This window comes from Pseudomonas sp. GM55 (genome assembly GCF_000282395.1).
Lineage (GTDB): Bacteria > Pseudomonadota > Gammaproteobacteria > Pseudomonadales > Pseudomonadaceae > Aquipseudomonas > Aquipseudomonas fluorescens_CC.
In genome coordinates this window covers 112,076-225,780 of the sequence record NZ_AKJJ01000047.1, presented here as the reverse complement: position 1 = coordinate 225,780, position 113,705 = coordinate 112,076, and the positions used below count along the sequence as shown (strand labels likewise).

At 59.3% G+C, this 113,705-nt stretch carries 109 protein-coding genes and 1 pseudogene (2 of these 110 running past the window's edge); 57 read left to right on the top strand and 53 right to left on the bottom strand.

All coding sequences use genetic code 11. The features are described 5' to 3' along the window. Both algB and PMI31_RS12900 read left to right on the top strand, forming a co-directional pair. Positions 1-853, top strand: the 3' portion of a protein-coding gene (gene algB, locus PMI31_RS12905) for a sigma-54-dependent response regulator transcription factor AlgB (RefSeq protein WP_008018465.1). 494 nt of this gene lie to the left of the window's left edge; 853 of the gene's 1,347 nt are visible here — the last part of the coding sequence; its start codon lies off the left edge, out of view; its stop codon occupies positions 851-853. Positions 854-863: 10 nt separating this feature from the next. Further along, entirely contained in the window at positions 864-2,654 is a 1,791-nt protein-coding gene (locus tag PMI31_RS12900) for an ATP-binding protein (RefSeq protein WP_008018464.1), read from the top strand. A gap of 7 nt (positions 2,655-2,661) precedes the next feature. Here PMI31_RS12900 and PMI31_RS12895 read toward each other — a convergent pair whose 3' ends face one another. The 7 genes from PMI31_RS12895 to PMI31_RS12860 all read right to left on the bottom strand — a co-directional run bounded on the left by PMI31_RS12895 (position 2,662) and on the right by PMI31_RS12860 (position 9,913). Beyond that, positions 2,662-4,275: an EAL domain-containing protein gene (locus PMI31_RS12895; RefSeq protein ID WP_008018463.1), complete on the bottom strand. Its 1,614-nt coding sequence runs from the start codon at positions 4,273-4,275 to the stop codon at positions 2,662-2,664. Positions 4,276-4,351: 76 nt separating this feature from the next. Beyond that, positions 4,352-5,131, bottom strand: coding sequence for an N-acetylmuramoyl-L-alanine amidase (locus PMI31_RS12890; protein WP_008018462.1), 780 nt, complete (start codon positions 5,129-5,131; stop codon positions 4,352-4,354). Positions 5,132-5,224: 93 nt separating this feature from the next. Then, entirely contained in the window at positions 5,225-7,216 is a 1,992-nt protein-coding gene (locus tag PMI31_RS12885; RefSeq protein ID WP_008018461.1) for a GGDEF domain-containing protein, read from the bottom strand. After that, on the bottom strand, positions 7,213-8,091 hold the full coding sequence (locus PMI31_RS12880) for an endonuclease/exonuclease/phosphatase family protein (protein ID WP_008018460.1): 879 nt from the start codon (positions 8,089-8,091) through the stop codon (positions 7,213-7,215). The genes PMI31_RS12885 and PMI31_RS12880 overlap by 4 nt, the downstream gene beginning before the upstream one ends. A gap of 14 nt (positions 8,092-8,105) precedes the next feature. After that, positions 8,106-8,747, bottom strand: a complete 642-nt coding sequence (locus PMI31_RS12875; RefSeq protein ID WP_008018459.1) for a thiol:disulfide interchange protein DsbA/DsbL — start codon at positions 8,745-8,747, stop codon at positions 8,106-8,108. Between the two features lie 200 nt (positions 8,748-8,947). Further along, the gene (locus PMI31_RS12865; protein ID WP_008018457.1) at positions 8,948-9,577 is read right to left on the bottom strand and encodes a c-type cytochrome; all 630 of its coding nucleotides are present in this window, start codon (positions 9,575-9,577) and stop codon (positions 8,948-8,950) included. 45 nt (positions 9,578-9,622) lie between these two features. Next, positions 9,623-9,913 carry a c-type cytochrome gene (locus PMI31_RS12860; RefSeq protein WP_008018455.1) on the bottom strand — a complete coding sequence of 97 codons (291 nt, stop codon included), beginning with the start codon at positions 9,911-9,913 and terminating at the stop codon, positions 9,623-9,625. 191 nt (positions 9,914-10,104) lie between these two features. Here PMI31_RS12860 and yihA point away from each other — a divergent pair, with 191 nt between their 5' ends. Further along, on the top strand, positions 10,105-10,749 hold the full coding sequence (yihA, locus tag PMI31_RS12855; RefSeq protein ID WP_008018454.1) for a ribosome biogenesis GTP-binding protein YihA/YsxC: 645 nt from the start codon (positions 10,105-10,107) through the stop codon (positions 10,747-10,749). Positions 10,750-11,070: 321 nt separating this feature from the next. Here the strand turns inward: yihA and polA are convergent, their stop codons facing one another. After that, positions 11,071-13,881 (bottom strand): DNA polymerase I, encoded by a 2,811-nt coding sequence (gene polA / locus PMI31_RS12850; RefSeq protein ID WP_008018453.1) that lies wholly within the window; start codon positions 13,879-13,881, stop codon positions 11,071-11,073. Positions 13,882-13,955: 74 nt separating this feature from the next. On the opposite strand from polA, the gene PMI31_RS12845 reads away from it, so the two are divergent. Both PMI31_RS12845 and PMI31_RS12840 read left to right on the top strand, forming a co-directional pair. Next, positions 13,956-14,243: a DUF2782 domain-containing protein gene (locus PMI31_RS12845; RefSeq protein ID WP_008018452.1), complete on the top strand. Its 288-nt coding sequence runs from the start codon at positions 13,956-13,958 to the stop codon at positions 14,241-14,243. Between the two features lie 60 nt (positions 14,244-14,303). After that, positions 14,304-15,254: a homoserine kinase gene (locus PMI31_RS12840; protein WP_008018451.1), complete on the top strand. Its 951-nt coding sequence runs from the start codon at positions 14,304-14,306 to the stop codon at positions 15,252-15,254. Between the two features lie 97 nt (positions 15,255-15,351). Here PMI31_RS12840 and PMI31_RS12835 read toward each other — a convergent pair whose 3' ends face one another. Then, positions 15,352-16,272 carry a zinc ABC transporter substrate-binding protein ZnuA gene (locus tag PMI31_RS12835; RefSeq protein WP_008018450.1) on the bottom strand — a complete coding sequence of 307 codons (921 nt, stop codon included), beginning with the start codon at positions 16,270-16,272 and terminating at the stop codon, positions 15,352-15,354. A 66-nt stretch (positions 16,273-16,338) separates the two neighbouring features. Here PMI31_RS12835 and zur point away from each other — a divergent pair, with 66 nt between their 5' ends. From zur to PMI31_RS12800, 7 genes are all read left to right on the top strand, one after another. After that, the gene (zur, locus tag PMI31_RS12830; protein ID WP_008018449.1) at positions 16,339-16,821 is read left to right on the top strand and encodes a zinc uptake transcriptional repressor Zur; all 483 of its coding nucleotides are present in this window, start codon (positions 16,339-16,341) and stop codon (positions 16,819-16,821) included. Beyond that, entirely contained in the window at positions 16,821-17,606 is a 786-nt protein-coding gene (gene znuC, locus PMI31_RS12825) for a zinc ABC transporter ATP-binding protein ZnuC (protein ID WP_008018448.1), read from the top strand. Before zur ends, znuC begins: the two co-directional genes overlap by 1 nt. Further along, positions 17,599-18,387: a zinc ABC transporter permease subunit ZnuB gene (gene znuB / locus PMI31_RS12820; RefSeq protein ID WP_008018446.1), complete on the top strand. Its 789-nt coding sequence runs from the start codon at positions 17,599-17,601 to the stop codon at positions 18,385-18,387. The genes znuC and znuB overlap by 8 nt, the downstream gene beginning before the upstream one ends. 37 nt (positions 18,388-18,424) lie before the next feature. Then, a complete protein-coding gene (locus PMI31_RS12815) occupies positions 18,425-19,141 on the top strand; it encodes a PA5502 family lipoprotein (protein ID WP_008018445.1) in 717 nt (238 codons plus the stop codon). A gap of 259 nt (positions 19,142-19,400) precedes the next feature. Then, on the top strand, positions 19,401-20,408 hold the full coding sequence (locus tag PMI31_RS12810) for a methionine ABC transporter ATP-binding protein (protein ID WP_008018444.1): 1,008 nt from the start codon (positions 19,401-19,403) through the stop codon (positions 20,406-20,408). Beyond that, positions 20,408-21,082 (top strand): methionine ABC transporter permease, encoded by a 675-nt coding sequence (locus tag PMI31_RS12805; protein WP_008018443.1) that lies wholly within the window; start codon positions 20,408-20,410, stop codon positions 21,080-21,082. The genes PMI31_RS12810 and PMI31_RS12805 overlap by 1 nt, the downstream gene beginning before the upstream one ends. A 60-nt stretch (positions 21,083-21,142) precedes the next feature. Continuing rightward, positions 21,143-21,916: a MetQ/NlpA family ABC transporter substrate-binding protein gene (locus PMI31_RS12800; protein WP_008018442.1), complete on the top strand. Its 774-nt coding sequence runs from the start codon at positions 21,143-21,145 to the stop codon at positions 21,914-21,916. Positions 21,917-22,061: 145 nt separating this feature from the next. Here PMI31_RS12800 and PMI31_RS12795 read toward each other — a convergent pair whose 3' ends face one another. The 5 genes from PMI31_RS12795 to PMI31_RS12775 are packed head-to-tail and all read right to left on the bottom strand — an operon-like array spanning position 22,062 to position 25,964. Continuing rightward, positions 22,062-22,697, bottom strand: a complete 636-nt coding sequence (locus PMI31_RS12795) for an SCO family protein (RefSeq protein WP_008018441.1) — start codon at positions 22,695-22,697, stop codon at positions 22,062-22,064. After that, entirely contained in the window at positions 22,694-23,593 is a 900-nt protein-coding gene (gene cyoE / locus PMI31_RS12790; protein WP_008018440.1) for a heme o synthase, read from the bottom strand. The genes PMI31_RS12795 and cyoE overlap by 4 nt, the downstream gene beginning before the upstream one ends. Next, entirely contained in the window at positions 23,581-24,654 is a 1,074-nt protein-coding gene (locus PMI31_RS12785; protein ID WP_008018438.1) for a COX15/CtaA family protein, read from the bottom strand. The genes cyoE and PMI31_RS12785 overlap by 13 nt, the downstream gene beginning before the upstream one ends. Positions 24,655-24,664: 10 nt before the next feature. Next, positions 24,665-25,258 (bottom strand): hypothetical protein, encoded by a 594-nt coding sequence (locus PMI31_RS12780; protein ID WP_008018437.1) that lies wholly within the window; start codon positions 25,256-25,258, stop codon positions 24,665-24,667. After that, positions 25,224-25,964, bottom strand: a complete 741-nt coding sequence (locus PMI31_RS12775; RefSeq protein WP_008018436.1) for an SURF1 family protein — start codon at positions 25,962-25,964, stop codon at positions 25,224-25,226. Before PMI31_RS12775 ends, PMI31_RS12780 begins: the two co-directional genes overlap by 35 nt. Before the next feature lie 71 nt (positions 25,965-26,035). On the opposite strand from PMI31_RS12775, the gene PMI31_RS12770 reads away from it, so the two are divergent. Then, the gene (locus PMI31_RS12770) at positions 26,036-26,239 is read left to right on the top strand and encodes a twin transmembrane helix small protein (RefSeq protein WP_008018435.1); all 204 of its coding nucleotides are present in this window, start codon (positions 26,036-26,038) and stop codon (positions 26,237-26,239) included. A gap of 29 nt (positions 26,240-26,268) precedes the next feature. Here PMI31_RS12770 and PMI31_RS12765 read toward each other — a convergent pair whose 3' ends face one another. The 4 genes from PMI31_RS12765 to coxB all read right to left on the bottom strand — a co-directional run bounded on the left by PMI31_RS12765 (position 26,269) and on the right by coxB (position 30,650). Continuing rightward, the gene (locus tag PMI31_RS12765) at positions 26,269-27,156 is read right to left on the bottom strand and encodes a cytochrome c oxidase subunit 3 (protein ID WP_008018434.1); all 888 of its coding nucleotides are present in this window, start codon (positions 27,154-27,156) and stop codon (positions 26,269-26,271) included. Positions 27,157-27,181: 25 nt separating this feature from the next. Then, positions 27,182-27,733 (bottom strand): cytochrome c oxidase assembly protein, encoded by a 552-nt coding sequence (locus PMI31_RS12760; RefSeq protein ID WP_008018433.1) that lies wholly within the window; start codon positions 27,731-27,733, stop codon positions 27,182-27,184. A gap of 114 nt (positions 27,734-27,847) precedes the next feature. Next, positions 27,848-29,440: a cytochrome c oxidase subunit I gene (ctaD, locus tag PMI31_RS12755; protein WP_008018432.1), complete on the bottom strand. Its 1,593-nt coding sequence runs from the start codon at positions 29,438-29,440 to the stop codon at positions 27,848-27,850. A gap of 82 nt (positions 29,441-29,522) precedes the next feature. Continuing rightward, the gene (coxB, locus tag PMI31_RS12750) at positions 29,523-30,650 is read right to left on the bottom strand and encodes a cytochrome c oxidase subunit II (protein WP_008018431.1); all 1,128 of its coding nucleotides are present in this window, start codon (positions 30,648-30,650) and stop codon (positions 29,523-29,525) included. 370 nt (positions 30,651-31,020) lie between these two features. Between coxB and PMI31_RS12745 the strand changes: the two genes are divergently transcribed. Further along, on the top strand, positions 31,021-31,671 hold the full coding sequence (locus tag PMI31_RS12745) for a hypothetical protein (protein ID WP_008018430.1): 651 nt from the start codon (positions 31,021-31,023) through the stop codon (positions 31,669-31,671). Between the two features lie 48 nt (positions 31,672-31,719). Here the strand turns inward: PMI31_RS12745 and PMI31_RS12740 are convergent, their stop codons facing one another. The 3 genes from PMI31_RS12740 to PMI31_RS12730 all read right to left on the bottom strand — a co-directional run bounded on the left by PMI31_RS12740 (position 31,720) and on the right by PMI31_RS12730 (position 35,361). Continuing rightward, positions 31,720-33,246, bottom strand: coding sequence for a SulP family inorganic anion transporter (locus PMI31_RS12740; protein WP_008018429.1), 1,527 nt, complete (start codon positions 33,244-33,246; stop codon positions 31,720-31,722). A gap of 90 nt (positions 33,247-33,336) precedes the next feature. Beyond that, positions 33,337-34,059, bottom strand: coding sequence for a carbonic anhydrase (locus PMI31_RS12735; RefSeq protein ID WP_008018428.1), 723 nt, complete (start codon positions 34,057-34,059; stop codon positions 33,337-33,339). Positions 34,060-34,302: 243 nt separating this feature from the next. Next, complete coding sequence (locus PMI31_RS12730) at positions 34,303-35,361, bottom strand: PA0069 family radical SAM protein (protein ID WP_008018427.1); 1,059 nt, start codon at positions 35,359-35,361, stop codon at positions 34,303-34,305. A gap of 221 nt (positions 35,362-35,582) precedes the next feature. Here PMI31_RS12730 and PMI31_RS31325 point away from each other — a divergent pair. Then, positions 35,583-35,888 (top strand): annotated as a pseudogene (locus tag PMI31_RS31325) (hypothetical protein). 471 nt (positions 35,889-36,359) lie between these two features. Then, positions 36,360-37,004 carry a dual specificity protein phosphatase family protein gene (locus PMI31_RS12720; protein WP_043302357.1) on the top strand — a complete coding sequence of 215 codons (645 nt, stop codon included), beginning with the start codon at positions 36,360-36,362 and terminating at the stop codon, positions 37,002-37,004. 40 nt (positions 37,005-37,044) lie between these two features. On the opposite strand, the gene PMI31_RS12715 is transcribed toward PMI31_RS12720, so the two are convergent. Both PMI31_RS12715 and prlC read right to left on the bottom strand, forming a co-directional pair. After that, complete coding sequence (locus PMI31_RS12715; protein WP_008018424.1) at positions 37,045-37,332, bottom strand: YheV family putative zinc ribbon protein; 288 nt, start codon at positions 37,330-37,332, stop codon at positions 37,045-37,047. Beyond that, complete coding sequence (gene prlC, locus PMI31_RS12710; protein WP_008018423.1) at positions 37,329-39,380, bottom strand: oligopeptidase A; 2,052 nt, start codon at positions 39,378-39,380, stop codon at positions 37,329-37,331. Before prlC ends, PMI31_RS12715 begins: the two co-directional genes overlap by 4 nt. Before the next feature lie 88 nt (positions 39,381-39,468). Here prlC and PMI31_RS12705 point away from each other — a divergent pair, with 88 nt between their 5' ends. Together PMI31_RS12705 and PMI31_RS12700 are read left to right on the top strand one after the other, a co-directional pair. Further along, entirely contained in the window at positions 39,469-40,014 is a 546-nt protein-coding gene (locus PMI31_RS12705; protein WP_008018422.1) for a gamma carbonic anhydrase family protein, read from the top strand. Between the two features lie 26 nt (positions 40,015-40,040). Beyond that, the gene (locus PMI31_RS12700) at positions 40,041-40,691 is read left to right on the top strand and encodes an HAD family hydrolase (protein WP_008018421.1); all 651 of its coding nucleotides are present in this window, start codon (positions 40,041-40,043) and stop codon (positions 40,689-40,691) included. 142 nt (positions 40,692-40,833) lie between these two features. Here PMI31_RS12700 and PMI31_RS12695 read toward each other — a convergent pair whose 3' ends face one another. The 9 genes from PMI31_RS12695 to PMI31_RS12655 form a co-directional block, all read right to left on the bottom strand. After that, positions 40,834-41,457 (bottom strand): ABC-type transport auxiliary lipoprotein family protein, encoded by a 624-nt coding sequence (locus PMI31_RS12695; protein WP_008018420.1) that lies wholly within the window; start codon positions 41,455-41,457, stop codon positions 40,834-40,836. After that, the gene (locus tag PMI31_RS12690) at positions 41,454-42,392 is read right to left on the bottom strand and encodes an MlaD family protein (protein WP_008018418.1); all 939 of its coding nucleotides are present in this window, start codon (positions 42,390-42,392) and stop codon (positions 41,454-41,456) included. The genes PMI31_RS12695 and PMI31_RS12690 overlap by 4 nt, the downstream gene beginning before the upstream one ends. A 1-nt stretch (position 42,393) precedes the next feature. Continuing rightward, the gene (locus tag PMI31_RS12685) at positions 42,394-43,197 is read right to left on the bottom strand and encodes an ABC transporter ATP-binding protein (RefSeq protein ID WP_008018417.1); all 804 of its coding nucleotides are present in this window, start codon (positions 43,195-43,197) and stop codon (positions 42,394-42,396) included. Then, positions 43,194-44,342 carry an ABC transporter permease gene (locus tag PMI31_RS12680; protein WP_008018416.1) on the bottom strand — a complete coding sequence of 383 codons (1,149 nt, stop codon included), beginning with the start codon at positions 44,340-44,342 and terminating at the stop codon, positions 43,194-43,196. Before PMI31_RS12680 ends, PMI31_RS12685 begins: the two co-directional genes overlap by 4 nt. Before the next feature lie 54 nt (positions 44,343-44,396). After that, a complete protein-coding gene (locus PMI31_RS12675; protein ID WP_008018415.1) occupies positions 44,397-45,425 on the bottom strand; it encodes a DUF5924 family protein in 1,029 nt (342 codons plus the stop codon). Between the two features lie 172 nt (positions 45,426-45,597). After that, a complete protein-coding gene (locus tag PMI31_RS12670; RefSeq protein WP_008018414.1) occupies positions 45,598-46,974 on the bottom strand; it encodes a M16 family metallopeptidase in 1,377 nt (458 codons plus the stop codon). Positions 46,975-47,030: 56 nt separating this feature from the next. Further along, positions 47,031-48,689: a Na/Pi cotransporter family protein gene (locus tag PMI31_RS12665; protein WP_008018413.1), complete on the bottom strand. Its 1,659-nt coding sequence runs from the start codon at positions 48,687-48,689 to the stop codon at positions 47,031-47,033. 300 nt (positions 48,690-48,989) lie between these two features. Further along, positions 48,990-49,757, bottom strand: coding sequence for a TerC family protein (locus PMI31_RS12660; RefSeq protein ID WP_008018412.1), 768 nt, complete (start codon positions 49,755-49,757; stop codon positions 48,990-48,992). A gap of 85 nt (positions 49,758-49,842) precedes the next feature. After that, positions 49,843-51,150: a CitMHS family transporter gene (locus tag PMI31_RS12655; RefSeq protein ID WP_008018411.1), complete on the bottom strand. Its 1,308-nt coding sequence runs from the start codon at positions 51,148-51,150 to the stop codon at positions 49,843-49,845. Between the two features lie 320 nt (positions 51,151-51,470). Here PMI31_RS12655 and PMI31_RS12650 point away from each other — a divergent pair, with 320 nt between their 5' ends. Further along, positions 51,471-51,872 carry a GFA family protein gene (locus PMI31_RS12650; RefSeq protein ID WP_008018410.1) on the top strand — a complete coding sequence of 134 codons (402 nt, stop codon included), beginning with the start codon at positions 51,471-51,473 and terminating at the stop codon, positions 51,870-51,872. Here the strand turns inward: PMI31_RS12650 and PMI31_RS12645 are convergent, their stop codons facing one another. Then, the gene (locus tag PMI31_RS12645) at positions 51,873-52,199 is read right to left on the bottom strand and encodes a DOPA 4,5-dioxygenase family protein (protein WP_008018409.1); all 327 of its coding nucleotides are present in this window, start codon (positions 52,197-52,199) and stop codon (positions 51,873-51,875) included. A gap of 86 nt (positions 52,200-52,285) precedes the next feature. Here PMI31_RS12645 and PMI31_RS12640 point away from each other — a divergent pair, with 86 nt between their 5' ends. After that, positions 52,286-52,948 carry an NAD(P)-dependent oxidoreductase gene (locus PMI31_RS12640; protein ID WP_008018408.1) on the top strand — a complete coding sequence of 221 codons (663 nt, stop codon included), beginning with the start codon at positions 52,286-52,288 and terminating at the stop codon, positions 52,946-52,948. Here PMI31_RS12640 and PMI31_RS12635 read toward each other — a convergent pair. Next, complete coding sequence (locus PMI31_RS12635) at positions 52,945-53,895, bottom strand: choline sulfate utilization transcriptional regulator (protein ID WP_008018406.1); 951 nt, start codon at positions 53,893-53,895, stop codon at positions 52,945-52,947. The two genes, PMI31_RS12640 and PMI31_RS12635, sit on opposite strands and share 4 nt — an antisense overlap. A 114-nt stretch (positions 53,896-54,009) precedes the next feature. Here PMI31_RS12635 and betC point away from each other — a divergent pair, with 114 nt between their 5' ends. The 3 genes from betC to PMI31_RS12620 all read left to right on the top strand — a co-directional run bounded on the left by betC (position 54,010) and on the right by PMI31_RS12620 (position 58,213). Further along, complete coding sequence (betC, locus tag PMI31_RS12630; RefSeq protein ID WP_008018404.1) at positions 54,010-55,524, top strand: choline-sulfatase; 1,515 nt, start codon at positions 54,010-54,012, stop codon at positions 55,522-55,524. Between the two features lie 16 nt (positions 55,525-55,540). Next, entirely contained in the window at positions 55,541-56,461 is a 921-nt protein-coding gene (choX, locus tag PMI31_RS12625; protein ID WP_008018402.1) for a choline ABC transporter substrate-binding protein, read from the top strand. A 183-nt stretch (positions 56,462-56,644) separates the two neighbouring features. After that, on the top strand, positions 56,645-58,213 hold the full coding sequence (locus PMI31_RS12620; RefSeq protein ID WP_008018401.1) for a SulP family inorganic anion transporter: 1,569 nt from the start codon (positions 56,645-56,647) through the stop codon (positions 58,211-58,213). Positions 58,214-58,318: 105 nt separating this feature from the next. Here the strand turns inward: PMI31_RS12620 and aroE are convergent, their stop codons facing one another. Together aroE and hemF are read right to left on the bottom strand one after the other, a co-directional pair. Further along, positions 58,319-59,140, bottom strand: coding sequence for a shikimate dehydrogenase (gene aroE, locus PMI31_RS12615; RefSeq protein ID WP_008018400.1), 822 nt, complete (start codon positions 59,138-59,140; stop codon positions 58,319-58,321). Between the two features lie 13 nt (positions 59,141-59,153). Next, on the bottom strand, positions 59,154-60,068 hold the full coding sequence (gene hemF, locus PMI31_RS12610; RefSeq protein WP_008018399.1) for an oxygen-dependent coproporphyrinogen oxidase: 915 nt from the start codon (positions 60,066-60,068) through the stop codon (positions 59,154-59,156). A 163-nt stretch (positions 60,069-60,231) separates the two neighbouring features. On the opposite strand from hemF, the gene PMI31_RS12605 reads away from it, so the two are divergent. Further along, the gene (locus tag PMI31_RS12605; protein ID WP_008018398.1) at positions 60,232-61,209 is read left to right on the top strand and encodes an NADPH:quinone reductase; all 978 of its coding nucleotides are present in this window, start codon (positions 60,232-60,234) and stop codon (positions 61,207-61,209) included. A 144-nt stretch (positions 61,210-61,353) separates the two neighbouring features. Here PMI31_RS12605 and PMI31_RS12600 read toward each other — a convergent pair whose 3' ends face one another. The 3 genes from PMI31_RS12600 to PMI31_RS12590 all read right to left on the bottom strand — a co-directional run bounded on the left by PMI31_RS12600 (position 61,354) and on the right by PMI31_RS12590 (position 63,978). Then, on the bottom strand, positions 61,354-61,911 hold the full coding sequence (locus tag PMI31_RS12600) for an L-threonylcarbamoyladenylate synthase (protein ID WP_008018397.1): 558 nt from the start codon (positions 61,909-61,911) through the stop codon (positions 61,354-61,356). A gap of 54 nt (positions 61,912-61,965) precedes the next feature. Then, on the bottom strand, positions 61,966-63,072 hold the full coding sequence (gene dprA / locus PMI31_RS12595) for a DNA-processing protein DprA (protein WP_008018396.1): 1,107 nt from the start codon (positions 63,070-63,072) through the stop codon (positions 61,966-61,968). A gap of 81 nt (positions 63,073-63,153) precedes the next feature. Continuing rightward, the gene (locus PMI31_RS12590) at positions 63,154-63,978 is read right to left on the bottom strand and encodes a hypothetical protein (protein ID WP_008018395.1); all 825 of its coding nucleotides are present in this window, start codon (positions 63,976-63,978) and stop codon (positions 63,154-63,156) included. Positions 63,979-64,165: 187 nt separating this feature from the next. On the opposite strand from PMI31_RS12590, the gene def reads away from it, so the two are divergent. The 5 genes from def to PMI31_RS12565 all read left to right on the top strand — a co-directional run bounded on the left by def (position 64,166) and on the right by PMI31_RS12565 (position 68,827). Further along, on the top strand, positions 64,166-64,672 hold the full coding sequence (gene def, locus PMI31_RS12585) for a peptide deformylase (protein WP_008018394.1): 507 nt from the start codon (positions 64,166-64,168) through the stop codon (positions 64,670-64,672). A gap of 57 nt (positions 64,673-64,729) precedes the next feature. After that, positions 64,730-65,689: a methionyl-tRNA formyltransferase gene (gene fmt, locus PMI31_RS12580; RefSeq protein ID WP_008018393.1), complete on the top strand. Its 960-nt coding sequence runs from the start codon at positions 64,730-64,732 to the stop codon at positions 65,687-65,689. Then, a complete protein-coding gene (gene rsmB, locus PMI31_RS12575; RefSeq protein ID WP_008018392.1) occupies positions 65,686-66,996 on the top strand; it encodes a 16S rRNA (cytosine(967)-C(5))-methyltransferase RsmB in 1,311 nt (436 codons plus the stop codon). Before fmt ends, rsmB begins: the two co-directional genes overlap by 4 nt. 22 nt (positions 66,997-67,018) lie before the next feature. Beyond that, entirely contained in the window at positions 67,019-68,395 is a 1,377-nt protein-coding gene (gene trkA, locus PMI31_RS12570) for a Trk system potassium transporter TrkA (protein WP_008002298.1), read from the top strand. A gap of 117 nt (positions 68,396-68,512) precedes the next feature. Next, positions 68,513-68,827 (top strand): tetratricopeptide repeat protein, encoded by a 315-nt coding sequence (locus PMI31_RS12565; protein ID WP_008018391.1) that lies wholly within the window; start codon positions 68,513-68,515, stop codon positions 68,825-68,827. Here PMI31_RS12565 and PMI31_RS12560 read toward each other — a convergent pair whose 3' ends face one another. The 3 genes from PMI31_RS12560 to tag all read right to left on the bottom strand — a co-directional run bounded on the left by PMI31_RS12560 (position 68,828) and on the right by tag (position 70,713). Beyond that, positions 68,828-69,067, bottom strand: coding sequence for a hypothetical protein (locus tag PMI31_RS12560; protein ID WP_043302359.1), 240 nt, complete (start codon positions 69,065-69,067; stop codon positions 68,828-68,830). It lies immediately after the preceding gene. A gap of 160 nt (positions 69,068-69,227) precedes the next feature. Then, positions 69,228-70,115 (bottom strand): lysophospholipid acyltransferase, encoded by an 888-nt coding sequence (locus tag PMI31_RS12555; RefSeq protein WP_008018389.1) that lies wholly within the window; start codon positions 70,113-70,115, stop codon positions 69,228-69,230. 40 nt (positions 70,116-70,155) lie between these two features. Continuing rightward, on the bottom strand, positions 70,156-70,713 hold the full coding sequence (gene tag, locus PMI31_RS12550; RefSeq protein WP_008018388.1) for a DNA-3-methyladenine glycosylase I: 558 nt from the start codon (positions 70,711-70,713) through the stop codon (positions 70,156-70,158). An 81-nt stretch (positions 70,714-70,794) separates the two neighbouring features. On the opposite strand from tag, the gene glyQ reads away from it, so the two are divergent. The 4 genes from glyQ to PMI31_RS12530 all read left to right on the top strand — a co-directional run bounded on the left by glyQ (position 70,795) and on the right by PMI31_RS12530 (position 75,220). After that, a complete protein-coding gene (glyQ, locus tag PMI31_RS12545) occupies positions 70,795-71,748 on the top strand; it encodes a glycine--tRNA ligase subunit alpha (RefSeq protein ID WP_003187265.1) in 954 nt (317 codons plus the stop codon). Beyond that, a complete protein-coding gene (glyS, locus tag PMI31_RS12540) occupies positions 71,745-73,799 on the top strand; it encodes a glycine--tRNA ligase subunit beta (protein ID WP_008018386.1) in 2,055 nt (684 codons plus the stop codon). Before glyQ ends, glyS begins: the two co-directional genes overlap by 4 nt. 4 nt (positions 73,800-73,803) lie before the next feature. Further along, entirely contained in the window at positions 73,804-74,349 is a 546-nt protein-coding gene (gene gmhB / locus PMI31_RS12535) for a D-glycero-beta-D-manno-heptose 1,7-bisphosphate 7-phosphatase (RefSeq protein WP_177323565.1), read from the top strand. Between the two features lie 91 nt (positions 74,350-74,440). Continuing rightward, the gene (locus tag PMI31_RS12530) at positions 74,441-75,220 is read left to right on the top strand and encodes a lysophospholipid acyltransferase family protein (protein ID WP_008018383.1); all 780 of its coding nucleotides are present in this window, start codon (positions 74,441-74,443) and stop codon (positions 75,218-75,220) included. 193 nt (positions 75,221-75,413) lie between these two features. On the opposite strand, the gene PMI31_RS12525 is transcribed toward PMI31_RS12530, so the two are convergent. Further along, positions 75,414-76,943 carry a sensor histidine kinase gene (locus tag PMI31_RS12525; RefSeq protein WP_008018382.1) on the bottom strand — a complete coding sequence of 510 codons (1,530 nt, stop codon included), beginning with the start codon at positions 76,941-76,943 and terminating at the stop codon, positions 75,414-75,416. A 170-nt stretch (positions 76,944-77,113) separates the two neighbouring features. Here PMI31_RS12525 and PMI31_RS12520 point away from each other — a divergent pair, with 170 nt between their 5' ends. Next, positions 77,114-77,830 carry a response regulator transcription factor gene (locus PMI31_RS12520; RefSeq protein ID WP_008018381.1) on the top strand — a complete coding sequence of 239 codons (717 nt, stop codon included), beginning with the start codon at positions 77,114-77,116 and terminating at the stop codon, positions 77,828-77,830. A 63-nt stretch (positions 77,831-77,893) separates the two neighbouring features. Here the strand turns inward: PMI31_RS12520 and gyrB are convergent, their stop codons facing one another. From gyrB to dnaA, 4 genes are read right to left on the bottom strand one after another with little or no spacing between them, the layout of a single operon-like run. After that, positions 77,894-80,311: a DNA topoisomerase (ATP-hydrolyzing) subunit B gene (gene gyrB / locus PMI31_RS12515; RefSeq protein WP_008018380.1), complete on the bottom strand. Its 2,418-nt coding sequence runs from the start codon at positions 80,309-80,311 to the stop codon at positions 77,894-77,896. A gap of 5 nt (positions 80,312-80,316) precedes the next feature. Continuing rightward, positions 80,317-81,420 (bottom strand): DNA replication/repair protein RecF, encoded by a 1,104-nt coding sequence (recF, locus tag PMI31_RS12510; protein WP_007969883.1) that lies wholly within the window; start codon positions 81,418-81,420, stop codon positions 80,317-80,319. Positions 81,421-81,440: 20 nt separating this feature from the next. After that, complete coding sequence (dnaN, locus tag PMI31_RS12505; protein WP_007969885.1) at positions 81,441-82,544, bottom strand: DNA polymerase III subunit beta; 1,104 nt, start codon at positions 82,542-82,544, stop codon at positions 81,441-81,443. A gap of 39 nt (positions 82,545-82,583) precedes the next feature. After that, positions 82,584-84,107 carry a chromosomal replication initiator protein DnaA gene (gene dnaA / locus PMI31_RS12500; RefSeq protein ID WP_008018378.1) on the bottom strand — a complete coding sequence of 508 codons (1,524 nt, stop codon included), beginning with the start codon at positions 84,105-84,107 and terminating at the stop codon, positions 82,584-82,586. Positions 84,108-84,673: 566 nt separating this feature from the next. Here dnaA and rpmH point away from each other — a divergent pair. The 21 genes from rpmH (at position 84,674) to glmS (ending at position 104,956) form a co-directional block, all read left to right on the top strand. After that, positions 84,674-84,808 carry a 50S ribosomal protein L34 gene (rpmH, locus tag PMI31_RS29930; RefSeq protein WP_003213577.1) on the top strand — a complete coding sequence of 45 codons (135 nt, stop codon included), beginning with the start codon at positions 84,674-84,676 and terminating at the stop codon, positions 84,806-84,808. Between the two features lie 16 nt (positions 84,809-84,824). Then, entirely contained in the window at positions 84,825-85,226 is a 402-nt protein-coding gene (gene rnpA / locus PMI31_RS12495) for a ribonuclease P protein component (protein WP_015097448.1), read from the top strand. Beyond that, positions 85,219-85,464: a membrane protein insertion efficiency factor YidD gene (gene yidD / locus PMI31_RS29925; protein ID WP_010565858.1), complete on the top strand. Its 246-nt coding sequence runs from the start codon at positions 85,219-85,221 to the stop codon at positions 85,462-85,464. Before rnpA ends, yidD begins: the two co-directional genes overlap by 8 nt. Before the next feature lie 2 nt (positions 85,465-85,466). Then, complete coding sequence (yidC, locus tag PMI31_RS12490; RefSeq protein WP_008018375.1) at positions 85,467-87,146, top strand: membrane protein insertase YidC; 1,680 nt, start codon at positions 85,467-85,469, stop codon at positions 87,144-87,146. 79 nt (positions 87,147-87,225) lie between these two features. Further along, on the top strand, positions 87,226-88,596 hold the full coding sequence (gene mnmE / locus PMI31_RS12485; protein WP_008018374.1) for a tRNA uridine-5-carboxymethylaminomethyl(34) synthesis GTPase MnmE: 1,371 nt from the start codon (positions 87,226-87,228) through the stop codon (positions 88,594-88,596). 550 nt (positions 88,597-89,146) lie between these two features. After that, positions 89,147-91,045, top strand: a complete 1,899-nt coding sequence (mnmG, locus tag PMI31_RS12480) for a tRNA uridine-5-carboxymethylaminomethyl(34) synthesis enzyme MnmG (RefSeq protein WP_008018372.1) — start codon at positions 89,147-89,149, stop codon at positions 91,043-91,045. Next, entirely contained in the window at positions 91,042-91,686 is a 645-nt protein-coding gene (rsmG, locus tag PMI31_RS12475) for a 16S rRNA (guanine(527)-N(7))-methyltransferase RsmG (protein ID WP_008018371.1), read from the top strand. Before mnmG ends, rsmG begins: the two co-directional genes overlap by 4 nt. Positions 91,687-91,704: 18 nt before the next feature. Then, positions 91,705-92,502, top strand: coding sequence for a ParA family protein (locus PMI31_RS12470; RefSeq protein ID WP_007969897.1), 798 nt, complete (start codon positions 91,705-91,707; stop codon positions 92,500-92,502). Positions 92,503-92,511: 9 nt separating this feature from the next. Then, complete coding sequence (locus tag PMI31_RS12465) at positions 92,512-93,384, top strand: ParB/RepB/Spo0J family partition protein (RefSeq protein WP_008018370.1); 873 nt, start codon at positions 92,512-92,514, stop codon at positions 93,382-93,384. 148 nt (positions 93,385-93,532) lie between these two features. Beyond that, entirely contained in the window at positions 93,533-93,940 is a 408-nt protein-coding gene (locus tag PMI31_RS12460) for a F0F1 ATP synthase subunit I (protein ID WP_007985054.1), read from the top strand. Between the two features lie 16 nt (positions 93,941-93,956). Further along, positions 93,957-94,826 (top strand): F0F1 ATP synthase subunit A, encoded by an 870-nt coding sequence (gene atpB / locus PMI31_RS12455; RefSeq protein ID WP_008018368.1) that lies wholly within the window; start codon positions 93,957-93,959, stop codon positions 94,824-94,826. 133 nt (positions 94,827-94,959) lie between these two features. Then, positions 94,960-95,217, top strand: a complete 258-nt coding sequence (atpE, locus tag PMI31_RS12450) for a F0F1 ATP synthase subunit C (protein ID WP_003097235.1) — start codon at positions 94,960-94,962, stop codon at positions 95,215-95,217. A 58-nt stretch (positions 95,218-95,275) separates the two neighbouring features. Further along, positions 95,276-95,746, top strand: a complete 471-nt coding sequence (locus tag PMI31_RS12445; protein WP_007969903.1) for a F0F1 ATP synthase subunit B — start codon at positions 95,276-95,278, stop codon at positions 95,744-95,746. Positions 95,747-95,758: 12 nt separating this feature from the next. Beyond that, on the top strand, positions 95,759-96,295 hold the full coding sequence (locus tag PMI31_RS12440) for a F0F1 ATP synthase subunit delta (protein ID WP_008018367.1): 537 nt from the start codon (positions 95,759-95,761) through the stop codon (positions 96,293-96,295). Positions 96,296-96,316: 21 nt separating this feature from the next. Next, positions 96,317-97,861 carry a F0F1 ATP synthase subunit alpha gene (gene atpA / locus PMI31_RS12435; RefSeq protein WP_008018366.1) on the top strand — a complete coding sequence of 515 codons (1,545 nt, stop codon included), beginning with the start codon at positions 96,317-96,319 and terminating at the stop codon, positions 97,859-97,861. A 50-nt stretch (positions 97,862-97,911) separates the two neighbouring features. Beyond that, positions 97,912-98,772: a F0F1 ATP synthase subunit gamma gene (atpG, locus tag PMI31_RS12430; protein WP_007934344.1), complete on the top strand. Its 861-nt coding sequence runs from the start codon at positions 97,912-97,914 to the stop codon at positions 98,770-98,772. Positions 98,773-98,799: 27 nt separating this feature from the next. Further along, positions 98,800-100,176, top strand: a complete 1,377-nt coding sequence (gene atpD / locus PMI31_RS12425; RefSeq protein ID WP_008018365.1) for a F0F1 ATP synthase subunit beta — start codon at positions 98,800-98,802, stop codon at positions 100,174-100,176. Positions 100,177-100,221: 45 nt separating this feature from the next. Further along, positions 100,222-100,647 (top strand): F0F1 ATP synthase subunit epsilon, encoded by a 426-nt coding sequence (locus PMI31_RS12420; RefSeq protein WP_007985046.1) that lies wholly within the window; start codon positions 100,222-100,224, stop codon positions 100,645-100,647. 113 nt (positions 100,648-100,760) lie between these two features. Further along, complete coding sequence (gene glmU, locus PMI31_RS12415; protein ID WP_043302356.1) at positions 100,761-102,128, top strand: bifunctional UDP-N-acetylglucosamine diphosphorylase/glucosamine-1-phosphate N-acetyltransferase GlmU; 1,368 nt, start codon at positions 100,761-100,763, stop codon at positions 102,126-102,128. A gap of 217 nt (positions 102,129-102,345) precedes the next feature. Then, on the top strand, positions 102,346-103,122 hold the full coding sequence (locus PMI31_RS12410; protein WP_008018362.1) for a DeoR family transcriptional regulator: 777 nt from the start codon (positions 102,346-102,348) through the stop codon (positions 103,120-103,122). Between the two features lies 1 nt (position 103,123). Beyond that, complete coding sequence (glmS, locus tag PMI31_RS12405; protein WP_008018361.1) at positions 103,124-104,956, top strand: glutamine--fructose-6-phosphate transaminase (isomerizing); 1,833 nt, start codon at positions 103,124-103,126, stop codon at positions 104,954-104,956. Between the two features lie 335 nt (positions 104,957-105,291). Here the strand turns inward: glmS and PMI31_RS12400 are convergent, their stop codons facing one another. The 6 genes from PMI31_RS12400 to PMI31_RS30775 all read right to left on the bottom strand — a co-directional run bounded on the left by PMI31_RS12400 (position 105,292) and on the right by PMI31_RS30775 (position 112,446). After that, positions 105,292-106,596 (bottom strand): MFS transporter, encoded by a 1,305-nt coding sequence (locus tag PMI31_RS12400; RefSeq protein WP_008018360.1) that lies wholly within the window; start codon positions 106,594-106,596, stop codon positions 105,292-105,294. A gap of 482 nt (positions 106,597-107,078) precedes the next feature. Next, positions 107,079-108,113: a DUF2955 domain-containing protein gene (locus PMI31_RS12395; RefSeq protein WP_008018359.1), complete on the bottom strand. Its 1,035-nt coding sequence runs from the start codon at positions 108,111-108,113 to the stop codon at positions 107,079-107,081. Continuing rightward, the gene (locus PMI31_RS12390; protein WP_008018358.1) at positions 108,103-109,218 is read right to left on the bottom strand and encodes an HlyD family secretion protein; all 1,116 of its coding nucleotides are present in this window, start codon (positions 109,216-109,218) and stop codon (positions 108,103-108,105) included. The genes PMI31_RS12395 and PMI31_RS12390 overlap by 11 nt, the downstream gene beginning before the upstream one ends. Then, positions 109,211-110,722, bottom strand: a complete 1,512-nt coding sequence (locus PMI31_RS12385) for an efflux transporter outer membrane subunit (protein WP_008018356.1) — start codon at positions 110,720-110,722, stop codon at positions 109,211-109,213. Before PMI31_RS12385 ends, PMI31_RS12390 begins: the two co-directional genes overlap by 8 nt. A gap of 14 nt (positions 110,723-110,736) precedes the next feature. Then, the gene (locus PMI31_RS12380; RefSeq protein ID WP_008018354.1) at positions 110,737-111,867 is read right to left on the bottom strand and encodes an AI-2E family transporter; all 1,131 of its coding nucleotides are present in this window, start codon (positions 111,865-111,867) and stop codon (positions 110,737-110,739) included. Positions 111,868-112,179: 312 nt separating this feature from the next. Beyond that, a complete protein-coding gene (locus PMI31_RS30775; RefSeq protein WP_157213275.1) occupies positions 112,180-112,446 on the bottom strand; it encodes a hypothetical protein in 267 nt (88 codons plus the stop codon). On the opposite strand from PMI31_RS30775, the gene PMI31_RS12375 reads away from it, so the two are divergent. Together PMI31_RS12375 and PMI31_RS12370 are read left to right on the top strand one after the other, a co-directional pair. Continuing rightward, positions 112,445-113,347 (top strand): LysR family transcriptional regulator, encoded by a 903-nt coding sequence (locus PMI31_RS12375; protein ID WP_008018352.1) that lies wholly within the window; start codon positions 112,445-112,447, stop codon positions 113,345-113,347. The genes PMI31_RS30775 and PMI31_RS12375 overlap by 2 nt on opposite strands. A gap of 127 nt (positions 113,348-113,474) precedes the next feature. Continuing rightward, positions 113,475-113,705 carry the beginning of a glutathione S-transferase family protein gene (locus PMI31_RS12370; RefSeq protein ID WP_008018350.1) on the top strand. It continues 396 nt past the right edge of the window, so the window shows 231 of its 627 coding nt (coding positions 1-231); its start codon is at positions 113,475-113,477; its stop codon lies beyond the right edge, outside the window.

The following is a 113,705-nucleotide window of genomic DNA, read 5'->3' as shown; positions in this document are numbered from 1 at the left end:
CACGACCGATGCCAATATCCTGATTCTTGGTGAATCCGGTACTGGCAAGGGCGAACTGTCCCAAGCCATTCACAGCTGGAGTAAACGCGCGAAGAAATCCTGCGTCACGATCAACTGCCCGTCGCTGACCGCCGAACTCATGGAAAGCGAGCTCTTCGGCCACAGTCGCGGCGCCTTCACCGGCGCCAGCGAAAGCACCCTGGGCCGAGTCAACCAGGCTGACGGCGGCACGCTGTTTCTCGACGAGATCGGCGACTTTCCCCTGACATTACAACCCAAGTTACTGCGTTTTATTCAGGACAAAGAATATGAGCGCGTCGGTGATCCGGTGACCCGACGTGCCGATGTGCGCATCCTTGCGGCCACCAACCTCAACCTTGAGGACATGGTCCGCGACGGTCGCTTCCGCGAAGACCTGCTCTATCGCCTGAATGTCATTACCTTGCACCTGCCACCGCTACGCGAACGCCGCGAAGATATTCTCAACCTGGCCGATCGTTTCCTGGCGCGTTTCGTCAAGGAGTACGCCCGTCCCGCGCGCACCTTCAGCGATGAGGCCCGGGAAGCGCTGCTGAGCTATCGCTGGCCGGGCAACATCCGTGAGCTGCGCAACGTGATCGAGCGGGCGAGCATCATCTGTCCGCAGGAGCGGGTCGAGATCAGTCATCTGGGCATGGCCGAAACCCCAGCCAACAATACACCTCGCATCGGCGCGGCATTGAGCCTGGACGAGCTGGAAAAGGCCCACATCGGCGCGGTCCTCGCCACCGCCGACACGCTGGACCAGGCGGCCAAAACCCTGGGCATCGACGCCTCGACGCTATACCGCAAACGCAAGCAGTACAACTTGTGAGCAATAGCCGATGAAACTGGCGATGAAATTGCGAACCCGGCTTTTCCTGAGCATCTCCGCCCTGATCACCGTCGCCTTGCTCGGGCTCTCGCTCGGGCTGGTCAGCGTGATGCAGATGGCCGGCAGCCAGGAAGCGCTGATCCGCAGCAACTTCATCACCCTGGACCTGGGGCTCAAGCTGCGTCAGACCCTGGGTGACCAGTTAATCATCATGCTGAGCGAGAAACCCGACTCTGCGGCCTTCGCGGCCTCGAAGCAGCATTACTTCGAACTGCTCGAACAAGGCATTGCCCAGGAACCGGCAGAATCAGGAAGCGAATACGGTTTCAGAAAAGCCAAGGCCGATTACGAGCGTTTTATCCAGGCTTATGAAGCATCCCCGGACACCTCGAATGTGCTCAGCAGCCAAGGCGACCTCACAGATAAATTCAACGCACTGCGCAATGGCCTGATCGCCGAGCACCAGCGCGCGCTGGACAACATCAACAATACCGAGCGCCAGGCCCGGGAGCAGGCACTGCTGATTGCCGGGTTACTTGGCCTGGTGGGGCTGGCGGTACTGATCATCGGCTTCGTGACTGCACAGGCTATGGCCCGGCGTTTCGGCGAGCCCATCGAGGCCTTGGCCAAGGCGGCGGACAATATCGGCCAGGGCAATTTCGATGTCACCCTGCCGATCTCTTCGGCGATGGAGCTGAACCAGCTGACCCGGCGTTTCGGGATCATGGCCCAGGCGCTGCGTGAACATCAGGCCACCAACGTCGATGAGTTGCTGGCCGGTCAGCAGCGTTTGCAGGCCGTGCTCGACAGCATTGACGACGGACTGCTGATGATCGACCGCCAGGGCCACCTGGAACACCTTAACCCTGTAGCCCAGCGCCAACTGGGCTGGGAGTCCGATCGCCTGGGTCAAGGGTTGGGCGCGGCGCTTGAGCGCCCCGAACTCGATGAGCAGCTGCAACTGGTGCTGCGCGGCGGCACGCTGGAGCGGGCACCGGAAGACTTGAGTGTTGAAGTCGACGGCGAGTCGCGACTGCTGACCTATAGCCTGACCCCGGTCAGCCATACCCAGGGCCATATTCTTGGTGCTGTGATGGTGCTGCATGACGTCACGGAACAGCGTGCCTTCGAACGGGTTCGCAGCGAGTTTGTATTGCGCGCCTCCCATGAATTGCGCACACCGGTCACCGGTATGCACATGGCCTTCGGATTGTTCCGTGAGCGCGCACACTTTGCTGCGGACTCCCGGGAAGCGGACCTGCTCGATACCGTGAATGAAGAGATGCAGCGGCTGATGCAGTTGATCAATGACCTGCTGAATTTCTCCCGTTACCAGAACGGCATGCAAAAACTCACCCTGGCGCCGTGCTCCATCGAGGCGTTGCTGGAACAGGCTCAGTCACGCTTTGCCTCATCGGCCGATGAGAAGGAAATCAGTCTGCTGGTGGAAGTGCACGGGCCTTTGCCGCGGTTGCAGGCCGACCAGCCGCAGCTGGACCGGGTACTCGACAACTTGCTTGACAATGCCTTGCGTCATACCGGTTCCGGCGGGCGGATACGCCTGCAGGCCCGGCGCCACGGCGACCGGGTCATCATCAGTGTCGAGGACAACGGCGAAGGCATTGCCTACGGACAGCAGGGGCGAATCTTCGAGCCGTTCGTGCAGGTCGGACGCAAGAAGGGCGGGGCCGGGCTCGGCCTGGCCCTGTGCAAGGAAATCGTGCAATTGCATGGTGGGCGGATGGGCGTCTATTCACGGCCGGGGCAGGGTACCCAGTTCTACATGGCGCTGACCGTTTAGGTCGCGGTCACGCTTCGTCATCCAGACGCCGGCCAGCCAGGCGTCGCCCCCGGGTTATCAATTCAATGAACTGAACCGCGCTCAGCGCATGGGCGAACAACCAGCCCTGGCCGAACTTCACACCTTCACTGCTCAGGAACTCGGCCTGGGCTTCATGTTCGATGCCCTCGGCAATCACCTTCAGGTGCAGCGACTGGGCCATATGAATGATGTGCGGGGCCACACCGCTGCTGGCGGCGTCATGGCCCAACGCATCAATGAACGCCTTGTCGATTTTCAGGCAATCCACCGGCAGGGTTTGCAAATAGGCGAGGCTGCAATAGCCGGTGCCAAAGTCATCGATCAACACCTGGTGCCCGACATCCCGCAATGCCTGCAGGTTTTCCCGGGCCACCACCACATCGACCAGCCCGCGCTCGGTGACCTCAAAGGCAATTTGCCGCGCAGCGACGCGGTGCAGGGTCAGCAGCCTCGCCATCACCTGGCCGATCCGCGGAACCATCACATCACACGCCGCGAGATTGACCGAGATATACAGTTGCGGGTTGGCACGCAGCAACTGGCCGAGTTGCTCAAGCAGGCGTTGCAGGACAAAGTCCGTCATCTGGCGAATCTGCCCGGTATTCTCCGCCATCGGAATGAACAGGTCGGGACTGGTCAGGGTACCGTCCGGCCTGCGCCAACGCAGCAGCGCTTCAGCCCCGACACAGTTGCGGCTATCGAGGTCGAAGATCGGTTGATACAGCACCTGCAACTCGCCACGGCGAATCGCGCCGGTCAGTTCGGCGTCCAGCGACTGCCGCTGGCGCACCAGCAGAAACACCAGGAACCCAACGCATATGCCCAGCGCCAGGCTGGCCGGCAGCAACCACCACCAGACCGCCGGGATGTGCATACCGCTACGCGGGCTGATCAACACCAATTGATACTCCGGGTTGTCGGTGGGCATGCGATATATCAGGCGTGTCTGGGTGATCTGCAGCGCATCACGGTTTCTTGGTGGCCAGGACTCGACCGGCGGCCAGATCTGAGTAGCGCCCAACACCGGAATCGCGCGCGCTCCATGGTCCAGGACAACCAGCAGGCTGCTGCCCGGAGACAGGTCGACCATATCGGTCAAATGCCCGCGAGAGGTCGCAACCCGGAAATTCCCGCGCCCGAGCATCAGCGCGGCGCGGTTTTCATCGGGTTCGGTGGTGGTGTTGAGCCAATAGCTGTAGGTCGGACCCTTGATATCTGGCGATCGAATCAGCGACAGCCCTTCCTGACGAGGGCGATTGGAGCAGATTCGCGAGGAGTCCATGTAGGCGGCTTCGTAGACGAAGCGATAATTGAACGTAACCTGTTGCAAGGTCGCGATCATTTCAGCATCGCAGCCGCGCAACGGCTGTGCTTCAAGGTCGTCAAGGCTCTCACGCAGTTGCCCGAAGAGTTGTTCCAGCCGGGCGAGGAAGCGCTCCCCTTGAGCATTCATTTCTTCGCTTTCGTTTTGCTCGACCTGGTGTATGGCGACGAACAGGCTGCCAGCCATCAATAACGTTGCGCTCAAGACAGCAGACATCAGCCCCAGGAACCAGGGGCGATGGAACCAGCTAAGGAAGGTCTCTCGAGCAGCAGGCATTGTGCAATATCCGAAGTATTACCAATGAGTTATAGCCGCTGATTTGAAAAAAGCCCTGACCGTCGGGCGGGCGTCATTATTTTGTCTGATTCAACACCAGAAGTAGCGCGGCAGTTTGCGCATCCGGGGTGCCATCGAAGCGCGCCGGGCGAAAATGCATCTGGAAGGCCGCAATCACATGCCGTGTTGCGACATCGAGCTCGCCGGTTTGTGGCGAGGCATAACCCAGGCGGGCCAACTGCGCCTGAAACCAGCTGATGCTCGGCAACTGTTCGGCAAACAACATTTGCTGGCGCGCCACCGACTGTTCATTCGGCCAGATGCCCAGGCCTTCGGCGGCCAGCCGCTTCCAGGGGAACAGCGGCCCCGGGTCCAGCTTGCGCAAGGGGGCAATATCGCTATGGCCAATGATTTCGTGAGGCTTTATGCCGTGACGCTTGCTGATGTCCTTGAGCAACACGATCAGAGACTGAACCTGGTCTTCGGTGTAGGGATACCACACGCGTCCGGTCGGGGTGTCCTTGAAGCCCGGGTTGACGATTTCGATACCGATGGAACTGGAGTTCAGCCAGGTCCGGCCATTCCACTCGCTCTCCCCGGCGTGCCAGGCCCGAACATTTTCATCCATCAACTTGTAGATGGTGGCGCCCTTGTCGTCGCCGATCAGGTAATGGCTGCTGACTTCACCGTGGGTCAGCAATTGCAACGAACGCTCCAGCGAGGCATTGGTGTAATGCAACACCACAAATTGCACGCGGCTGTCGTAATTGGCCGAAGGGTGGCTAGTGTCGAAACGGGGGCCGCTGGCACAGCCGGCCAGAAGGACCAGTAACACGATCAGAGCAAAATATTTCATGGCGAAAGGCAGTACACACAAGACAATAATGCAACAGTGTAACGGAATGCCTGGCGGTCTGACGGCAATCAAACAAAATGGAACAATTGACGATCAGCCCGGCTCCACACGGTTGCGTCCGGCATTTTTTGCGCGGTACAGCGCCTGATCGGCTCTTTTAAGTACTTGATCGCTGTGCTCACCCGGCCTGAACGCCGTCATTCCGATAGACACGGTGATGGTCACCGGCTCCCCCTTGAAGTGGAACGGGCAGGCCTCAATGGAGGCACGCAAGCTTTCCAGCAGCTTCAGCCCCACCGCTGGCAACGTGGATGGCATCAACAGCACAAACTCTTCACCGCCAAACCGGGCAATGAAATCCGTTCCGCGCAGACGCTTGCACAACACGCTGGCAATGATTTTCAGCACTTTGTCACCGGCCAGGTGCCCGTAGTTATCGTTGATGCGCTTGAAATGATCGAGATCGAGCATGGCCAGGATCAGCGTGCTGCCATGTTGCTGCCATTGCTTGACTTCCTGATCCAGGCGCTCGCTCCAGGCCGCGCGGTTGGGCAGGCCGGTCAACGGGTCGACCAATGCCTTCTGACGTTGCTCTTCAAGGTGCTCGCGGTAACCCTGGGCCTCCTGCTCCATATGGGCGACCCGTTCGGCCAGGCTGTGCAGGCGTGCAGCGACCTCTTGCTCGCGTTCATCGCGCTGTTTCTGGTGCTGGTCCATGGTGCCCAGCAAGCCTTCGAGATGGTTTTCCAGGACGTGCTTGAGATCTTCCAGGTCCGCGGCTTCCTGCATGCTGCTTTGCAAGCCATCGACCTGTTCGCGGATCTGCGTGTCCATCTGCCGCGCCGCCGAACGGTTGTCGGCGTGTCCTGCGGTGGCGGCCTGCAAGTTGCTCTGGAACGCTTCGAGGCGCTCGTTAAGTCGTTGCAGATAAGCTTCGAACTCGTGCTGGCCGCTGTCGGTAATGGCCAGCATCAACGTGGCGAAGTCGTCGAGAATCGGCAGCAATTCGTACCAGTTCAGACCGTTTTTCAGACGATTGCGCATGGATTCGGCTTGCGGGCGATGACGTTCGGGCAATGTCAGGTCTTCAAGCAGCCCCAGCAGCGTGTCTTCGATGTGACTGGCCACCGAGCTGTAGGAGGGCTCGGGGGAATCCGGGAGTGCGTAGAGAATGTCGTGCCCGGATTGCGCCTGGTCAGCGGCGACCTCGTCCTCCGTTGAAATCGCAGGCAAGGGCACGCTATCCGGCGACGCTTGCGCAGTCAGTTCATCGGGATTGGCTTCCGGCTCAGGTGGTGCAGTGATGGTTTCCGGGGTCGGTTTCTCGGCCGATTCGATTTCTGTCGCGACTGCACTGGCTGGTTGAGGCTCCGCAGCCGGAGGTGCAACAGCAACAGCCACGGCTGCCGGCTCGGTCGGCACCGGCTCGCCTTCAACTCGCTCGGCAACGGGCACCTCGAAGATTGCCGGCTCGATCACGACCGGGGCCGACTCGATAATCGCTGCGGGGCTCTCGTTTACAAGAGCGGCCGGCGCAGGAGTAGTCGCCGTCTCCTCCGCTTCACGACCACCGAACAATCGCTGCAGCAAGCCCGGCCGACCGGGCTCCGTCGGAGCCTCCAGCTGGCTCAGGGCCTTACCTTGCAAGCCACTCAGCTCGCTGAGCAACAAGGGTATCTCACGTGCCTGACTGACCCGCGCATCCAGTTGCTTGGCGAAACTCTTGAGTGGCCGGCTCACGTCCCGTGGCAGCGGCAAGGTTTGCAGTTGAGTGACCAGCGCCGTCAGGGCGGCACTGGTCTGGTTGACCCGGGTTTCCCGACGCTGCTCCGAGTCGAGCACCGCTTTTTCCAGGCGTGGAATCAGCGCGGCCAGGCCGGCGTCCATGTCGTCGGTACGCACGACCTCGCGCATTTCCTTCATGCATTGGTCAACGGCGCGGTCAGTGCCTTCCGCGGCCAGGGTGCTGCGCACCAGTCCACGACGCAGCAAGTCGAGCCGCGCGTCCCAGCGACGTTCGAGCTTTTCCTGCTGTTCGATGCTTTTGAGGTATTTTTCTTTCCAGCGCTGTGCTTCGTCGCTCATTCATGGGATCCGCGAGGGGCAGGACTCAACGCGGGCAATGCATCGACCGTGAGCGAACCCGGCAGACGAATCTCTACCGCGACCGGCAGGTGATCGGAAATGGGCTGTGCCAGCACCTCGACCTTTTCCAGGGTCAGGCTCGGGCTCAGCAGGATATGGTCCAGGCAGCGCTGTGGGCGCCAGCTGGGGAACGTCGCTTCCAGTTGCGGCGCGAGCAGGCCGAGATCGCGCAACGCGGAGTTTTGCAACAGGTCATTGGCGTGGGTGTTCATGTCGCCCATCAGTACCTGGTGCTTGTAGTCGCCGATCAGGTCGCGGATGTAGGCCAGTTGCAGGCTGCGCGCCCGGGCGCCCAATGCCAGGTGCATCATGACCACCACCAGCGCTTCCGGGCCTTCGCCGAACCGTACCAGAATGGCTCCGCGCCCCTTTGGCCCCGGCAACGGATGATCTTCAATGGCCCACGGGCGCAATCGGCTGAGCACGCCATTGCTGTGCTGGGCCAGGCGACCGAGATTGCGATTGAGTTGTTGATACCAGTAGGGAAAGGCGCCGAGCTGGGCCAGGTGTTCAACCTGATTGACGTAGCCTGATCGCAGGCTGCCGCCATCGGCCTCTTGCAAGGCGACCAGATCGAAGTCGCCCAGCAGATTGCCGATTTTCTGCAGATTGTCGGCACGCCCGGTGTGCGGCAGCAGATGCTGCCAGCCCCGGGTCAGGTAATGCCGATAGCGCTCGGTACTGATACCGACCTGGATATTGAAACTGAGCAAGCGCAGACGACTGTCTGCGGGCAAGCCCGTGGACTCCAGATGATGCTCGTTGACCCGCGGATCATGCAGGCCAACGCTGCGTTCAGTACCCCATCGGCGCATGGCAGTGACTGCCCTTAGTTGGCGGCAGCCTTGTTAGCCGCTCGCTCTTTGTCGATCAGTTTGTCGGCCAGTTGCAGTGCCTGTTCGGCACCGCCGGCAGAGCCTACGTCAAAGCGGTACTTACCGTTGACGATCATGGTTGGAACGCCGGTGATTTCATACTTCTTGGCCAGTTCACGCGCCTTGACGATCTGGCCCTTGATAGCGAAAGAGTCGAACGTCGCCAGGAACTTGTCCTTGTCCACGCCTTGGGTAGCGAGGAAGTCGGCCATGTCATCCTTGTCGGTCAGTTTCTTGTGTTCTTTCTGAATTGCGTTGAACACCGCGGCGTGAACGTTGTGCTCGACACCCATGGCTTCAAGGGTCAGGAACATCTGCCCGTGAGCATCCCACGGGCCACCGAACATGGCTGGAATGCGTACGAAATTCACGTCCGTCGGCAGTTTCTCGGCCCACGGATTGATCACGGGTTCGAAGGCGTAGCAATGCGGGCAGCCGTACCAGAACAACTCGACCACTTCGATCTTGCCAGGCACGGCGACCGGAACCGGATTGCTCAGTTCGACATAAGGTGCGGCGGGGGCTTCAGCAGCCTGGGCAGTCATGCCGAACAGGCTGGCAGCGGCAAAAACGGCGCTGATGATCAGATTACGCATGCTTTACTCCTGGACAAATTTTATCGCCTCGCGCGACTTGTCATCGGACAGATTCTGGCGGGCTTGAGTTCTGTAGTGTAACGGCAGCGGCCACAAAAAAGGGCGGCCAAAGCCACCCTTTTTATACTTGCCGAGACGGATTAATCGAGCGTTAACGTTGCAGGCGATAAGCACCCCGTTCAACGCCCGATCCATCGGCCTTAGTGCAGGCCTTGAATGTAGCTGGACACCGCGGCGATGTCTTCGTCGCTCAGCTTCTTGGCAATGCTCTGCATCGGTTTGGTATCGCCGTCGTTGTTGCGGCCGCCTTCTTCCTTGCGGAAATCGGTCAGTTGCTTGGCGATATACTGAGCGTGCTGGCCGCCCAGGTGCGGGAACCCGGCGGGTGCGTTGCCCGCGCCATTTGGCGAGTGGCAACCGGTGCACGATGGCAAACCCTTGGCCAGGTCGCCGCCGCGGAACAGTGCTTCACCGCGAGCCACGACTTTCGGATCGGCGGCACCGACACTGCCTTTCTGGCTGGCGAAGTAGGCGGCGATGTCCGCCAGGTCCTGATCGCTCAGGTTGGTCAGCAGGCCGGTCATTTCCAGAACAGTGCGCTTGCCCGACTTGATGTCGTGCAATTGCTTGGTCAGATAGCGTTCACCCTGACCCGCCAGTTTTGGAAAGTTTGGCGCCATGCTGTTGCCATCCGGGCCGTGGCAGGCGCCACATACGGCGGCTTTGGCCTGACCGGCTTTTGCATCACCCGGTTGTACTGCCTCACCTGCAGCATGGGCCATGCCGGAGATGCCCACGGTCAACAGCAGACTCACGATCAATTTCTTCATCAGCTAATCCAACTACGGCTAAGGGTTAAGAGTTATGGACCGGGTTTACTCGCTCATCCAAAGGATGATGGCTTGGTAATCCTCGGCACTGCAGTCCATGCACAAACCACGCGGCGGCATCGCCTTGAAACCCTGGGTCACGTGTTGCACCAGCGTCTCCATACCTTTCGCCAACCTCGGCGTCCAAGCTTCCTGATCGCCTTTTTTCGGCGCCATGGGGAGTTGGCCGGAATGACAGGCACCACAAACACGGTTGTACACAGCTTCCGGATCCTGTGTAGCCTGAGCGCTGTAAAGCGGCATCATGACACCGGCAGCTAGCAGCCATTTCGTCATAAAACGACCTTTTCAGGGTTGAGAGCGAGCTGCGTTCTAGTGCGCAATCAAGGTCTGTCGCTCTCGTGAACTTCATCCTACGCTGGGACAAAGCGCACACAAAATCTGCGGCATTATATACTGGCGTCACTGAAACGGAAGCGACACTGCTTGCCGCGCCCATTCCTGGCGCCGCCCACATCGGAAATCCCATGCAACTCAAGAATCCCATCCTCGGTCTGTGCCAACAGTCCACCTTCATGCTCAGCGCCGCCAAAGTCGACCAATGTCCGGATGACGAGGGCTTCGAAGTCGCCTTCGCCGGGCGTTCCAACGCTGGCAAGTCGAGTGCCTTGAACACCCTGACCCATGCCAGCCTGGCGCGCACCTCGAAAACCCCGGGGCGCACGCAACTGTTGAATTTCTTCAAGCTAGACGATGAACGCCGTCTGGTCGACCTGCCGGGCTACGGTTATGCAAAAGTACCGATTCCGCTCAAGCAACACTGGCAGCGTCACCTCGAGGCGTACCTGGGTGGTCGCGAGAGTTTGAAAGGTCTGATCCTGATGATGGACATCCGCCATCCGATGACCGATTTCGACCTGCTGATGCTCGACTGGGCCGTGGCTGCCGGCATGCCGATGCACATTCTGCTGACCAAGGCGGACAAGCTGACCTATGGCGCGGCCAAGAACACGCTGCTCAAGGTTCAGGCGGAAATACGCAAGGGCTGGGGCGATCTCGTGACGATTCAGCTGTTCTCGGCCCCCAAGCGCATGGGCCTGGAAGAAGCCTACACAGTGCTGGCAGGCTGGATGGAACTGGCGGACAAGGGTGCCGAGGTAGAAGCCCAGTAAGCAGCGAAGGCTGCCTGGGACGCCCCAGGCAGTTTTCTGCAGGCAAAAAAAAACCCCGGACTTCATATGGGGAGGGAGAAGTTCCGGGGTTCAAGCTCTAGACCGCTAGGGCGGGGTCCAGATATCTGCCAACACTTAACACAACATAGGAGCATCGAAGGGCTTCACCAGCCATTCAGTACCTCTGAGTGGTGGTTTGCAAGATTAGTTCAGATTTTTTTCAAATAGCTTTGGAATAACTCTGATTATCTTCCGGTCTAAACGACTTGCGCCCTTCTGCCGCGGCACCATGCCGCAGCAGAACAGGTCTTTTCAGATGGCTCAGTGAGCCTCGTCCCAGTTATTTCCAATACCCACTTCGACCAGCAACGGGACATCCAGTTTCGCGGCCTCGCTCATGTGCACGCGAATTTCGTCGCGAACCTGGTCGACCAAATCTTCACGCACCTCAAGCACCAGTTCATCGTGCACCTGCAAAATGACTTTGGCATCGAGGCCAGACACGGTCAGCCAGTTATCCACCGCGACCATGGCTTTCTTGATGATGTCCGCAGCGGTACCTTGCATTGGCGCGTTGATCGCCGTGCGTTCGGCGGCGGCGCGCTCTTGCGGCTTGTTGGAGTTGATGTCCGGCAGGTACAGGCGACGACCGAAGATCGTCTCGACATAACCTTGCTCGGCGGCCTGGGCACGCGTGCGGTCCATGTACTGGCGAACGCCAGGGTAGCGGGCGAAGTAGGTATCGATGTAGGCCTTGGCGGTCTTGGTGTCGACGCCGATGTCCTTGCCGAGCTTCTGCGCGCCCATGCCGTAGATCAGGCCGAAGTTGATCGCCTTGGCACTGCGGCGCTGGTCGGAGGTCACCTCGGCCAACTCGACCTTGAACACTTCGGCGGCAGTCGCGGTGTGCACATCCAGATTGTGGCGGAAGGCGTTCATCAGCCCTTCGTCACGGGACAGGTGCGCCATGATCCGCAGTTCGATCTGCGAATAGTCCGCCGCCAGCAGCTTGTAACCGGCCGGGGCCACGAAAGCCTGGCGGATGCGACGCCCTTCGGCGGTGCGCACCGGGATGTTCTGCAGGTTCGGATCGCTGGAGGACAGCCGCCCGGTGGACGCCACCGCCTGGTGGTACGAAGTATGGATCCGCCCGGTACGCGGGTTGATCTGCTCCGGCAGGCGGTCGGTGTAGGTGCTTTTCAGCTTGCTCATGGAACGGTATTCCATAAGCACTTTCGGCAATCGATAGTCGTCTTCTGCCAGCTTGGCCAGCACTTCTTCGGCGGTGGACGGCTGGCCCTTGGCGGTTTTCTTCAATACCGGCAGGCCAAGCTTCTCGTAAAGGATCACGCCAAGCTGCTTGGGCGAACCGAGGTTGAACTCCTCGCCGGCGATCTCGAAGGCTTCACGCTCCAGCGCCACCATCTTGTCGCCCAGTTCGATGCTTTGCACACCCAGCAAGGCGGCGTCGACGAATGCACCCTGGCGCTCGATACGCGCCAGTACCGGCACCAACGGGATTTCGATATCAGTCAGCACACTGGCCAGGCTCGGAATGGCCGAGAGCTTCTCGAACAAGGTCTGGTGCAGACGCAAGGTGATATCCGCATCTTCGGCGGCGTAAGGTCCGGCCTGCTCCAGGGCGATCTGATCGAACGTCAGCTGTTTCACGCCTTTGCCGGCGATGTCCTGGAAACTTACCGTGGTGTGGTCCAGATACTTCTGCGCCAGGCTGTCCATGTCATGGCGCGTGGCCGTGGAGTTGAGCACATAGGACTCAAGCATGGTGTCGAAGGCGATGCCACGCACGGTGATGCCGTTGTCCTGATCGCCGCCGATGGCGCAGTTGGCCAGGATGTTCATGTCGAACTTGGCGTGCTGGCCGACCTTGAGCTTGTTCGGGTCTTCCAGAATCGGCTTGAGCGCGCGCAGAACAGTGTCGCGGTCCAGCTGCTGCGGTACGCCGATGTAGGAATGGGTCAACGGGATGTAGGCCGCTTCGTTGGCCTGAACCGCGAACGACAGGCCCACCAGTTTTGACTGCTGCGCGTCGATACCAGTGGTTTCGGTGTCGAAGGCAAACAGCTTGGCTTTGTTCAGCTTTTCCAGCCAGGCATCGAATCGCGCCTGATCAAGGATGGTTTCGTACCGGGCTTCAGCGGTCACAACGGGTGCCTCGGCCTCGGCCTCGACAGCGCTAAACAGATCGACCGCAGGCTCAGGCTCGGCAGCGCTGCTCAGTTCGATACGCTTGGCGTCCCGTTGCAGATCGTTCAGCCAGCTCTTGAACTCCAGCAGGGTGTAGAGCTCGAACAGCTTGTCCGGATCTTCCGCACCCATCTGCAAGTCATCGAGACCGATGTCCAGTGGCACGTCGACCTTGATCGTTGCCAGTTGATAGGAGAGGAATGCCATCTCCTTGTGCTCTTCGAGCTTGGCCGGCAGGGTCTTGGCGCCGCGAATCGGCAGAGTCGGCACGATATCGAGTTGTGCATAGAGCTCGGTCAGGCCGCCGTTCACACCGACCAGCAAGCCTGAAGCTGTCTTCGGGCCGATACCCGGAACACCGGGAATGTTGTCGGAAGAATCGCCCATGAGCGCCAGATAATCGATGATCTGCTCCGGAGCGACGCCGAATTTCTCCTTCACGCCCTCCACGTCCATGCTGCTACCGGTCATGGTGTTGACCAAGGTAATGTGGCCGTCGACCAGTTGCGCCATGTCCTTGTCGCCAGTGGAGATAATCACCGGACGATCCGCCGCCGCGCTGCTGCGGGCCAGGGTGCCGATCACGTCATCGGCCTCGACGCCTTCGACGCACAGCAGCGGGAAGCCCAGGGCGATCACGCTCTGATGCAGCGGCTCGATCTGCACGCGCATGTCGTCAGGCATGCTCGGACGGTTGGCCTTGTATTCGGCGTACATGTCATCGCGAAAAGTCCCACCCTTGGCGTCGAACACCACGGCGAACGGACTGTCGGGATACTGTTTGCGCAGGCTCTTGAGCATGTTCAACACGCCCTTGACCGCGCCGGTCGGCAGGCCTTTGGACGTGGTCAGCGGCGGCAGCGCGTGAAAAGCGCGGTACAGGTAAGAAGAACCGTCCACCAGGACGAGGGGGGCTTGGCTCATGAGCAGGATCAACCTTTTCGGCGGGTCCGGCGCTAGAATAGCGGGACCGTTGACGACAAAGGGACAAGGTTATCATGCGCACACTAAATCGCCTGTTGCTGACTGGCTTGTTTGCAATCGCCCCATTGGCCGTCATGGCGGCGGACGATGCGCCGACACCGGAGCCGGAAGTCACGATTCGCACGGAAGGGGACAAGCTCATCCAGGAATACCGCCAAAACGGCTTCCTGTATGCGATCAAAGTCACGCCCAAAGGCGGCAAGCCGTATTTCCTGGTACGCGCCGACGGATCAGAAGGTAACTTCATTCGCTCGGATTACCCGGATATGCTGATTCCGGCGTGGGAAATATTTAAGTGGTAAGTCGTCCTTAACTTTAATCGGCGCTGGCTCAATAGCGGCGCCCGTACTGGCAGTTTAAACATGTCTGTGTTCACCCCCCTGGCTCGGCCCGAGCTGGAAGCTTTTCTCGCCCCTTATGGCCTCGGCCGCCTGCTTGATTTCCAGGGGATTGCCGCCGGTAGCGAAAATACCAATTTCTTTATCAGCCTGGAGCAGGGCGAATTCGTCCTGACCCTGGTCGAGCGCGGTCCGGTTCAGGAAATGCCGTTCTTCATCGAACTGCTCGACGTGCTGCACGGCGCCGACCTGCCGGTACCTTACGCCCTGCGCACCACCGACGGCGTGGCCTTGCGCGAACTGGCGGGCAAACCTGCGTTGCTGCAACCGCGCCTGGCCGGCAAGCACATCAAGCAAGCCAACGCGCAACATTGCGCGCAAGTCGGTGAGTTGCTCGGCCATCTGCACCTGGCAACCCAGGCCAACATGATCAAGCGCAAAACCGATCGCGGCCTGGACTGGATGCTGGAAGAGGGCACGCAGTTTCTGTCGCACCTAGGTGCCGAACAGAAAGACCTGCTGCAACGGGCGCTGGAAGAGATCACCCGGCAGAAGGAAAAAATCCTCGCACTGCCGCGGGCGAACATTCACGCCGACCTGTTCCGCGACAACGCGATGTTCGAAGGCACGCACCTGACCGGGCTGATCGATTTCTACAATGCCTGCTCCGGGCCGATGCTCTACGACGTGGCGATTGCCTTGAACGACTGGTGCTCGGACGACGATGGCGTGATCGATGGACCGCGAGCGCGGGCCTTGCTGGGTGCTTACGCGGCCTTGCGACCGTTCACCGCTCCCGAAGCCGAGTTGTGGCCGACGATGTTGCGGGTGGCGTGTGTGCGCTTCTGGTTGTCGCGGTTGATCGCGGCGGAGTCATTTGCCGGGCAGGATGTGTTGATTCACGATCCGATGGAGTTCCAACTGCGCCTGGCGCAGCGGCAGACGATCAATACGCCATTGCCTTTCGCCCTTTAATTGTGCAGCACATTTGTAGGAGCCGGCTTGCCGGCGATGGCGCTCTTCAGGACGCCATCGCTGGCAATCCAGCTCCTACAAATACGGTGCGCGGCAATTACAACGACTCCAGGCACCCCGCCAGATCATTGCCCAGCTTCTCCAGCACCTGCTCATAGCCCTGAGCTGTCGCCGGTGTGTACCCGCCCAGCGCATCCAGTTCAGCCAGTTTCACCGGCAAACCCGCCACCAGGGTTTCCGCCAGACGCGGACGCAGCGGTGGCTCACTGAACACGCAGGTCTTGCCGACTTCCTGCAAACGCGCGCGCATCGTCGCGACATGCTGGGCACCGGGTTGCACTTCGGCCGCGACGCTGAACACACCCGCGTGCTTGAGCCCATAAGCGTCTTCAAAGTAATCGAAAGCTTCGTGGAACACGAAGTAAGGTTTGCCCTGAATTCCGGCCAGGCGCCCTTTCAGGCGCGCATCCAGCGCATCGAGACGCTCGTCGAAGGCTTTCAGATTGCTCTGATAGCGCGCGGCATTGTCTGGATCGGCGGCACTCAGGTCAGCCGCCATTTTCGCGGCAATGACCCGTGCATTAACCGGCGACAGCCACAAATGCGCATCCAGGCTGCCCGGGCGGTGATCGTGGTCGTGTTCGTCGGCTTCTTCGGCGTGAGAGTGACTATCTTCGGCAAAGCGGCGAAGTTTCATGCCTGGCAAATCTTGCACGGCGACGCTGGGCAGCGTACGACCATTGAGCACGCGCGGCAGGAAACCTTCCATGTCCGGGCCGATCCAGTACAGCAGGTCCACCGATTGCACCTTGCGCACATCGGATGGGCGCAACGCATAGTTATGCGGCGAGGCACCCGGCGGCAGCAAAACCTCAGGAATCGCCACGCCGTCCTGCACCGCCGCGGCGATCAACTGCAGAGGCTTGATGCTGGTAAGGACCTTGACCTCGGCTTGCGCCGAACCGATCAGCAGAAAACTTGCGATAAATGCGACAAAGATAGAAAAAAGTCGGGACACGATGACCACTCGAAGAGGCGAGAACGGGTAACATAATAACGTCTCTCACAAAACTCGTCGCCGCTCATGCTAAAAACACCGATTGCCAGCCGCCCCCACGACCACTCACATTGCGTTCACAGCGCTTTGTCCGAGGCCGATGCCCTGTGCACGCGTCAAGGCCTGCGTCTGACCGCCTTGCGCCGGCGAGTGCTGGAACTGGTGTGGCAAAGCCACAAGCCCTTGGGTGCCTACGACATTCTCGCGGTCCTCAGCGAGCAGGACGGTCGCCGCGCCGCGCCGCCGACCGTGTACCGCGCGCTGGATTTCCTGCTGGAAAACGGCCTGGTCCATCGCATTTCCTCGCTCAACGCCTTCATCGGCTGCAATCACCCGGAACATGCTCACCAGGGTCAGTTCCTGATCTGTCGTGAATGCCACGCCGCGATTGAACTTGAGCAAAAAACCATCAGCGACGCGATCATCGCCAGCGCCAGGGATGTCGGGTTTGTCGTCGAAGGCCAGACCGTCGAAGTGGTCGGTCTCTGTTCGGGTTGCCAGGGGGCTTAATGAGCAACGCGCTGATCCGTCTTGAGCAGGTTGCCGTCACGTTCGCCGGGCAATCGGTGCTGGACAACATTGAGCTGAGCGTCGAGCCGGGGCAGATCGTTACCCTGATCGGCCCCAATGGCGCCGGCAAGACCACACTGGTGCGTGCTGTGCTCGGTCTGTTGAAACCGGACAGCGGCAGCGTCTGGCGCAAGCCGAAGCTGCGGGTCGGTTACATGCCGCAAAAACTTCATGTCGATCCGACCCTGCCGCTGTCGGTCCTGCGTTTCTTGCGCCTGGTGCCGGGCGTGGACCGTGCGATGGCCTTGGCGGCACTCAAGGAAGTCGGCGCCGAACAGGTGATCGACAGCCCGGTGCAAAGCGTTTCCGGTGGCGAAATGCAACGCGTGTTGCTGGCCCGGGCCTTGTTGCGCGAACCTGAACTGCTGGTACTCGACGAACCGGTACAGGGTGTCGACGTGGCCGGCCAAGCTGAGCTGTACAGCCTGATTACCCGCCTGCGCGACCGTCACGGTTGCGGCGTGCTGATGGTCTCCCATGATTTGCATCTGGTGATGAGCACCACGGACCAAGTGGTTTGCCTCAATCGTCACGTCTGCTGTTCAGGCCATCCCGAGCAGGTCAGCGGCGATCCGGCTTTCGTCGAGCTGTTCGGAAAAAACGCACAAAGCCTGGCGATTTATCACCACCATCACGACCACGCCCACGACTTGCATGGCTCGGTGGTCAAGGCGCCCGGCGCGGGCCATAACCATGTTCACGGAGATAGCTGCAAGCATGGCTGATTTTCTGCTCTACGCCCTGCTTGCAGGCCTGGCCCTGGCGGTCGTCGCAGGACCGTTGGGCTCCTTCGTGGTCTGGCGGCGCATGGCCTATTTCGGCGACACCCTGTCCCACGCGGCGTTGCTCGGCGTGGCGTTGGGCTTTTTGCTGGATGTCAGCCCCACCGTGGCGGTGACCGTAGGATGTTTGCTGTTGGCGGTGCTGCTGGTGACGTTGCAACAGCGTCAACCGCTGGCGTCCGACACGCTTTTGGGAATTCTCGCACCGAGCACGCTCTCTCTGGGCCTGGTGGTACTAAGCTTCATGCACGAAGTGCGGATCGACCTGATGGCCTATCTGTTCGGCGACCTGCTGGCAATCAGTCCAACCGATCTGGCCTGGATTCTTGGCGGGAGCGCTGCGGTACTGGGCTTGCTGGTTGCGTTGTGGCGCCCATTGCTGGCGATCACAGTGCATGAGGAACTGGCCAGGGTCGAAGGCCTGCCAGTGGCTGGATTGCGCCTGGCCTTGATGCTGCTGATCGCCGTAGTGATTGCCGTGGCGATGAAAATCGTCGGCGTGTTGTTAATCACTTCGTTGCTGATCATCCCGGCTGCCGCGGCACAACGTCATGCCCGCTCACCGGAGCAGATGGCACTGGGCGCGAGCCTGCTGGGCATACTCGCCGTGTGTGGCGGGCTGGCGCTGTCCTGGTTCAAGGACACCCCGGCCGGCCCGTCGATTGTGGTGGCAGCCGCCGTGCTGTTTCTGCTGAGTTTTGTTCTGCCCCGTCGAGGGGTGTAGACTTGCTCGTTTTTTGCGCAAATAGAGAGTCGCAGGAATGAAGTCGTTCGCCTCCCGTTATCTGCTCCTTGTCGCATTTTCTTTGCTGCTGGGTGCCTGCCAAAGCACGCCACCGGCGGCCACCGTGGCCGCCGATGCGCGGGCCGCGGCCATCGTACAGCTGGAGCAAAACATCGCCAGCGATGAACTGGCGACCGCCGAAGACCAGTTGGCAGCCTTGCAGGCCGAATCGCCCACCGATGCTTCCCTTGAGCAGTACCAGCGGCAACTGGCCGAAGCCTATCTGCGCCGCAGCCAGATCGTGCTGCAAAAGGGTGACGTGGATGCCGCCGCGACCGCCCTGAGCCGTGCCCGCGCTTTGATGCCCAAGGCTCCGGCGCTGACCGGTGGAGTCAACGGCTCGATTGCCCAGGCGCGCAAGGCCGAGCTGGAAAAAGCCGAAGCCGACCTCAAGGCTGCCGAAGCCAAACCAAAAGCCAAGGTCATCGATCTAACGGCTGAAAGCACCACGGTCGCGCTGAATATCAACGACATGGGCAAATTGCGTCGCCAACTGGATGCCATCGCCGCCGATGTTGTGAATTTTCAGTGCGACGTGAGCATTCAGGCTCCGCGCACCAATGATTACCCTTGGTTGGCTAATTTGCTGACCAAACGGGTGAAGAAACTCGATCCTGAGTTTGATCTGAAGCTGGAGCGGCAGATTTTGCGCAGTGTTCCGGCGCAGATGGTGCTGAGTCCGCGCAAACCCTGAAAGCATCGCGAGCAGGCTCGTTCCCACACACTGGATCTGTGATCGACGCAGAACCATTGTGGGAGAGGGCTTGCTTGTGAAGACGTCCTTCCTCGCAAGAAGATTTCAAGCCGGAATTCCTTTGGCCTTCGCCTTCGCGTTATTGCCAAATGACAGGACAAATGCGAAATAAATGCTAAGAACCTCTATACGGACAGGCTAAAATGCGCGCCCGGCTAACCGCTGACCCTTTTCTAACGCGCCCCACAAGGTTCGCTACGTGATCGAGTTTCAAAACGTCCATAAAACCTACCGCGTCGCCGGTAAGGAAATCCCCGCCCTGCATCCGACCAGTCTGACGATTGAGAACGGGCAGGTTTTCGGCTTGATCGGTCATTCCGGCGCAGGAAAAAGTACCCTGCTGCGTCTGATCAATCGCCTGGAAAACGCCAGTGGCGGCAAGATCACCGTCGACGGTGAAGAAGTCACCGCGCTCGACGCCAACGGCCTGCGCCGTTTCCGTCAACAGGTCGGGATGATCTTCCAGCACTTCAACCTGTTGGCTTCCAAGACCGTTGCCGACAACGTCGCGCTGCCGCTGACGCTGGCGGGTGAACTGTCCCGCAGCGACATCGACCGGCGCGTCGCCGAATTGCTGGCCCGGGTCGGTTTGTCCGATCACGCCAACAAATACCCGGCGCAATTGTCCGGTGGGCAAAAGCAGCGCGTCGGCATTGCCCGCGCCCTGGCGACCAAGCCGAAAATTTTGCTGTGCGATGAAGCCACCAGCGCCCTCGATCCGCAAACTACGGCGTCGGTCCTGCAGTTGCTGGCCGAGATCAATCGCGAGTTGAAGCTGACCATCGTGCTGATCACCCATGAAATGGACGTGATCCGCCGGGTCTGCGACCAGGTCGGAGTAATGGATGCAGGCGTGATCGTCGAGCAAGGTTCGGTGGCCGAGGTGTTCCTGCATCCGAAGCACCCGACCACCAAGCGCTTCGTGCAAGAAGACGAGCACATCGACGAAAGCGAACAGCGAGACGACTTCGCACACGTGCCGGGTCGCATCGTACGTCTGACATTCCAGGGCGAAGCGACTTATGCGCCGTTGCTGGGCACCGTGGCCCGGGAAACCGGTGTGGACTACAGCATCCTGGCTGGTCGTATCGACCGCATCAAAGACGTCCCTTACGGGCAACTGACCCTGGCCGTGACCGGTGGTGACATGGAAGCAGCCTTCGCCCGTTTCACCGCAGCCGACGTCCACATGGAGGTGCTGCGCTAATGGAAGCCCTGACAAGTTTCTTCGCCAATATCGACTGGCTCGAAATCTGGCTGGCCACCGGCGACACCCTGCTGATGCTCGGCGGTTCGCTGTTGTTCACCGTACTGCTCGGCTTGCCACTGGGTGTACTGCTGTTCCTGTGCAGCCCGCGCCAGCTGCTGGAAGCCAAAGGCGTCTATGCGATGTTGTCGCTGGTGGTGAACATTCTGCGTTCGCTGCCGTTCATCATCCTGCTGATCGTGATGATTCCGTTCACCGTGTTGATCACCGGCACGTCCCTCGGTGTAGCCGGTGCAATCCCGCCGCTGGTGGTGGGTGCCACGCCGTTCTTCGCCCGCCTGGTGGAAACCGCCCTGCGTGAAGTCGATCGCGGCATCATCGAAGCAACCCAGGCCATGGGCGCGACCACGCGACAGATCATCACCAATGCCTTGCTGCCGGAGGCTCGTCCGGGCATCTTCGCGGCGATTACGGTGACAGCCATTACACTGGTGTCCTACACGGCGATGGCCGGTGTGGTGGGCGCCGGTGGTCTGGGTGACCTGGCGATCCGCTTCGGTTACCAGCGTTTCCAGACCGATGTGATGGTAGTCACCGTGGTTTTGCTGCTGGTACTGGTTCAGGTGCTGCAAACCGTTGGCGACAAACTGGTCGTCCATTTTTCCCGTAAGTAAGACATGAGCCGGCCATTCGCTGGCAGGCGCCAAACGGGCGCCCCACATGGAGTTAGCTGAATGAAAAAACTACTCGTCGCGTTCGCTGCCGTTGCAGCCTTTTCCGCCCACGCCGCCGACACCCTGACGGTCGCGGCGACCCCGGTCCCGCACGCGGAAATCCTCGAGTTCGTTAAACCGGCGCTGGCCAAGGAAGGCGTGGACCTGAAGGTCAAGGTCTTCACCGACTACATCCAGCCGAACGTACAGGTCGCGGAAAAACGCCTGGACGCCAACTTCTTCCAGCACCAGCCGTACCTCGATGAGTTCAACAAGGCCAAGGGCACCAACCTGGTGTCGGTTGCCGGCGTGCACCTGGAACCCCTGGGCGCTTACTCCAGCAAGTACAAGACCCTCGCTGAACTGCCCGGCGGCGCCAATGTGGTCATCCCGAACGACGCCACCAACGGCGGCCGTGCGCTGTTGCTGCTGGCCAAGGCCGGCGTGATCAAGTTGAAGGATTCGAACAACATCCTGTCGACCGTGAAGGACATCACCGAGAACACCAAGGACCTGAAAATCCGTGAACTGGAAGCCGCGACCATCCCGCGCGTGCTGACCCAGGTCGACCTGGCGCTGATCAACACCAACTACGCGCTGGAGGCCAAGCTCGATCCGGCCAAGGATGCACTGGTGATCGAAGGCAGCGACTCGCCGTACGTGAACATCCTGGTGGCTCGTCCGGACGACAAGGACAGCGAAGCGATGAAGAAACTGGTGGCTGCCCTGCACAGCCCGGAAGTGAAGGCCTTCATTCTCGAGAAGTACAAAGGCGCGGTGGTGCCGGCGTTCTGATCATCTGACGTAAACGAAAAAGGGGCGCATTGAATGCGCCCCTTTTTTGTGCGGATTGTGTCCCTTGTAGGAGCCGGCTTGCCGGCGATGGCGTCCGAAAGATCGCCATCGCCGGCAAGCCGGCTCCTACAGGGTTACGTGGCGCTTAGTCGCGCTTGAGCATCACCGGCAACTGCGCCACTAGCTTCGCATTGTTCAACGGCGCGCGGATGAAGCCGCGCTGGGTGCCGTCCGGCCCGATCACCGCGAGGTTGCCACTGTGGTCGACGGTGTAATTCGGCTTGCTGGTGTCCGCCGGAATGTACGGAATGCTCACCGCATTGGCGATCTTTTGCAGCTCTTCGGTCGACGCCGGGGTCAGGCCGACGAACTGCGGGTCGAAGTAGCCCAGGTACTGCTTGAGCTGCTTGGGCGTATCGCGATTGGGGTCAATGCTGACCAGCACGATTTGCAGTTTATCCACCGCCTCGGGTGGCAATTCGCTCTTGATCTGTCGCAGTTGGGCGAGGGTAGTCGGGCAGATGTCCGGGCAGAAGGTGTAGCCGAAGAACAGCAGGCTCCACTTGCCCTTCAATTCACTGATCGTGACCGGCTGGCCGTCCTGATTGGTCATCGTCACGTCCGGCAGATTACGGCTCTGCGGCAGCAAAATGATGCCGGCGTCGATCAGCGCCGTCGGATCGCCCTGGTTTTTCCCGGACAGCACCTTGTTGACGGTCAGGCCCAGGATCAGTGCGATCAGGGCGACGAGTATGAAGACGGTTTTCTGAGTTCGAGTCATAGGGTCAACAGTAAGTAGTGGTCTACGAGCAGGGCGATGAACAGCAGGAACAAGTAGTAGATAGAGTACTTGAACGTGTTGATCGCCGCGTGCGGCCGAGTGCCACGGTACAGCACCACGGCCCATTGCAGAAACCGCGCACCCAGCCCGAGCGCACACACCAGGTAGAGCGTGCCGCTCATATGGATCACGTAGGGCATCAGGCTGACCGCGAGCAGCGCGAAGGTATAAAGCAGGATATGAATCTTGGTGTAGTGCTCGCCATGGGTGACCGGCAGCATCGGGATGTCGGCCTTGGCGTACTCCTCCTTGCGATGGATCGCCAGCGCCCAGAAGTGCGGCGGGGTCCAGGCGAAGATGATCAGCACCAGCAGCAGCGGCTCGGCGCTGACGTGACCGGTGGCAGCGGTCCAGCCGAGCAACGGCGGTGCGGCACCCGCTAGGCCACCGATGACGATGTTCTGCGGGGTCGCACGCTTGAGGAATCCGGTGTAGACCACCGCATAACCGAGCAGCGAGGCCAGGGTCAGCCACGCGGTCAGCGGGTTGGTAAACGCCAGCAGCATGGCTTGCCCGAGCGCCGCCAATACCAGCGCGAACGTTAGTGCGGCGCTCGGCGAAACCCGGCCTTCGGCCAGAGGCCGCTTGTGGGTGCGTGCCATGATCGCGTCGATGCGCCGGTCCACCACATGATTGACCGCCGCCGCGCCCCCGGCACACAGGGCGATGCCCAGGTTGCCGAAAATCAGCACCGTCCACGGCACCCCGGCACGGGTCGCGAGGAACATTCCCACCAGTGAAGTGATGAGCATCAGCACCACGACTTTGGGTTTGGTCAGTTCCAGGTAGTCACGCCAGATCGCCTGACTGGGACGTTCGCCGATCAGAACCGCCATGGCGTCTCTCCTTTTGTTGTTATGGGCCCGGCTGAGTGTTTACGCGGGCTAAAGTGCCAGCGCGCTGGCTGCTTGACCCGGACCAGACTGGTTCGGGCGTGGTAATTGACCAGCACCATGGTCAGCAACAGCGCCGCGCCGCCCGCGTTATGCGCGACTGCCACCGGCAGCGGCAGATGGAACAGCACGTTGCTGATGCCCAGGGTGATTTGTGCAACCAGCGCGATCAGCACCAGGCCCGCCAGGCGTGTCATGCCAACCACCTTCAATTGCCAGGCCAGACCTAGCAATACCAGGGTGACCAGCAACGCACCGATGCGATGGGTCAGGTGGATGGCCGTACGCGCGTCGCTGTCCAGTTGTCCGCCGAGATAATTCGGGCCGATGTGCTGAGTCAGGTGAAAGCCGTTGGCGAAGTCGGCCGGTGGCAACCACTGGCCGTGACACGTCGGAAAGTCGATGCAGGCCACGGCGGCGTAATTGGAGCTGACCCAGCCGCCGAGGGCGATTTGCCCGATCACCAGCAACAGCCCCGCCGTCGCCCAGTACTGCAAGCGTCGTGGCACGGTCAGCGCTGGCAGTACGCCGGACAGGCGCAAGGTCAGCAGAAACAGCAAGCTCAGGGTCGCGAAGCCGCCAAGCAAATGCCCGGTGACCACCTGCGGCCAGAGCTTGAGCGTTACTGTCCACATGCCGAAAGCGGCCTGGCCAACCACCACCGCCAACAAAAACAACGGCAACTTCACCGGTTGCCCCGGATGGCGGCGATGCACCCACGCGCGACCGGCCAGTACCGCGATCAACATCCCCAGTGTGCCGGCGAAGTAGCGGTGGATCATCTCGTTCCAGCCCTTGTGGGCCTCGACCGGAGCATCAGGGAAATGCAATTCGGCATGGGCCAGCTGGGCTTCGCTTTTCGGCACGCTGATGAAGCCGTAGCAGCCAGGCCAGTCCGGGCAGCCAAGGCCGGCGTGGGTCAGGCGGGTGTAGGCGCCGAGCAACACCACAATCAGTGCCAGCAAGGTGGCAAACAACGCGAGGCGAAATCCAGGCTTGGCCATGACGATGCCCTTATCCGATGTTCGACAGTTTCAGCAGGTGACGCAGATCGTTCAGCAGGTCCTTGCCCATCACCGACGGGTCGTAGCGCAGCACCAGATTGCCGTGAGGGTCGATGATCCACAGGTGCGGCGTGTCATTGCCTTGAGCGCCTTTCGTGTAGGTCGGCAAGTCCAGTGAATAGCGTTGCAACTGCGGGTACTCGCGTTGAAGTTTAGTCTCGTAATCGCTGTTCAACGTCTGCGCCGCGGCCAATGCATGGCTCGCGCGGGACGCATCGCGACCAAGACCGATCTGGATCTGTCGCGCCAGGTACACCAACTGCTGGCAGTCCACTGCGCAATCCTTGGGCGCCGTCACCAGCATCTGCCAACGATCTTCCTGGGCCGGCACGCCGATATCGGCACGGGTCTGGCCATTGCCGATCAGTTCGCCGTGATAACTGCGACCCTCGGGCACCCAAAAATTCAACTTGTACATGCCGGTGGCGAGGATCATCGGACCGATCACCCCGAGCAGGATCAGCAGCAGTTGCAAGCGGCCCTTGCGCCGGTTCACCGACGGTTTCGCCTCAGACATGCTGGGTGGATTCATGGCCGCTCCCATGGTGTTTCTCCTTTGCGTTGTGCCAGCCGAGATAGAGATAAAGACCGAATAGAGCAATCGCCATGGCGAACCACTGCACGGCATAAGCGATGTGTTTTTCCGGCCCCGTGGCGACCACCGGCCAGTCGGCCTGATAGGTAGCGAGACCGGTTTCGGCGCGTAGTTCGTAGGCAAAACCTTCGCGGTTCAGTGCAGTCCAGAGCCTGGTTGGCTCAACGGCCGTAATCAGTTTCGGCCATGTCAACGTTGTGGGATCTGCGTGCAATTGGAACGTCGCACCGGGGGGGACGTAGACCCACGCATCGAGGCTTACCGCTTCGGTGGGTGTCTTGAATTGAGGTGGTGTGCGGCGCTCCGGCCATGGCAACCAGCCGCGATTGACCAGCAGCCAAAGCCCGGTGGCCTGATCGTGAAACGGTTGCAACAGCTCAACGCCTACCTTGCCGTTGCGTTGACTGTTGTCCAGCAGCAGGCTGTGTTCGGCATCGAACTGGCCGTGCAGGCGAACCCGGCGAAAGGCAGGGTCAGTGGTGTACTGCAATTCGCTGCTGGCCATCGGCTCGGCGACCCGGCGCTCGGCGTAGGTTTGCAGCAGCGCGCTTTTCTCCGCGCCCCGGCTCAATTGCCAGAACCCCAGGGACACCAGTAGCGGCAGCAACAGCGCGACCACCAGCGTCGGCACGATACCCGGCCGAAAGCGCTTCATGGCATCGCCAGAAAGTCGGTCATCGCGATAGCTATACTTAAATGCATCGCTTGTCCCCCCGGAGTCCCAACATGCTCAAAGCAGCCATCGTCCTGATGCTGATTGCCACGATTGTCAGCCTGTTCAGCGGCCTGTTTTTTCTGGTCAAGGACGACAGCCGCTCAAACCGCCTCGTCATTGCCTTGAGTGTTCGTGTGACCCTGGCCGCCCTTACCCTTGGCTTGATTGCCTGGGGCTTTTTCAGCGGCCAGTTGGTGTCCCATGTCCCCTGGTAGCTGTAGCAAGCTCGCTCCTGCAAGCTGCTCTACAGCACATAGACGAAAACGAACAGCCCGATCCACACCACATCCACGAAGTGCCAGTACCAGCTCGCCGCTTCGAAGCCGAACTGGTGCTCGCTGTCGAAGTGCCCGCGCATGATCCGCATCAGCATCACGAACAGGATGATGGTGCCGATGGTCACGTGGGCGCCGTGGAACCCGGTGAGCATGAAGAAGGTTGCGCCGTAGATGCCCGAACCCAGGGTCAGACCCAGCTCGTGGTAGGCGTGCATGTACTCTTCGGCCTGGAAGGTGAGGAACGCGCAGCCCAGCAACACGGTGAGCGCCAACCATAGTTTCAGTGCGCCGCGATGACCCTTTTTCAAGGCATGGTGGGCGATGGTCACGGTCACGCTGGAGCTCACCAGCAACACAGTGTTGAGCAGCGGCAGGCCCCAGGGGCTGATGACCTCCTTGGGCGGCGGAAACAGTTTCGAATCGGGGTTATCCAGCAGCGGCCAAGTGAACTGGAAGTTCGGCCACAGCATGTGCGCGATGCCTTTGGCGCCTTCACCGCCGAGCGCCGGCCCGGAAATGTTGCGCACATAAAACAGCGCGCCAAAAAAGGCGATGAAGAACATCACCTCCGAAAAAATGAACCAGCTCATGCCCCAGCGGAACGAGCGATCCATTTGCGGGCTGTATAAACCACCGCGACTTTCCTTGATCACCGTACCGAACCAGCCGAACAGCATGTAGGCCAGCAGCAATCCACCAACGAAGAAGATCAGCGGCCCGTGGGATTCCGGGCGCGCCGCTTTCAGATCGTTGAACCAGGTGGCCAGGCCGTACACAGTAGTGACCAGGCCGAACGTGGCGATGATCGGCCATTTGCTCTGGGCGGGAACGTAATAGTGTTCATGAGTTGCCATTTATTGTTCTCCTTATCGGGCACGCTCAGCCGCCAGTGTTTACAGCTACCGGTGGATGTCGGGCGGTGATATCGAACAGCGTGTAAGACAGCGTCAGGTGCTTCACATCCTTGGGCATGTCACGGTCAACGATGAAACGTACCGGCATCTCGATCCGTTGACCGGGCTGCAGCACTTGCTGGGTAAAGCAGAAGCATTCGGTCTTGTGGAAGTATGCCGCCGCAGTACTGGGCGCGATGCTCGGCACGGCCTGGGCACTCATCGGCTTGTCGGTGGGGTTGTGGGCGATGAAGATCATTTCGTTCACCGCCCCCGGATTGGCCACCAGTTCATCGCCCTTGGGATAGAAGTCCCAGGGCATATCGGCAGTATTGGTCGACAGAAACTGCACACGCACCTGCCGCGAAGTGTCGACCGTTTGCTCACCCTCGTATTGCCCGGCAGTCTTGCCGTTGATGCCGAAGGCCTTGCACATCACGTCGTAGATCGGCACCAGGGCAAAGCCGAAGACAAACATCGCCGCCACCACAAGCAATAGCCGAGTGACCAGTTTCTTCAGCGAAATCGAGTCAGCCATGATTTCCAGCCTCTACGCATAACCCTGTAGGAGCTGGCTTGCCAGCGATGGCGGTGTGTCTGGCACACCGCATGGAATTCATCGCCAGCAAGCCGGCTCCTACAGGGGCGTTGTTCATTTCACTTCCGGCGGCGTAGTGAAGGTGTGATACGGCGCTGGCGACGGGATGCTCCACTCCAGGCCTTCAGCCCCATCCCACGGTTTGGCCGGTGCCTGGGGGCCGCCGCGAATGGTCTTGATCACGATGAACAGGAAGAAGATCTGCGTAGCGCCGAACATGAATGCGCCGATCGACGACACCATGTTGAAGTCGGCGAACTGCAGGTTGTAGTCCGGGATTCGCCGCGGCATGCCCGCCAGTCCCACGAAGTGCATCGGGAAGAAGGCCATGTTCATGCCGATGAACGACAGCCAGAAATGCAGCTTGCCGAGGGTTTCGTCGTACATGTGGCCGGTCCATTTCGGCATCCAGTAATAGGCCGAGGCGAAGATCCCGAAGATCGCCCCCGGCACCAGCACATAGTGGAAGTGCGCGACTACAAAGTAGGTGTCCTGGTACTGGAAGTCTGCCGGGGCGATGGCCAGCATCAACCCGGAGAATCCGCCGATGGAGAACAGGATCACGAACGCCACGGCGAACAGCATGGGCGTCTCGAAGGTCAGCGAGCCTTGCCACATGGTGCTGGCCCAGTTGAACACCTTGACTCCGGTGGGCACCGCAATCAGCAGTGTGGCGTACATGAAGAACAGTTCGCCCACCAGCGGAATGCCGACCACGAACATGTGGTGCGCCCACACGATGAACGACAGGAACGCGATACTCGCCGTGGCGTAGACCATCGACGTGTAGCCGAACAATGGCTTGCGCGAAAAGGCCGGAATGATCGAGCTGACGGCGCCGAACGCCGGCAGGATCATGATGTACACCTCGGGGTGACCGAAGAACCAGAACACATGCTGGAACAACACCGGGTCTCCGCCACCGGCGGCACTGAAGAAGCTGGTGCCGAAGTGGATGTCCATCAGCATCATGGTCACGCAGCCCGCCAGTACCGGCATCACCGCGATCAACAGGAACGCGGTGATCAACCAGGTCCAGACAAACAACGGCATTTTCATCAGCGTCATGCCGGGGGCGCGCAGGTTGAGGATGGTCGCGATCACGTTGATTGCGCCCATGATCGAACTGATCCCCATCAAGTGGATGGCGAAGATGAAGAAGGTCACGCTTTCCGGCGCGTAAGTCGTCGACAGCGGCGCATAGAAGGTCCAGCCGAAGTTCGGCCCGCCACCGGCGGTGAACAGGGTCGAGACCAGCAGCAGGAACGCTGCCGGCAACAGCCAGAAGCTGAAGTTGTTCATCCGCGGCAGGGCCATGTCCGGCGCACCGATCATCAGCGGGATCATCCAGTTGGCGAGGCCGACGAAGGCCGGCATTACCGCACCGAAGACCATCACCAGGCCGTGCATGGTGGTCATCTGGTTGAAGAATTCCGGCTGGACGATTTGCAGCCCCGGCTGGAACAGTTCGGCGCGAATCACCATCGCGAACGAACCGCCCAGCAAGAACATGGAGAACGCAAACCACAGGTACAGCGTGCCAATGTCCTTGTGGTTGGTGGTCAGCACCCAACGCATCAGGCCCTTGGCGGGGCCGTGGGCGTGGTCGGTGGCGGTATGAACATGTTCATCGATTACAGCAGTCATGTCCTGTCTCCTGCAAACAGATGGGCTGGGCAAGCCGGGGTGCGTAGCCCCGACCGGTTCCGTAGGTGCGCAATAGACCGGGTCATTTGCTTTCCGCCTGTTTCAGCTCCAGCACTTCTTTAGGCGTGACCATGTCGCCCTTGTTGTTGCCCCAGGCATTACGTTCATAGGTCACGACTGCCGCGATATCGACTTCCGAGAGTTGCTTGCCGAACGCCGCCATCGCGGTGCCGGGCTTGCCATGGAAGACCAGGCTCAGGTGAGCCTCTTTCGGCCCGGTGGCGATTTTCGAGCCCTTGAGTGCCGGGAACATCGGCGGCAGGCCCTGACCTTCGGCCTGGTGACAGGCCACGCAGGTGGTGTGATAGACCTTGTCGCCGCGATCCTTGAGTTCGTCGAGCGTCCATTCCTTGCTGGTCAGCTCTTTGAGCTGCGCGACCTCGACCTTGCGATCGGCCAGCCATTTTTCGTAATCGGCCTTTTCCTTGACCTCGACCACGGTCGGCATGAAGCCGTGATCCTTGCCGCACAACTCGGCGCACTGGCCACGGTAGATGCCGGGCTTGTCGATGCGGGTCCATGCTTCATTGACGAACCCGGGAATCGCATCGCGCTTGACCGCGAAAGCCGGCACCCACCAGGAGTGGATCACGTCGGCGGAGGTCACCAGGAAGCGCACCTTGGTGCCGACCGGCAGCACCAATGGCTTGTCGACTTCGAGCAAATAGTGCTCGCTCTTGGCTTCCTTGTTGTGGATTTGATCTTGGGGGGTGGTCAGGTTGCTGAAGAACTCGACGTCCTGGCCCAGGTACTTGTAGTGCCACTTCCACTGGTAGCCGGTGATCTGGATATCGATTTCCGGCTCACTGGCGTCGTACATCCTGATCAGGGTTGCGGTAGCGGGAATCGCCATGGCCACCAGGATCAGGAAGGGCACGATGGTCCAGAGGATTTCAACGGTGGTGCTTTCATGAAATTTGGCGGCCACCTGCCCGGTTGAGCGGCGGTGGAGAATCATCGACCAGAACATGGCACCAAAAACGATGATGCCGATCACCACACAGATCCAGAAAATGGTCATGTGCAGGTCGAATACTGCGTGACTGATTTCAGTCGCTCCAGGCGCCATATTCACAGTCCAGGCCGCTTGCGCCTGACTGAAAATCGACCACAACAGGAGGCCCATCCAGACATGTGGATGTCGCATCATTGCGGGTTCCCCTTATCGTTCTTGTTATCCCGCCGGCTTTCACCTGCGGCAAGGGAGCGGCTGCATCAGACTACGAACTTGAATCGCCGGGCCTTGCTGCACATGCAGTCGGGCGTCATCAGCTAACTCCATTCCACCCCGAGTATAGACAGCACCTCTGACCTCGCAATGCGAAGGCGTAAATCATCTGAAACAGCATTAACTTGCTTTGCAGGGCACGAATGGAGAAGGATGCAGACGAGTGGTGGCCAATCGATATAACGGGTCTGTCTCAAGGATGAAATAATTATGACAAATGCGTCTTAGCATTTTTCGTAAGCCAGCTAAGTTATGTCTTCCCTATTTCATTGCCTTGTTTCCTGGAGTTTTCATGAACACCGCCGCATTGCGCGAGCAGATCCAAAAAGCCCAACAACACGAAGCCGAGACCGGCCTGCTGACGCGTCAGCTGGAAAGCAAACTGCCTCATCTACACCCGGCGATCCAGTTGCCGGAAGCGGACGCCAATGGCGTGCTGACGCGTTTTGTCGCCGCTTACATCAATGAAGTTCCTGATCTGCTGGACGCAGCCAATGACGTCGCCAGGGAAGCGGGCATTGAGTCACAGATCAAGCCGGTGCTGATAATCGCCGAGCAGTACTTCCTCCAGCCGCCAGCCATCATGGCCGGTCATGTCGGGCTCGACAGCCTGCTGGATGAAGCCTATCTGGCGCACCGGTTTGTCGAAGAGGTCAACGACCTGTACATCAAGCATTTCGGCCAGCCACTGATCCCCCTGGACATGACTGTCGCCAACTTGATTGCTCACCAATTGATCGGTGAGGAATTTGCCAACCAACTGGACGAGGCGGTGCATCACGCCGTGGACGAGATGCTCAACGACGAAAGCTTCGCGCTGGAATCGGTCGAAGCCTACCGTGAGAAGCTCAACAGCCCGGACACCGGCGCCGCGTGGAAACGCTGGCCGTGCATGTCCCGCCGTTTGGGCGTAAGTCTGGAACTGGATCAGCCGGCGGCTTGATCCATCGGTAAATGCAGGAGCGAGCTTGCTCGCTCCTGCACAGGAACCTCAGCCAACTGCACCTATGCCGGTATTCGTCCGCACCCGTCCCTCCAACCTTCGCTTCAATCCCCGCGATTCAATCAACAGCTTCGACCCCTTGGCCGCATTCGCCCGCCCCCATTCCTCCAGCAGTTCCAGGCACGAGTGATCGATGTAGCTCAAATTGTTGAGCGGTACATGCACTGTCGTGCCCGGCGCAATACTACCCAGAACTTGAGTCAGCGCCGGCACTTTGAGGAAGGTCGCCGCGCCCACCAGACGCAATTCCATTTCCCCTTCCCGGGGCAGGTCGATCAGGCTGATTTTCAAGCGAGAGGCTTTCAGTGCCAGTTTTAACAGCGTCAGGCCGAAGCCAATCAATACGCCAGTCAGCAGGTCCGTGAAAACGATGGCGAGCGCAGTTGCCGCGTAAGTGAACATCGGCGCCCGACCATACCGGCCCAAACCACGAAAGACCTTGAGATCCACCAGTTTGAAGCCGGTGTACACCAGCACGCCCGCCAGGCTTGCCACCGGAATGCTTTGCAGCACGCCGGACAACAACAGCACGAACGCCAGCAGCCACAGGCCGTGGAAAATGGTCGAAAACCGCGTGGATGCTCCGGCCTGTACATTCGCCGAACTGCGCACGATGACGCCGGTCATTGGCAACGCGCCAAGCAGGCCACACAACATGTTGCCGACACCTTGTGCCGACAATTCCCGGTCGAAATCCGCGCGCTGGCCGCTGTGCATGCGGTCAACCGCCGCGGCCGAGAGCAAGGTTTCGGCGCTGGCGATGAAAGCCACGGCAAACGCGGCGATCAGCAAGGTTGGATCCGCCAGGTTGAGCAGATCCGCCGGTTTCAGCCAGTCGATGGCTTCCGTCAGGTTGGCCGGCACCTCAACCCGTTTGACCTGCAATGCCAACACCAGGCTGGCAAGCGTGACCAGAACGACGCCGAGTAGCGCGCCAGGAATGAAGCGCAGGGATCGCGGACGGTATTTTTCCCACAGCCACATGACAGCAATCGTCGACAAACCAAGCAAACCGGCTTGCCAGCCAAACGTGGGCAACGCCTGAGCCAGCGCCGCCGGGAAGGCTGCCAGGTTGTCCAGGCCCGAGGGCTTGGGCACGGCATCCAGCATCACATGCACCTGAGACAGGACAATCAGCACGCCAATCCCGGCCAGCATGCCGTACACCACCGCAGGCGCCGTCACCCGAAACCAGCATCCCAGTTTCAAGCGACCGGCCACCAATTGCAGCAAACCCGCCAGCAACAAAATGGGCCCGAGCATGGCGATGCCGTGTTGGCGGACCAGTTCGAATACCAGAACGGCCAGGCCCGCCGCCGGGCCGCTGACCTGTAGCGGCGAGCCGGCCAACCAGCCAACGACCAGACCACCGATGATGCCGGTGATCAGCCCCTTGGCCGGCGGCAGCCCCGAGGCAATCGCGATGCCCATGCATAGGGGCAGGGCGACCAGGAACACAACCACCGAAGCCAGCAGCTCCCGCGGCAGAACAGCTTTGAGTCGAGCAGCACGCATGCTGAGTCTCCCGAAGTTTTCTTCAGGCATGGCAAAGCCAGGCTGCCCGAACGGCAGCCTCGGCAAAACCACACAACGATTTAGGAGGATTTAGAAGCGCGCTTTGGGCGTCGCCACGGGAATTGGCAGGCTGCCATTGAGCGGCAGGAAACAACCTTGATCGGCGTCGTACGCTTTGATTTCGCTGGTTTCGATGTTGTAGACCCAGCCGTGGATAAACAGCTGACCGTTGGCCATGCGCGAGGCCACCGACGGATGGGTGCGCAGATGCTGCAATTGGGCGATCACATTCTCTTCGGTGAGGACGTGCATGCTTTCGCTTTCGTTAGCGCAGTTGCAGTTCTCCTGCACCATGGTTTTGGCCACTTCGGCATGACGCAACCAGGCTTTGACCGTGGGCATTTTTTCCAGACTGTCCGGGTTGAGCACCGCACGCATGGCGCCACAGTCGGAATGCCCGCAAATGATGATGTGATGCACCCCCAGAGCCAGTACGGCGTACTCGATGGCCGTGGAAACACCACCGTTCATTTGCCCGTAAGGCGGTACGACGTTACCGACATTGCGGGTCACGAACAGGTCGCCTGGGGAGCTCTGGGTAATCAACTCGGGAACGATGCGCGAATCGGCGCAGGCAATGAACATCGCTCGTGGCCGCTGGGCCGTGGCGAGTTTCTTGAAGAGCTCTTCCTGCTGGGGAAAGACCTCATGATGAAAATGCAAAAAGCCGTCAACGATATGCTGCAATGCTGCATCGGCGGTTTCGGCCTCGGGTTGGGCTGAAGCCAACGGCTGTTTATCCTTGTCACTCATGATTCATCCTCATTGGCGGAGTCAGGGAGTCATCCCGTGTGGTTCCGTGTGAAGCCAGTGGCTGGTTAAAAAACATCCAGGCCAAACATCTCGACCCATCAGTCACTCGGTGAACAAGGTAGCGGCAAAATCTTAATTCAAACTGAATCAACCGCTCTAGAACGTGTGTTCCAGGTCACAAAAAACGTGACCAGCGTTATGCGTGAGCACGCTCTTCAGTACTCAACCTTAGGCCAATTGTCCTCAAATCAACGACATTTGGCGACCCGGCGGACAAAAGGCGTCGCAGTCCAGATTGAACCCCTCCCGGTGATTGAGTCCCAGCCGCTTGATCGCTTTGGCAAAGCGCTGCGCCAACAAGTCCGCAAACGGGCCTTCACCGCGCATCCGCGCACCAAAGCGGCTGTCATAAAGCTCGCCACCACGGCTCTGGCGAATCAGGCTCAGGACGTGCGCCGCCCGTTGAGGGTAGTGGGCGGCCAGCCACTCCTCGAACAGGGGCGCCACTTCAAGCGGCAGGCGCAGCATCATGTAAGCGGCGCTCTGCGCCCCGGCGTCGTGGGCCTCGGCGAGCAGGCTTTCGAGTTCGCTGTCGTTGATCATCGGAATCATCGGCGAACACAGTACCCCCACCGGAATGCCTGCATCGCGCATGACCCTGATCGCCCGCAACCGGGCCTTGGGCGCTGCGGCGCGGGGTTCGAGGATGCGTTTGAGTTCGTCGTCCAAGGTGGTCAGGCTGATCATTACCGCCACCAGTCTTTGGCTGGCAAGCTCGGTCAGCAGGTCAAGGTCGCGAAGAATCAGCGAGCCCTTGGTGACGATGGTCACCGGGTGCCGGTAACGCAGGAGTACTTCGAGGGTTTGCCGGGTGATCCTGTATTCACGCTCGATCGGCTGATACGGGTCGGTGTTGGAGCCCAGGTTGATCGGCGCACATTGATATCCACGCCGGGACAGTTGTTCTTCCAGCACCTGTGCGGCGTTGGTCTTGGCGATCAGCCTGGTTTCGAAATCCAGCCCTGGCGACATGTCCCAATAGGCGTGGCTTGGCCTTGCGTAGCAATAGATACAACCATGCTCGCAGCCGCGATAGGGATTGATCGAACGATCGAACGGCAAGTCCGGCGAGCTATTGCGGGTGATGATGGTTTTCGCCGTTTCGATGCGCACCTCGGTGCCCTGGGTGAGCGGTACTTCCTGGTACCAGCCGTCGTCTTCGGCCACCGAATGGCTGGGGGCAAAGCGGTTGTGCGGGTTGGTTGCGGTGCCGCGACCACGTGGGGGCAGAGAGCTAACCATCGACGGATTCCTGTATCTGTATATCCATACAGTACACAACTCACTGCGTATCGACCAGTACCGCTCAGCCCTTCATCTGATGACAGGGCCTCATGAGTTTACTTGTTCAACAAATGAAAAGAAAACTAAGGAAACATATAGTCAGTGGCTGGATTTAATACCTACCAGTATATTTAACCCACCGAATAAAACCCCACTCCTCCAAACAAATAAAAGGATTTATGAATGTCGTCTTTAATCGGCGCGGCATCTTTCTTCAACTTATGTAACCGGGTCCTTCGGAGCCAAACACACTGGTTTCACTGCAACTGGCTCGAAAGGAGCTCAGTTGGGACGCTGAAGATGAAGTTCAAATTGAAAGTTTGGTAGGCTCGGAATTTTACACTGCTGTTTCCACAGACGGTGGTAACTCGTTCAGTATCAAGGCCGTTGGCAAGGATGTCGACGTAGACGAGACCATCGGCGCTGCCGACAAAGCCAATTTACAGGCGCTGGCCAAGGCCTATGCCAGTATCGTCAATCCATGAGACCTGACTTTCTGATTACTGAATAGTGTAATTGCCGAATGCATCGAAAATTCGTTGAAAGACATACATATAACTATCAAGTCAATTAGATCAGCAAAGTATCCAAACACAACAATTGAGCCGCGCGCCAATATCCTTTCGGGAGCTCTCTCCGTGACATTTTATATAAAGGACAAGGTAACACTTTAAAGCCTGGATCTTGCGCTTGCCTTTTATCAACAACAAATAATTGCTCCTCCGGGTATGGCGTGTCCTTGTCGTCTCCCCGCTGAGCTACCCGAGCTTCGAGTAGGTGTTGAGGTGTTTGACTATGGAGCTGCACTGAGCGATCCGCTCAAAGCGTTTATCAAACTGAAATGTAATCCAGGTCGCGGCTTCACGATTCTTTGACGGTCCACTCACAGGCCTTTGACCGTGCATGCCTGATCCTTGCCACTATCTTTCCGTCCCTTTCTGAACGGTCACTCAAGCATGCCTTTACCACGATTTTTATCTGCGATATGCCTCTCGCTGGTTGCACTCGTTAACCTGACACCGGCACTTGCCGACGATAATATGTCGGCTCGTCCAGCTGAGTGGGCTCAATCGGTCGAGAAGCAATACAACCTCTTCCAGATGTCGCCGACGCTCTACCGCAGCGCCTTGCCGGACAAGGGTGCGGTGCCGCTTCTGGAGAAACTCAAAGTCGGCACGGTGATCAACTTCCTGCCTGAAGCGGACTCCAGTTGGTTATCCACGCCAGGCATCACGCAAGTACAGCTGCCTTATCGCACCAACCATGTGGATGACGCCGACGTGCTCAAGGCCTTGCGCGCCATCAAGTCTGCCGAAGCCAAAGGCCCGGTGCTGATGCATTGCAAACACGGCTCCGACCGTACTGGCCTGATGGCGGCCATGTACCGGGTTGTCATCCAGGGCTGGACCAAGGAGGAGGCCCTGAACGAAATGACCCAGGGCGGCTTTGGCGACAGCACCCACTTCAAGGACGGCATCCGCTACATGATGCAGGCCGATGTCGACAAACTGCGCACGGCACTGGCCAACGGCGATTGCAGCACCAGCCCGTTCGCCGCGTGCTCAATGAAGAGCTGGTTCAAGTCCGCTCATATCGAATAAAAAAGCCCCCGTTGCATCGCGCAACGGGGGCTGCTTTCACTCAGTGCTGTTCGTCGGGCTTTTTCTTCAGCTTCGGATTCGGGAAGAACTGAACCGCCTGAACCTTGGTGTCGGCTGGTTTGAGTGCGCTGGTATTAACCCGCGTACCTAACTCCTTGGGCACCGACAGCCCTTGCTCATTGAGTGTGTCGGAGTAACCGCAGGCCACGCACTCACGGTGCGGGACCTGGTCTTCATTCCACATCATCAATTTGTCCGGCTCGCTGCATGCCGGGCAGACCGCCCCGGCGATAAAGCGTTTTTTCGTAATCACAGGTCCCTCACTCATGCTGCTGCGTCCTCACTCAGGCCGCTGTGGCGCAAGAGTGCGTCAATCGATGGCTCACGGCCACGGAAGTCGACGAACAGCACCATCGGCTCCTGGGATCCACCGCGTGCCAGGATCGCTTCACGGAAGGCGCGACCGGTGTCGGCGTTGAGCACGCCTTCTTCTTCAAATTTCGAGAAGGCATCGGCCGACAGCACTTCTGCCCATTTGTAGCTGTAGTAACCCGCGGCATAACCGCCGGCGAAGATGTGCGCAAAGCTGTTGGGGAAGCGGTTGTAGGCCGGCGGACGCATCACCGAGACCTCGTCGCGTACGCCTTCGAGTACTTGCAGCACGCCGCGGCCATCGCCGTGAGTGGCGTGCAGTTCGAAGTCGAACAGCGAGAACTCCAGTTGGCGGACCATCATCAGTCCGGACTGGAAGTTTTTCGCCGCGAGCATTTTCCCGAGCAGGTCCTGAGGCAGTGGTTCGCCCGTTTCGTAATGACCGGAAATCAGCGCCAGGCCTTCCGGCTCCCAGCACCAGTTTTCCATGAACTGACTTGGCAGTTCGACGGCATCCCAGGCCACGCCGTTGATGCCGGACACACCAGCATGCTCGACGCGGGTCAGCAGGTGATGCAGGCCGTGACCGAATTCATGGAACAGGGTAGTGACTTCATCGTGGGTCAGCAGCGCCGGCTTACCGCTGTCTGCGGGGGTGAAGTTGCACACCAGGTTCGCCACCGGGCTCTGCAATACGCCCCTAGCCGTGCGGCGACGATCGCGGGCGCCATCCATCCAGGCCCCGCCACGCTTGTTGGCGCGAGCGTAGAGGTCGAAGAAGAAGCGGCCGACGTGCTGGCCGTTTTCCTTGATTTCAAACAGGCGGACATCCGGGTGCCAGGTGTCGAAGCCTTTGAGCTCGGCAATCTCGATGCCGTACAGGCGCTGCACGATGGCGAACAGGCCGCTGAGTACCTTGTCGATCGGGAAGTAGGCGCGCAGGGCCTCCTGGGCCACGCTGTAACGTTGCTCGCGGAGTTTTTCGCCGTAAAAACCGCTGTCCCAGCTCTGCAGGTCAGGGCAACCTTGCTCGGCAGCGTAAGCCTTGAGCTGTTCCAGATCCTGGGCGGCGAACGGTTTGCTGCGCTTGGCCAGGTCACGCAGGAAGCTCAGCACCTGATCGCTGGATTCGGCCATTTTGGTCGCCAGGCTCAGCTCGGAGAAACTGCTGAAACCCAACAGCTTGGCCAGCTCCTGACGCAGGTCGAGGATTTCTTCCATGACCGGGCCGTTGTCGTTCTGACCGGCATTCGGTCCCTGGTCCGACGCTCGGGTGCAGTAAGCCGCGTAGACTTCTTCACGCAGTGCGCGGTCCTGGGCGTAGGTCATCACCGCGTAATAGCTCGGGAATTCCAGGGTGATCAGCCAGCCTTCCAGATCCTTGGCCTGTGCCGCGGCGGCCATTTGCGCCCTGGCCGAATCGGTCAGGCCGGCGAGGGCGGCTTCATCGGTGATGTGCTTGGTCCACGCCTGAGTGGCATCGAGCAACTGGTTGGAGAAACGGCTGCCCAGCTCGGACAGCTTGCTCTGCACTTCGGCGTAACGCTTCTGTTCGGCTTCCGGCAGGTCGATACCCGACAGACGGAAGTCACGCAGGGAGTGTTCCAGGATAGTTTTCTGCGCCACGTCGAAACCGGCGGCCTCCGGGCTGCTGGCCAGAGCTTCGAAGGCCTGGAACAGTTCGCGGTTCTGGCCCAGTTCGGTGGAATAGGCGCTCAAGGCCGGCAGGCACGACTCGTAGGCTTCACGCAGCTCGGCGCTGTTGCACACGGCGTTGAGGTGACTGACCGGACTCCAGGCGGCGCCCAGGCGGTCGTTGAGCTCGTCCATCGCCAGCACCAGGCCGGCCCACGTTGGCTGCTTGACCTGAGTCTTGAGGATCTCGACGATGGCAGCGCGGTTGTCAGCCAGGATCTGTTCAATGGCCGGTTGTACGTGTTCGGCGCGGATGGCGGAGAACGGTGGCAGGTCGTAGGACTGCAAAAGAGGGTTGTTCACGCTCACGGTTGATACCTTGGCTGGAGAAACATGCAGCCATCTTAATTACAATCGACACTCACCGCAGCTATCAGCGACAGAGAGAAACCCTATCGTGAACCTTCGCAAGTATCAGGACCATACGCCCCGGCTCGGCAAAGGCGCTTTTGTCGACAGTTCGGCGGTGGTGATCGGCGACGTTGAAGTCGGCGACGACAGCTCGGTCTGGCCGCTGACGGTGATCCGTGGCGACATGCACCGCATCCGCATCGGCGCGCGGACCAGCGTGCAGGATGGCTGTGTGTTGCACATCACCCACGCCGGGCCATTCAACCCGGATGGTTTTCCATTGCTGATCGGCGATGACGTGACCATCGCCCACAAGGTCATGCTGCATGGCTGTTCGGTGGGTAGCCGGGTGTTGATCGGCATGGGCAGCATCGTCATGGACGGTGCGGTGGTCGACGATGAGGTGATCATCGGTGCCGGCAGCCTGGTACCGCCGGGCAAGCATCTGCAAAGCGGCTTCCTGTATGTGGGCAGCCCGGTAAAGCAGATCCGCCCGCTGACTGACAAGGAACGCGCCTTTTTCACCTACAGCGCGGCGAACTACGTGAAGCTCAAGGACCTGCATCTGGCCGAAGGCTACGACCAGCTTTGACCCGGCCCTCTTATTCAGGATTCAACATGCATTACCAAACCGTTTTATTCGACCTCGATGGCACCCTGACCGACCCGCGCGAAGGCATCACCCGTTCGATCCAGTTCGCCTTGGGCAAACTGGGTATCGACGAACCCGACCTGGCCAAACTCGAACATTTCATCGGCCCGCCGCTGTTGCAGGCGTTCATGCAATTCTATGACTTCGACGAAGCCAAGGCCTGGGACGCGGTGAATTTCTACCGCGAGCGATTCAAGGTCACCGGCCTCTACGAAAACCGTGTGTTCGACGGCGTCACGCCGCTGCTGGAAACCCTGAGCGGGCAAGGCCGGCAGTTGTACATCGCGACCTCTAAACCGTGGGTGTTCGCCCGGGAAATCGCCCGGCATTTCGATTTTGCCAAGCACTTCAAGGTAATTTACGGCAGCGAACTGGATGGCACCCGGACCAACAAGGTCGAGCTGATCGCTCACCTGATGGCCGAAGAAAACCTGGACCCGGCCAACACCTTGATGATCGGCGACCGCAAGCACGACCTGATCGGCGCGCGCAGCAATGGCCTGGACGCGGCGGCGGTGGGTTACGGGTTCGGCAGCCACGAAGAACTGAGCGCTGAAGCACCGGCGTATCACTTTGAAACGCTGGAAGCGCTGCATCAGGCGTTTTTACAGCGATAGTTGAAACGCACCGAACCAATGTGGGAGCGGGCTTGCCCGCGAAGAGGCCGGCACATCCAACATCGATGTGACCGACAAACCGCCATCGCGGGCAAGCCCGCTCCCACAGGGTCTCAGTTGTTGGGCAGTGCGCGATCTGCTTTCAGGGCCTTGGTGGCGGCGCCAGTCTCTGTCCTTGCTCGACTGTCCAGTTCACCACCTGTGCGGTCAACTGATCGTTCGCCTGACCAAATCCGGCCACTACCGCCGGGACTTGCACATTGCTCAACGGCTGGCGCACTTCAAAGCGGCGGCTGGCGAGGATGCGCTGGTCGTAACTGCGCACCAGCAATGCATCCAGACGCACCACCACGCCGGCATTCGTACCCTGGTATTCAGTCTGGAACGCCTGCAGGCTGCCGCCCAATTCAAGATCGGTCTGGAAAATACTGTCGTCGGTGCTCAACAACGGCACCCGCCCGTCATGCTGGAACCCTTCCAGCAGGCGGTTGCGCACCAGTACCGGCACCGGGTCGCTCCAGCGCGAGCCCTTGTAGTGGCTGATCACATCGCCCTGCGGAATCACTGCAATGTTCGGACTGTTCAACGCTTCGCTGGACTGCAGTTTGGTCAGGCGCAACGACCAGCGTTGCGGCGTGCCATGGCTGGCCGATGCATTCTGGACCGAAGGCAATCGATAGACCTCGAAGGGCTCGGGCTTGGGCAGGATCGAGCACGAAGCGATCAGCGTGAAGCCAGCGAGGAGGGCGAACCGAATCAGCTTCATGGCGTGAATTCCTTGGTCTTTTCACCGCCCAGCAGGTAACCGCTGGGGTTGGCCTCCAGACGTTTGGTAATAACGCGCAACGAGGACAGGGTTTCGCGCATCTCGCGCACGGCCGGGCCCAGGCCATTGAGACCTTGCATGCCGCTGTTGAGCGAATCCTGATTGGCACTGATCAGTTTGTTGAGGGTGGCGCTACTCTCCTGCAGCGACTTCATCGCCTGCTCGGCACTGCCGAACGCCTCCTTGCCATGATCATTGAGCAGCCCGTTGGCATTGCGCATCAGCGCCGTGGTCTGCTCCAGCATGTTGTTGGCCTGCTTGCCGACCGAGGCCAGTTGCTGCATGGCCTGGCGAATATCGCCGCGCTGCTCGGCAATGGTCCCGGTGGTTTGCTCCAGGTGCTCCAGGGTATTGCTGATGCGCTCGATGTTTTCCGTGGAAAACATCAGGTTGACGTTTTGCATCAGCGTGTTCACACCGGACATCAAGTCGTTGCTGTCATTGAGCAAACGGGCGATGGGCGAGGGCGAGGCGACGATGGTCGGCAGGTTGCCATCCTTGCCCTTGAGCGTCGGACTCTGAGGCGTGCCGCCGCTGAGCTGGATGATCGAGGTCCCGGTGACGCCGGTCAGGGCCAGTTTGGCATTGGTGTCTTCCTTGACCGGCGTATCACCGGCCAGGCGAATTCGCGCCAGCACCCGGCGTGGGTCTTTCGGGTCCAGGCGTAGCGAAATCACATCGCCGACCTTGATCCCGCTGTACTGCACCGAACTGCCCTTGGACAAACCACTGACCGCCTCGTTGAACACGACCTCGTAGTCCTTGAACTCGGTATCGACACTGGACTTGGCCAGCCACAGGCCGAACAGCAGCGCGGCTGTCACCACAATCACGGTGAACAGGCCAATCAATACATGATGGGCTCGGGTTTCCATGTCAGACCTCGTTGAGCTGTTGGGCGGCTGTCAATGCCGCGCGGCCGCGAGGGCCATGGAAGTATTCGTGAATCCACGCATCGTCGGTTTCCGACACCTTGTCGATGGCGTCCGCCACCAGCACCTTTTTCTGCGCCAGCACCGCCACCCGGTCGGTGATGGTGTAGAGCGTGTCGAGGTCGTGGGTCACCAGAAAGACACTCAGGCCCAGGGCATCGCGCAGGGTCAGGATCAATTGATCGAACTGAGCGGCGCCAATCGGATCGAGCCCCGCAGTGGGCTCGTCGAGAAACAGGATGTCCGGGTCCAGCGCCAATGCCCGGGCCAGCGCGGCACGCTTGATCATGCCGCCGGACAGCGACGAGGGGTACTTTTCTGCCGCCGACAGCGGTAACCCGGCCAGGGCCATTTTCACCGCCGCCAGGTGCTCGGCATCGTTGCGGCTCAAGCCGGCGTGTTCGATCAGTGGCAGGGCGACGTTCTCGGTCACCGTCAGCGACGAGAACAGCGCGCCTTTCTGGAACAGCACGCCGAATCGCCGCTCCACCCGCGAGCGCTCGTCCTCGGACAAGGTTGGCAGGTTCTTGCCGAAGACTTTCACCACGCCTTCGCTGGGCTGGCGCAACCCGACAATGCTGCGCAGCAGCACCGATTTGCCGCTGCCGGAGCCGCCGACCACGGCGAGAATTTCACCCTTGTACAAATCCAGGTCGAGGTTCTCGTGCACGCTCTGGCGGCCAAAGCGGTTGCACAGCCCACGCACTTCTATCACCGCCTCGGAGGGCGCTCGGGGGATACGACTCACCAGCCCATCTCCATGAAAAACATCGCGGCTATCGCATCGAACACGATCACCACGAAAATCGACTGCACCACACTCGACGTGGTGTGAGCGCCGACGGATTCGGCGCTGCCACTGACCTTGAAACCTTCGAGGCAGCCAATGGCAGCAATCAGGAAAGCGAACACCGGTGCTTTGACGATCCCCACCAGAAAGTGCTGAACACCGATGTCTGTTTGCAGTAGCGAGATGAACATCGCTGGCGAGATATCCAGCGCCACCGCGCAGACCACGCCACCGCCGATAATCCCCGACAGCATCGCCAGAAAGGTCAGCATCGGCAGGGCGATCAGCAACGCCAGGACCCGCGGCACCACCAGCAACTCCACAGGGTCGAGGCCCAGCGTGCGGATGGCGTCGATTTCTTCGTTGGCCTTCATCGAACCGATTTGCGCCGTGAACGCACTGGCGGTGCGCCCGGCCATCAGGATCGCGGTCAGCAGCACACCGAATTCGCGCAGGAAGGCAAACCCCACCAGGTCTACGGTGAAGACCGTGGCGCCGAAAGTGGCCAGCACCGTCGACCCGAGAAATGCCACCACGGCGCCCACCAGAAAAGTCAGCAACGCAACGATGGGAGCGGCGTCGAGACCGGTCTGTTCGATATGGGCGATCATCGGCGTGACGCGCCAGCGCTTGGGACGGAACAGGCCTCGGATAATGGTTTCGATGATCAGGCCAACGAAACCCAGCAGTTGCAGGGTGTCCTGCCAGACGGCGTCCACCGCACGGCCGATGCGGGTCAGCAACTGAACGGTAACGCTGATTTCCGGCTCTTTGATCGGCACGCAGAAATCGGTCAGCGAGCAGTAGACCGTTTGCAGCAACGCGCGATCGGCGGAGGAGAGCGTGCAATCCGGATGTTCAGCAGAGCGGCCGAGGCGCTCGGAGCCAAGCAGCTCTACCAGCAACGAGGCGCCGGCGGTGTCGAGGGCGCCGAGGCCGTTGAGGTCGATGGGGGTGTTGGCGTCGTATTGGCCGTGGAGCTTTTCGCACAACAGCTTCAGGTCAGTGTAATGGGCAAGCGTCCAGTCGCCCGTCACCCGCAACCGCGCAGGGGTGAGCGACGTGTCCAATCGGGCGTTGCCGGCCATCGTGCTGCTGATCATAAGCTCCGTGCTTGTTCAGTGATTTCGCAGCTCTACGTAATAGCACGAACCGTACTACTTTTCTTTGATCGCTGTGCTGTCCGTGACTTCGAAACGCAGCACGCCGATGACCTGGCCATCTTCGGTCAATACCCGAACCTGCCATTTGCCGGCCGGATTGCCCGGGAAGTTCTGCTTGTGGGTCCAGGCCCGGTAACCTTCCTTGCGCCCGCCGCGAATATCCAGAGGGATGCGGTCGACCTCTTTACCGTTGAACTGCCAGACGTGATAAATGCGCTCGTCCAAGCCACGCGGAGCATTGATCGCGGTGTACGCGTAGAGCCCGCCATTGCGGATCTGCTCGGCGCTGACTTCGTCGAGGCTGGCGCCCGGCGTACGGTCCTGCATTTGCGTGCTGATGGCCACGTCGGTCATCCACAGCGTCGCCGGCGGCACCCACGAACGCAGCTCCCAGCCGACGAAGCCAATGCCCAGGGTGATACTCAATATCGCCAGCGCACTGCGCAGGGTACGAATCGGGAAGATCGACGCCAGACTCGGGAACGACAACAGCACCGAGATCCCCAGTGCCCATTTGAAACTTTGCGCGGTGGTCAGGTGCATGATCACCGGCAACGCAGTGAGCAGCGCGGCGAACAGGGTCAGGGTGTGCAGGGCCAGAAACGCCCAGCGCCGTGGCGCCAGCCACTTGTAGTAGAGCGGGTCGATAATCGAAATCAGCGCCGCGACGCCCAGCAGCCCGGTGAAAACCAGCTGGCCGCTGTTCCACGTCGTGGTGATGAAGAAAAACGGCAGGACGAAAAACAGGCTTTCCTGATGGATCATCTGCGTCGCGTAGCGCAGCAACGGTTCCGGGATTTCGCGCTTGAAAATGCGCGTGAACAGCTTGGTCAGGCTGTTTTCCAGCATCAGCCAGATCCAGCTGATCAGCATGATGGTGGTGATCCAGCTCGCCAGGCCTTGCTGGCGATCGACCAGAATGAAACTGCACACCCCGGAGATGAAACCAGCGAGCGCAATGACCCCAGGGTAGCGCTTCATCAATTCGAGAATGCGCTGTACGAAAAGGGTCAGGTTTTGCATTCGGCGGGTTCACATTCGTCGTAGGAAAAAACCTCGACAGGGTACCCGCGAGGGCGCCGCGTGGCGAGGGTAACCTGTAGGAGCGAGCCTGCTCGCGAAGCGGTGTAGCAGTCGACATCACTGCTGGATGGGCCAACCTCTTCGCGAGCAGGCTCGCTCCCACAGGGAATGTTTACTTTTCGCGATGAAAACGCCACGCCACAAGACTTAGGAGCAGCAACCCCGCCACTCCGACCACCAGCCACATCAACTGGTCATAACTGAATACAGGTTTCTCGATCCGCAAATACCCCGGTTGCAACAGCAGCTCACGCACGGCCTTGTTCGCCTCTTCCAGCGTCACCCCTTGCAGCTCCCGGGCCGGGTCGGTGAAGCGGCCGTCCTCGTAATCACCGATGGCGCTCCAGTAGTAGTCGGCCAACGCGCTGTTGCCTTGTACGGCCCAGGCCTGACGGGCAATCGCGGCCTGCTTCAGGCGGTTGAAGGTGTCGACGTTGAGGCCGTCCTTGAGCAGTCCGGCCTTCAAGTCATCGAGCACTTGTTCGGCCTCTGGCACATCGTCGCGCTCAAGGTCGGCATTGAGGCTCATGAAACCCACGCCGCCGAATACCTGGCGTTCCGCCCACGGACCGTAGGACAGACCGTGAGCCAGGCGCAGCTGGCGATAAAGCGCCCAATCCAGATAATCCTTGAGCAAATCGAAGGTTTGGTCGTGCCCGTCTTCCAGCACCGGCTCCGGCACCAGCCAGTGCAGTTTGGCGCCGTTGCCGACCAATCCGTGGGTCAGGGTGCGCTCGTGGGCAGCGCTGGCCTGGATTTGCGGCAGCGGCGGATGCTCGCCGGGGGTAATCGCTTCCAGCGCGCCATAGGCCCGTTCCAGATAAGCCGGCAGTAATTTGTCGAGGTCGCCGACTACGATCAGGGTCATGTTGTTCGGCGCGTACCAGTCCTTGCGCACCCGTTCCAGTTGCTCACGGGTCAGGTCATCGACTTGCGCACGCTCCGGGCATTTGAGGCCCAGCTCCACGGCCAGCTGGTTGCTGGCGGTGTGGCCCAGGTCCTGACGATCGAGCCAGCGTTGCAGGTGCGAGTAATGGCCACCGTCTTCGCGCTCGACCACTTGCTTGGCCGCGTTGATAGCGTTGTCGTCGAAGTGGGTCTGGGTCAGCAACGCCAGCAGCAGGTCGAGCACTTTGCGCTGGTTTTTCGCCGGGGCTTCGATGACGAAGGTCGTATCGGCATTGCTGGTGAAGGCGTTCCACTCACCGCCCAGGGCCTGCATGCGTTCTTCCAGGCCACCTTCGCCGCTGGCGTCGATACCGCTGAACAGCAGGTGTTCCAGCAGATGCGGCAGCTCCTTTTCTTCGCAGTTGAAATCGTCCAGGCCAACGCCGACCACCAGCCGGATCGCCACATGCCCACGGTCGGTGCCGGGTTTGAGCAGCAACTGCAAACCGTTGCGCAGCGTGTAGCCCTCGACCTGGAAGCGATCCAGGGCGAATGACGGGAGTGAACCAAGCAACAGGCAGGCGAACAACAGACAACGCATAACGAGGTTCCGTACGGCTAGCGTAAGTTCTACAGACTTCAGGCAACTGTGGATGTTCAGGGTGAATGAGTAATGTCAGTCAAATCGTCGACCATCAGTGCACCGGTGTCGGATGTTTCCAGAACCACGTAGGCACTGCTGCAAAACAGCGAATTCAGACGCTTCATGTCGGCAATCAACTCCAGGTGCAACGAGCTGGTTTCGATACTTTGCACGATTTTACGTTGCAAGCGGCTGACATGAGCGTGAGCCAGGCGCCGTTCCTGTGCGCGGAAACGCCGCTTTTCACGCACCAGCTGGCGGGCACTTTCCGGATCACCACTGAGAAACACCGACATCCCGAGCCGCAGGTTGGAAATCAACTGAGTCTGCAGCCCGGTCAATTCGTCCAGCCCGACTTCGGAAAACGACCGACGCTGCGAGGTTTTCTGCTGCTGGACCTTGCGCAGCATGCGTTCGATCAAATCGCTGGCGAGTTTCAGGTTAATCGCCAGTTCGATGATTTCCGCCCAGCGCCGGCTGTCCTGATCGCTGAGATCTTCTCTGGGCATTTGCGCCAGATACAATTTGATCGCGCTGTACAGCGATTCGACATCGTCGGTCAGGCGCCGCATTTCCTGGGTGACGGCGGTTTGCTTGCCGCGCAAAACGTCGAGCATGGCTTCGAGCATGCTGTCGATCAGGTCGCCCATGCGCAGGGTTTCCCGAGCCGCATTGGCCAGTGCCAAACCGGGGGTGACCAACGCCGTGGGGTCAAGGTGCCGGGGCTTGGCCGTACCGTTGGCCAGCGGACGCTCAGGCAGCACCCAGGCACAAAACCTGGCCATCGGCCCGACACTGGGCAGCAGGATAAGGCAACGCGCGGTGTTGTAGAGCAGGTGAAAGCCAATGACCATTTCCTGAGGACTGAAATCGAAGCCATCGAGCCAGTGCACCAACGGATCGAGTACGGGAATGATCAATAAAAGACCAATCAGTTTGTACAGCAGGCTGCCCAATGCCACTTGGCGCCCGGCAGCGTTCTGCATGCTGGTGCTGAGGAAGGCGAGCACGCCGCTGCCGATATTGGCACCGATCACCAGCCCGATGGCTACCGGCAGGCTGATCACATTGGCGCCCGCCAGGGTCGCGGTCAGCAGCACGGCGGCCAGGCTGGAATAGGACATCATCGCGAACAGCGCGCCAACCAGGGCGTCCAGCAGGATGTCACCAGTGAGCGAGGCGAAAATCACCTTCACCCCTTTGGCATGGGTAATCGGGTGCGCCGCTTCGACAATCAGTTGCAGCGCCAGAATGATCAAGCCCAGGCCAATGGCGACACGGCCCATCTGCCCGAGTCGGGTCTGCTTGCGTGACAGAAAGAAAATCACCCCGACAAAAATCAGCAGCGGCGACAGCCACGACAGGTCGAACGTCAGCACCCGCGCCATCAGCGCCGTACCGACATCGGCACCAAGCATGGTAATTAGTGCCGGCGTAAGCGCCATCAGGCCCTGGCCGACAAAGGAAGTAACCAGCATTGCGGTGGCGTTGCTGCTCTGGACCATCGCCGTCACGACGATCCCGGAGACGAAAGCCAGCCAGCGGTTGGACATGTTATAGCCAATGACATGGCGCAGATTGGTGCCGTAGACCCGCAGGATGCCGGTTCGGACGATGTGCGTGCCCCAGATCAGCAGGGCCACGGCAGAAAGCAAATTGAGCAGGGTGAGCATACCGGCCCCCTGTGGTGTAGCGCCCCAAAGGAGCAAGTTAACGGTGCCGCACGACGTTCTACATTCTGTACTTAAGCTGTAGTTGGCTAACGGCCTGCGCGCCAGCATCGCATAGCCAAAGAAGGGATTGAAATAAAACTGTCATGAAACCGTGTTCATGCAGACATGAAAAAGGGGCCCGAAGGCCCCCGACTTTATGTAGGAGCGAGCTTGCTCGCGATGGACTCGAACGCTCCGCGTTTATCTCGTAAACACGCGTTTTTGTTAACGACCATCGCGAGCAAGCTCGCTCCTACCGGGTTACTGGCCCGGAATGTCCTTGCGCAGCTTTACCGGAGCCTGCTGCGCCTTCTTTTTTGCAATGGCTGTGCGCATCCTGATGTTGATCGCTTCCACTGCCAGCGAGAACGCCATGGCGAAGTAGACGTAGCCTTTTGGCACGTGCACGTCGAAGGCTTCGGCAATCAGCACCGTACCCACGATCAACAGGAACGACAGGGCCAGCATCTTCAGCGATGGGTGCTTGTCGATGAACTCACTGATGGTGCCGGATGCCCACATCATCACCAGCACCGCCACGATGATTGCCGCGACCATGACCGGAACATGGGAGACCATGCCGACCGCGGTGATCACCGAGTCCAGGGAGAACACGATGTCGATGATCGCGATCTGAATGATGGTGTAGAGGAAGTTGCCGCCCTTGCCCGAAGGCTCTTCGTTGGTTTCGTCTTCACCTTCCAGCGCGTGGTACATCTCTTGCGAGCTCTTCCACAGCAGGAACAGACCACCGAAGAACAGGATCAGGTCTCGCCCGGAAATACCCTGACCGAACACCACGAACAGGTCCGCTGTGAGTCGCATGACCCAGGTGATCGACAGCAGCAACAGGATTCGCGTGACCATGGCCAGCGCCAGACCGAAAATTCGGGTGCGCGCCTGCATGTGTTTGGGCATGCGGCTGACCAGGATCGAAATCATGATGATGTTATCGATACCCAGGACGATTTCCAGGGCGGTCAGAGTGAAGAAGGCAACCCAGATCTCAGGGTTGGTCAGCCATTCCATGTGTATTCCTTTGAGCGATTGTTAAACCACAAAGGGCCCGGGCTTCAAACAACGAAGCCTGGACCCGAAGTGGTGAGTCTTGGGCTTATAGAGTGCTGAACACCGGGAAAGTCCCCAACAGCAGCGCAGCAATCAGTATGCAGATACAAACCAGCACTGCCCACTTGAGGGTGAAGCGCTGGTGGTCACCGAAGTCGATACCGGCCAGGGCCACCAACAGATAGGTCGATGGAACCAGCGGGCTCAACAGGTGGACGGGCTGACCGACGATCGAGGCACGTGCCATTTCCACCGCGGTTATACCGTAATGGCTCGCGGCTTCGGCAAGTACCGGTAACACGCCGTAATAAAATGCATCGTTCGACATGAAGAAGGTGAACGGCATGCTCACCAGCGCCGTGATCACTGCCATATACGGGCCGAGGAAATCCGGAATCACCGCCAGCAGGCTTTTCGACATCGCATCGACCATCCCGGTGCCGGTCAGGATACCGGTGAAGATACCGGCCGCAAAGATCAGCCCGACCACGGCCAGCACGCTACCGGCGTGAGCCGCGACACGATCCTTCTGCTGTTGCAGGCAAGGATAGTTGACGATCATGGCGATACTGAACGCCACCATGAACAGCACCGGCAACGGCAGCAGGCCGGCAATCAGGGTGCACATCAGGGCCAGGGTCAGGGCGCCGTTGAACCAGATCAGCTTCGGACGACGGGCATCCGGGAACTGCGAAACGCTGATTTCGCTGTGGTCGATTTCATCGCCCACCAGATGCAGCTCGCCCAGGCGTGCACGCTCACGCTTGCCGTAGAAGTAGGCAATGACCAGGATCGCCACCACACCGGCCAGCATCGCAGGAATCATCGGTACGAAGATCTCGGACGGGTCCACATGCAACGCACTGGCAGCGCGAGCGGTCGGGCCGCCCCATGGGGTCATGTTCATCACGCCACCGGCGAGGATGATCAGACCGGCCATGATCCGCGGGCTCATGCCGATACGGCTGTAGAGCGGCAGCATGGCGGCCACGCAGATCATATAAGTAGTCGCGCCGTCACCATCGAGGGAAACGACGAGCGCCAGTACGGCGGTGCCGACCGAAACTTTCAGCGGGTCGCCCTTGACCAGTTTGAGAATCTTGCGCACAGCCGGGTCGAACAGGCCGGAGTCGATCATCAGGGCGAAGTACAGGATTGCGAACATCAGCATCACGCCGGTTGGCGCAAGCTTGGTGATGCCTTCGAGCATCATCGGGCCTATCTTCGGCGAAAAACCGCCGAACAGGGCGAAGATGATCGGAATGATGATCAGGGCGATCAGCGCGGAAAGGCGCTTGGTCATGATCAGGAACATGAACGTGATGACCATGGCGAAGCCAAGGAAAGTCAGCATGGGAATACTCCAGGCGTAGCGCGACTAGGGAATGGGCGGATCGGGCGAGATCAGCGCAGTACGGGAAGCACGGAACGTACGGACGGAGTTACAGCGAAGCGGCGGGTAGAGGAGGACATCAGAATCACCATTGTTGTTGTTAAATGGGCCTGGCAAGCAATCGAACGCTTGCATTGGCCACCGGTCTTTTGCCGGTAGTGGCGGCGATCCTAATCGGGGAAGCTTTCAGCCAGCTTTCGCCAATGAAAGCAAGGACCGGATGTGCAACCGATCGTCGGATTGGGTTTCAAGCCCCTGAACACAGGGCGGGAGGTCGAGACATGGGCGAACTTCACACCGGCGGCTGCCACTGCGGGCAACTGCGCTATCAATTCAGCGGGCCACTGCGCGATATTGTCCACTGCCATTGCTCTATTTGCCGACGGGTCAGCGGCGGCATCGTGACCACCTGGATCACCGTGCCGGCATCCGCCTTTCAATGGCTGGCCGGGACGCCGTCGCGGTACGATTCTTCATCCACCTGCGCGCGATATTTCTGCGGCCACTGTGGGGCGCAACTGGCAGTGGTCACGCACCTGAGCCCGGACAGCATCGATCTGACCATCGCCACCCTCGACCATCCAGAGCAAGCACCGGCCGAGCGGCACATCTGGACCGACAGCCGCTTGCCGTGGCTGCATCTGGACGAACACTTGCCCGGCGAGGCTGAAGAAACACTCTGATCAAAAAATAGACAGATCCAGTGGGCGTATTGCACCCATCCAGATGGCGTGCTCGGTGTGGTCGAGCAGATCGTCGCCGGTGTCCGGGTGCAGAAACACCACCAGCCCCTTGCGGTTCAGCGCCAGCCACGGCAGTACGTCGCCCAGCACCTGCGGCTCGAACGCCAACTGGCAGCTCCAGTCCGGGTGCGGACCGACCGGACGCTCGTGCACGCGGCCCATTTTCAGTGGAAACAATTGCGCGGCCTGTTCACACAAGGCCCGCGCCTGCCCGATTGAGTCGGCATCGAAGTAAACATGGGCGTGATAGCCAGTGATCTGCTGCATCTGAATCCCTCTGTAAGCTGTTCGAACCCAAGCCGTTTCCTGCGGGTCAAACGTCATATAGACGCTGGAAAACAGGAAGCCCAGCCATGAAAAATGCCGAAACCCCCGTCGTGAAAGTGGTGCTTTATGGTGCCATGAGTAGCCTGGGCAGTGCGCTGATGGCTGAAATGCTGCGGCGCCAGCATGAAGTGATCGCAATTCTCGATGACCTCAATGCGCTGACACCCCGTCCGGGGCTACGCACCAAGACTGGCGACCTGTTCGACGCGCAACGGGTGAAGCAGAGTGTGGCCGGCAGCTCCGTGGTCATCTGCTTACTGGACGCTCCAGGCTTACCGTTCAACAGCGAACACGTGGAAAAAAACATCGTGCCGGGCCCGGTCGAGCAGGTACTGGCAGTGGATGCGCTAATCGATGGCATGCAGGCAGCAAAAATCGCCCGATTGTTTCTGGTGGGTGATTTCGACGTGCTGGACGATCCGGAAACCGAGGACAGCTTGCAACGTCACGCGGCCGAGGAAATTCGCGAGGCACTGCAAAGCAGCCCTTTGCAGTGGACGCTGGTTAACGAACCGCGCGGGGTACCGGGGCTGACCATCGAACATTTTGCCCAAATCGGTGGCAACCTCGAGCCAGGGCTGGCCGAACCGCTCGGACGGCTGGCCCGCACCGCCGTGGGCATTGCCGATGAATTGCACCTGAAGCTGCACATCGGCGAGCACGTCAACTTCATCGCCACCGAAAGCTAAACCGCAATGGACGGCAGCGTCAGACCGTTGAGCGATTGCGCACTGCTGGCCTGTTCGGCCATCAACCAATCCACAAACTGCTGGATCAATGCTCCGCGCCGTTTGCGTTGTGGCAGGACCACGTAGTAACCCAGCCTCGACATCACCGTTTCGCCGATCGGTCGACACAACAACCCTTGCGCCAGCAAGTTATCCACAAGGTGGCGCCAGCCGATGGCCACGCCCTGGCCGCCAATCGCGGCCTGAATCAGCAAGGTGTAATTGTCGAAGCGCAATTGCCCGGGCGCCGGGGCCGAGGTGATGCCCAGTTCACGGAACACACCGCTCCAGTCGAACCAGTTACTGCTATGTTCCCCACGCAGGTGCAGCAACGGAAACTCGAGCAATGCCTGGGCCGGCAAGGGCAAGGTCCGCTCGCTCAACAACTGCGGGCTGCACACCGGAAACACTTCCTCGCTGAACAGCCAGTGGCTTTCACCCTGCTTGAAGCGGCCATCGCCGAACAGCACCGCCACATCGATATCGGTACGTAGCATGTTATGGCTGCGTTCACTGGTGACCAGGCTGACATCCACCTGCGGATTGGCCGCGTGAAAACGGTGCAACCGCGGCATCAACCAATAGGCGGCGAAAGCGAAGTCGGTCGCAACCTGCAGCACTTCATGCTGTTGCTGTGCGCTGATTGCGCTCAACCCTGCGTCGATATTCTGCAAACCGAGCTGAACTTGCTCGAAAAGAATCTGCCCGGCCTCGGTCAGTTCGATGCCGCGATAAATGCGGTCGAACAGGCGTGTCGCCAGTTGTTCCTCCAGGCGCTTGATCTGTTGGCTGATGGCCGGTTGCGTGGTGCCCAGCTCAACCGCCGCAGCCGTGAAGCTGTGCTGTCGGGCCGCCGCTTCGAAGGCACGAAGCAGGTCCAGTGACAGGTCACCAAGGGCGTCATACATAAGCTGTGCTTATCCTAGTCATTGCCGCGCGTGGGCTTTACCGCAAGGTGTGAGGGTTTCATTCTCGAAGCCAGCACTCTCGCATAAACATCCACTATGGAATGCCGCGATCACATGAAGCGCAAGAACATTCTTTTCATCATGGCCGATCAAATGGCCGCGCCAATGTTGCCGTTCTACGGCCCATCGCCCGTCAAACTCCCCCATCTCAGCCGTCTCGCCGCCCAAGGCGTGGTGTTTGACTCGGCTTATTGCAACAGCCCACTGTGTGCGCCGTCGCGCTTCACCCTGGTCAGCGGCCAGTTGCCGAGCAAGATCGGCGCCTACGACAACGCCGCCGACTTCCCCGCAGACGTACCGACTTATGCCCATTACCTGCGCCGCCTCGGCTACCGCACCGCCCTGTCGGGCAAGATGCATTTCTGTGGGCCGGACCAGTTGCATGGCTACGAAGAACGCCTGACCAGTGATATTTACCCCGCCGACTACGGCTGGGCGGTGAACTGGGATGAGCCGGACGTGCGTCCGACCTGGTATCACAACATGTCGTCGGTGCTGCAAGCCGGCCCGTGTGTGCGTACCAATCAGCTGGATTTCGACGAAGAGGTGGTGTTCAAGGCCCAGCAGTACCTGTTCGACCATATCCGCGAAGATGGCGACCAGCCGTTCTGCCTGACCGTTTCGATGACTCACCCGCACGACCCGTACACGATTCCCAAAGCCTTCTGGGATCTGTACGACGACGCTGACATCCCGTTGCCTGCGACGCCGGAGCAGTACGATCTCGATCCGCACTCGCAACGTTTGCTCAAGGTCTATGACCTGTGGGACAAGCCTCTGCCTGTGGACAAGATACGCGACGCCCGCCGCGCCTATTTCGGCGCGTGCAGCTATATCGACAGCAACGTCGGCAAACTCCTGCAAACCCTCGAAGATACCGGGCTGATCGATGACACCATCATCGTGTTTTCCGGTGACCACGGCGACATGCTCGGCGAGCGCGGGCTCTGGTACAAAATGCACTGGTTCGAAATGGCCGCACGGGTTCCCTTGTTGATCAGCGCACCGGGGCAATTCGGTGCCGGTAGGGTCAGCGCCAGCGTTTCGACCGCCGACCTGCTACCGACGTTCGTCGAACTGGCCGGTGGCTCGCTGGAACCGGGCTTGCCGCTGGATGGCCGTTCGCTGGTCCCGCACCTGCAAGGGCAGGGCGGTCACGACGAGGTGTTCGGCGAATACATGGCTGAAGGCACCATCAGCCCGCTGATGATGATCCGCCGAGGCGCCTACAAATTCATCTACAGCGAAGACGACCCTTGCCTGCTCTTCGACGTACACAATGATCCTCACGAACGGGAAGAACTCAGCCATTCGCCGCAACATCGCCAGTTGTTCGACGACTTTCTCGCCGAAGCGCGGGCCAGATGGAATATTCCGGCGATTCACCAGCAGGTGCTTGCCAGCCAGAGGCGCCGGCGTTTCGTGGCCGAGGCGCTGACCCTCGGCAAGCTGAAGAGCTGGGATCACCAGCCAATGGTGGACGCCAGTCAGCAATACATGCGTAACCACATCGACCTCGACGATCTGGAACGTAAAGCACGTTATCCACAACCCTGCCAAAATCAATAATGTTAAGGGGAAGTCCATGCAAAAGTTATCCACAGTACTGACGGTCGGGCTCCTGGCGCTGGGCAGTGCATCGGCGTTTGCCGATCAGAGTTGCGAAACGGTGAAAATGGCCGATCCGGGCTGGAGCGACATCGCCGCAACCAATGCCATCACCGGGTTTCTGCTGGACGGCATGGGCTACAAGGCCAAGGTCGACACCCTTGCGGTGCCGATTACTTTTGGCGGGCTCAAAGATGGCCAGGTCGATGTATTCCTGGGTAACTGGATGCCGGCGCAGCAGGGCTTCTATGACAAATTCGTCGCCAGCGGTGATGTCACGCAATTGGCGAAGAACCTCGACGGCACCGAGTTCACCCTCGCCGTTCCGGACTACGTATGGGACGCGGGTGTGCATGACTTTGCCGACCTGAACAAATACGCCGACAAGTTCGACCGCAAGATCTACGGCATCGGCTCCGGCGCACCGGCGAACATCTCGCTGCAAGAGATCATCAAGAAAAACGATTTCGACATGGGCCAGTGGAAACTGGTCGAGTCCAGCGAGCAGGCAATGCTGGCGGAAGTGTCCCGCGCGGTGAAAAAACAGAAATTCGTGACCTTCCTCGGTTGGACCCCGCACCCGATGAACGTGCAACTGAAAATGCATTACCTCAAGGGCGGCGAGAAATACTTCGGTGACACCGGCAGCGTCCACACCCTGACCCGCAAAGGTTATGCACAGGCCTGCCCGAACGTCGGCAAACTGCTGACCAACCTGAGCTTCACCCAGGACATGGAGAACAGCATCATGGCCGAGGTGGTGAACAACAAGGTCAGCAATGCCGACGCGGCGAAGGCGTGGATCAAGGCCAATCCGGCGGTGCTGGATAAGTGGCTCGAGGGGGTGAAGACCGTAGATGGGCAAGATGCATTGCCGGCGGTCAAAGCCAAGTTGTAAGGTTCAAGGACGCCATCGCGGGCAAGTCGGATCGCCGCACCGCCGCTCCCACAAGGATCTCCGAAAACCTGTGGGAGCGGCGGTGCGGCGATCCGACTTGCCCGCGATTCGATGGTCGCTCTTGCACAACTGTTTCTGACCCACCACCCTGACATTTTCGCCGTTTATTCACCGAGAGGCCCCATGGCCCTGCCAAGCCGCCATTCACTCTTCCCCTTCCTTACCTGGTTGCCCCGGCAAACCCGCGCCAGTGTCGGTCGCGACCTGATCGTCGGCCTCAGCGGTGCGATTCTCGCGTTGCCGCAATCCATTGCCTACGCACTGATTGCCGGCCTCCCACCGGAGTACGGCTTGTACGCGGCGATCATCCCAGTGCTGATCGCCTGCCTGTGGGGTTCGTCCTGGCATTTGATCTGCGGTCCTACGGCGGCGATCTCGATTGTCCTGTACGCCAGCGTCAGTCCTCTGGCCGTTCCTGTGTCGCAGGACTACGTCACGCTGATCCTGTTACTGACGTTTCTTGCCGGCATCTTTCAGTGGCTGCTGGGTTTGCTGCGGTTTGGCGCGCTGGTGAATTTCGTCTCGCACTCGGTGGTACTCGGCTTCACCCTGGGTGCCGCCGTGGTGATTGCCATCGGTCAATTGCCTAACCTGCTGGGGCTGGACTTGCCCAGCCAGGCCACCGCGCTGGATAGTTTCATCACGTTGTTGCGCCATCTCGGCGAAATGGACAAACCTTCGCTGGCGCTGGGCTCGGCGACCGTGGTGGTGGGCGTGATCCTCAAGCTGTGGTTGCCACGCTGGCCGACGCTCTTAATCACCCTGATTCTCGGTGGCTTGCTGGTTTGGCTCTGGCCATCAATGTTCGGCCATGTGCAACTTGTCAGCGCCTTTACCGGCAAGCTGCCGCCTTTCAGTCCGTTGCCGCTGGACCTCGATCTGATCCTGCGGCTGCTACCCAGCGCGGTGGCGGTCGGTATGCTCGGGCTGGTGACCAGCCTGTCGATTGCCCGCTCGATCTCGGCACGTTCGCAGCAATTACTGGACGCGAATCAGGAAGTTCGTGCCCAGGGTTTGTCGAATATCGTCGGGGCGTTTTTTTCCGGATCGCTGTCGGCCGGCTCCTTCACTCGCTCAGGCCTGAGCTATGAAGCGGGGGCCTGTTCGCCACTCGCGGGGATTTTTTCGGCATTGTGGGTGGCGCTGTTTGCGATCTTCGGCGCGAGCCTGATCGCGCACATCCCGATTCCGGCTATGGCCGGCAGCATTCTGTTGATCGCCTGGGGACTGGTGGACCATCGTGGCATTCGTGCGTTGTTGCGGGTCAGCCGCGCCGAATTTGTGGTGATGGCGCTAACCTGTGTCGCTACGCTGCTGCTGGAGTTGCAGACAGCGATCTACGCCGGCGTGTTGGCCTCGCTTTTTTTCTACCTCAAACGCACATCGCAACCACGGGTGCAGCATGTGCGAGATGGCGAGGAAGACATTCTGCGGGTAGGGGGCTCGATCTTTTTCGGTGCCAGCCATTACCTGCAAGTACGCCTGCAACGCATGCACGGCACACGCGTGGTGATCGAGGCGCAGCAGATCAACTTCATCGACTATTCAGGGGTGGAAATGCTGCATCAGGAAGCGCGGCGCCTGCTTCGCCAGGACCGCAGCCTGACCTTGCGCCGGGCCCGGCCGCAGGTGGTTGAAGAGCTGAGGAAGCTGGAAGGGGCGGAGAAATGCCCGATCCGGTTTGAGGATTAATGCACGGCGCCCTGTAGGAGCCGGCTTGCCGGCGATTAACGATGACGCGGTGAGTCTGGTGCTCCGCGTTGCCCATATCGCTGGCAAGCCAGCTCCTACAGAAAATTACAGGGCCAACTGCCGGCGAAGCTCGGCCAAGACCGGCGTCGTATCCGGGCGCACTCCGCGCCACAGGAAGAACGCTTCCGCCGCTTGCTCGGCCAGCATCCCCAAGCCATCCATCGCCACCGCAGCCCCGTGTTCGCTGGCCCAGCGGCAGAACGAGGTCGGCTCCTTGCCGTACATCATGTCGTAGCACACCGTTTTGCCGGGTTCGATCAGGCTGGGCGCTATCGGCGGCACATCACCTGTCAGGCTCGCGGAGGTCGCATTGATGATCAGGTCCACCGACTCCTGCAACCAGTCGTAACCGCTGGCCGAGACCGGCCCCAGATCGCCGAACAGCTCCGCCAGCAACTCGGCCTTGTCCAGCGTGCGGTTGGCGATGATCACCGATGCCGGTTGCTCGGCCAGCAGCGGCTCCAGGGCGCCACGCACCGCGCCGCCAGCACCGAGCAACAGGATGCGTTTGCCCTTGAGGCTGAACCCGGCGTTGACCGTCAGGTCCCGCACCAGCCCGGCGCCGTCGGTGTTGTCGCCCAGCAGACTGCCATCGGCCAGTTTGCTCAAGGTATTGACCGCGCCGGCACGCTGCGCCCGTGCCGTCAGGCTGTTCGCCAATCGATAGGCTTCTTCCTTGAACGGCACCGTCACATTGGCGCCGCGCCCTTCGAGGAAAAAAGTCCGGGCACAAGTGGAAAAGTCGTCGAGTGGCGCCAACAGCGTGTTGTAGTCCAGCTTTTGCCCGGTCTGCTCGGCGAACAGGCGATGGATCAGCGGCGACTTGCTGTGGCCAATCGGGTTACCGAATACGACATAACGGTCCATCAGGTTTCCTCGTTCAGGCTTCGGCCAACCAATCGCGGTCTTGCAGAAAATACTCGGTCAGGCGCGCTTCTTCGCTGCCAGGCTCGGCCTTCCAGTCGTAACCCCAGCGCACTTGCGGCGGCAGGGACATCAAAATCGATTCGGTGCGACCACCTGACTGCAGGCCGAACAACGTGCCACGGTCATAGACCAGGTTGAACTCAACGTAGCGGCCACGGCGGAACTCCTGGAACTCACGCTGTTTGGCGGTGAACGCATCGTTCTTGCGGCGCTGCACGATCGGCAGATAGGCGTCGATGTATGCGTCGCCGATGGCGCGCATGAAGGCGAAGCTGGTGTCGAAGTCCCACTCGTTCAGATCATCGAAAAACAGCCCGCCGATGCCACGTGGCTCGTGACGATGCTTGATGTGGAAGTAGCTGTCGCACCAGGCTTTGTAACGCGGGTAGACGTCCGGGCCGAACGGCGCACAGGCCTGCTCGGCGACGCGGTGCCAGTGGATGCAGTCTTCTTCGTTGCCGTAATACGGGGTCAGGTCGAAGCCGCCGCCAAACCACCAGACCGCTTCTTCTCCTTCCTTTTCAGCGATGAAAAAGCGCACGTTGGCGTGGGAGGTCGGCACATGCGGATTGTGCGGGTGAATCACCAGCGACACGCCGAGGGCTTCGAAGCCACGGCCGGCCAGCTCCGGACGATGAGCGCTGGCCGAGGGTGGCAGACCACTGCCAAAGACGTGGGAAAAGTTGACGCCTCCCTTTTCAATCACTGCGCCGTTTTCGATCACGCGGGTGCGACCGCCGCCGCCGGCCGGCCGGGTCCAGGCGTCTTCGACGAATTGCGTGCCACCGTCTTCGGCTTCCAGGGCGGCGCAAATTCGGTCTTGCAGGTCGAGCAGGTAGGCTTTTACGGCCTCGGTGCGGGTCGTCATGTCATCACCTTGAATCGGGCAATACTACGCGGCGCTCCATGGGAGCTCAGCCTGCGCAAATGGGCCCGTAGCATACCATCGCAAGTCGACCCGCCGCAGTTGACGAAGATCAAGCTTAGGAGTCCGATAGGGCGCTTGGTAAAACGACCTATGGAGAGTTCTGATGGCAAAGCGTATCCAGTTCCGCGCCCATGGCGGCCCCGAAGTGCTCGAGTATGTGGATTACCAACCCGCCGAGCCAGGTCCGAAGGAAGTGCGCGTGACCAACAAGGCCATCGGCCTGAACTTCATCGACACCTATTACCGCAGCGGTTTGTACCCGCCGCCATCCCTGCCATCGGGTGTCGGCTCAGAGGGGGCGGGCGTGGTCGAGGCAGTGGGCAGCGACGTGACCCGCTTCAGGATCGGCGATCGCGTGGCCTATGGCAGCGGCCCTCTGGGCGCCTACAGTGATGTTCACGTCTTGCCCGAGGCCAATCTGGTGAAACTGCCGGACGCCATCAGCTTCGAACAGGCAGCCGGAGTGATGCTCAAGGGCCTGACCGTGCAGTACCTGCTACGTCAGACTTATGAACTCAAGGGTGGCGAAACCATCCTGTTCCACGCCGCGGCCGGCGGTGTCGGCTCCCTGGCTTGCCAATGGGCCAGGGCCCTGGGCGTGAAACTGATCGGTACGGTCAGCTCGGCGGAGAAAGCCGCACTGGCCAAAGCCAACGGTGCCTGGGCAACCATCGACTACAGCCATGAAAACGTCGCCCAGCGCGTGCTGGAATTGACCGACGGCAAAAAAGTCCCGGTGGTGTACGACGGCGTTGGCAAGGACACCTGGCTGACTTCACTCGACAGCGTCGCGCCGCGTGGGCTGGTGGTAAGTTTCGGCAATGCGTCCGGCGCGGTCGACGGCGTGAACCTGGGGATCCTGGCGGGGAAAGGCTCGCTGTACGTGACCCGGCCAACCCTCGGCACTTATGCGAACAACGCCGAGAACCTGCAACGCATGGCCGACGAGTTGTTCGAGATGATCATCAGCGGCAAGTTGACCGTGGACATCAGCCAGCGTTATCCACTGGCTGACGCGGCGAAGGCGCAGACCGAGTTGTCGGCGCGGCGCACGACCGGTTCGGTGGTGTTGTTGCCTTAACACTCAGCGCCTGTTCGGACCTCATCGCGGGCAAGTCGGATCGCCGCACCGCCGCTCCCACAGTGATTTCTGCTGTTCACAATAATTGTGTTCACCACCAAACCTGTGGGAGCGGGCTTGCCCGCGATTGGGGTCGCCTCGGCATCAGTCCGGACGCACAACCCTGCCGGTCGCCAGATCGCGAATCACGCTCGGGTTCTTGCGCCCGCCCAGGTTTCCGCCCAGGACCAGATCCACCTGACCACGGAAATACTGCTCGACGCGAATCCGCGTACGTGCCGCCGGGCGCCCCTGCGGGTTGGCCGACGTCGACACCAGCGGCCCGACCAGCGCGCACAAGTCCCGCACCAGCGGGTGATCGCTGACCCGCAGCGCCACGGTTTCATGCACGCCGGTAATCCACTGCGGCAGCAGGTTCTGGTGCGGCACCAGCCAGGTGTTTGGCCCCGGCCAGGTACTGGCCATGCGGTCCATCCACAATTCGGGGAAGTCTTCGAAGAGGAAATCGAACTGACGGATGTTGTCGGCGACCAGGATCAGCCCCTTATCCACAGATCGGCCCTTGATCAGCAGCAGACGTTCCACCGCTTCCTCGTCCCACGGGTCGCAACCCAGGCCCCAGACTGCTTCGGTTGGGTAGGCAATCACCGCCCCGGCGCGAATTGCTTGCGCGGCTTGTTGCACACGCCAACTGTTGACCATGAAAAACACTCCAGAATAAGGCTCCGTGCAGTTTACCGATCTTGTTTATAAAACCTAGCTCACCCGCGCAAACCAGCGCCCGCTTTCGCAAACGGCGCGACCGTCCATTTCCAGTTCTGTCAACGCCACCAGCACTTTCGGCAAAGCCCAGCCGCTTGCGTCGGCCAGCGCTTCACTGGTGTGAGGCGCAGCATGCAACAGCTTCAACAGTGGGTGACTCGATGCAGTGGTGCAGGTTTCTGTGGATAACGACAGTCGTTGCCAGCCGCGCAAGGCTTCGAGGATATGTTCGATGGTTTCCACCAGCACCGCACCGTCACGGATCAACTGATGGCAGCCGCGGGCGCCGGGATGATGGATCGACCCGGGCATCGCAAACACTTCGCGCCCCTGTTCCGCTGCCAGCCTCGCGGTGATCAGTGAACCGCTGGCGACACTGGCTTCGACCACCAGCACCCCGAGTGACAAACCACTGATGATCCGGTTGCGCCGAGGGAAGTTGCCGGCACTGGGGCCTGCATCCAGCGGAAACTCCGAAAGCACTGCGCTGCCCGAAGCGATCATGGCGTCCGCCAGGCGTCGGTTTCGCTGTGGATAAAACTTCTCGAGCCCCGTACCGAGCACACCGACCGTTTGCCCGCCGACGTCCAGCGCAGCCTGGTGTGCAGCGGCGTCAATACCCAGGGCCAGACCGCTGGTAATGACAAAACCGGCACCGGCCAGGCTGCGGGAAAACGCGGCAGCGGTGTCCATCCCCGGCCGGGACGCGCGACGACTGCCGACCATCGCCAGTTGTGGTTTTTCCAGAATGCCTGGGTTGCCCGCGACAAATAACAGCGGTGGTGCATCGCTGATTTGTGCCAGCAGTGCCGGGTAGTCCGGTTGGTCCCACATCAGCAAATGCTGGGCCGGACGCTCTAACCAGGCCAATGCATGGCTGGCACCGTCACGAGTTTCAGTGCTTCGTCTGGCCTCGGAACAGGCCAGTGGCAAACCCAGCGCGCGCCAGGCACTGGCGGGCGCACTAAGCGCTTTGGATGCCGAGCCGAAAGCTTCGAGCAACTTCTTGAAGCGCGCAGCACCGAGTTCCGGCAAACGGTGCAGACGTAATCGAGCTTCAAGTTCCGCGGGGGAAACCGGTGTAACAGTAGACATCGACATGGATCATCCTTGATCGCTATGAGCATCCGTACAAACGGGAATAAGCTGTGGATAACTCTGTTGGTAACTTGTGAGGCTAGCTTAGGGATTTCGCACCTTGTCCATCACCGACAACGAGCGTGAGGCGCTGAGCACCAGCCCATAACTGAGCTTGTCGTAAGTACGGAAAACCATCAGCAGACCTGCGCGCTCATCGGGAATCTTCAACGGCTGGCCGGTGATCCGGTCCCGCACGGTTTCGCCGGTTTTCATCACCGCCAGGACATTGCCTTCGACCAGTCCATCGCGCTGCCCCTTGTTCAGCGTGACCACGTCCAGTGCGCCGATCTGCGTCACCCCACGCGGCACATCGATGATCAAGCCGTTGACCTCGGTGCCCGGCGCGCTGGGCATGAAAGTCGAATTGATCGAGCGTTCTTCGCCGCTGAACAGGCGGTCGCCGAGGCGGACTTCCTGGGTCGTGCGTTGCAACACCAGGGTGGCGACGTCGCCTTCGGTGGCCACGACCTCGCCGCCGCCGATGTCGTCGGCGTTGATCCCCAGGAACTCCTTGCTCTGCGGATCGGTGTAGACCTTGCCTTGGCGGAAGATGCCGTACACCGGTTGCGCCGGGTCGAAATGGCCGCGGGCAAAGATCCGGTCACCGGTGCCGCTGAGCACGCGCTCGGCATCGCCGGCGACAATGTAGGGCGCCGTTTCGAAATCCTCGGCCTTGTCGACGATGCGGTTGCTCAGCAGAAAACTGTTGATCGATTTCAGCGCAATGCTGGGGATAGCCTCGGTCACCGGGCTGCTGCGCACCTGTGGCGACAGCTTTATGGTGGGAATATCTTCCCGAAGTTGCACTTGCCCGTGTGCCCAACCTGCCGAAGCCAGGAGCAGCAGGGCGAGTAGTGATTTCCTCATGCGGTGAATCCCTTTATTATATGCGTTCGCGTGAAACGCCAGAGCCCTCGGTGGCTCGCTCCCGGCTTGCTTGTCAAAACTTGCTTGTCAAAAGAAGGGAGCTACGTTTTACAACGGTAGCCTGCATTTCTTCGGACCCGCCAGGCCATCGACCCGACCTTACTTCACACGTGCACTAATCAAGCTTATGGCCATTTTAAACATCCTCGAGTTCCCTGATCCGCGTCTGCGCACTATCGCCAAACCAGTGGCCGTAGTGGACGACGAAGTGCGTCAGTTGGTCGACGACATGTTTGAAACAATGTATGAAGCGCCTGGCATCGGCCTCGCCGCGACCCAGGTCAACGTGCACAAACGTATCGTCGTGATGGACCTCTCCGAAGACCGCACCGAGCCTCGAGTGTTCATCAACCCCAAACTCGAAACGCTGACCGACGAGATGGGCCAGTATCAGGAAGGCTGCCTGTCGGTGCCGGGCTTCTACGAAAACGTCGATCGCCCGCAACGGGTCAAGGTCAAGGCGCTGGACCGCGACGGCCAGCCTTACGAACTGATCGCCGAAGATTTGCTCGCCGTGTGCATCCAGCACGAATGCGACCACCTCAACGGCAAATTGTTCGTCGATTACCTGTCCACGCTCAAACGCGACCGCATCAAGAAGAAACTGGAAAAGCTTCATCGCCAGAACGCCTGATGCCCATCTTCAAAGGCTTGCTGCGGCAAGCCTTTTTCTTTTCAAGAGACGTCACCCATGACTGAGCCACTGCGCATTGTCTTTGCCGGCACCCCGGAATTCGCCGCCGAACACCTCAAGGCCCTGCTGAGCAGCCCTTACGAGATCGTCGCGGTCTACACCCAACCGGATCGTCCGGCCGGCCGCGGGCAAAAACTGATGCCGAGCCCGGTCAAGCAGCTGGCGCTGGAAAACAACATCCCGGTGTTGCAGCCGCCGACCCTGCGCAACGCAGACGCACAAGCGGAACTGGCTGCGCTGAAACCGGACTTGATGGTGGTGGTCGCCTACGGCCTGATCCTGCCGCAGGTAGTGCTGGATATTCCGCACCTGGGTTGTATCAACAGCCACGCCTCGCTGCTGCCACGCTGGCGTGGTGCGGCGCCGATCCAGCGCGCCGTGGAAGCGGGGGACGCCGAAAGCGGCGTGACCGTGATGCGCATGGAAGCCGGCCTCGACACCGGGCCGATGCTGCTCAAGGTCATCACCCCGATCAGCGCCGAAGACACTGGCGGCAGCCTGCATGATCGGCTCGCCGAAATGGGCCCGCCGGCCGTGGTCCAGGCAATTGCCGGCCTCGCCGCCGGAACCCTGGAGGGCGAAATCCAGGACGACAGCCTGGCCACCTATGCGCACAAATTGAACAAGGACGAAGCACGCATCGACTGGACTCGCCCGGCGGTTGAGCTGGAACGCCTGGTCCGCGCCTTCAACCCGTGGCCGATCACCCACAGCACCTTGAATGACGAAGCCCTGAAAGTGCTGGCCGCGAACCTCGCCGAAGGCAAAGGCACCCCGGGTGAAATCCTCGGCGCCAGCAAGGACGGTCTGACCGTCGCCTGCGGGGAACAGGCCTTGTGCCTGACCCGCCTGCAATTGCCTGGCGGCAAGGCGCTGAACTTCAGCGACCTGTTCAACAGCCGCCGTGAGAAATTTGCCATCGGCACCGTCCTCGGCCAAGCGGCGGACGCTCAATGAATCCGCGTCTGGCCGCCGCCAAGGCACTCGCCGCTGTCCTGAACGGAAAAGCATCGCTCAACAGTTCGCTGCCCACGCAACTGGACAAGGTCGAGGACCGTGATCGCGGCTTCACCCAGGACCTGGCGTTCGGCACCGCACGCTGGCAGCCGCGTTTGTCGGCGCTGGCGGACAAACTGTTGCAGAAGCCGTTCAAGGCCGCTGACGCCGATGTCGAGGCGCTGTTGCTGGTCGGTCTCTATCAACTGCTCTACACCCGTGTGCCGGCCCATGCCGCCATCGGTGAAACTGTCGGTTGCGCCGACAAGCTGAAAAAGCCTTGGGCCAAGGCCTTGCTCAACGCTGTTCTGCGTAACGCTCAGCGCGAAAGCGAAACGATTTTCGCCGAACTGGAACGCGATCCGGTGGTGCGCACTGCCCACCCGCGTTGGCTGCAAAAATCCCTGAAGGCATTCTGGCCAGAACAGTGGGAAGCCATTTGCGCCGCCAACAACGCGCATCCGCCAATGATTCTGCGGGTCAACCGTCGCCATCACACCCGGGATGCCTACCTCGGATTGCTGACTGACGCGGGTATCGCCGCCACGCCGTGCGTCTACAGCCGAGATGGCATCATGCTCGAAGCGGCCACCGATGTGCGCAGCCTGCCGGGTTTCGCCGAAGGCTGGATCAGCGTGCAGGACGAAGCCGCGCAACTGGCCGCTGATCTGCTGGATCTGGCACCGGGCCAGCGGGTGCTGGACGCCTGCTGCGCACCGGGTGGCAAGACCTGCCATATTCTCGAAGCCGAGCCAAAGCTGGCCGGCGTCGTGGCGGTGGACCTGGAAGCCAAGCGCCTGGTGCGGGTGCGGGAAAACCTCGAACGCCTGAAACTGAGCGCCGAACTGATTGCCGCCGACGGTCGCGACACTCAGACGTGGTGGGACGGCAAGCCGTTCCAGCGCATCCTGCTGGACGCACCCTGTTCGGCCACCGGCGTGATTCGTCGTCACCCGGACATCAAGCTGACCCGCCAACCCGACGACATCGCCGCACTGGCGCTGCTGCAAGGCGAGTTGCTCGACGCCATGTGGAGCACGTTGGAGGTTGGCGGCATTCTGCTGTACGCCACCTGTTCCACGCTGCCGACCGAGAACACCGAAGTCATCGAAGCCTTCCTCGCCCGCACGCCGGGTGCCCGTGAACTGGACCTTGCCACGGCGGCTGGTATCAAGCAGCCCCATGGTCGCCAGTTGCTGGCCCAGGAAGGCGGCCACGACGGGTTCTACTACGCCAAGCTGATCAAGATCGCCGCTGCGCGCGGTTAAATGGATTCAATGGAGTGACTGGATGAAAATCATCATCCTGGGTGCAGGGCAGGTCGGCGGTTCGCTGGCGGAACACCTGGCCAGTGAAGCCAACGATATTACTGTGGTCGACACCGATGGCGAACGCCTGCGCGACCTTGGCGACCGCCTGGACATCCGCACCGTACAAGGTCGCGGCTCATTCCCGACCGTGTTGCGCCAGGCCGGGGCCGATGACGCCGACATGCTGGTCGCCGTGACCAACAGCGATGAAACCAACATGGTCGCCTGCCAGGTCGCCCACACCTTGTTCCACACCCCGACCAAGATCGCCCGGGTTCGCGAAGCCGCGTACCTGACCCGCGAAGAGCAGTTGTTCCAGAACGAAGCGATTCCGGTGGACGTGCTGATCAGCCCGGAACAAGTGGTCACCAACTACATCAAGCGCCTGATCCAGCATCCGGGCGCCTTGCAGGTGATCGACTTCGCCGAAGGCAAGGCGCAACTGGTGGCGGTGCGGGCGTACTACGGCGGGCCACTGGTGGGTCAGCAACTGCGGCAGTTGCGTGAACACATGCCGAACGTGGAGACCCGCGTTGCGGCGATTTTCCGTCGTGACCGGCCGATCCTGCCCCAGGGCGACACGGTGATCGAGGCCGACGACGAAGTATTTTTCATTGCTGCCAAAGCGAACATTCGCGCGGTCATGAGCGAAATGCGCCGTCTCGACGAAACCTATAAACGCATCGTCATCGCCGGTGGCGGGCAGATCGGCGAGCGTTTGGCCGAGGCCATCGAAAGCCGTTATCAGGTAAAAGTCATCGAGATGAACCCGGCACGCTGCCGCCATCTCTCTGACCACCTCGACAGCACCGTGGTGTTGCAGGGCAGCGCCTCGGACCGTGACCTGCTGCTGGAGGAGAACATCGCCGACGCAGATCTGTTCCTCGCCCTGACCAACGACGATGAAGCCAACATCATGTCGTCGCTGCTGGCCAAGCGCCTGGGTGCGAAGAAGGTGATGACCATCATCAACAACCCGGCCTATGTCGATTTGATCCAGGGTGGCGACATCGACATCGCCATCAGCCCGCAACTGGCGACCATCGGCACCTTGCTGGCCCACGTGCGCCGGGGTGACATCGTCAGCGTGCACTCACTGCGCCGAGGCGCAGCGGAGGCCATCGAGGCGATTGCCCACGGCGATGCGAAATCGAGCAAGGTGATCGGCAAGGCCATCGAGAACATCGGCCTGCCGCCGGGCACCACCATCGGTGCGATTATCCGCGACGAAGAAGTGATCATCGCCCACGATGACACCGTGATCGAAACGGGCGACCATGTGATTTTGTTCCTTGTGGATAAAAAGCATATTCGCGATGTGGAAAAGTTGTTCCATGTGGGGTTGAGCTTCTTCTGACCCCTTGGACCGCCTTGGCTGGCAAACCACCTCCTACAATGGCATGCGCATGACCTGTAGGAGCCGGCTTGCCGGCGAAGGCGATTTTGAAAACGACACCCATTCGGAAATATCCCCATGATCGAATCCCTGGAAAAAATGCTCGCCAAGGGTGTGGATAACGCTTTGCTGCGCTTCGGCCTGGGCAAGGGTTATCTGGATCTGGGGGAGAACGCCAAGGCTGCGGAGCATTTTCAACGCTGCGTCGAATTCGATCCGAAGTATTCGGCGGCATGGAAACTACTGGGCAAGGCCCATCTGGCGCTGGCGGACTTTGCGGCCGCGCGGCAGGCCTGGGAGCAGGGCCTGGAGGCTGCTCGCGACCATGGCGACAAACAGGCCGAGAAGGAAATGACGGTGTTCCTGAAGAAGCTCGAGCGTCAGGCGCACTGATCAGAGATAACGCAAACCGATGCCCTCGGCATCGACCAGCACCACTTCCATGCGTACCCGTGGCGCGCCTGTGGGCAAGTCCTGCACCTGTCCGTAGACCACCGCGCCCCGGGGCAGCGCCGACAGTTTCGGATGCTTGACGTAAACGCCGGTGGCCGACAGGTTGCGCGTCTGGCCCAGGCAATCGCCGAAGCTTTCGTGACTGATCTTGATGCGAAATGACTTGCTGTGCTCGGACATCTTCTGCGCCCTTGATGAACGGCTGTGGATACGTGTAGGAGCGAGCTTGCTTGCGATGGATGCCAGGGCGCCGCGTTCAACCTGGCAGCCCACATCATCGTTAACGTCCATCGCGAGCAAGCTCGCTCCTACAGGTTATCCACAGAGTGTGCCAAGTCAGTCAGTACCAACGCTCTTCACCCGGCGGACGCTTCTTGAAGCGCTTCATGCTCCACATGTACTGGCTCGGGTAGGCCCCGACATAACGCTCGACCACTTTACTCATGGCCGCACAGGACTCCGCCGTATCGGTGCTGTACATGGCCTCTGGCGCGGCTTCGAGGATCACTTTGTAGCCTGAACCGTCCGGCAGGCGCAGGGCGTGAAGGAACACGCCGACCGCTTTGCCGCCGGCCAGCATGTTCGGTACGAACTTGCTGGTCAGCGCCTGAGTGGCGAAGAACGGCACGAAGATCCCGGCGGATTCGGCCGGTTCCGGGTCAGCAGGAATGCCCACTGCACCACCTTTGCGCACTTCCTTGATGACACTGAGGATGCCTTCCTTGGTGGAAGCAGCGACCTTGTTACCCAACTGCACCCGCTGCTTTTGCAGCAATTCATCCACCGCCTTCAATTTGGGCGGACGGTAAAAAATGATCGGTTTGCACTGGCTGCAATAGAAGTGATTGAGCACTTCCCAGTTGCCCAGGTGGCTGGTGATGCCGACCACGCCTTTGCCGGAGGCGAGGGCGTCCTTCAATATGTCGAGGCCTTCGACTTCGCGCACCAGGTCGATGGAGCGCTGGGCCGGCCAGATCCAGGCACAGGCGCTTTCGGTCAGGGACTTGCCGATGTCTTTCAGGCTCTGGCCCACCAGGCGTTCACGCTCGGCAGGGTCCATGTCCGGAAAGCACTTGGACAGATTGATCCGTACCACGTCGCGGGAACGGTTCGGGGTTTTCCACATGACCCAGCCAATCGCCGAGCCCACGGCCTGCACGGCCCTCCACGGAAGCAGGGCAAACAGCCGCAGAGCGCCTACCAACAAGGCGCCTTTCAACTTATCCACAGGTCACTCCTGATCTTGTGCTGTGCGCGAGGCGGCCATTCTAACCGCCGTTCGCCAGCTGCGCGTAGCGGTCGCAATCACGGGTGTGATCCATGACCATGCCCGAGGCCTGCATCAGCGCATAGCAAATGGTCGGCCCGACAAACGTGAAACCGGCTTTTTTCAGGCCTTTGCTCATTTCCACGGCGGTCGGCGTCACGGCCGGGACTTCGCTGCGATCCTTGAAATGATTGATCACAGGCTTGCCTGCGACGAACGACCAGAGAAATTCCACCGGGTCCTCCAGCGCCAGCCAGGCCTGGGCATTGCGCCGGGCCGCGTTGAGCTTGAGGCGGTTGCGGATGATGCCCGGATCGAGCATCAACTCGTCGATTTCGGCATCGCTCATCTGCGCCACGCGCTGGACATCAAAACCGAACATCACCTGACGATAATGCTCGCGTTTGCGCAGCACGGTGATCCAGGAAAGCCCGGCCTGGAACCCTTCGAGCAAAAGCAACTCGAACAATCCCTGCGCATCGCGTAGCGGCGTGCCCCACTCCTGATCGTGATAAGCCATGTACAGCGGATCTTCGGAACACCAAAAGCAGCGTGGCATAAGGCTCCAGGGGGCGTGCGCAGCCATGAATCGGGTATACTCCCGCTCTTTAAATCGCAGCCCAAGAAACAGGTGAATTTCGTGAGCCAGCCTACGCCAGCCGTGCGTACCTTCCAAGACTTGATCCTCGCCCTCCAGCAATACTGGGCCGAGCAAGGTTGCGTGGTACTTCAGCCCTACGATATGGAAGTAGGCGCCGGCACTTTCCACACTGCAACATTCCTGCGCGCCATTGGCCCGGAAACCTGGAACGCCGCCTACGTGCAGCCAAGCCGCCGTCCGACTGACGGCCGCTACGGCGAAAACCCGAACCGTCTGCAGCACTACTACCAGTTCCAGGTCGTCCTGAAGCCGAACCCGGACAACTTCCAGGAACTGTACCTGGGCTCCCTCAAGCACGTCGGTCTGGACCCGCTGGTCCACGACATCCGCTTCGTCGAAGACAACTGGGAATCGCCGACCCTCGGCGCCTGGGGTCTGGGTTGGGAAGTGTGGCTCAACGGCATGGAAGTGACCCAGTTCACCTATTTCCAGCAAGCGGGCGGCATCGAGTGCTACCCGGTGACCGGCGAGATCACCTACGGTCTCGAGCGCCTGGCCATGTACCTGCAAGGCGTGGACTCGGTCTACGACCTGGTCTGGGCTGACGGCCCGTTCGGCAAAGTGACCTACGGCGACGTGTTCCACCAGAACGAAGTGGAACAGTCGACCTACAACTTCGAACACGCCAACGTCGACAAGCTGTTCGAACTGTTCGATTTCTACGAAAGCGAAGCCAAGCGTCTGATCGAACTCGACCAGCCGCTGCCGTTGCCGAGCTACGAAATGGTGTTGAAGGCTTCCCACACCTTCAACCTGCTGGATGCGCGCCGGGCAATCTCGGTGACTGCGCGTCAGCAATACATCCTGCGTGTACGCACCCTGGCGCGTTCCGTTGCGCAAGCCTACCTGCTGGCTCGCGCCAAGCTGGGCTTCCCGATGGCAACCCCGGACCTGCGTGATGAAGTACTGGCCAAGCTGGAGGCTGCACAATGAGTGCTCTGGATTTTCTGGTTGAACTGGGCACTGAAGAACTGCCACCCAAAGCCCTGAACACCCTGGCCGAGGCGTTCCTCGCCGGTATCGACAAGGGCCTGCAAGCTGCCGGCCTGAACTACGAATCCAAAACCGTTTACGCCGCCCCGCGCCGCCTGGCCGTGCTGATCACCGCACTGGCCACCCAGCAGCCGGATCGCAGCATCAACCTCGACGGCCCGCCACTCCAGGCGGCCTTCGATGCCGAAGGCAACCCGACCCAGGCGGCCCTGGGTTTTGCCAAGAAATGCGGCGTCGAGCTGAGCGAAATCGACCAGAGCGGCCCGAAACTGCGCTACAGCCAGAGCATCGCCGGCAAGCCGACCTCGAGCCTGCTGCCGACCATCGTCGAAGATTCCCTGAACGACCTGCCGATCCCGAAACGCATGCGTTGGGGCGCGCGCAAGGAAGAATTCGTTCGTCCGACCCAATGGCTGGTGATGCTGCTCGGTGACCAGGTCATCGACTGCACCATCCTCGCCCAGAAGGCCGGCCGCGATTCCCGTGGTCACCGCTTCCATCACCCGGAGAGCGTGCGCATCGGTTCGCCGTCCAGCTACCTGGCCGACCTGCGTGCCGCCTACGTGCTGGCCGACGCCAACGAGCGTCGCGAGATCATCAGCAAGCGCACCGAAGAACTGGCCACCCGCCAGGAAGGCACGGCAATCGTTCCGCCAGCCCTGCTCGATGAAGTGACTGCGCTGGTCGAATGGCCAGTACCGCTGGTGTGCTCGTTCGAGGAGCGCTTCCTCGACGTGCCGCAAGAAGCACTGATCACCACCATGCAGGACAACCAGAAGTACTTCTGCCTGCTGGACGCCGACGGCAAGTTGCTGCCACGTTTCATTACCGTGGCCAACATCGAAAGCAAAGACCCGCAGCAGATCATCGCCGGTAACGAGAAAGTGGTTCGCCCACGCCTGACCGACGCCGAGTTCTTCTTCAAGCAAGACAAGAAGCAGAAGCTCGAAGACTTCAACCTGCGCCTGCAGAACGTGGTGTTCCAGGAAAAACTCGGCAGCGTCTATGACAAGGCCGAGCGCGTTTCCAAACTGGCCGCCTACATCGCTGCGCGAATCGGTGGCAACGCTTCCTGGGCCGCTCGTGCAGGCTTGCTGTCCAAGTGCGACCTGGCGACCGAAATGGTCGGCGAGTTCCCGGAGATGCAAGGTGTCGCCGGTTACTACTACGCCCTCAACGACGGCGAGCCGGAAGATGTCGCACTGGCCCTGAACGAGCAGTACATGCCGCGCGGTGCTGGCGCTGAACTGCCGAGCACCCTGACCGGTGCGGCCGTGGCCATCGCCGACAAGCTCGATACCCTCGTCGGTATCTTCGGCATCGGCATGCTGCCAACCGGCAGCAAAGACCCGTATGCCCTGCGCCGTGCCGCACTGGGTGTGTTGCGCATCCTGATCGAGAAACAACTGGACCTGGACCTGACCGACGCCGTGGCCTTCGCCGTGGATGCGTTCGGTGCCAAGGTCAAGGCTGCCGGCCTCAATGACTCGGTGCTGGAGTTCATCTTCGACCGTCTGCGTGCCCGTTACGAAGACGAAGGTGTCGACGTTGCCACCTACCTGTCGGTGCGTGCCCTGAAGCCTGGCTCGGCCCTGGACTTCGACCAGCGCGTGCAAGCGGTAGAGGCCTTCCGCAAACTGCCAGAAGCCGCTGCCCTGGCCGCCGTGAACAAGCGAGTGTCGAACCTGCTGAGCAAGGTCGAAGGCTCGGTGCCTACCGTCGTGGAAGCCAAGTATTTCGACAATGCCAACGAGTTCTCCCTGTACTCGGCGATCCAACAGGCTGACCAGGCTGTGCAGCCAATGGCCGCCTCGCGTCAGTACAGCGAATCCCTGGCACGTCTGGCTGCACTGCGCGAGCCGGTGGATGCGTTCTTCGAAGCCGTGATGGTCAATGCGGAGGACGCAAAAGTCCGCGCCAACCGTTATGCATTGCTGGCGCGTCTGCGTGGGTTGTTCCTCGGCGTTGCCGACATTTCGCTGCTGGGCTGAGGAGTTGCTGTTGAAACTGCTGATTCTCGATCGGGACGGGGTGATCAATTACGACTCCGACGCTTACATCAAGTCGGTGGAGGAGTGGATTCCGCTCCCCGGCTCGATCGAAGCCATCGCGCAGTTGAGCAAGGCCGGCTGGACGGTAGCGGTCGCTACCAACCAGTCGGGCATCGCTCGTGGCTATTACGACCTCGCCACCCTGGATGCCATGCACGAGCGCTTGCGCGCGCTGGTGGCGGAGCAGGGCGGCGAAGTCGGCCTGATCGTCTACTGCCCCCACGGGCCGGACGAAGGCTGCGATTGCCGCAAGCCGAAACCCGGGATGTTGAAAACCATCGCCGCTCATTACAACGTGTCGCTGACCGATCTCTGGTTCGTCGGCGACAGCCTTGGTGACCTGGAAGCCGCCAAAGCCGTCGATTCACAGCCAGTTTTGGTAAAGACCGGGAAAGGCGAAAAGACTTTGGGCAAGACCCTTCCGGTAGGCACATTGATTTTTGACGATCTGGCGGCGATTGCCGCAGAACTTATCCACAAATGCCCTTGAGTGAGTGTGCGCTTCGATTGATCCTGACCAGGGATGAAAGGGAAGTGCGCTTTATATAGGACGGGCAATTCCCGCAACGGTAAACGTCACCATGTCGATATTGCAGGCCATCAGAACCTTCCTCTTTTACCTGCTGCTGGGCACCAGCTCCTTGCTGTGGTGCAGCCTGAGCTTTTTTATCGCGCCGTTTCTGCCTTTCAAGGCACGTTATCGCTTCATCAACGTGTATTGGTGCCGCTGCGCCTTGTGGCTGAGCAAAGTGTTTCTGGGTATCCGCTACGAAGTGAAGGGTGCCGAGAATGTACCTGAACAGCCTTGTGTCATTCAGTCGAACCACCAAAGCACGTGGGAGACGTTCTTTCTCTCTGCTTACTTCTCACCGCTGAGCCAGGTGCTCAAACGTGAGTTGCTCTATGTGCCGTTCTTCGGTTGGGCCATGGCCATGCTGCGACCGATCGCCATCGATCGCGACAACCCGAAAGCCGCGCTCAAGCATGTGGCACAGAAAGGCGATGAATTGCTCAAGGACAATGTCTGGGTGCTGATCTTCCCCGAAGGCACGCGCGTTCCTTATGGCACCATCGGAAAGTTCTCGCGCGGTGGCAGCGCACTGGCGGTCAATGCCGAATTGCCCGTGCTTCCGATTGCGCACAACGCAGGCAAGTTCTGGCCGAAAACCGGTTGGGCGAAGAAGCAGGGTGTCATCACTGTGATCATTGGCGCACCGATGTATGCCGAAGGCACAGGACCACGAGCCATTGCTGAATTGAACGACCGGGTCCAGGCGTGGAACGAGCAGATGCAACGGGAAATGGGCTCGCTGCCACCGACTCCGCAAGCGCCGGTTTCAAACGATCAGGTGACTGTCTGAGATTCTGTGGATAACCTGTGTACCGTTTCATTGAAAACCGTCGTTATTTTCACGTAACTTTATGATTTATTTACATATTTCTCAGAGAGATAAAAACCATAAAAGCGTGCATAAGTTTTTTTTGGACGTAAAGAAACCGGCTGATATAGCCGGTTTTTTTATGCCCTGGGCAAACGATCCGGATCGCTCGCTTTCATTCCGTAAACAGCGGAAATTGCAGCCTGAATGTCGTGCCCCGACCCACCTCACTCCGACACTCGATTCGCCCGCCGTGTCGATCCACAACGGCTTTGACCATCGACAATCCCAACCCTACGCCATCGATACCCTGGGCGGAAGAAAAGCGCCGGTATTGGCTAAACAGTTCGGGTAACTCCTCAGCGGCGATACCTTTGCCCTGATCGATGAGCTCACAGATCAGCCAGCTGTCGTGTTGACTGACGTGCAAACGGATACGAGTACCCGAAACACTGTACTTGATGGCATTTTCCAGCAGATTGAACAACGCCCGGGTCAGCAGCGCCTGATCCGCCAGTACCAGACTTTCCTGTGCCTGCTCTTCCACTTGATGAACCAGTTCGATCTGTTTCAACTGCGCGATGGGCAGCGCCTGATCGAACACATCCAGCACCAGCATCGTAAACAGGCTCGGCTGAAACTGGTAAGCCTCGGACTCGGCCCTCGCCAGTTGAACGAAACCGTCAGTCAGTTCCAGGGCCCGGCGTACCTGCAATTCGATTTGATCAAAGAGCAGCGAATCACCGCCCACTTGATGACGGTGAACGTCGAGCAACGCGAGGATGGCCGAGTGAGGCGCCCGCAGGTCATGAGACAGAAACCGCAACAGGACAGCGCGCTGCTCCTCCGCCTCGCGTTCAACACTCAAATCAGTCAGGTTCCATAGCCAGCCGACCGGAACCTCACCATCTACCGGCAATAGCCCGGCACGCTCCAGACGCAGGCTACGTTCCTTGAGGTCGCGAAACTCCAGCAGCGGCAGGGTCGATAGAGGCGAACCCGGCCTGCGGCTCATATCCGGATAACCGAGTTGTTTGAGTCGCTCCAGCACATCATCGCCAACCAGATCCCCACCAAACAGATCACGGGCCTTGCGGTTGCCGAGCAGAATCTGCCCCTGGGGATCGCTGATCAACGTGGCCACCGGCAAGTATTCCAGGCCATCGGCGATGAATCGGTGGGTATCGCGGGTCAGGCTCATGGCTTGTTCCAGCGCCACGATTTGTTTCTGCAAACGGTCGCCACCGGAGTACTGGGCATGACGGCGCTCCGGAAACACTTTCGGCTCGCTGTCCAGCCGCGCCAATTCCCAACCGAAATAGGTCAGCACCACACTGAGACGCCGCCAGTTCCAGATCAGATAACCAAACAGCATCCCCAACACTGCAGGCGTCGGTGACCACCACCTCTTGAACTCCGCGAAGCCGGCACTGGTCAGCAACGCACACGCCATCCCCGTGAGCGTCAGCCAGAGCGCCAGGCGCGGACGCCACAGCAACAGCCCGAGTACGCACGACACCAGAGCAAGGGAAAGCAATGCGCTCAAGCCAGGGGATGCATCGTCCAGGTTAACTTGCGCGCGGTAGGACAGCAGTGTCGTCAGCGGCAACAGCACAAGACTTATCCACAACCACTCGCGCACCAATTGCCGAAACAATCGCTGTACCTGGCTTGGCTCCCGGCTTTCATGGCGTTGGTCAAACATGGCCAACAGGGCAGGGCGGAGTGGATGGTTTCATGGTTCCTGGGTCTGAGGCGTCGACTCAAAGAATCATAGCGGACGCCGCGACCAACGGCGGGCCGCTCGCTTTCACCGTGTCGATTGAGCCGCTATCGTCGATAAACAGCAGCCCAAGTGACAAGGAGTCACCGTGTATGCGCATTGCGATTCTGGACGATGAGCCCGCCGAATTACGCCGAGTCGAACAAACCCTGCAACAGATGTCCGAAGTCGGGGGGCAGCCGTGGTCGCTGCACAGCTTCGAACGAACCGAAGACCTGAAGCGTCAACTGCGTCGGGAAACCTTCGACCTGCTGATCCTCGACTGGCAACTGCCCGACCTCACGGGTTTGTCATTGCTGCTATGGACCCGCGAACACATGGAAGCGCCGCCTGCGGTAATCATGCTCACCAGTCGCGACAGCGAAAGCGATATCGTTCAGGCCCTGAATGCCGGCGCCGATGACTACGTCAGCAAACCGTTCCGCCCCAATGAACTGAAGGCCCGTGTTGGCGCAGTCCTGCGCCGACATGGCCAGCAGCGCTCAGCTACCGAGGGGTTGAGCTTCAATGATCTGGTTTTCGACGAAGCCGAGCTGACTGTCACTCGCGACGGCAAACCGATCGTCATGACCGAACGCGAATACCGCCTGGCGCATTGCCTGTTCAGCAACCTCGGTCGGCCGCTGTCGCGGGATTACCTGTACGAACGGTTCTGGCCCCATGAAGAAATGTCGTCGTCACGACCGCTCGATACGCACATCTATCGCCTGCGCCACAAGCTTGGGCTGACGGCGGATCGCGGTTGGCAGTTGCTGACGATTTATGGGTATGGGTATCGATTGGAGAGCGTGGCGCCGGCGAGTGAGTGAAACGCGGGCAATAAAAAAAGGCCAATGCAGATGCATTGGCCTTTTCGCTGGCGTCGACCGGGATCAGAAGTCCAGGTTGGACACCGCCAGAGCATTGCTTTCGATGAAGTCACGACGAGGTTCGACCGCATCACCCATCAGGGTGTTGAAGATCTGGTCCGCGCCAATGGCGTCTTCGATAGTCACTTTCAGCATGCGGCGCACGCTTGGGTCCATGGTGGTTTCCCACAGCTGATCCGGGTTCATCTCGCCCAGACCTTTGTATCGCTGGATGGTGTGACGCTTGGTGCTTTCGGCCATCAGCCAGTCCAGGGCTTCCTTGAACTCGGTGACCGACTTACGGCGTTCACCACGCTGGATGTACGCACCATCGTCGAGCAGAGTGCTCAGTTGAGCGCCCAGGGAAACAACGGTCTTGTAGTCGTTGCTGCCGAAGAAGTCGCGGTTGAAGGTGACGTAGTTGGACAGGCCGTGGGAGATCAGTTCGACCTCTGGCAGCCACACGCCACGCTCGCGGTCTTCGCGCAGGCTGGCCTTGTAGACCAGACCCGACTTCTCGACGGTGCGCAGACGCACTTCGTACTGGGCCAGCCAATCCTGCATCGCTACGTGATCGGACAGTTGCTCCATGCTGACAGCCGGCAGGTAGATGAAGTGCTCGGTCAGTTCCTGTGGATACAGGCGCGACAGACGCTTGAGGGTCTTCATCACCAGACGGAAGTCATTGACCAGACGCTCAAGGGCTTCACCGGAGATACCCGGTGCATCCTCGTTCAGGTGCAGGCTCGCATCTTCCAGGGCCGACTGCGTCATGTACTCTTCCATGGCGTCGTCGTCTTTGATGTATTGCTCTTGCTTGCCTTTCTTCACTTTGTACAGCGGCGGCTGAGCAATGTAGATGTAGCCACGCTCGATCAGCTCCGGCAACTGACGGAAGAAGAAGGTCAGCAGCAGGGTACGGATGTGCGAACCGTCGACGTCAGCATCGGTCATGATGATGATGTTGTGATAGCGCAACTTGTCGATGTTGTACTCTTCGCGACCGATGCCGCAACCCAGCGCGGTGATCAAGGTGCCCACTTCCTGGGAAGAGATCATCTTGTCGAAGCGTGCCTTCTCGACGTTGAGGATTTTACCCTTGAGGGGCAGAATCGCCTGGGTCTTGCGGTTACGTCCCTGCTTGGCAGAGCCGCCCGCGGAGTCACCTTCCACGAGGTACAGTTCGGACAGGGCAGGGTCCTTTTCCTGGCAATCGGCCAGTTTGCCCGGCAGGCCAGCGATGTCCAGCGCGCCTTTGCGACGAGTCATCTCGCGGGCTTTACGTGCCGCTTCACGGGCACGGGCCGCGTCGATCATCTTGCCGACGACCAGCTTTGCTTCGTTCGGGTTTTCCAGCAGGAAGTCGGAGAAGTACTTGCCCATTTCCTGTTCGACCGCGGTCTTCACTTCGGAAGACACCAGCTTGTCTTTGGTCTGGGAACTGAACTTCGGATCCGGCACTTTCACCGAAATGATCGCGGTCAGGCCTTCACGGGCGTCGTCACCGGTGGTGGCGACCTTGTGCTTCTTCGCCAGGCCTTCGGCTTCGATGTAGGTGTTCAGGTTACGCGTAAGCGCGGAGCGGAAACCTACCAGGTGAGTACCGCCGTCGCGCTGCGGAATGTTGTTGGTGAAGCACAACAGGTTCTCGTTGAAGCTGTCGTTCCACTGCAGGGCGATTTCCACGCCGATGCCGTCTTCACGCTGGATGTTGAAGTGGAACACCTGGTTGACCGGAGTCTTGTTGGTGTTCAGGTATTCAACGAACGCACGCAGGCCGCCTTCGTATTTGAACAGCTCTTCCTTGCCGCTGCGCTCGTCCTTGAGGACGATACCGACACCGGAGTTGAGGAAGGACAGTTCACGAATCCGCTTGGCCAGGATGTCCCAGCTGAAGTGGATGTTCTTGAAGGTTTCGCTGGAAGCCTTGAAATGGATCTGCGTACCAGTGGTTTCGCTGTCGCCAACGATTTTCATCGGCTCTTGCGGAACACCGTGGACGTAAGTCTGTTCCCAGATCTTGCCACTACGGCGAACGGTCAGGACCAGCTCTTCCGACAGGGCGTTAACTACCGACACACCCACACCGTGCAGACCACCGGAAACCTTGTAGGAGTTGTCGTCGAATTTACCGCCGGCGTGCAGCACGGTCATGATGACCTCGGCTGCCGAAACGCCTTCTTCTTTGTGTACGTCTACCGGGATGCCACGGCCGTTGTCGCGAACGGTGATGGACTCATCCGGGTGGATGATGATGCTGATGTCGTCGCAGTAGCCGGCGAGCGCTTCGTCGATCGAGTTGTCGACCACCTCGAACACCATGTGGTGCAGGCCGCTGCCATCGTCGGTATCACCAATATACATACCGGGACGTTTGCGTACGGCATCCAGGCCTTTCAGCACTTTAATGCTCGTTGAGTCGTACGTATTTTCTTCGCTCAATGCCTTCACTCCCGATGGTCGTGGGTCTGGGTGATACGGCCCTGTTCCACGTGGAACAGAGCGACTGGCGTTTCCGTCTGCCAGCCTTCCCTCAATAATTCGTGATCTACACAGGTGATAAATACCTGGCAGCGTAAGTCTTCCAACAAGCGGCAAAGCGCGCGACGGTGGTGCTCGTCCAGTTCGGACGGCAAGTCATCCACCAGATAAATACACTGACCGCGTCGAGCCTGGCTGACCAGGTGCCCTTGGGCAATCCGTAATGCGCAAACCACCAACTTCTGCTGGCCACGGGACAAGATGTCCGCGGCGTTGTGCGCGCCCAGTCTGAGACGCAAATCAGCACGTTGTGGCCCGGCCTGGGTATGGCCCATTTGCTGGTCTCGCTGAAGAGACCCGGCGAGCACAGCACTCAGTTCACGGTCCTTGTCCCAGCCGCGGTAATAGCTGAGCGTCAAGCCTTCAAGCTCAACCAGTTCGCTCAAGGTTTGTTCAAAGACTGGTTTCAAGGCTTTGATATAAGCGCGGCGGTATTCATCAATTTCAGCGCTGGCCTGGCACAGTTCCCTGTCCCAAACCGCTTGTGAAACGGCGTCAAGTGTACCATGCCGCAGCCAAGAGTTTCTCTGGCGCAGGGCCTTCTGCAAGCGCTGCCAGGTTGACATGAAGCGCGGTTCCACGTGGAACACACCCCAGTCGAGAAACTGTCGGCGAATCTTCGGCGCACCTTCCAGCAATCTAAAACTGTCCGGGTTGATCAGTTGCAGTGGCAGGATCTCTGCCAGTTGCGCTGCACTGCGCGCATTCTGCCCATCGATACGGATCTGGAATTCGCCTTGGCGATCCCGGGAAATGCCCAAGGCACTATGTCCACCCTCAGCCAGTTCAACCTGGCCAAATACCGTACAGGCAAGCTGTTCGTATTGAATGACTGGCAACAGGCGGGTGCTGCGGAACGAGCGGGCAAGCCCCAGCAGATGGATGGCTTCCAGAACACTGGTTTTGCCGCTGCCGTTGGCGCCGTAAAGAATATTGATGCGGGGGGAGGGGGAGAAGGTCACCGGGTGCAGATTGCGCACCGCGGTGACCGAGACGCGACTTAAGGACATCTAGCTTCTGCTGAGCATGATTACAGACGCATCGGCATGACAACGTAGGCCGAGTCGTCGTTATCCGATTCCTGCACCAGCGCGCTGCTGTTGGAGTCGGACAGGATCAGACGAACCTGCTCGGTGGTCATCACGCCCAGTACGTCGAGCAGATAGCTCACGTTGAAGCCGATTTCCAGAGAACCACCGTTGTATTCAACGCCCACTTCTTCTTCCGCTTCTTCCTGCTCCGGGTTGTTCGCCTGGATCTTCAACTGACCGCTGGCCAGTTGCAGACGGATACCACGGTACTTCTCGTTGGACAGAATCGCGGTACGGCTGAACGCTTCGCGCAGAGCCTGGCGATCGCCAAGAACCAGCTTGTCGCCGCCTTTCGGCAGAACGCGCTCGTAGTCCGGGAATTTGCCGTCGACCAGCTTCGAGGTGAAGGTGAATTCACCGGTGGTGGCGCGGATGTGATGCTGACCCAGCACGATGCTGACATTGCCGTCCGGCTCGGTGAGCAGGCGTGCCAGTTCGAGGATACCTTTGCGCGGCACGATGACCTGGTGACGATCCGGCTGGCCGATATCGGCCTGCATCGAGCACATGGCCAGACGGTGACCGTCGGTGGCTACGGCGCGGATCACGCCAGCAGAAACTTCCAGCAACATGCCGTTGAGGTAGTAACGCACGTCCTGCTGGGCCATGGCGAAGCTGGTGCGCTCGATCAGGCGACGCAGTTTGCTCTGCTCGAGGCTGCAGGTCAGCGAACCCGGGCCTTCTTCCACGGTAGGGAAATCGTTGGCCGGCAGAGTCGACAGGGTGAAGCGGCTACGGCCGGCCTTGACCACGAGCTTCTGCTCATCGACCTTGATATCGATCAGCGCATCGTTCGGCAGGCTTTTGCAGATATCCATCAGCTTGCGCGCCGGCACGGTGATGGAACCCGGATCCGCCGGCTCTTCGAGTTGAACACGACCGACCAGCTCGACTTCCAGGTCGGTACCGGTCAGCGACAATTGCTGGCCTTCGACAACCAGCAGCACGTTGGAGAGCACCGGCAAGGTCTGTCGGCGCTCAACGACGCCTGCGACCAGTTGCAGGGGTTTCAACAGGGCTTCGCGTTGAATGGTGAAATGCATGGTCTAGTCCCTTGCCTTAATTAGCTGCGCTGGTGTTCATCAAGTGGTCAGCGTACGCAGCAGGTTCTTGTAGTCCTCGCGGATGTCCGCGTCGGATTCCTTAAGTTCGTTGATCTTGCGGCATGCGTGCAAGACCGTCGTATGGTCGCGGCCGCCAAACACATCGCCGATTTCCGGCAGGCTGTGGTTGGTCAGTTCCTTGGACAACGCCATGGCGACCTGACGCGGACGAGCGACCGAACGCGAACGACGTTTGGACAGCAAGTCGGAGATCTTGATCTTGTAGTACTCGGCGACGGTGCGCTGAATGTTATCCACAGAGACCAGTTTATCCTGCAACGCCAACAAGTCCTTCAGGGATTCGCGAATCAGCTCGATGGTGATATCGCGACCCATGAAGTGCGAGTGGGCGATCACGCGTTTGAGCGCGCCTTCCAGCTCACGGACGTTGGAGCGAATACGTTGGGCAATGAAGAACGCGGCGTCGTGGGGCAGTTCGACTTTGGCCTGATCGGCCTTTTTCATCAGGATCGCCACGCGGGTTTCCAGCTCCGGTGGCTCGACCGCCACGGTCAGACCCCAGCCAAAGCGGGATTTGAGGCGCTCTTCAAGGCCTTCGATTTCTTTCGGGTAGCGGTCACTGGTGAGAATGACCTGCTGGCCACCTTCGAGCAGGGCGTTGAAGGTGTGGAAAAACTCTTCCTGGGAACGCTCCTTGCGGGCGAAGAACTGAATGTCATCGATCAGCAAGGCATCCACCGAACGGTAGAAGCGCTTGAACTCGTTGATCGCGTTCAGTTGCAGGGCCTTGACCATGTCCGCCACGAAACGCTCGGAATGCAGGTACACGACCTTGGCATTCGGGTTCTTCTTTAATAGATGGTTACCCACAGCGTGCATCAAGTGGGTTTTACCCAGGCCGACGCCCCCATAAAGGAAGAGCGGGTTGTAACCGTGCTTGGGGTTGTCTGCCACCTGCCAGGCGGCGGCGCGCGCCAACTGGTTTGATTTACCCTCAACGAAATTCTCGAAGGTAAAGGTGCGGTTCAGGTAACTGGTGTGCTTGAGCGCACCTTCGACCTGCACGGTACGTTGCTCGGCACGAACCGGAGCCTGTTGCGAACTGGCGCCGGCCATCGGATCGAAGCTGTCACGGGAAGGTTCTTCCTCGTTGACCTCAACCACTTTTTGCGTGGCACGCTTGGTCGAAGCCGCGGCAGGTGCTGGCGGCGGCGGGCTGGCGGGCGCTTGAGCAGCCTGGGCCTGGGAAGCCGCGGCAGCCAGCGGAGCGTTTGGCGCGGCACGGGGTGCCGAACTGCGTTTGCTGCCTATTAATAAGGAAAGCGCAGGCGCCATGCCATTGCCGTGCTCATCGAGCAATTCGAGAACACGCCCCAGGTACTTTTCGTTGACCCAGTCCAGAACAAAACGATTGGGTGCATACACACGCAACTCGTCGCCTTCGGCTTCGACCTGTAGTGGACGGATCCAAGTGTTGAATTGTTGGGCAGGCAGCTCATCGCGCAGAAGCTCCACGCACTGCTGCCAAAGTTCCACTGACACGGATATCCCCTAAGTTGAAAGCCGGTGAGGCAAAAACAAGCGGCCATTGTAGCGACCAGACGCCGACTTATCCACACGAAGGTGGTTCATCGACCAAGAAGAATCGCCCATTTATACGCAAAAAAGACGACCAGTGGTCTGTGCATAAGCTCTGTGGATAACCGGGGTTGAGGTCATTGCACAAGTGGGGGCGAAACTCGGTGGATAACCAGCCTGTGGATAAGCCAACCTTCCATACACAGGTTATCCGACAGCGCAGCACAGGCTGAACACCGTTTTCCACTGTAGTTGTCATTCTCTGTACAGCAGGTAAAACAAGGGCTGAATTGACTTATCCACAGATGGGTGCGGACCTAGCTTTTATAAGCTTTACAGAAAAGCTTTAAATACTTTCCTTTCTTATTTTTATATTTGCCGACGGTTCGTTCAGCGCAAAACCTCTGGAGATCTATTTATAAGGAAACGCTGGTTGGAAATTGACCTGAAGGCTTGCTTTCTCTAGAATCCCCGGTCTCTTAAAACGGGGGCCATTCCGGCCCGTTGTGGACGAACCAGGTAACACGACAATGAAACGTACTTTCCAACCAAGCACTATCAAACGCGCTCGTACCCACGGTTTCCGTGCTCGCATGGCTACCAAGAACGGTCGTGCCGTCCTGTCGCGTCGTCGCGCCAAAGGTCGTGCGCGTCTGGCAGTTTGATAATCCGGCACTGGAGGTGAGTCAGGACTTCAGTCGGGAAAAGCGTCTGCTTACCCCCCGGCATTTCAAGGCAGTCTTTGACTCCCCTACCGGCAAGGTTCCGGGGAAAAATCTCCTGCTCCTTGCGCGCAACAACGATCTTGATCACCCCCGTCTCGGGTTGGTTATCGGGAAAAAGAGCGTAAAGCTCTCCGTCGAGCGCAATCGCCTCAAACGTCTGATGCGCGAATCGTTTCGCCTGAACCAGGATTCACTGGTCGGTTGGGACATTGTTATCGTCGCGCGCAAAGGTTTGGGTGACGTAGAAAACCCCGAATTGATTCAGCATTTCGGCAAACTCTGGAAACGCCTGGCTCGCAGTTCGCCAGTACCAGCAGTCAAAACCGAAACTGTAGGGGTAGACAGTCCAGATGCGTAAACTGGCACTCGTTCCGATCCAGTTTTATCGCTATGCCATTAGTCCTCTGATGGCCGATCACTGTCGTTTCTACCCCAGTTGTTCCTGCTACGCGTTAGAAGCCATCGAAAATCATGGCCTTCTTCGCGGTGGCTGGCTGACCTTTCGTCGTTTAGGTCGCTGTCATCCGTGGAATCCCGGTGGTTATGACCCGGTTCCACCTATCCCTACCTCCCGTTCTTCTTCGATGGCCGAGTAATCATGGATATCAAACGCACGATCCTGATCGTCGCCCTGGCAATCGTGTCCTACGTTATGGTTCTTAAATGGAACCAGGACTATGGCCAGGCTGCCCTGCCGACTCAGAATGTTGCCACCAATACGACTGCATCGGGCCTGCCGGATACGGCATCTGGCTCCAACGCTTCCGCCAGTGACGACATTCCACGTGCTGCAAGCGACACCAGCGCACCTGCCGAAACGCCGGTGGCTGTGAGCAAGGACCTCATCCAGATCAAAACGGATGTACTGGACCTGGCTATCGACCCACAAGGTGGCGATGTTGCCCAACTGACCCTGCCGCTGTATCCGCGTCGTCAGGATCACCCGGAAATTCCGTTCCAGCTGTTCGATAACGGCGGCGAACGTACTTATCTGGCGCAAAGTGGCTTGATCGGCAGCAACGGTCCGGATGCCAATCCGGCCGGTCGTCCGGTTTACTCCGCGGAGAAGAAGGTTTATCAACTGGCTGACGGTCAGGACCAATTGGTCGTAGACCTGAAGTTCAGCAAGGACGGCGTCAACTACATCAAGCGTTTCACCCTGAAACGCGGCCTGTACGACGTAACCGTTTCCTACCTGATCGACAACCAGAGCGCCCAGCCCTGGACTGGTGCGATGTTCGCCCAGTTGAAGCGTGACGCCAGCGCCGATCCTTCGTCGACCACGGCTACCGGCACCGCGACTTACCTGGGCGCCGCCCTGTGGACAAGTTCCGAGCCGTACAAGAAAGTGTCCATGAAGGACATGGACAAGGCACCGCTCAAAGAAACCGTCACTGGCGGTTGGGTTGCCTGGTTGCAGCACTACTTCGTGACTGCATGGATTCCGGCCAAGGGCGAAAACAACGTCGTCCAGACCCGCAAAGACAGCAAAGGCAACTACATCATCGGCTACACCGGCCCATCGATGAGTGTTGCGCCAGGTGCCAAGGCCGAGACCAGCGCTGTTCTGTACGCCGGTCCGAAAAGCCAGGCCGTGCTGAAACAGTTATCCCCAGGTCTGGAACTGACGGTCGACTACGGCATTCTGTGGTTTATCGCCCAACCGATCTTCTGGTTGCTGCAACACATCCACGCCATTGTGGGTAACTGGGGCTGGTCGATCATCTTCCTGACCATGCTGATCAAAGGGATCTTCTTCCCGCTGTCGGCTGCCAGCTACAAATCCATGGCGCGCATGCGTGCAGTGGCACCGAAACTGGCAGCGCTGAAAGAGCAGCATGGCGATGACCGGCAGAAAATGTCGCAAGCCATGATGGAGCTGTACAAGAAAGAGAAGATCAATCCGCTGGGTGGTTGCTTGCCAATCCTCGTGCAGATGCCGGTTTTCCTCTCGCTGTACTGGGTTCTGCTGGAAAGCGTCGAGATGCGTCAGGCGCCGTTCATGCTGTGGATTACCGACCTGTCGATCAAGGATCCGTTCTTCATTCTGCCGATCATCATGGGTGCAACCATGTTCATCCAGCAGCAGCTGAACCCGACTCCACCGGATCCGATGCAGGCCAAGGTCATGAAGCTGATGCCAATCATCTTCACCTTCTTCTTCCTGTGGTTCCCGGCGGGTCTGGTGCTGTACTGGGTAGTGAACAACTGCCTGTCGATCGCCCAACAGTGGTACATCACTCGTAAGATCGAAGCGGCTACCAAAGCAGCTGCCTGATTTACACTGTGGATAACCACTCAAAACGCCCCCTAGTGGGGCGTTTTGCTATCTGTCACTTTTGTCTGGATACCGGTTTATGAGCGTTCCTCGTGAAACCATCGCCGCCGTTGCTACCGCCCAAGGTCGCGGCGGTGTAGGCATCGTGCGTATTTCCGGGCCATTGGCCAGCGTTGCGGCCAAGGCCTTCAGTGGTCGCGAGCTCAAGCCGCGATTTGCCCACTATGGCCCGTTTCTCGGTGAACACGACGAGGTGCTGGACCAGGGCATCGCCCTGTATTTTCCTGGGCCAAACTCGTTCACCGGCGAAGATGTGCTGGAACTCCAGGGCCATGGCGGTCCGATCGTTCTGGATATGTTGCTCAAGCGCTGCCTGGAACTGGGTTGCCGTCTCGCCCGCCCGGGGGAATTCAGTGAGCGCGCCTTCCTCAACGACAAACTGGACCTCGCTCAGGCCGAAGCGATTGCCGACCTGATTGAAGCCAGTTCCGCCCAGGCTGCGCGAAACGCGTTGCGCTCCCTGCAGGGTGCATTCTCGTCACGTGTGCATAACCTCACCGAGCAACTGATCGGCCTGCGAATCTATGTCGAAGCGGCCATCGATTTCCCGGAAGAGGAAATCGACTTCCTCGCTGACGGCCACGTCCTGAGCATGCTCGACAAAGTCCGCGACGAGTTATCCACCGTCATGCGCGAAGCCGGGCAGGGCGCCTTGCTGCGAGACGGTATGACCGTGGTCATTGCCGGCCGTCCGAATGCCGGTAAATCCAGCCTGCTAAATGCGCTGGCCGGGCGTGAAGCGGCGATCGTGACCGAAATTGCCGGCACCACCCGGGACGTGCTTCGGGAACATATCCACATCGATGGCATGCCGCTGCATGTGGTGGATACCGCCGGTCTGCGCGACACCGATGACCATGTGGAAAAGATCGGCGTCGAGCGAGCCTTGAAAGCCATCGGCGAAGCGGATCGGGTGCTGCTGGTAGTCGACGCTACGGCACCGGAAGCCCTCGACCCATTCGCACTATGGCCGGAATTTCTCGAAATCCGTCCCGATCCCGCGAAAGTTACCCTGATCCGCAACAAGGCCGACCTTACGGGTGAAGCCATTGCCATCGAGGTCAGCGACGATGGCCACGTCACCATCAGCCTGAGCGCCAAGTCCGGTGGCGTCGGCCTGGAGCTGCTGCGCGACCACTTGAAGGCCTGCATGGGCTACGAGCAAACGTCCGAAAGCAGTTTCAGTGCTCGCCGGCGACACCTGGAGGCGCTAGGTCATGCCAGTGCAGCTCTCGAACATGGTCGCGCTCAATTGACCCTGGCCGGTGCTGGCGAGTTGTTGGCCGAAGATCTGCGCCAGGCTCAGCAATCGCTCGGAGAAATCACCGGCGCCTTCAGCTCTGACGATCTGTTGGGGCGGATTTTCTCCAGCTTCTGCATCGGTAAGTAGCCCTCCTGTTGTTCACAGACAGGCCATTCGCGCCTGTCTGCTCTCTCCTTTTCTGAATAAACCTTCCAGTGCCGAGCGGACTTTGTCTGCTTGAGCGGAATTCCTGCACCTGAATTTCGCGCAAACAGGGCTTTTCTGTGGATTAAGCCCTGTGAATAACCGCCGCTAAGGTCAGTTGATAACAGGGCCCAAAAACTGAACATAACCGCCTCTGTGGATAACCACCCCTTTCATCCACAGGCTTACACCGGTTATCCAAGGGCCTCATTGGCACATGAACACAGGGTTTTGAATCTCTGTACACATTGAAAATAAAGGGCTGTGTAGATCTATCCACAGAAAGGCATGTGCATAGAAATAAACATAAAAACAAAGATTTAATAAATTTCTCTCTTTTTAATTTCTATAACCCCGACTTTTCCACAGCTGGTTAAATTTTGTGCAAAGGGTTCTTTAGGAAGGGCGAAGTCCCTATACTTGTCGACCAGGTCCGAAAACCTGAGCTCAAACTATTCCTGAATTACCTACTTAAGCAGGCACGAGGTGCGTGGTGGATTTCCCTTCCCGTTTTGAAGTGATCGTCATCGGCGGCGGTCATGCCGGTACCGAGGCAGCACTGGCCTCAGCACGTATGGGGGTTAAAACCCTGTTGCTGACGCATAACGTGGAAACCCTCGGTGCCATGAGTTGCAACCCGGCCATTGGCGGGATCGGCAAAAGCCACCTGGTCAAGGAAATCGATGCCCTCGGCGGCGCGATGGCCATGGCTACCGATAAAGGCGGCATCCAGTTTCGCGTGTTGAACAGCCGTAAAGGCCCCGCTGTGCGAGCAACCCGCGCACAGGCAGACCGGGTTCTGTACAAAGCCGCTGTCCGCGAAATCCTGGAAAACCAGCCGAACCTGTGGATATTTCAACAGGCTGCAGACGATCTGATCGTCGAGCAGGAACAAGTCCGTGGTGTGGTTACCCAGATGGGCCTGCGTTTCTTCGCCGATTCCGTGGTGTTGACCACCGGCACCTTCCTTGGTGGACTTATCCACATCGGTTTGCAGAATTTCTCCGGCGGTCGCGCCGGTGATCCACCATCGATCGCGCTGGCTCATCGTCTGCGTGAACTGCCATTGCGTGTGGGTCGTTTGAAAACCGGTACTCCACCGCGTATCGACGGCCGGTCTGTGGATTTCTCGGTGATGACCGAACAACCGGGCGATACGCCGATCCCGGTGATGTCGTTCATGGGCAACAAGGAGCAGCATCCACAGCAGGTCAGTTGCTGGATTACCCACACGAACGCGCGCACCCACGAAATCATTGCCGCGAACCTCGACCGTTCGCCGATGTATTCCGCTGCCGGTGAGATCGAAGGCATCGGCCCGCGTTACTGCCCGTCAATCGAAGACAAGATCCATCGCTTTGCCGACAAGGAAAGCCACCAGGTCTTCATCGAACCGGAAGGCCTGACGACAAACGAGCTGTATCCGAACGGGATATCCACATCCCTGCCGTTCGACGTGCAACTGCAGATCGTGCAATCGATCCGCGGCATGGAAAACGCACACATCGTGCGTCCGGGCTACGCCATCGAGTACGACTACTTCGACCCGCGTGACCTGAAGTACAGCCTGGAAACCAAAGTCATCGGCGGCCTGTTCTTCGCCGGGCAAATCAACGGCACCACCGGTTACGAAGAAGCCGGCGCCCAGGGGCTGCTGGCCGGAACCAACGCCGCACTGCGTGCACAAGGCAAAGAAGCCTGGTGCCCGCGTCGCGACGAGGCCTACATCGGCGTATTGGTCGACGACCTGATTACCCTCGGTACCCAAGAGCCGTACCGGATGTTCACGTCCCGTGCCGAATACCGTCTGATCCTGCGTGAAGACAACGCCGACCTGCGCCTGACCGAAAAAGGCCGCGAACTGGGCCTGGTGGATGACGTACGTTGGGCGGCTTTCTGCAAGAAGCGCGAAAGCATCGAACTGGAAGAGCAGCGTCTGAAAAGCACCTGGGTTCGTCCGGGTACCGAACAAGGCGATGCGATCGCCGAAAAATTCGGCACGCCGCTGACTCACGAATACAACCTGCTCAATCTCTTGAGCCGTCCGGAAATCGACTACGCTGGTCTGATCGAAGTGACCGGTGACGGGGCAGAAGATCCACAGGTGGCCGAGCAGGTCGAGATCAAGACCAAATACGCCGGTTACATTGATCGTCAACAGGACGAAATCGCCCGCTTGCGAGCCAGCGAGGACACCAAACTGCCTGTGGATATCGATTACACGAATATTTCCGGTCTCTCCAAAGAGATCCAGAGCAAGCTCGGTGCGACCCGTCCAGAGACTTTGGGCCAGGCTTCGCGTATCCCGGGCGTAACGCCGGCAGCCATTTCGCTGTTGATGATTCATTTGAAAAAACGCGGCGCGGGCCGTCAGTTGGAGCAAAGCGCTTGAGTTCGTTGGTCACTTCGCAACATGCAGAAGAGTTATCCACAGGTGCCAGCCAGCTTGGCGTCACGCTGACAGAAACCCAGCACGGGCAACTGCTGGGTTATCTGGCCTTGTTGATCAAATGGAACAAGGCTTACAACCTCACTGCCGTGCGTGATCCGGACGAAATGGTGTCCCGTCATCTACTCGACAGTCTGAGCGTGATGTCATTCATCGAAAACGGACGCTGGCTCGACGTCGGCAGCGGCGGCGGCATGCCTGGCATCCCGTTGGCCATCCTGTTTCCCGAGTCCCAGGTGACCTGCCTGGACAGCAACGGCAAGAAAACCCGCTTTCTGACCCAGGTAAAACTCGAACTCAAACTGGATAACCTGCAAGTTATCCACAGTCGCGTCGAAGCGTTCCAGCCTGCCCAGCCATTCAACGGGATCATTTCCCGTGCGTTCAGCAGCATGGAAAACTTCAGCAACTGGACTCGCCACCTAGGCGATAGCGAAACACGCTGGCTGGCAATGAAGGGCGTTCATCCCGCCGATGAGCTGGTAGCATTGCCGGCAGACTTCCACCTCGATAGCGAACACGCCCTGGCCGTACCTGGTTGCCAAGGCCAACGCCATCTGCTGATACTGCGCCGCACGGCATGATTGGGAACACAAGCAAGAATGGCTAAGGTATTCGCGATTGCGAACCAAAAGGGTGGCGTGGGTAAAACCACCACCTGCATCAACCTCGCAGCATCCCTGGTCGCGACCAAGCGCCGGGTGCTGTTGATAGACCTTGATCCACAGGGCAACGCCACCATGGGTAGCGGTGTGGATAAACATGGCCTGGAAAACTCGGTCTACGACCTGCTGATCGGCGAATGTGATCTGGCCCAGGCCATGCACTTCTCTGAACACGGTGGTTACCAGTTGTTGCCGGCCAACCGCGACCTCACCGCGGCCGAAGTGGTGCTGCTGGAAATGCAGATGAAGGAAAGCCGTCTGCGCAGCGCGCTGGCGCCGATCCGGGAAAATTACGATTACATCCTGATCGACTGCCCGCCGTCGCTGTCGATGTTGACCCTCAACGCACTGGTTGCCGCCGACGGGGTAATTATCCCCATGCAGTGCGAGTACTTCGCACTGGAAGGCTTGAGCGACCTTGTGGATAACATCAAGCGTATCGCTGAACTGCTGAACCCGAACCTCAAGGTCGAAGGCCTGTTGCGTACGATGTACGACCCGCGCCTGAGCCTGATGAACGATGTCTCGGCGCAGCTCAAGGAACACTTCGGCGAGCAGCTCTACGACACCGTCATTCCGCGCAACATCCGTCTGGCCGAAGCACCAAGCTACGGCATGCCGGCGCTGGCGTACGACAAAGCATCGCGAGGCGCCGTTGCCTATCTGGCATTGGCGGGCGAAATGGTTCGTCGTCAACGCAAAAACTCACGCATCGCCGCTGCTCAGGCAACTTAAGGAATCCCCATGGCCGTCAAGAAACGAGGTCTCGGACGTGGACTGGATGCTCTGTTGAGTGGTCCGACTGTCAGCTCGCTGGAAGAACAAGCGGCGCAAGCCGATCAGCGTGAGCTGCAACACCTGCCGCTGGACCTGCTCCAGCGCGGCAAATACCAACCGCGTCGCGATATGGATCCTCAAGCTCTGGAAGAGCTGGCGATGTCGATCAAGGCGCAAGGCGTGATGCAGCCGATCGTGGTACGCCCGATTGGCGGCGGCCGCTTTGAAATCATTGCCGGTGAACGCCGCTGGCGCGCCAGCCAGCAGGCCGGGCAGGAAACCATTCCGGCGATGGTGCGCGATGTGCCGGATGAAACCGCCATTGCCATTGCGCTGATCGAGAACATCCAGCGCGAAGACCTGAACCCGATTGAAGAAGCGGTAGCCCTGCAGCGCTTGCAGCAGGAATTCCAGCTGACTCAACAACAGGTGGCCGAGGCCGTGGGCAAGTCCCGGGTGACCGTGGCTAACCTGCTGCGCCTGATCTCCTTGCCGGAAGTCATCAAGACCATGTTGTCCCACGGCGACCTGGAAATGGGTCATGCCCGTGCTTTGCTCGGTTTGCCGGACAATCAACAGGTTGAAGGGGCGCGACATGTTGTCGCACGCGGGCTGACTGTGCGCCAAACCGAGGCACTTGTTCGCCAGTGGTTGAGTGGCAAACCGGAGCCTGTTGAACCGGTAAAACCGGACCCGGATATCGCCCGCCTCGAACAGCGCCTGGCCGAGCGCCTAGGCTCTGCGGTGCAGATTCGCCACGGTAAGAAGGGTAAAGGGCAGTTAGTAATTGGATATAACTCCCTGGATGAACTACAAGGTGTACTCGCACATATTCGCTGAAACATTTCCTCATGTAGCGTGCAGACGGAAATCACTACCTGACAGTTGAATAGGGGCAGAACCGCCCCTATACTCTGCGCGCATTTTGTCGGCACAAATTATGCCAAGTTATTGAATTTCGGCAGCCGGCCATTGGAGAGCAAAAGTGATGGAAACCCGCACGCCAAACCGCCTGCCGTTCCATCGCCTGGCAGTTTTTCCGGTGTTAATGGCTCAATTTGTCGTTCTGCTCATTGCCGCTTTGGCGCTCTGGCAACGGTATGGAGTCGTTGCCGGGTACTCGGGACTTTGCGGAGGCCTGATAGCCTTGCTGCCCAATGTTTATTTCGCTCACAGGGCATTTCGGTTTTCCGGCGCCCGGGCAGCTCAAGCCATCGTCCGGTCATTTTATGCCGGCGAGGCGGGCAAACTGATTTTGACGGCGGTGCTTTTTGCATTGACGTTCGCAGGTGTGAAGCCATTGGCGCCGCTGGCTGTATTCGGCGTCTTCGTGCTGACCCAACTGGTCAGCTGGTTCGCTCCCCTGCTGATGAGAACAAGACTTTCGAGACCTTAGGGCGTTTGAGGCAACCATGGCAGAAACAACCGCTTCGGGCTATATCCAGCACCACTTGCAGAACCTGACCTTCGGTCAGCACCCTACCGGCGGCTGGGGCTTTGCCCACACCGCAGCAGAAGCCAAGGAAATGGGCTTCTGGGCTTTCCACGTCGATACTCTCGGCTGGTCGATCGCTTTGGGTCTGATCTTCGTTCTTCTTTTCCGCATGGCGGCAAAGAAAGCGACTTCCGGTCAGCCAGGTGCTTTGCAGAACTTCGTTGAAGTTTTGGTCGAATTCGTCGATGGCAGCGTGAAAGACAGCTTCCATGGCCGTAGCCCGGTGATTGCACCGCTGGCACTGACCATCTTCGTCTGGGTGTTCCTGATGAACGCCGTCGACCTGGTACCGGTCGACTGGATTCCTCAGCTGGCCATCCTGATCTCCGGCGACCACCACATCCCGTTCCGCGCCGTGTCGACCACCGACCCGAACGCGACTCTGGCCATGGCCTTCACGGTATTCGCGCTGATCATTTTCTACAGCATCAAGATCAAGGGCCTCGGCGGCTTCATCGGCGAGCTGACCCTGCACCCGTTCGGCAGCAAGAACATCTTCGTTCAAGCCCTGCTGATCCCGGTGAACTTCCTGCTGGAATTCGTGACCCTGATCGCCAAGCCGATCTCCCTGGCTCTGCGTCTGTTCGGCAACATGTACGCCGGCGAGCTGGTCTTCATTCTGATTGCTGTGATGTTCGGCAGCGGTCTGCTCTGGCTCAGCGGCCTGGGCGTCGTACTGCAGTGGGCGTGGGCTGTGTTCCACATCCTGATCATCACCCTGCAGGCATTCATCTTCATGATGCTGACCATCGTCTACCTGTCGATGGCGCACGAAGAAAACCATTAAGGCCAGTCTCGACTAGTCTGATGTCCTTCCCGGTCAAACGGGAAGGGGCTCTTTACCGGGCCTCTGAAACGATTTGTTTTACCGCTTTAATCTAAAAAACCTAAACCATACGACGTAAAAGTCGGGAGGAAAGATGGAAACTGTAGTTGGTCTAACCGCTATCGCTGTTGCACTGTTGATCGGCCTGGGCGCACTGGGTACCGCAATTGGTTTCGGCCTGCTGGGCGGCAAGTTCCTGGAAGGCGCAGCGCGTCAGCCAGAAATGGTTCCAATGCTGCAAGTTAAAATGTTCATCGTTGCCGGTCTGCTCGACGCCGTAACCATGATCGGTGTTGGTATCGCTCTGTTCTTCACCTTTGCGAACCCGTTCGTTGGTCAAATCGCTGGCTAATTACTCGGATCTTCCGGGTAATTTGGTGTGATGGACAACGTAACTGCGAGGTGTTGGCGTGAACATTAATGCGACCCTGATTGGCCAGTCCGTTGCGTTCCTGATTTTTGTACTGTTCTGCATGAAGTTCGTATGGCCTCCGGTCATCACGGCACTGCACGAACGTCAAAAGAAGATCGCTGATGGTCTGGACGCTGCCAGCCGAGCAGCTCGCGACCTGGAGTTGGCCCAAGAGAAAGCGGGTCAGCAACTGCGCGAAGCGAAAGCTCAGGCAGCTGAAATCATCGAGCAAGCCAAGAAACGCGGTACCCAGATTGTCGACGAAGCCCGTGAACAGGCTCGCGTCGAAGCTGACCGTGTGAAGGCTCAGGCTCAGGCCGAGATCGAACAGGAACTGAACAGCGTCAAAGACGCGCTGCGCGCCCAAGTGGGTAGCCTGGCCGTTGGCGGTGCTTCGAAGATCCTGGGCAAGGCAATCGATCAAAACGCGCACGCAGAGCTGGTTAACCAACTGGCTGCTGAAATCTAAGCGAGGGCGATCATGGCAGAACTGACCACGTTGGCCCGACCTTACGCTAAGGCGGCCTTCGAGCACGCTCAGGCCCACCAGCAACTGGCCAATTGGTCAGCCATGCTCGGCCTGGCTGCAGCGGTGTCGGAAGACGACACCATGCAGAGCGTGCTCAAGGCCCCGCGACTGACGAGCGCAGAAAAGGCCGCCACGTTCATTGACGTGTGCGGCGACAAGTTCGATGCCAAGGCACAGAATTTCATCCACGTTGTTGCCGAAAACGAGCGCCTCCTGCTTCTGCCGGAGATCGCCGCTCTGTTCGACCTGTACAAGGCCGAGCAAGAGAAATCGGTAGACGTAGAAGTGACCAGTGCTTTCGCATTGAACCAAGAACAGCAAGACAAACTCGCCAAGGTTCTCAGTGCACGACTCAACCGGGAAGTGCGCCTGCAAGTCGAGGAAGATTCATCCCTGATTGGGGGTGTTGTCATCCGCGCCGGCGACCTGGTTATCGATGGCTCGATTCGCGGCAAAATCGCGAAACTTGCCGAAGCATTGAAATCTTGAGTTTGAAGGGGCAGCAGAGCAATGCAGCAACTCAATCCTTCCGAAATAAGTGAAATTATCAAGGGCCGCATCGACAAGCTCGATGTGACCTCCCAAGCCCGTAACGAAGGCACTGTCGTCAGCGTATCTGACGGCATCGTGCGGATTCACGGTCTGGCCGACGTTATGTCCGGCGAGATGATCGAGTTTCCGGGCGGCGTCTACGGTATGGCCCTCAACCTGGAGCAAGACTCCGTAGGTGCCGTTATTTTGGGCGCATACCAGTCTCTGGCTGAAGGCATGAGCGCCAAGTGCACCGGCCGTATCCTGGAAGTTCCGGTAGGTAAGGAACTGCTGGGTCGCGTAGTCGATGCACTGGGTAACCCGGTTGACGGCAAAGGTCCGCTGAACAACACCCAGACCGACGCGGTCGAGAAAGTTGCTCCAGGCGTGATCTGGCGTAAGTCGGTAGACCAGCCTGTACAGACTGGCTACAAGGCTGTCGATGCCATGATCCCTGTCGGCCGTGGCCAGCGTGAGCTGATCATCGGTGACCGTCAGATCGGTAAAACCGCTCTGGCGATCGACGCGATCATCAACCAGAAAGACAGCGGCATTTTCTGCGTCTACGTAGCCATCGGTCAGAAGCAATCGACCATCGCCAACGTGGTTCGCAAGCTGGAAGAAAACGGCGCACTGAAGAACACGATCATCGTGGCTGCCAGTGCTTCGGAATCTCCTGCGCTGCAATACCTGGCACCGTACGCCGGTTGCACCATGGGTGAATTCTTCCGCGACCGCGGTGAAGACGCGCTGATCGTTTATGACGATCTGTCCAAGCAAGCAGTGGCTTACCGCCAGATCTCCCTGCTGCTGCGCCGTCCACCAGGCCGTGAAGCTTACCCAGGCGACGTGTTCTATCTCCACTCCCGTCTGCTGGAGCGCGCATCCCGCGTTTCGGAAGAGTACGTAGAGAAGTTCACCAACGGCGCAGTGACCGGTAAAACCGGTTCCCTGACCGCACTGCCGATCATCGAAACCCAGGCTGGCGACGTTTCCGCGTTCGTTCCGACCAACGTGATTTCCATCACCGACGGTCAGATCTTCCTGGAATCGGCCATGTTCAACTCGGGCATCCGTCCTGCAGTGAACGCCGGTGTTTCGGTATCCCGTGTGGGTGGTGCCGCTCAGACCAAGATCATCAAGAAGCTGTCCGGTGGTATCCGTACCGCTCTGGCTCAGTACCGTGAACTGGCGGCATTCGCCCAGTTCGCTTCTGACCTGGACGAAGCGACCCGTAAGCAACTTGAGCATGGTCAGCGCGTTACCGAGCTGATGAAGCAGAAGCAATACGCGCCAATGTCGATCGCCGACATGTCGCTGTCGCTGTATGCCGCTGAGCGTGGGTTCCTGACTGACGTTGAAATCACCAAAGTCGGCAGCTTCGAGCAAGCGCTGATTGCTTACTTCAACCGCGATCACGCCGACTTGATGGCGAAGATCAACGTGAAGGGTGACTTCAATGACGAAATCGATGGCGGCCTGAAAGCCGGTATCGAGAAGTTCAAGGCCACCCAAACCTGGTAAGCCGCAGCGGGAGTCGCAAGGCTCCCGCTTGCTAACCTGATAGGTGTTACATGGCAGGCGCAAAAGAGATTCGCAGTAAGATTGCGAGCATCAAAAGCACGCAAAAGATTACCAGCGCCATGGAAAAAGTGGCGGTCAGCAAAATGCGCAAGGCACAAATGCGCATGGCTGCTAGCCGTCCTTATGCGGAGCGCATCCGCCAGGTTATTGGCCATCTGGCCAACGCTAACCCGGAATATCGCCACCCGTTCATGATCGACCGCGAAGTAAAGCGCGTCGGTTATGTCGTCGTGAGCAGTGACCGTGGTCTGTGTGGTGGCTTGAACACCAACCTGTTCAAGGCTTTGGTCAAGGACATGGCGGTAAACCGCGAAAACGGCGTCGAGATCGATCTGTGTGTAGTTGGTAGCAAGGGTGCGGCTTTCTTCCGCAACTTCGGCGGTAACGTCGTTGCAGCTATCAGCCACCTGGGTGAAGAGCCGTCGATCAATGATCTGATCGGCAGCGTCAAGGTGATGCTGGATGCCTATCTGGACGGCCGTATTGACCGCCTGTCCGTGGTGTCCAACAAGTTCATCAACACCATGACACAACAGCCTACCGTGGAGCAGTTGATTCCACTGGTGGCAACCCCGGATCAAGAACTCAAGCACCACTGGGACTATCTCTACGAACCGGATGCCAAGGAGCTGCTCGACGGCTTGATGGTCCGTTACGTGGAGTCGCAGGTCTACCAGGCGGTGGTCGAGAACAACGCGGCTGAACAAGCTGCGCGGATGATCGCGATGAAGAACGCTACCGACAACGCCGGTGATTTGATCAGCGATTTGCAGCTGGTCTACAACAAGGCGCGTCAGGCTGCGATCACCCAAGAGATCTCGGAAATCGTCGGCGGCGCTGCCGCGGTTTAACGGTTCAAATATTCAGAGGATCCAGCTATGAGTAGCGGACGTATCGTTCAAATCATCGGCGCCGTTATCGACGTGGAATTTCCACGCGACAGCGTACCGAGCATCTACAACGCGCTGAAAGTACAAGGCGCGGACACTACCCTGGAAGTTCAGCAACAGCTGGGCGACGGCGTAGTTCGTACCATTGCGATGGGTTCCACCGAAGGCTTGAAGCGCGGTCTGGACGTTGTCGACTCTGGCGCTGCCATCTCCGTACCGGTCGGTAAAGCGACCCTGGGCCGGATCATGGACGTACTGGGCAACCCGATTGACGAAGCTGGTCCGATCGACACCGAAGAGCGCTGGGGCATTCACCGTCCTGCGCCATCTTTCGCTGAACAAGCGGGCGGCAACGACCTGCTGGAAACAGGCATCAAGGTTATCGACCTGGTTTGCCCGTTCGCCAAGGGCGGTAAAGTCGGTCTGTTCGGTGGTGCCGGTGTAGGCAAGACCGTAAACATGATGGAACTGATCCGTAACATCGCCATCGAGCACAGCGGTTATTCCGTGTTCGCCGGTGTGGGTGAGCGTACTCGTGAGGGTAACGACTTCTACCACGAGATGAAGGACTCCAACGTTCTGGACAAAGTGGCACTGGTTTACGGTCAAATGAACGAGCCGCCGGGAAACCGTCTGCGCGTAGCCCTGACCGGCCTGACCATGGCCGAGAAGTTCCGTGACGAAGGTAACGACGTTCTGCTGTTCGTCGACAACATCTATCGTTACACCCTGGCCGGTACCGAAGTATCCGCACTGCTGGGCCGTATGCCTTCGGCAGTAGGTTACCAGCCGACCCTGGCTGAAGAGATGGGCGTGCTGCAAGAGCGCATCACTTCGACCAAGCAAGGTTCGATTACTTCGATCCAGGCCGTATACGTACCAGCGGACGACTTGACCGACCCGTCGCCAGCGACCACGTTTGCTCACCTGGACGCCACCGTCGTTCTGTCCCGTGACATCGCTTCCCTGGGTATCTATCCGGCGGTAGACCCACTGGACTCGACTTCGCGTCAGCTGGACCCGAACGTGATCGGCAACGACCACTACGAAACCGCTCGCGGTGTTCAGTACGTGCTGCAGCGTTACAAAGAACTGAAGGACATCATTGCGATCCTGGGTATGGACGAGCTGTCGGAAGCCGACAAGCAGTTGGTAAACCGTGCTCGTAAGATCCAGCGTTTCTTGTCGCAGCCGTTCTTCGTGGCTGAAGTCTTCACCGGTGCATCGGGTAAATACGTTTCCCTGAAAGACACCATTGCTGGCTTCAAAGGCATCCTCAACGGTGACTACGACCACCTGCCAGAACAAGCGTTCTACATGGTTGGCGGCATCGAAGAAGCGATCGAGAAAGCCAAGAAACTGTAATCCCGGCGCCCGGCAACGGGCGCTAATTTAGGTTGAGGCAATCAGATGGCTATGACAGTCCATTGCGATATCGTCAGCGCGGAAGGAGAAATCTTTTCCGGTCTGGTCGAGATGGTGATTGCGCACGGTGCACTGGGTGATCTTGGTATCGCCCTGGGTCACGCGCCGCTGATCACTAATCTGAAGCCAGGTCCGATCCGCCTGGTCAAGCAGGGCGGGGAAGAGGAGGTGTATTACATCTCCGGTGGTTTCCTCGAGGTTCAGCCGAACATGGTCAAGGTTCTTGCCGACACCGTGCAACGTGCTGCCGACCTGGACGAAGCCGCAGCTTTGGAAGCCGTTAAGGCTGCCGAGAAAGCCCTGCATGAGCGAGGCGCGGAATTCGATTACGGTTCTGCTGCCGCACGTCTGGCCGAGGCTGCAGCCCAGCTGCGCACCGTCCAGCAGATCCGCAAGAAGTTCGGCCATTAAGGCTGCACTTGTTGTGTGATTGATTAAAAAGGGTAGCCTCGGCTACCCTTTTTTCTTTTCCGATTTTTACAACCTGGTCGCAGCCGCTGACCACCCAGGATTGGTAGCCAGTCATGTCTCTTGAAATTGTTATCCTCGCTGCTGGCCAAGGTACGCGTATGCGTTCCGCATTGCCGAAAGTCTTGCACCCGATTGCCGGCAACTCCATGCTCGGTCATGTTATCCACAGCGCACGGCAACTTGATCCACAGCGCATTCACGTGGTGATCGGTCATGGTGCCGATGCCGTACGCGAACGCCTGGCGGCGGATGACCTGAACTTCGTCCTGCAGGATAAACAGCTGGGTACCGGTCACGCCGTTGCTCAAGCAGTGCCGTTCATTCAGTCCGATACCGTCCTGGTGCTATACGGTGATGTGCCGTTGATCGAGGTCGAAACCCTGCAGCGCCTGCTCAAGCAGGTGGGGCCGCAGCAGTTGGGCTTGCTGACCGTCGAACTGGATGACCCGACCGGTTATGGCCGCATTGTTCGTGATGCCGCTGGCAAGGTTGCGGCCATCGTCGAACAGAAAGATGCCAATGACGCCGAACGCCAGATCACCGAAGGCAATACCGGCATTCTGGCGCTGCCTTTTGCCCGTCTTGGCGACTGGATGAGCCGTCTCTCCAACAACAACGCACAAGGCGAGTACTACTTGACCGACATCATTGCCATGGCAGTGAGCGATGGTCTGGTGGTGGCCACCGAGCAACCGCACGACGCCATGGAAGTGCAGGGCGCCAACGACCGCAAGCAGCTTTCCGAACTGGAGCGGCATTATCAATTGCGCGCCGGTCGCCGTTTGATGGCTCAAGGTGTGACGCTGCGCGACCCGGCTCGTTTCGACATTCGTGGTGAAGTCACGGTCGGGCGCGACGTACTCATCGACATCAACGTGATTCTCGAAGGCAAGGTTGTCATTGAGGATGACGTGGTGATCGGCCCGAACTGCGTGATCAAGGACAGCACCCTGCGCAAAGGCGTGGTCATCAAGGCCAACAGCCATATCGAAGGTGCCATTCTGGGTGAAGGCAGCGATGCCGGCCCGTTCGCGCGTCTGCGTCCAGGTACCGTGCTGGAAGCCCGCGCGCATGTGGGTAACTTCGTCGAGCTGAAAAACGCCCACCTGGGCGAAGGCGCCAAGGCCGGTCACCTGACCTATCTGGGCGATGCCGAGATCGGCGCGCGCACCAATATCGGCGCCGGCACCATCACCTGCAATTACGATGGTGTGAATAAGTGGAAAACCGTGCTGGGTGAAGATGTGTTCATCGGCTCCAACAACTCGTTGGTGGCGCCTGTGGATATCCTCGACGGAGCGACCACGGCGGCCGGTTCGACCATTACCTCGACTGTGGATAAGTCCCAGTTGGCAATTGGGCGCGCTCGCCAGAAGAACATCGATGGCTGGAAGCGGCCGGAGAAAATCAAGAAGGGCTGAGTTATCCACAACTCCCTTGTGTAGGAGCGAGCTTGCTCGCGATGGACGTGAACGATGACGCATTCTTTCTGGAAAACTGCGTCGTTCTCGTATCCATTGCGAACAAGCTAGCTCCTACAAGTTATCCACAGCTCTTTTTATCGCATGGCGCTTGACGAAGTTTCGCTGATAGGTTTTGATTGCTTCCGTTATCTTTCGAATCGAAACTTACCAGCTCATGTCGAAGCGCAACACACCTCAACGTCGTCACAACATCCTCGCCTTGCTCAACGAGCAGGGCGAAGTCAGTGTGGATGAGTTGGCCAAACGCTTCGAAACGTCGGAAGTTACGATTCGCAAGGATCTGGCAGCACTTGAAAGCAATGGTCTGTTGCTGCGTCGCTACGGCGGGGCGATCACCATGCCTCAGGAACTGGTGGCCGACCTGGGGCAGCCGGTTTCCAAGTACAAACAAGCCATCGCCCGTGCTGCCGTCGCGCGGATTCGCGAGCATGCGCGCATCATTATCGACAGTGGCAGCACCACCGCCTCCATGATCCCGGAGCTCGGACAGCAACCCGGTCTGGTGGTGATGACCAACTCGTTGCACGTTGCCAATGCCTTGAGCGAACTTGAGCACGAACCGGTGCTGTTGATGACCGGTGGCACCTGGGACCCGCATTCCGAGTCCTTTCAGGGGCAGGTTGCCGAGCAGGTACTGCGCTCCTACGATTTCGACCAGCTGTTTATCGGCGCCGATGGCATCGATCTGGTTCGCGGTACAACCACCTTCAACGAACTGCTCGGACTGAGTCGGGTCATGGCCGAAGTCGCCCGCGAAGTGGTCGTGATGGTGGAGGCCGACAAGATCGGCCGCAAGATTCCCAACCTGGAGCTGCCCTGGAGCAGCGTCCATACCCTTATTACCGATGAACGCCTGCCGCTTGAGGCTCGCGATCAGATTCAGGCCCGCGGCATCACTTTGATTTGCGCGGCTGTCAGTCAGGAGAAATAGCATGTGTGGAATTGTCGGCGCAGTCGCAGAACGTAACATCACCGCCATCCTCGTCGAAGGCCTGAAACGCCTCGAATACCGTGGGTATGACAGCGCTGGCGTGGCGGTCTACACCAACGATGAAAAACTCGAGCGCCTGCGTCGTCCGGGCAAGGTCAGTGAGCTGGAGCAGGCATTGGCTGCCGAGCCGCTGGTCGGTCGCCTGGGCATCGCCCACACGCGCTGGGCCACCCACGGTGCACCGTGCGAGCGCAATGCCCACCCACATTTCTCCGGTGACCTGGCGGTGGTGCACAACGGCATCATCGAAAACCACGAAGCCCTGCGTGAACAACTCAAGGCTCTGGGTTATGTGTTCACCTCGGACACCGACACCGAAGTCATCGCGCACCTGCTGAACCACAAACTCAAGGATCTGCACGATCTGACCGTGGCCCTCAAGGCCACCGTCAAAGAGTTGCACGGTGCTTACGGCCTGGCAGTGATCAGCGCGCAGCAACCGGATCGCCTGGTTGCTGCCCGCAGCGGCAGCCCGCTGGTGATCGGCCTGGGCCTGGGGGAAAACTTCCTGGCGTCCGACCAGTTGGCCCTGCGTCAGGTCACCGACCGCTTCATGTATCTGGAAGAAGGCGATATCGCCGAAATCCGCCGCGACAGCGTGCAGATCTGGGACGTTGACGGCAAGGCTGTCGCGCGCGAAGCCGTGCAGTACCGCGACGGCGCCGAAGCCGCTGAAAAGGGCGAGTACCGCCACTTCATGCTCAAGGAAATCCACGAGCAACCGTCCGTGGTGCAGCGCACCCTGGAAGGTCGCCTGAGCCAGAACCAGGTACTGGTACAGGCATTCGGCCCACAGGCGGCCGAGCTGTTCGCCAAAGTGCGTAACGTACAGATCGTCGCGTGTGGCACCAGCTACCACGCCGGCATGGTCGCGCGTTACTGGCTTGAAGAGCTGGCCGGCATTCCGTGCCAGGTCGAAGTCGCCAGCGAATTCCGCTACCGCAAGGTGGTGGTGCAGCCGGACACCTTGTTCGTGACCATTTCCCAGTCCGGCGAAACCGCCGACACCCTGGCCGCGCTGCGCAACGCCAAGGAGTTGGGCTTCCTCGCCAGCCTGGCGATCTGTAACGTCGGTATCAGCTCGCTGGTGCGTGAATCCGATCTGACCCTGTTGACCCAGGCCGGTCGCGAAATCGGTGTGGCTTCGACCAAAGCCTTCACCACGCAATTGGTTGGCCTGTTGTTGCTGACACTTTCCCTGGGCCAGGTTCGTGGCACTTTGGCCGAAGGTGTCGAAGCAACGCTGGTCGAAGAACTGCGTCGTTTGCCAACCCGTCTGGGCGAGGCACTGGCCATGGACAGCACCGTGGAAAAAATCTCCGAGCTGTTCGCCGAGAAACACCACACGCTGTTCCTCGGCCGTGGCGCGCAGTTCCCGGTAGCGATGGAAGGGGCACTCAAGCTCAAGGAAATCTCCTACATCCACGCTGAAGCTTATCCTGCTGGTGAGCTGAAACACGGCCCGTTGGCGCTTGTGGATAACGACATGCCAGTGGTGACCGTGGCGCCGAACAACGAACTGCTGGAGAAGTTGAAGTCCAATCTTCAGGAAGTCCGCGCCCGTGGCGGCCAGTTGATCGTCTTCGCTGACGAGAAAGCCGGCATGACCAACGGTGAAGGCACCCACGTGGTGCACATGCCGCACATCCACGACATCCTGTCGCCGATTCTCTACACCATCCCGCTGCAGCTGCTGTCGTACTACGTTGCCGTACTCAAAGGCACCGACGTTGACCAGCCGCGCAACCTGGCGAAGTCGGTCACCGTGGAGTAAGTTATCCACAGGTGAGTTGAGCTGTTTGTAATTGAAATTTTTTTGAGACCATCAGCTCAACACGATTGAGGGGCGGCAAGTTCGCCCCGTCGTCCATTAGACTGGCCACTCTGGTGCTGGCTGTTATCGGTGCCGGTGCTACATCGTCCGAAAGTCATAGCATCAGAATCGAGATTCGATCCTTATCCGGATCACCCAGGAAATCGGTACTGTCCATATCATCATAGTATTGACCGCAGAGATCTGTTCATGTCGAGCAGATTCAGGTCAAACCTTGAACTCCGGCACCGTGAAAGGCCACTCCGTTTTTAATGGTGGAAGTACGACGAGGCACATTATTGGGTAAATGCTTTAGGGTACTTATCCCGATAGACATCATTGAGTTGCGTATCTTGGGAGCGCATGAAAAGTTTAAAGTCCGGTACCAAAAGGACCAGCAGTGATAACAGCAGCACCATGATACCCAGCAGCGTAATTGTCAGTGTGACTCCCAGATAAGAGATCAGGGCATTCATCGCGAAACTGCCCAAGGGACTAGCCGCAGCAGACAGAAATGAAACCGTGGCAAAAATCCGGTTGCGATGGAGCTTGGGTGTCGCCAGCAATCTCACCGCAGAGGTAGGGATATTGATTAACATCAGGCCGATGCCGCCGCAGAAAAAGGCCGCTGATACAATGAACGACGATGAAATAGTGCCAACCACCACTAGGTTGCCTCCCAGTAGTGCAAAACCTGCAGAGACGCACATGTCACGAGGGATCCGTTCGGATAACCACCCGATGATTTTGTAGCTTCCCGCCAAAATGCCAAGCCCGAAGCACGAATCCAGAAGACCAATGTAAGTGACCGGATATTGGATGACGTCCTTTACGTACAGTGGGATCAAGATAGTGAAAAATGGAAACAGCGCGAAATTGATCAGCATCGCAATAATGGCCAGGTAAAATTCGACTTTCACGCCATAAACCACCTTAAAGCCTGAATAGATCATGCTGAAACCACTGGCATGTGGTGTTTTTTCGCATGGGTCAACTGCACCGATGTGGCTCGGGATGGTTGCAATCAATGCCCCGGCGATGAGAATTGCAAAAAGGTCGGTGACAAAGGCGATAGTGATACCGAACCCGTAAATCAACCCACTGGCCAGTACTGGCCCCAGAAGAATAGAAAGGGACGACATCACACTTTTGGTCCGAAAGGCCAAGGAGACTTTATCGTCATCTGCAAACAAAGGGATAATCGACGCCTGGAGAGGGTCGCGTACGCCGACGATCGTACTGCTGAGCATCATCAGGGCGCCAACCGTCCAAGGGTTGAATGTCCCCGTGACAGACAACAGAACCATTAATAACGCTGTGAGAAAGCTGATCCATGAGGTCAGTTTGATGATTAGTATTTTGTTGTACTTATCACCTAGCCATCCCAGCAGAGGTTTGGCTAACACCTCCGCCGCGATGGAACAGGCAATCATGTTGGCAAAGTAGATCGCAGAGCCTGTTTCTTGCAGAACCCACCAAGCCACCGCCAGTTGATTGCAACGTCCACCCAATACCATCAGAAAAAAACTGAATTGCACTTTCAGTAGACGTCGGTCGATGTCGGGCAAACTCCACTTAACACCTGCAAACTTTGCGCTCATTGACGTACCTTTGATCCGGATAAGGCGACAACGCTAGTAGGTTGTTCAAGAAACGACGGGGAGGGTTTCAACCGGGTAGATAGCCAGATAGCGCTCGACGCCCACCCTCAAGACAATAGAGTTCCGCGCTCTGGTTGATGCTGCGGACCGTCAGCAAGGCCGCCTACTGGGATTAAGTTGAAGTTTTATTTTTTCGGATGCAGCCTACATGAGCTAGGTCATTTTCTTACAGTAACTGGATAGGGTGGAACCCATTCCTCTGCGCAAAGCGCAGAAGCAGGGTGCGAGCCACCGCGGGCCCGCTTACCTACTTCAGGCCGGTCCGGGTCCTGAAGGCCGAACGGCAACGTAATTTGAAGCAATAGTTAAACTCCTCGATTCAGGGGGGCGTTTTCAGACATCGGACCCAAAATACACATCAAGTTTTTTCGAGCGCTACGGTAACGCAGGGTCGCTGCCCGAGTGCTGCTTGATGATGTCCATCACAGGGCTGAATTGGGGGCGTGACGACGCTCCCGCCGCATATCGAGCAGATGGACCATGGCGCAGGCGTACAAGGTCACCAGAATGAACAGGCCCATGCGGATGGCGAAGGCGGTGTAGACATCCTTGCCCGCCGCACTGTCCTGTACCGATTGGCCGAGCAGGATGATCAGGGTTGCCAGACTGTTGAGCCAGAACCCTGGCGGCTGCCGGGTCCGGGCCAGGCCGTAGAGTTTTCTGGCCACCAGCAAGCCGAACAGCAACATCCACAGAAAGAACATCCACAGGTTGACGAACAGGCTCAGCGCGCACCAGAAAACAATCGCCATCACGCCACCGAGCAGCGTCGAGCCGAGCAATTCCTGGCCGGCGGTGCGGGCGCTGGTCGCGCAGCTTTGTTGGCCGAGGCTGACGGCTTTCATGATGATCGGTAGGTAGCTGGCCGGGTCGATCATGGCCAGCAGGAAAGTCGGCAGCACCACCAGCGTGGCACGCAGCGCCAGCCAACCGCTTTCGGTTGGAGAAAGGTTCGGGCCAGGCTTGGCTGCGGGGGCGCTGGCGGGGTCGGGAAACAGCCAATGGCTGATGGTCAGCGTCGAGACTGCCAGGAACAAGCCCTTGACCAGGGCCACGATCACCTCAAGCGCCAGGGCGAATTCAGCGGTTCCGGCCGAACTGATCAAGGTCAGGCCCACCACCAGGAAAGTCGCCACCAGCGGGTTGCCGCCGCGCAGGCCATAACCGAAGGCCAGGAACAGGCATAGCCCAACCAGCAACACACCACTGAACGGGTAGTAACGCAGCAGGGGAATGAGCAGCAGGCCGCTCCCGGTGGTCAGCAACAGGATCAGGATCAGGCCCAGGCTGGCCTTGAACGGCAACGGTCGGTTCATCGCCGCCAGCATCATCAACGCCAGCATCGGCGCGAGGAACGGGATAGGCAAGGCCAGGCCGAAGCTCGCCGCCAGGCACAGCGCCGTGCCGAAGCCAAGGCGCAGGGCGCGCTGAACGCGGGCCGGGCGCTCAATACGCATAGGACATCCAGCTCATCAGGCGCAGGAACAGGCGACCCAAAAGGTTCAGCGGGTTACCTTCACTCGGGAATGCCATGACTTCGGCCTGGCCGCCGGCACGGATGCCCTGCGGGCTGGTCAGCTCACCCGGTTCGAACTCGATGATGACCGGAAATCGCTGGGCAGGACGTAACCAATCGCGGCTGTTCTCCACTTTCGGCAGGCTGCCCGGCTGGGTGCTCTGACCGACTTCGACGCCATAGCCGACGCTGCGCACATGGCCTTTGAAAATTCTCCCCGGCAGGGCATCGAGGACGATGGACACCGGCGTCCCGGGCTGCACACTTCCCAGGTTGTTTTCAGTCATGTCGGCGCTGATCCAGACATCGTGGATGGCGATCAGGGTCATCACCGGTGCACCGGCGGAGGCGAACTGGCCGACATCGGTGCGCAAATCGGTGATCAGGCCGGCCGAACGCGCGTGAACCTTTGTATTGCTCAAGTCCAGCTCGGCTTTTTCAAGGTTGCTGGCGGCGCTGAGCAGCTGGGCGTTTTCTGCTTCATTGCCACCCTGTTGTTCGCGTGCACGTTGCACTTCGGCCTTGGCCGCGGCGACCTGGCTGATGGACTCTTCGAGGGTGGCGCGGGATATTTCCAGCCGTCGCAGCGAGATGGTGCCCGGGTCTTCGCGGTACAGGCGTTCGAGCCGCTGGATGTCCTGGCGTGCCTTGAGCTCATTGGCCTGGGAGGCACGCAGGGACGCTTGCTTGGACTCGACACCGGCAGTGTTGGCGCCCACCTGGCGACGGGTCGATTCAAGGTCGGCGCGGGCGCGATCGACGGCAATCTGGTACTGCTCCGGATTGACTTCAAACAGCAATTCGCCGGCCTTGACGTCCTGGTTGTTGCGCACGTGCACTTGGGTCACCCGGCCGGAAACCTCAGCCGCCACTGGCACAATGAAGGCTTGTACCCGTGCCTGTTGCGTGTAGGGCGTGTAACGGTCGGCCATCAGGTACCAGACCAGGCTCAGGATGATCAGCAGCACCACCCAGTTGATCGCTTTTTTGGCTGGGTCGGCTGCGGGTACCGAGGTGTTCTCGACCGGTTGTTGGCTGTCACTCATGGGCACTTTCCTTCGGTTCGTCGAGCAGATCGCCCCAATCAGTCCGTTGTTGCATCTGTTTGCGGGTGGCCGGGTCGAGCATCGGCTGGTCGCTGTACCAACCGCCGCCCAGGGCCTTGTACAGGGCGATCAAGCTGTTGACGGCGGTGCCACGGTTGACCAGGTAGATATCCTGTTGGGCAAACAGGGCGCGCTGGGCGTCCAGCACGCGCTGGAAGTCCGAATAGCCTTCGCGGTATTGGGCATTGGCCAGGGTCACCGAACGTTCGGCGGCCACCGATGCATCGCTGAGGATCCGGTCGCGCTCCAGTGCCTTGATCAGGCCGGTCGCGGCATCGTCAGCTTCGCGTGCCGCCTGGCGCACGCTGTCCTGGTAGATAACGATCAACTGCTGCAAGCGCGCATCCTGCACGCGGACGTTGTTGGTGATCCGGCCATGGTCGAAGATATCCCAGCGCAGGCTGGGGCCAGCCACCAGGTCGAGGGTATTGGACGCACCGTTGAGCGAGCTGGCGGACCAGACGATGCTGCCCAGCAGGCTGATGGATGGGTACAGGTCGGTCTCGGCCACACCGATCAACGCCGATTGCGCCGCCACTTGCAGCTCGGCAGCACGAACATCGGGGCGCCGCACCAGCAGGTTGGCCGGCACATCCTGCAGGACCGCAGTATCGAGCAGTGGCACCACGCCGGTGTTGCGATCCAGGTCAGGGATCGAGCCGGGTGGCTGGCCGATCAGGGTGGACAACGCGTTGCGCAAGCTCGCCACCTGACTCTCGAAATCCGGGATGGTGCTCAGGGTGCCCAGGTACTGGGTCTTGGCCTGTTGCAGGTCGAGTTCGGCTTCGGCCCCGCTTTTGAACAGGCGCTCGGTGATCTCGTAGCTACGTTTTTGCAAGGTGGCGTTACTGCGGGCAATGTGCAGGCGCGCCTCGGCGGTACGCAGGGCGTAGTAGGTTTGCGCCAGTTGTGCGTGCAACAGCACCAGGACATTTTCATAGTTGGCCTGGGCGGCAAACCAGGACGCGTCGGCTGACTCGATGGCACGGCTGAAACGCCCCCAGAAATCCAGCTCCCAACCGATGTCGAAACCGGCGCTGTATTGCCAGAAATGTGAGTCCTGAGGGTTGGCACCGCCCGATTGCCGACGGTTCAGGTACAGGCTGTCGGCGCTGGCCTGCTGCAATTGCGGGTAACGTCCACTCAGGGCAATGCCCAATTGTGCACGGGACTCCATGACCCGCAGGCCAGCGACCTGCAGGTCGGCGTTATGCGCATCGGCTTCGGCAATCAAGTGGTCCAGGACCGGGTCGTCGAACACATGCCACCATTGGCGGCTATCCGGTTGTGCGCGTTTTTGCCCGGCGATTTCCAGGGCCGGGCTGTTCCAGTGTTCGACCCAGGGCTGGGCCGGTGACTGGAAATCCGGACCCAGTTGCACGCAGCCCCCCAGGACGACGGTCCCGCAGATCAGCAGCCGGCTGATGCGAGCAGGGCGTGGCATCAAGCGCAAACTCCTCAGAGGGGACGCTGATCGTCGATTGCCTCGATTTGCGGTGTCTCGTTCTGTACCTCGGCAGACGGTTGGTCCTGGACCCATTGCCAGAACAGTTGGTAGCCCACCGCCAGCGCAACCGGCCCGATGAACAAACCAATGAAGCCGCCGCTCACCATGCCGCCCAGGGCGCCAATCAGAATCACCGGCATCGGCACATCGACGCCACGACCGAGCATCAATGGCTTGAGGACGTTATCGGCCATCCCGGCAATCAGGCTGTAGATGGCAAACACGATGGTGGCCAGGCTGGTTCCTTCGGTGGCGAAGACATAGGCGATCACCGGTAGGGTCACCAGCAGTACTGGCAATTGCATGATCCCCATCAACAGCGCAACCATCGCCAGCAGGCCGGCACCGGGGACGCCCATGAGCACGAAGCCCACGCCCACCAGCAGCATCTGGATAAACGCGATGCCCACCACGCCTTGGGCGACCGCGCGGATGGTTGCCGTGCACAGCTCGGTGATGCGTGGGCCGCGTTCAGGTCCGGAAAGGCGCGAGGTGATGGTCAATGTGCTTCTTTCGCCGTTTTCGCCATAGGCCATGAGCACACCGGCAATGATCAATGCACCGATGAACAACAGGAAGCCCACGCCAACGTCGGCCATTTTGCCCAACAAGGTCAGGCCGACGGACTTGATGTACGGCATCAGCTTCATCAGCACGCTGCTCATATCGGTGGCGGCTTGCATCCAGTAGCCATAGAGCGGCTTGCCAATGAGCGGCAGGGAAGCGATTTTTTCGCTGGGGAGCGGAATCTGCAGCGTATCGGACTTGAGGATCGCCAGGGCGCCCTGTACCGACTCACTGATCGAGGTGCCCAGCAGATAGATCGGCACCATCAGCAGGGCCAGGGCGACCACCACGATCAGGGTGGCGGCATGCCCGTCCTTGTTGACCAGCTTACGCTTGATGAGCGCATGCAGCGGATACAGGGTAATGGCCAGGATCACCGCCCAGAGCATGAGGTTGAGGAATGGGTGGAATATCTGGAAGCAAAACAGCACCAGCACGGTAATCAGCCCGGCGCGTATCAGTACATCGAGCAGACCACCGGACAGTGCTCTTGCGGAAATGTTTGTGCGCAACATTTTCGAACTCCCTGCGTTGTCACCAGGTTAGCCAGCTAGTTGAAGTTCACTCTTCCCTACTCGGCGAATCTTGAAAGCAGAATCGATGGGCCGCTGTCCAGGCGTTATCAACTAACGCCGTATTTCACGTAGGGAAAATTCAACGAGGTACCTACTAAGACTCAATAGGTAACAGGGTGGCTTGTAGTATAGGAGCAGTCGTATATTCCGCCTGTTTGCACAGGCTGGAATTGCGCTGCAGTGGATGGAGTCCGCTGACGAGCCCTTGCCTGGAAACGCGTGGGGAGCCGAGCCAATGGCGCTTTTTCCCTGTCAGGCATTAGTCGTTGCAGCGGGCAGGGCCGGATAATTGCGAACTGTCGCTGCCGTCGCAAGAAAATAATCCTCAATAATTATCAATAATCCACGGGCCGCTCTTTGAGGTTTGTGACACGCTTCGTTTTTACAGTGGAAGCGCTTGAGTGCAGTAGCCCATTGATTTACTTGATGGTCGGGTGCCCTACTAAATTGTTGAATGCCTGCGCTTAACATTCCGGCCTTCGGTGGCGATTTATCTATCTGAAATGAGGACATGCCCATGGACCGCTTCCAGGAAATGCAGGTCTTCGCTGCCGTCGCCCAGGAACAGGGTTTTTCGGCGGCGGCGCGGCGTTTGGGTCTGTCGGCGGCCAGTGTCACCCGAGCGGTGGCGGCGCTGGAGAAGCGCATTGGCACGCAACTGCTTACGCGCACGACGCGCAGCGTGTATTTGAGTGAGGCCGGTCAGCGATATCTGGAGGACTGTCGGAGAATTCTCGCCGAGGTGCAGGAAGCCGAGGACTCGGCTGCAGGCAGCCACATCCATCCACGTGGGCAACTGACCATCACCGCTCCGGTTTTGTTTGGCGATCTGTTTGTTACGCCGCTGATGGTGAGCTACCTGACGCAATTCCCCGAAGTCTGCATCAACGCGCTGCTGGTGGACCGGGTGGTGAGCGTAGTCGAGGAGGGCGTCGATGTGGCCATCCGCATCGGCGAGCTACCAGACAGCAATCAGCATGCGATCCGTGTGGGGGACGTGCGGCGGGTGATCTGCGCCTCGCCACAGTTTCTGGCCAGCCATGGTCGGCCCAGGCATCCACAGGAACTGGCCCAGGCGCCGATCATTGCAACATCGGCCATAGGCCAGTTGCGGAGTTGGCCATTCGTTGAAAACGGTGAAACCTTGAGCGTGCGGGCTGAACCGCGGCTGGTGGTGACGGCAAATCAGGCAGCCATCACGGCGGCCAGTTTGGGATTGGGCTTCACGCGGGTGCTGTCCTATCAAGTCGCGAGCAAGGTGGCTGCCGGAGAGCTGGAAATCATTCTGGCGGACTTCGAACTGCCGCCGTTGCCCATCCATGTGATCTATCAGGGCGGACGTAAAGCACCGGCCCGGGTACGCAGTTTTGTTGATTTCGCGGTGAAGACGCTGCGCGAGCATCCGGCGCTCAAGTGTTGAATTATTTCACGTAATGAAATAATTGATTGCATTTTATGGTGATTCTGTTGTTTTGGTTGAAGGTAGAGTATACGCCTCATCGGCGCTGATCTCCCCTGAACAGCACCACTCACCCGAGGTGTCGACCATGCAAGCGATCAAACTCTACAACTTTCCACGTTCCGGCCACGCTCATCGTGTCGAGTTGATGCTGTCCCTGCTGAAATTGCCGATTGAGCTGATCTTCGTTGATCTCGCCAAGGGCGAACACAAGCAACCGGCGTTCCTGACGCTCAATGCATTCGGTCAGGTACCGGTGATTGATGACCAGGGTGTGGTGCTGGCTGACTCGAACGCGATCCTGGTTTATCTGGCGCAA

What these genes read in the sequence shown, in the direction of transcription:
- PMI31_RS12900 (WP_008018464.1), top strand. Translation starts at nt 864, where the DNA reads ATGAAACTGGCGATGAAATTGCGAACCCGGCTTTTCCTGAGCATCTCC.
- PMI31_RS12895 (WP_008018463.1), bottom strand. Translation starts at nt 4,275, where the DNA reads ATGCCTGCTGCTCGAGAGACCTTCCTTAGCTGGTTCCATCGCCCCTGG.
- PMI31_RS12890 (WP_008018462.1), bottom strand. Translation starts at nt 5,131, where the DNA reads ATGAAATATTTTGCTCTGATCGTGTTACTGGTCCTTCTGGCCGGCTGT.
- PMI31_RS12885 (WP_008018461.1), bottom strand. Translation starts at nt 7,216, where the DNA reads ATGAGCGACGAAGCACAGCGCTGGAAAGAAAAATACCTCAAAAGCATC.
- PMI31_RS12880 (WP_008018460.1), bottom strand. Translation starts at nt 8,091, where the DNA reads ATGCGCCGATGGGGTACTGAACGCAGCGTTGGCCTGCATGATCCGCGG.
- PMI31_RS12875 (WP_008018459.1), bottom strand. Translation starts at nt 8,747, where the DNA reads ATGCGTAATCTGATCATCAGCGCCGTTTTTGCCGCTGCCAGCCTGTTC.
- PMI31_RS12865 (WP_008018457.1), bottom strand. Translation starts at nt 9,577, where the DNA reads ATGAAGAAATTGATCGTGAGTCTGCTGTTGACCGTGGGCATCTCCGGC.
- PMI31_RS12860 (WP_008018455.1), bottom strand. Translation starts at nt 9,913, where the DNA reads ATGACGAAATGGCTGCTAGCTGCCGGTGTCATGATGCCGCTTTACAGC.
- yihA (WP_008018454.1), top strand. Translation starts at nt 10,105, where the DNA reads ATGCAACTCAAGAATCCCATCCTCGGTCTGTGCCAACAGTCCACCTTC.
- polA (WP_008018453.1), bottom strand. Translation starts at nt 13,881, where the DNA reads ATGAGCCAAGCCCCCCTCGTCCTGGTGGACGGTTCTTCTTACCTGTAC.
- PMI31_RS12845 (WP_008018452.1), top strand. Translation starts at nt 13,956, where the DNA reads ATGCGCACACTAAATCGCCTGTTGCTGACTGGCTTGTTTGCAATCGCC.
- PMI31_RS12840 (WP_008018451.1), top strand. Translation starts at nt 14,304, where the DNA reads ATGTCTGTGTTCACCCCCCTGGCTCGGCCCGAGCTGGAAGCTTTTCTC.
- zur (WP_008018449.1), top strand. Translation starts at nt 16,339, where the DNA reads ATGCTAAAAACACCGATTGCCAGCCGCCCCCACGACCACTCACATTGC.
- znuC (WP_008018448.1), top strand. Translation starts at nt 16,821, where the DNA reads ATGAGCAACGCGCTGATCCGTCTTGAGCAGGTTGCCGTCACGTTCGCC.
- znuB (WP_008018446.1), top strand. Translation starts at nt 17,599, where the DNA reads ATGGCTGATTTTCTGCTCTACGCCCTGCTTGCAGGCCTGGCCCTGGCG.
- PMI31_RS12815 (WP_008018445.1), top strand. Translation starts at nt 18,425, where the DNA reads ATGAAGTCGTTCGCCTCCCGTTATCTGCTCCTTGTCGCATTTTCTTTG.
- PMI31_RS12805 (WP_008018443.1), top strand. Translation starts at nt 20,408, where the DNA reads ATGGAAGCCCTGACAAGTTTCTTCGCCAATATCGACTGGCTCGAAATC.
- PMI31_RS12800 (WP_008018442.1), top strand. Translation starts at nt 21,143, where the DNA reads ATGAAAAAACTACTCGTCGCGTTCGCTGCCGTTGCAGCCTTTTCCGCC.
- PMI31_RS12795 (WP_008018441.1), bottom strand. Translation starts at nt 22,697, where the DNA reads ATGACTCGAACTCAGAAAACCGTCTTCATACTCGTCGCCCTGATCGCA.
- cyoE (WP_008018440.1), bottom strand. Translation starts at nt 23,593, where the DNA reads ATGGCGGTTCTGATCGGCGAACGTCCCAGTCAGGCGATCTGGCGTGAC.
- PMI31_RS12785 (WP_008018438.1), bottom strand. Translation starts at nt 24,654, where the DNA reads ATGGCCAAGCCTGGATTTCGCCTCGCGTTGTTTGCCACCTTGCTGGCA.
- PMI31_RS12780 (WP_008018437.1), bottom strand. Translation starts at nt 25,258, where the DNA reads ATGGGAGCGGCCATGAATCCACCCAGCATGTCTGAGGCGAAACCGTCG.
- PMI31_RS12775 (WP_008018436.1), bottom strand. Translation starts at nt 25,964, where the DNA reads ATGAAGCGCTTTCGGCCGGGTATCGTGCCGACGCTGGTGGTCGCGCTG.
- PMI31_RS12770 (WP_008018435.1), top strand. Translation starts at nt 26,036, where the DNA reads ATGCTCAAAGCAGCCATCGTCCTGATGCTGATTGCCACGATTGTCAGC.
- PMI31_RS12765 (WP_008018434.1), bottom strand. Translation starts at nt 27,156, where the DNA reads ATGGCAACTCATGAACACTATTACGTTCCCGCCCAGAGCAAATGGCCG.
- PMI31_RS12760 (WP_008018433.1), bottom strand. Translation starts at nt 27,733, where the DNA reads ATGGCTGACTCGATTTCGCTGAAGAAACTGGTCACTCGGCTATTGCTT.
- ctaD (WP_008018432.1), bottom strand. Translation starts at nt 29,440, where the DNA reads ATGACTGCTGTAATCGATGAACATGTTCATACCGCCACCGACCACGCC.
- coxB (WP_008018431.1), bottom strand. Translation starts at nt 30,650, where the DNA reads ATGATGCGACATCCACATGTCTGGATGGGCCTCCTGTTGTGGTCGATT.
- PMI31_RS12745 (WP_008018430.1), top strand. Translation starts at nt 31,021, where the DNA reads ATGAACACCGCCGCATTGCGCGAGCAGATCCAAAAAGCCCAACAACAC.
- PMI31_RS12740 (WP_008018429.1), bottom strand. Translation starts at nt 33,246, where the DNA reads ATGCGTGCTGCTCGACTCAAAGCTGTTCTGCCGCGGGAGCTGCTGGCT.
- PMI31_RS12735 (WP_008018428.1), bottom strand. Translation starts at nt 34,059, where the DNA reads ATGAGTGACAAGGATAAACAGCCGTTGGCTTCAGCCCAACCCGAGGCC.
- PMI31_RS12730 (WP_008018427.1), bottom strand. Translation starts at nt 35,361, where the DNA reads ATGGTTAGCTCTCTGCCCCCACGTGGTCGCGGCACCGCAACCAACCCG.
- PMI31_RS12720 (WP_043302357.1), top strand. Translation starts at nt 36,360, where the DNA reads ATGCCTTTACCACGATTTTTATCTGCGATATGCCTCTCGCTGGTTGCA.
- PMI31_RS12715 (WP_008018424.1), bottom strand. Translation starts at nt 37,332, where the DNA reads ATGAGTGAGGGACCTGTGATTACGAAAAAACGCTTTATCGCCGGGGCG.
- PMI31_RS12700 (WP_008018421.1), top strand. Translation starts at nt 40,041, where the DNA reads ATGCATTACCAAACCGTTTTATTCGACCTCGATGGCACCCTGACCGAC.
- PMI31_RS12695 (WP_008018420.1), bottom strand. Translation starts at nt 41,457, where the DNA reads ATGAAGCTGATTCGGTTCGCCCTCCTCGCTGGCTTCACGCTGATCGCT.
- PMI31_RS12690 (WP_008018418.1), bottom strand. Translation starts at nt 42,392, where the DNA reads ATGGAAACCCGAGCCCATCATGTATTGATTGGCCTGTTCACCGTGATT.
- PMI31_RS12680 (WP_008018416.1), bottom strand. Translation starts at nt 44,342, where the DNA reads ATGATCAGCAGCACGATGGCCGGCAACGCCCGATTGGACACGTCGCTC.
- PMI31_RS12675 (WP_008018415.1), bottom strand. Translation starts at nt 45,425, where the DNA reads ATGCAAAACCTGACCCTTTTCGTACAGCGCATTCTCGAATTGATGAAG.
- PMI31_RS12670 (WP_008018414.1), bottom strand. Translation starts at nt 46,974, where the DNA reads ATGCGTTGTCTGTTGTTCGCCTGCCTGTTGCTTGGTTCACTCCCGTCA.
- PMI31_RS12665 (WP_008018413.1), bottom strand. Translation starts at nt 48,689, where the DNA reads ATGCTCACCCTGCTCAATTTGCTTTCTGCCGTGGCCCTGCTGATCTGG.
- PMI31_RS12660 (WP_008018412.1), bottom strand. Translation starts at nt 49,757, where the DNA reads ATGGAATGGCTGACCAACCCTGAGATCTGGGTTGCCTTCTTCACTCTG.
- PMI31_RS12655 (WP_008018411.1), bottom strand. Translation starts at nt 51,150, where the DNA reads ATGCTGACTTTCCTTGGCTTCGCCATGGTCATCACGTTCATGTTCCTG.
- PMI31_RS12650 (WP_008018410.1), top strand. Translation starts at nt 51,471, where the DNA reads ATGGGCGAACTTCACACCGGCGGCTGCCACTGCGGGCAACTGCGCTAT.
- PMI31_RS12645 (WP_008018409.1), bottom strand. Translation starts at nt 52,199, where the DNA reads ATGCAGCAGATCACTGGCTATCACGCCCATGTTTACTTCGATGCCGAC.
- PMI31_RS12640 (WP_008018408.1), top strand. Translation starts at nt 52,286, where the DNA reads ATGAAAAATGCCGAAACCCCCGTCGTGAAAGTGGTGCTTTATGGTGCC.
- PMI31_RS12635 (WP_008018406.1), bottom strand. Translation starts at nt 53,895, where the DNA reads ATGTATGACGCCCTTGGTGACCTGTCACTGGACCTGCTTCGTGCCTTC.
- betC (WP_008018404.1), top strand. Translation starts at nt 54,010, where the DNA reads ATGAAGCGCAAGAACATTCTTTTCATCATGGCCGATCAAATGGCCGCG.
- choX (WP_008018402.1), top strand. Translation starts at nt 55,541, where the DNA reads ATGCAAAAGTTATCCACAGTACTGACGGTCGGGCTCCTGGCGCTGGGC.
- PMI31_RS12620 (WP_008018401.1), top strand. Translation starts at nt 56,645, where the DNA reads ATGGCCCTGCCAAGCCGCCATTCACTCTTCCCCTTCCTTACCTGGTTG.
- aroE (WP_008018400.1), bottom strand. Translation starts at nt 59,140, where the DNA reads ATGGACCGTTATGTCGTATTCGGTAACCCGATTGGCCACAGCAAGTCG.
- hemF (WP_008018399.1), bottom strand. Translation starts at nt 60,068, where the DNA reads ATGACGACCCGCACCGAGGCCGTAAAAGCCTACCTGCTCGACCTGCAA.
- PMI31_RS12605 (WP_008018398.1), top strand. Translation starts at nt 60,232, where the DNA reads ATGGCAAAGCGTATCCAGTTCCGCGCCCATGGCGGCCCCGAAGTGCTC.
- PMI31_RS12600 (WP_008018397.1), bottom strand. Translation starts at nt 61,911, where the DNA reads ATGGTCAACAGTTGGCGTGTGCAACAAGCCGCGCAAGCAATTCGCGCC.
- dprA (WP_008018396.1), bottom strand. Translation starts at nt 63,072, where the DNA reads ATGTCGATGTCTACTGTTACACCGGTTTCCCCCGCGGAACTTGAAGCT.
- PMI31_RS12590 (WP_008018395.1), bottom strand. Translation starts at nt 63,978, where the DNA reads ATGAGGAAATCACTACTCGCCCTGCTGCTCCTGGCTTCGGCAGGTTGG.
- def (WP_008018394.1), top strand. Translation starts at nt 64,166, where the DNA reads ATGGCCATTTTAAACATCCTCGAGTTCCCTGATCCGCGTCTGCGCACT.
- fmt (WP_008018393.1), top strand. Translation starts at nt 64,730, where the DNA reads ATGACTGAGCCACTGCGCATTGTCTTTGCCGGCACCCCGGAATTCGCC.
- rsmB (WP_008018392.1), top strand. Translation starts at nt 65,686, where the DNA reads ATGAATCCGCGTCTGGCCGCCGCCAAGGCACTCGCCGCTGTCCTGAAC.
- trkA (WP_008002298.1), top strand. Translation starts at nt 67,019, where the DNA reads ATGAAAATCATCATCCTGGGTGCAGGGCAGGTCGGCGGTTCGCTGGCG.
- PMI31_RS12565 (WP_008018391.1), top strand. Translation starts at nt 68,513, where the DNA reads ATGATCGAATCCCTGGAAAAAATGCTCGCCAAGGGTGTGGATAACGCT.
- PMI31_RS12560 (WP_043302359.1), bottom strand. Translation starts at nt 69,067, where the DNA reads ATGTCCGAGCACAGCAAGTCATTTCGCATCAAGATCAGTCACGAAAGC.
- tag (WP_008018388.1), bottom strand. Translation starts at nt 70,713, where the DNA reads ATGCCACGCTGCTTTTGGTGTTCCGAAGATCCGCTGTACATGGCTTAT.
- glyS (WP_008018386.1), top strand. Translation starts at nt 71,745, where the DNA reads ATGAGTGCTCTGGATTTTCTGGTTGAACTGGGCACTGAAGAACTGCCA.
- PMI31_RS12530 (WP_008018383.1), top strand. Translation starts at nt 74,441, where the DNA reads ATGTCGATATTGCAGGCCATCAGAACCTTCCTCTTTTACCTGCTGCTG.
- PMI31_RS12525 (WP_008018382.1), bottom strand. Translation starts at nt 76,943, where the DNA reads ATGTTTGACCAACGCCATGAAAGCCGGGAGCCAAGCCAGGTACAGCGA.
- PMI31_RS12520 (WP_008018381.1), top strand. Translation starts at nt 77,114, where the DNA reads ATGCGCATTGCGATTCTGGACGATGAGCCCGCCGAATTACGCCGAGTC.
- recF (WP_007969883.1), bottom strand. Translation starts at nt 81,420, where the DNA reads ATGTCCTTAAGTCGCGTCTCGGTCACCGCGGTGCGCAATCTGCACCCG.
- dnaN (WP_007969885.1), bottom strand. Translation starts at nt 82,544, where the DNA reads ATGCATTTCACCATTCAACGCGAAGCCCTGTTGAAACCCCTGCAACTG.
- rpmH (WP_003213577.1), top strand. Translation starts at nt 84,674, where the DNA reads ATGAAACGTACTTTCCAACCAAGCACTATCAAACGCGCTCGTACCCAC.
- yidD (WP_010565858.1), top strand. Translation starts at nt 85,219, where the DNA reads ATGCGTAAACTGGCACTCGTTCCGATCCAGTTTTATCGCTATGCCATT.
- yidC (WP_008018375.1), top strand. Translation starts at nt 85,467, where the DNA reads ATGGATATCAAACGCACGATCCTGATCGTCGCCCTGGCAATCGTGTCC.
- mnmE (WP_008018374.1), top strand. Translation starts at nt 87,226, where the DNA reads ATGAGCGTTCCTCGTGAAACCATCGCCGCCGTTGCTACCGCCCAAGGT.
- PMI31_RS12470 (WP_007969897.1), top strand. Translation starts at nt 91,705, where the DNA reads ATGGCTAAGGTATTCGCGATTGCGAACCAAAAGGGTGGCGTGGGTAAA.
- PMI31_RS12465 (WP_008018370.1), top strand. Translation starts at nt 92,512, where the DNA reads ATGGCCGTCAAGAAACGAGGTCTCGGACGTGGACTGGATGCTCTGTTG.
- PMI31_RS12460 (WP_007985054.1), top strand. Translation starts at nt 93,533, where the DNA reads ATGGAAACCCGCACGCCAAACCGCCTGCCGTTCCATCGCCTGGCAGTT.
- atpB (WP_008018368.1), top strand. Translation starts at nt 93,957, where the DNA reads ATGGCAGAAACAACCGCTTCGGGCTATATCCAGCACCACTTGCAGAAC.
- atpE (WP_003097235.1), top strand. Translation starts at nt 94,960, where the DNA reads ATGGAAACTGTAGTTGGTCTAACCGCTATCGCTGTTGCACTGTTGATC.
- PMI31_RS12440 (WP_008018367.1), top strand. Translation starts at nt 95,759, where the DNA reads ATGGCAGAACTGACCACGTTGGCCCGACCTTACGCTAAGGCGGCCTTC.
- atpA (WP_008018366.1), top strand. Translation starts at nt 96,317, where the DNA reads ATGCAGCAACTCAATCCTTCCGAAATAAGTGAAATTATCAAGGGCCGC.
- atpG (WP_007934344.1), top strand. Translation starts at nt 97,912, where the DNA reads ATGGCAGGCGCAAAAGAGATTCGCAGTAAGATTGCGAGCATCAAAAGC.
- atpD (WP_008018365.1), top strand. Translation starts at nt 98,800, where the DNA reads ATGAGTAGCGGACGTATCGTTCAAATCATCGGCGCCGTTATCGACGTG.
- PMI31_RS12420 (WP_007985046.1), top strand. Translation starts at nt 100,222, where the DNA reads ATGGCTATGACAGTCCATTGCGATATCGTCAGCGCGGAAGGAGAAATC.
- glmU (WP_043302356.1), top strand. Translation starts at nt 100,761, where the DNA reads ATGTCTCTTGAAATTGTTATCCTCGCTGCTGGCCAAGGTACGCGTATG.
- PMI31_RS12410 (WP_008018362.1), top strand. Translation starts at nt 102,346, where the DNA reads ATGTCGAAGCGCAACACACCTCAACGTCGTCACAACATCCTCGCCTTG.
- glmS (WP_008018361.1), top strand. Translation starts at nt 103,124, where the DNA reads ATGTGTGGAATTGTCGGCGCAGTCGCAGAACGTAACATCACCGCCATC.
- PMI31_RS12400 (WP_008018360.1), bottom strand. Translation starts at nt 106,596, where the DNA reads ATGAGCGCAAAGTTTGCAGGTGTTAAGTGGAGTTTGCCCGACATCGAC.
- PMI31_RS12395 (WP_008018359.1), bottom strand. Translation starts at nt 108,113, where the DNA reads ATGCGTATTGAGCGCCCGGCCCGCGTTCAGCGCGCCCTGCGCCTTGGC.
- PMI31_RS12390 (WP_008018358.1), bottom strand. Translation starts at nt 109,218, where the DNA reads ATGAGTGACAGCCAACAACCGGTCGAGAACACCTCGGTACCCGCAGCC.
- PMI31_RS12385 (WP_008018356.1), bottom strand. Translation starts at nt 110,722, where the DNA reads ATGCCACGCCCTGCTCGCATCAGCCGGCTGCTGATCTGCGGGACCGTC.
- PMI31_RS12380 (WP_008018354.1), bottom strand. Translation starts at nt 111,867, where the DNA reads ATGTTGCGCACAAACATTTCCGCAAGAGCACTGTCCGGTGGTCTGCTC.
- PMI31_RS12375 (WP_008018352.1), top strand. Translation starts at nt 112,445, where the DNA reads ATGGACCGCTTCCAGGAAATGCAGGTCTTCGCTGCCGTCGCCCAGGAA.
- PMI31_RS30775 (WP_157213275.1), bottom strand. Translation starts at nt 112,446, where the DNA reads ATGGGCATGTCCTCATTTCAGATAGATAAATCGCCACCGAAGGCCGGA.